Genomic DNA, 110,684 nt, shown 5'->3' on the forward strand with positions numbered 1-110,684 from the left:
TATCAGTCCATTAAGGAGAGCGTCGCGGACCCCGCCGTCGGCGCAATCGTCCACGCGGCCATCTCCGAGAGCGGCGAGGGACTCATCAAGGAGTTCGGCTTTGACCCAGACGTCCACCACGCCTATGTGGAGAAGATCTTTGCCCGCTATCAGAATCCCTATCTGGAGGACGAGGTCCTGCGGGTGGGCCGGGAGCCCATCCGGAAGCTGGAGGCCGGCGACCGCCTCATCAAGCCCCTGGTGACCACCGCCTCCTACGGCCTGCCGGTGGATCACCTGATCTTCGGCGCGGCGGCAGCCCTCCGTTTTGACTGCCCCGATGACCCCCAGAGCGCGGAGCTCCAGAAGAAGCTCCGGGCCGAGGGCCCTGCGGCCGCCCTGACGGCTTATTCCGGACTGACGGCGGAAAATCCTCTGACCGGACGTATCCTGGATGTCTACCGGGCTCTGGCTGTGGTTTGACAGATCCTAAAATCGTTCGTTTCACCATGTGGCCCCGGCGCGAAAACGCGCCGGGGCCACATGTTTTTGGTGGATTTCCATATTTTGCAGAGGTGTCTTTTGACACTGACGGTGGATTGCACAAAAACAGAAGGGATTTTTTGTGATTGAAAATGATTGAATTTGGGTTGACTTTGATTGAAAAAGACGGTAATATAATCTCAACAGGCAAAAGCAAGCAATTTCAATCAAACGGAGAGGAGGTGCCAAGATGTTGGCAGAACAGCGCGCGGAGGCGATTTTAACGGAGCTGGCCCAGCGGCGGGCTGTCAGCGTCACGGACCTGTGTCAGGTGACCGGGGCCTCCGAGGCCACCATCCGCCGGGACCTGAACACCCTGGCGGCCCAGGGCAAGCTCAGCAAGGTCCACGGCGGCGCGGTGCAGCTGAACAGCGAGTTCCTCAGCCAGGAGCCGGAGATGTCCGTCAAGCGGGGGCTTCACATCCCGGAGAAAGAGCGCATCGCCCGGTACGCCGCCGCCCTGATCGAGGACGACGACGTGGTCTTTCTGGACGGCGGCAGCACGGTGATGCGCATGACGGAGCATCTAAAGCCCACCAGCGCCCTGTTCGTCACCAACGGCATGGAGTGCGCCTTCTGGCTGCTGGAGCGGGAGCTTCGGGTATACGTCGCGGGCGGAGCGCTGAAACGGGACACCGCCGCCGCCGCCGGGGCGGAGACCATGGACTCCCTGCGGCGGTATAACTTCACCAAGGCATTTCTGGGGGCCGGCGGCGTCACAGTGCGGGAGGGCTTCACCGTGGCGGACCCGGAGGACGCGGCGGTCAAGGCCCTGGCGGCTGCCCGGGCCCGGCAGACCTACATGCTGGTGGACTCCAGCAAGTTCGGCCGGATCGGCGCGGCGTCCGTTCTCCACATCGACGAGGCGTCCGTCATCACCGACCGGGCCCCCGGCCGGGAGTTCCAGGACTACACCGAGGTGACGGTGGTCTGAGAAACCAGGTCCGAAATTGAGTGATTTATGATTGAAAGGTCATAATGATATTACTACTTTAATTGAGAAAGGAAGCAATCATCATGGTATCTGCGAAGACAAAGGTCATCAATCCCCAGGGGCTGCACATGCGTCCCGCCCAGCTGTTCGTCACGGAGATGAACAAGTACCAGAGCGAGGTCTCCATCGTCTTCAACGGCAAGCCCATCAACGCCAAGAGCATCATGAACCTCATGGCCTCCTGCATCAAGCAGGGCAGCGAGATCGAGATCCAGTGCACCGGCGAGCAGGAGGCCGAGGCCCTGGCCGCCGCCGTGAAGCTGGTGGAATCCGGCCTGGGCGATATGTAACAGGAGGTGCGGGATGATTCTGCGAGGGATCGCCGCCTCTGACGGCATCGGCCTGGGCCGGGCGGTGTGCATCCGGGAGGAGAGCCTGGACTACTCCGCCGTCACCTACTCCGGCAAGGACTCCGAGAAGGCCCGCCTCCAGGAGGGGATCGAGCGGTTCAACCAGCGCACCTCCGCCATGGCTGCGGAGATCCGGGAGCGGGTGGGCCAGAAGGAGTCCGAGATCCTCACCGGCCAGGTGTCCATGCTGGCCGACCCCTTTATGCTCTCCCAGATGCAGGAGGCCATCGACGGCGGCGCCTGCGCCGAGGCGGCGGTGGACAGTATCTGCACCATGTACGCCGACATGTTCGCCGCCGTGGAGGATGAGCTGATGCGCCAGCGGGCCACCGACGTGCGGGACATCCGCTCCCGGCTTTTGTCCATCCTGCTGGGCACGGAGGGCGTGGACCTCAGCCGCCTGCCCGCCGGCAGCGTGCTGGTGGCCCAGGACCTGACCCCCTCCATGACCGTGGGCCTGAAAAAGGAGAACGTGGCCGCCATCCTCACCGCCACCGGCGGCAAAACCAGCCACTCCGCTATCCTGGCCCGGGCCCTGGAGCTGCCCGCGGTGCTCAGCGTCCAGAAGGTGCTGGACACCGTGAAGGACGGCGACGGCCTCATTGTGGACGGCAGCGAGGGCATCGCCATTTTGAACCCCGACGAGCGCACCCGGGGCGAGTACCTGGCCCGCCAGGAGGAGTTCCTCAAGCGCCGGGCTGCCCTGGAGGTCTACCGGAACCAGGCCACTGTGGACGCCGACGGCAGGCAGTACAGCCTGTACGCCAACATCGGCTCCGTGGAGGACGCCAAGTCCGCGGCCCAGTCCGGCGCGGAGGGTATCGGACTGTTCCGCACGGAGTTCCTCTTCATGAACCGCACCAGCCTGCCGGACGAGACTGTGCAGTACGAGGCCTACAAGGCCGTCTCCCAGATCATGGCGGGGAAAGAGGTCATCATCCGCACGCTGGACGTGGGCGGAGACAAGGCCATTGAGTACCTGGGCATGGACAAGGAGGAAAACCCCTTCCTGGGCCACCGGGCTATCCGGTACTGCCTGGACCGGCCGGAGCTCTACAAGGTCCAGCTGCGGGCCCTGCTGCGGGCCGGAGCCGAGAATCACAACATCAAGATCATGCTGCCCCTGGTGACCTGCGTGGACGAGGTGCGGGACGCCCGGGAGCTGCTGGAGCAGTGCAAGAAGGAGCTGGAGGAGTCCGGCGTCCACTACGACAAAGACATCGCCCTGGGCGCCATGATCGAGACCCCGGCGGCGGCCCTCATCGCGGACCTGCTGGCCCGGGAGTGCGACTTCTTCTCCATCGGCACCAACGATCTGACCCAGTACACCATGGCGGTGGACCGGGGCAACGCGAAGGTGGAAAAGCTGTACTCCCCCCTCCAGCCGGCGGTGCTCCGCTCCATCCGGAACGTCATCACCGCCGCCAAGGAGGCGGGCATCCCCGTGGGCATGTGCGGCGAGGCCGCGGCGGACCCCCGCCTGCTGCCCCTGCTGATGACCTGGGGCCTGGACGAGTTCTCCGTCAGCGCCTCGGCAGTGCTGTCCACCCGGGCGGCCATCCGCAAGTGGCTGGGAGACGAGGCGCAAAAGGTCACCCAGGAGGCCATGGGTCTTTCCACTCTGGCCGGGGTGGAGGGGTATCTGGCCGGCTCCACCGCCCAGTAGGGTCCGCTTCTGGGCGGCCCGTTCCCACGCCCCCGCGGGCGGACCGAATCCCCGTTCCCGGCCCGCCCGGACACAATCCATAGAGAAAGGAATTCGCGAGCCATGAAAGAGCGCGTTCAAAAATTCGGACGGTTTCTCAGCGGCATGGTGATGCCCAACATCGGGGCCTTCATCGCCTGGGGCCTCATCGCCGCCCTGTTCATCCCCGACGGCTGGCTGGGCAAGTGGGGCCCCGCCGGAACCATCAACAACATGGTGGGACCCATGCTCTCCTACCTGCTGCCCATCCTCATCGGCTACACCGGCGGCAAGGCCGTAGGCGGCCAGAAGGGCGCCGTGGCCGGCGCCCTGGCCACCTTGGGCGCCATCGCCTCCACCGAGAGCACCATGTTCATCGGCGCCATGATCTGCGGCCCCCTGGGCGGCTGGTGCATCAAGCGCTTCGACAAGAGCATGGAGGGCCACATTCCCGCCGGCTTTGAGATGGTGGTCAACAACTTCTCCGTGGGCATCATCGGCGGCATCCTGGCCGTGCTGTCCATCTTTGTCATCGGCCCCGCCTGCGTGGTGGTCACGGACATCCTGGGCTCCGGCGTCGGCTTCCTGGTGGAGCACAGCCTGCTGCCCCTCACCGCCGTGCTGGTGGAGCCCGCCAAGGTGCTCTTCCTGAACAACGCCATCAACCACGGCGTCTTCACCCCCATCGGCACCGCCGAGGCCCTGGAGGCCGGCAAGTCCATCCTGTTCATGATCGAGTCCAACCCCGGCCCCGGCTTAGGGCTCCTGCTGGCCTACTGCGTGGCCGGCAAAAAGGAGACCCGCTCCTCCGCCGGCGCCGCCGCTTTCATCCAGTTTGTGGGCGGCATCCATGAGATCTATTTCCCCTATGTGCTGATGAACCCCATCGTCATCCTGGGGCCCATGATCGGCAACATCGCGGGCATTTTCACCCTGTCCGCCCTGGGCGGCGGCCTGGTGGCCGCGGCCTCTCCCGGCAGCATCATTGCTGAGATGCTCATGACCCCCAAGGGCGGCTACATCGCCAACATCGCCGGCATCGCCGTGGCCGCCGTGGTCAGCTTCCTGATCTCCGCCTTTTTGCTGAAATTCTTCGGCAAGGACGCCAGCCTGGAGGAGGCCCAGGCCCAGGTGGCCGCCTCTAAGGCCGCCAGCAAGGGCCAGTCCGTTCCCGCCGCCTCCGCCGGCGCCTCTGTGGACGCCAGGGACGTGCGCAAGATCGTCTTCGCCTGCGACGCGGGCATGGGCTCCTCCGCCATGGGCGCCACCATGGTCCGTAACAAGCTCAAGGACGCGGGCATCACGGACATTGAGGTTATCCACCACCCCGTCAGCGAGATCCCCGGGGACTGCCAGATCGTGGTGACCCACCATGAGCTCTCCGGCCGGGCGGCGGAGCGCGCGCCCCAGGCCCGGATCATCCCCATCAAGAACTTCATGGGCGCGCCGGAGTACGACACCCTGGTGAAAGAGCTGCTGGATGCCCGCCGGAATACTGCCGCCCCTGCCGCTGCCCCCGCGCCGGAAGCGGCTCCCGCCGCGGAAGAGACTCCCGCCGCCTCCGGCGATACCCTGCTGGAGGAGAAGAACATCGTTCTGGGCTGCGCCCCCGTCACTCCCGAGGAGGCCATCCGGGCCTGCGGCAGGCTGATGGTGGACAGCGGCTATGTGGACGAGGCCTATATCCAGGGCATGCTGGACCGGGAGGCCAGCTTCTCCGTGGCCATCGGCAGCCATGTAGCCATCCCCCACGGCACCAACGATGTCAAGCCCCTGATTAAGCGCACCGGCGTGGTGGTCATGACCTATCCCGACGGCATCGACTGGAACGGCGACAAGGTCAAGCTGGTGGTGGGCATCGCCGCCAAGGGCGACGAGCACCTGGAGATTCTGGGCCGCATCGTGGGCATCGCCTCCACCGACGAGGACACCGACGCCCTGGTGGCCTCCGCCGACGCCGGAAACCTGTTCAAAAAGCTCAACGGCCTGGCATAATTCCATTTCCCGCCTGATCGATTTTCCAATCTGATTTTCCAAAACCGATTTCCCCAAAAGCGCCCCCGGCCCTGCACGCAGGGCCGGGGGCACTTTCGAAGCCTGTACCAATCGGCGGCGGTACGCAGTCCGGACGAAACATTCTCTCGCCAATCTGCGCACTGCCGCCGATTGGGGCAGCCTCTTATATCTCCGACTGTTCCGGCTCCTTGTCCTCGCCGTCTTCCTCCGCCGCTTCCGGCAGGGCTGTTTCCTCCCCCGGGTCCTGAGCCGGCGGCGTCCAGTAGATCTGCCAGGCCAGAACCAGCAGCGCCAGCGCGCCGCCGCCCAGGATCACCGCCCCCAGCGCCAGTATATGGAGGGCAGGCCGGGCCGCCCCGGGCGTGAAATAGGGGTCGATCAGCTGGAAGAACAGGTATCCCAGGTACAGTCCGCACATGGCGTACAGCCCCGCCCGGCTCTGTCGGCTGGGGGCGGGGCGCTCCGCCGGGGCGTCTTCGCGCTTTTTTCGTCCAAACATGGCGTATCTCCTCTCTCAAAGGGCGTCCCGCAGCGTCCGCAGGGAGGCCAGATGCCCGTCCAGCATGGGCATTGTCATATCCTCCATCTCCAGCGCCACGTCGCCGTCATAGCCGCTCATCCGCGCCGCGGAGAAGAACTCCCGCCACCACTGGGGCCCGTGGCCGGAGCCCACCGCCACATAGTTCCATGCCCGCTCCCGGAACGCGCCGATGGGCTTGGTGTCCAGCATCCCGTTGGGGCCGCTCATCCGCCGCTCCGGCCGGGAATCCTTGCCGTGGATGTGGTAGAGGACGCCGCGCTCCCCCAGGACACGGGCGGCCTCAATGGGGTCTCCCCCCATCCAGAAGAGTTGGGAGGGGTCCAGGTTCATGCCCACCAGGGGTCCCACCGCCGCCCGCAGGCGCAGCAGCGTCTCCGGATTGTACACCAGCTGCATCCCGTGGTTCTCCAGGGCGATCCGCTCCACGCCGCACTCCGCCGCCAGACGCACAAGCTCCCGCCACCGGGGAATGGCCGCCTCGTTCCACTGGTAGTCCAGCACCGCCTGGGTCTCCGGCGGCCAGGAGGCGGTGATCCACACCGGCGTCCGGTCCCCGGGGCACCCGGCGGGCAGGCCGCTCATCATCACGATCTTTTTTACCCCCAGCAGCTCCGCCAGGCGGAAGGTCTTCGCCGTGACCTCCCAGTCCCGCTCATAGGCCAGGGGATTGCCGGAGCAGTTCAGGGCGCAGAGGTCCAGGCCCCGCCGCCGCTGGGCATCCAGCCACCGCTCCCGGGCGGCCGCCGAGGCCAGCAGGCCCTCAAGGTCCGCGTGGGGGGCGGAGGACCAGTTGCCTGTGCCGATCTCCAGGGCCTGAATGCCCTCCCGGACGCAGAAGTCCAGCATCTCCTCATAGGGCAGATCCAGGGTGCAGGTTTTGATGGCGAGTCTCATGCCGCTTCCTCCTCTCCGCCGCCGGGGCGGGTGACGCTTTTGACCCACTTCCAGCTGTGGAGCCGCAGGGCCACGGGGATGATCTTGTAGAGCTGGTCCCATTTCAGCAGGAAGAACACCGCCGCCGGGGACCACTCCCACCAGAAGGCCGCGGCGGCGGACAGGGGCACCACAATGCCCCACATGCTGACAAGGTTCATCCTGGCGCTGAAGGCCGTGTCTCCGCCGCCCCGGATGATGCCGTTGTCGCAGGCCATCTGATAGGCCGTGCCCACGGTGGTCAGGGCGATGATGGCCATGAACTGCAGGGCCAGCTCCCGGGCCCGGGGCGTCAGGGCTGCGCCGAAGGCCGCCAGAACAGGCCGCCGCAGCAGGAAGATGGCCCCGCCGGAGAGAAGGCCGATCACAACGAACAGCGCCTGGAGAGTGGACACCAGGGGCCGCAGCTCCTGCCGCCGCCCGCCGCCGATGGTCTTTCCCACCACAATGCCGGAGGCGGAGGCCGCGCCGTAGGCCGCCACGGAGAGGACCTGATAGACCTGCACGGCGATGGCGTTGGCCGCAGTCACGTCGCCGCCCAGGTGGCCCAGGATGCCGGTCTGCGCCATCTGGGCCACGCCCCACAGCGCCTGATTCAACAGCACCGGCGCGGAGACGCGGCTGTAATCCCGGATATAGCTTTTGTCAATGAGGATGAGCTTTCTCAGCGTCAGGTTCAGCTGCTTCTCCTGGTATTTCAGAAACCAGACCACAATGACGAGCTCCGTGCACCGGGACACCAAGGTGGCGACGGCCGCCCCCCGGACCCCCAGCTCCGGAAAGCCCCAGCGGCCATAGATCAGCAGATAGTTCAGCGACACGTTGATGCACAGGGTGGAGAAGGCGATGGCGTAGCCGATCTTCACAATGCCCACGGAGCGCAGGGAGGCCACCAGAATGTTGGTGACGGTGAAGATCACGTATGTATAGCAGATGATCTGAAAATACTGCGCTCCCTGGGCGATGACCGCCTCCTCGTTGGAGAGAAGACGCAGCAGCGTCTCCGGAGCCAGCAGCACCCATGCAAACAGCGCCGCCGCCAGTCCCCCGCCGAACCGCAGCGCCGCGCCGATGATGTGTGGGATGGGCTCCAGGTTGTTTTTGCCCCAGTACTGGGCCCCCAGCACCACGGCCCCCTCTCCCGCGCCGGTGACCAGCATCTGGAGCAGGAACTGCACCTGGTTGCACAGGCTCACGCCGCTCATGGCGTCCTGACTGTACCGCCCCAGCATCACCGTGTCCATCATGTTCACGCCGAAGGTCAGCAGGTTCTGGAGGGCCAGGGACAGCGCTAGGGCAAAAAAAGCGCGGTAAAAGTTTTTGTCACGAATCATGGAACCGTCTCCTCTGCGCAGCTGCGGTATAGGAGCAGTATACCCCAGCCGCTGAAAATTGGCAAGTCCTCCGCAGGAACAGGCTGTGAACTTCTGACCTGCCCATGGGGAAATCCCACAAAGGTATGTCCCATTATTGTACAAACGGACCAGCGTGAAAAGGTTGACCTTTCCTTGCTTTTCCGGGAAGCCATGGTATAATGGAACACAGCACAATAGAAAAAGGAGAGTATGTCTATGCCCCCCTCTGATTCCCGTCTGCTGTTCCAGTTCCACGGAAGGCCGCCCTTAGGCGCCTCCGTCTCCCTGGCCCTCCAGCACCTGGTAGCCATGATCGTGGGCTGTGTCACGCCGCCCATCATCATCGCCGGGGCCATCGGTCTCAGCCAGGCGGACCGGGTGCTGCTGATCCAGGCGTCCCTGGTCATGTCCGCCGTGTCCACCCTGCTCCAGCTCTTTCCCGTCGGGGGCCGGTTCGGCTCCGGCCTTCCGGTGATTCTGGGTGTGAGCTTTGCCTATCTGCCCAGCATGCAGGCCATCGCCGCCTCCGGCGGCGGCGTGTCCGCCATCGCGGGGGCCATGCTGGTGGGCGGCGTGGTGGCCGTCATCGTGGGCCTGTTCGTCAAGAAGATCCGGCTGCTGTTCCCGCCGGTGATCACCGGGACGGTGGTGTTCACCATCGGCCTCTCCCTCTACCCCACCGCCATCAACTACATGGCCGGCGGCACCGGCAATACCTACGAGTCCGTGATGTCCAAGGGACTGCCGGAGGCCATGGTCTACGGCTCCTGGCAAAACTGGCTTGTCGCCATTTTGACCCTGGCGGCGGTGATGATTCTGAACAACAAGGGCAGGGGCGTTTGCAGGCTGGCCTCCATCCTGCTGGGGATGCTCTTCGGCTACGCCGCGGCATTGTGCTTTGGCATGGTGAGCTTTGCCGACGTGGGGGACGCCGCCTGGTTCTCCCTGCCCCGTTTCCTGCACTTCGGCGTCAGCTTCGACCTGCCATCCTGTGTGGCCCTGGGGCTGCTCTTCGCCATCAACGCCATTCAGGCCATCGGCGACTTCACCGCCACCACCGTGGGCGGCATGGACCGGGACCCCACGGACAACGAGCTCCAGGGCGGCATCATCGCCTACGGCGCGGCCAACATCCTGGCGGCCCTCTTCGGCGGCCTGCCCACGGCCACGTATTCCCAGAACGTGGGCATCGTCACCACCAACAAGGTGGTGAACCGGACGGTGTTCACCATGACGGGGGCGTTTTTGCTGCTGGCGGGCGTCTCGCCCAAGTTCGCGGCGGTGCTGACCACCATCCCCCAGTGCGTGCTGGGAGGCGCCACCATTACCGTGTTCTCCACCATCGCCATGACGGGCATGCGCCTCATCGCCTCCCAGGACCTGACGGCCCGGAACACCACCATCGTTGGCCTCTCCGCCGCGTTGGGCGTGGGGATCTCCCAGGCCAGCGCCTCGCTGAGCCAGTTTCCGGACAGCTTCACCATGATCTTCGGCAAGTCCCCGGTCGTCATCGCCACGCTGATGGCGGTGGCGCTGAATCTGATTCTGCCCAAGGAGGAGAAGTGAGCGGATGAACGGTCTCTGGCTGCTGGTCCCCTTTCTGCTGGTGCGGTTCGGGCTGCTGGCCGTTCTGAGCCGGGAGGCTGTGGCCCGGGCGGCGCATTTCGCCCCTATGGAGGGCGGGGAACGGATCGCCTACGGGATCTATCAGCTCTCAAACGCGGCGATGTTTTTGTACCTGGCCTTTCTCACGGTTCAAACGCAGCCGCCGCTTTTCTTCCGCGCCGGGCTCGCCTGCTGTCTCTCCGGTCTGATCCTCTGCACCGCCTCCATCGCCGCCTTTTCCGCCTCCTCGAGCGAAGGCCCCTGCACCGGCGGCGTTTACCGCTTTTCCCGCAATCCCATGTATGTGTCCTACTTCCTCTACTTCGCGGGGATGGCCCTTCTGACCCGGTCGGCGGTCCTGCTGGGAATTGTCCTTGTATTCCAGATCTCTGCCCACTGGATCATCCTGGCGGAGGAGCGGTGGTGCGGGGAGACCTTCGGCGCGTCTTACAGGCGTTACGCAGAACGCGTCCGGCGCTATCTCTGAGCCGTTAAAGCGAACGGGACAAAGCGCGGCGTTTCAAAAAGAAATCAGGGCCTCCGCGAACCGCAATCGGTTCGCGGAGGCCCTTTTGGGGCGCCTTTTCAGAATTTGTCCGCAAGGGCCGCGGCCTGGGCGCAGCCGTCTGTCTTTTCGATGTCGCCCGCGTTCAGCACGCCGGGGATCAGCACCTCGCCCACCATCGTCCACTTCATCAGCGCCGCGGACCGCTCCAGGGGAACGCGCACGCCGTCCATGACGGACAGGTCTTCCTCCTCACAGCAGGCGATGACGGCGCACTCCTTCCCGGCAATGTCCCTGCCGCCCACTACAAAGGAGAACAGCCGGTCGATCACACCCTTGATCTGGGCGGGGATGGAGTACCAGTACACCGGCATGGTGAAGACCACGGCGTCCGCCTCCAGAATCGCAGGGGCGATGGCGTTGAAGTCGTCGTCAAAGGAGCAGGCCTTCCCGGTTTTGAAGCAGGTCTCGCAGGCGCGGCATCCTCCCACCTTTTTTAGGGCGGCGTCAAAGCGGGTGACCGAATGGCCTTTTGCCTCCGCCGCTTTGATAAAGGCGTCCGTCATGGCGAAGCTGTTTCCGTTCTTCCGGGGACTGCCCGTGATGACCACAATTTTTTTGCTCATGCTGATTACCTCCCAAAGTCCGCGGGCTTGACGCCGCCCGCGTTTGACGGTATTATGATCACAGAAACGGAAAATGGTCAAGTACGCACATGAAAGTGGGGTACTTACCGAAAGGAGAGTGTAATTCACATGCTGGAATGCATTCGGGACGCGAAGCTGGAGGACACCGGGTTCAGCTACACCATGTCGCTGATTCAGGGGAAGTACAAGATGCTGATCCTCTACACGCTGATGGGCTACGGTGTCGTGCGGTTCAACGAGATGAAAAAGTACATCGGCGCCATCTCCTACAAGACCCTCAGCAGCACCCTGAAAGAGCTGGAGGCCGACGGACTGGTCCACCGTGAGGAATACCCGCAGATCCCGCCCAAAGTGGAGTACACCCTGACCGAGCGCGGCAGGTCGCTGATCCCCATTCTGGACGCCATGTGCGAATGGGGAGAGCGGAACCGCGTCTGAGGGCCGGTCCGAACGCTCCCCGGAGACGCAATGCCCGCCGGGAAGCGGCCGCTTCCCGGCGGGTATCAGAGCGTGTATGCGCAGCCGGCGGGCGCTGCTGCCCGGCCCCGCCTTATCCGCCCATCAGCATCAGCGCCGCGCCGTAGACGACACTGGCCAAGGTGCCGAACACGATCACCGGCCCCGCCACCAGGAACATCTTAGCCGCCATGCCGGTGACGATGCCCTCGCTCTTGAAGTCGATGGCCGGGGATACCACGGCGTTGGCGAAGCCGGTGATGGGAACCAGCGTCCCCGCGCCGCCGAAGCGGGCGATTTTATTGTACAGGTTCAGCCCTGTCAGCAGGGCGGACAGCAGTACCAGCGAGCAGGAGGTGGCGGTGCCGGCGTCCTCCTGGTTCAGCCCCGCCGCGGCCCAGCCGTTTTGAATCAGCTGGCCCAGCACGCAGATCAGCCCGCCGATCACAAAGGCCAGAACCACGTCCTTCACCAGCGGGGACTTCTGGGCCCGCTGCTTCACATACTGCTGGTACTCCTGGGGTGACAGATCCATGGGGAATCCCTCTTTTCTGGAAAGTTTCCCCTAGTGTCCCCGAATTGCCGCCGAATATGCGTCCTTGCAAATCCGGGTAAAACGCGTTATATTGTTCACAGTAAACTTTGGAGGGACCGCTCATGAAACCCGAGAAAAAGCCCCTGGGACTGTACATCCACATTCCCTTCTGCAAGCAGAAGTGTACTTACTGCGACTTCTACTCCCTGCCGGGCGCCGAGGCCCGGATGGAGGACTACACCGAGGCCCTGTGCGCCCATCTGGCGGAGCTGGCCCCCTACGCCGCCGGATACCTGGCGGACACGGTGTACTTCGGCGGCGGCACCCCCAGCTATCTGGGGGAGAAGCAGCTGGTGAGGATTCTGAAAACCATTCTGAAAAAATACCATGTGACAAAGGACGCGGAGATCACCCTGGAGGCCAACCCGGACTCCGCCGGGGACTGGAAGACCTTGAAGGCCCTGCGGAAGGCGGGCTTTAACCGCATCTCCCTGGGGATGCAGTCCGCCTGCGGCGAGGAGCTGCTGGAGATTGGCAGGGTCCACACGGCGGACCAGACCGCCGCCGCGGTGGACGCCGCCCGGAGGGCGGGGTTCCGGAACCTCTCCCTGGACCTGATCTACGGCCTGCCCCGCCAGACCATGAGCCAGTGGCAGAAGAATCTGGAGGCCGCCGTCTCCCTGGGACCGGAGCACCTGTCCTGCTATGGGCTGAAGGTGGAGGAGGGCACCCCCCTCTTTGACCGCCGGGAGGAGGCGGACCTGCCAGGCGACGAGACCCAGGCGGATCTGTATCTGTACGCCGTGGAGTACCTGGCGTCCCAGGGCTACCGGCAGTACGAGATCTCCAACTTCGCCCGGGAGGGCTATGCCTCCCGGCACAACCTGAAATACTGGACCCTGGGGGAGTACATGGGCTTCGGGCCCGGGGCTCACTCGGACCTGGGCGGCGCCCGGTACGCCTATGAGAAGGACCTGGAGGGCTACATCCGGGGCGTGCGGGAGCACGAGCCCCTGCTGGCGGAGAGCGACCGCATTCCCCCCATGGACCGGGACATCGAGTGGCTGATGCTGGGACTGCGGACCGTGTACGGCCTGGACCCCAGGGCGTTTGAAAACCGGTTCCGCCGCCGCTTCCGGTGCTTCCTGCCTTTTTTGGAGGAGTGCCGGGAGGCGGGCTACGCCGTGTGCGAGGAGGACCGCTGGCACCTGACGCCCCGGGGCTTCCTGGTGTCCAACCAGATCATCGGCGGGGTGCTGGACGCCCTGGCGGCGGAGAAGCGCCGCCGGGCCGAGGCCGCCGCCAGAGGCGATTTCCGGGTGGAATACTGAGGAGGCTGCCATGCACGTCTACACCGTGGGCCAGTGGGTCCTGCTCTTTTACTTCTACTGCCTGTGCGGCTGGGTCTGGGAGTCCTGCTACGTCTCCGCCTGCCAACGCCGGTGGGTGAACCGGGGATTCCTCCACGGGCCCCTGCTGCCCATCTACGGCTCCGGGGCCATCATCATCCTCTTCGCCGTCATTCCGGTGGCGGAGAACCTGTTTCTGGTGTGGCTCTTCGGCATGGTCGCCGCCACGGCCCTGGAGTATGTCACCGGCGCGGCCATGGAGCGGATCTTCAAGGTCCGCTACTGGGACTACTCCGGTCAGAAATTCAATCTAAACGGCCACATCTGCCTCACCAGCTCCATCGCCTGGGGATTCTTCTCCATCCTGCTGGTGCGCTTCGTCCATCCGCCCATCGGGCGTCTGCTGGCCCGGGTTCCGGCCCTGGTGGTGGACCCGGCGGCCCTGGCCCTCACCGCCGCCTTCACGGCGGATGTGGTCTGCTCCGTCCAGGCCGCCCTGGACCTCAGGGACGTGCTCACCCGTCTGACGGAGGAGAACGAGGAGCTGCGCCGACTGGCAAGGCGGGCTGAGATCGCCGCCGCCTTCGCGGAGGACGATCTGCGCCGCTTCCGGGAGCGGACGGAGGTGGAGAAGCTCCTGCTCCAGTCCCGTGTTCAAGAGGAGCTCCAGGGCCTGCGCCAGGCCCGGGCGCAGCGGGCCGAGAAGCGCAAAGCCGCCTGGGAGGAGGCGTTCCGCCGCCGGTCCGAGGCCAAGCTGGAGGCTCTGGACACCATCGCCGGGGCGCTGGAGACCTGCCGGAACCATCTGGACAACCTGCCGGAGATGACGGAGGAGGCTCTGGAGGAGCGCCGGGCGGACTTGGACGAGGCCATCGGCCGCCTGCGGCGGCGGGAGGCCGTCATCCGTGCCCGGGAGCCCCGGAGCTACCGCCGCTCCCTGCGCATTCTGCGGGGCAACCCCTCCGCCATGGCCAGGGATTTCGGTGAGGCTCTGGCGGCCCTGCGGGAGCTCACCGGCCGAAAGTAACCGGCAATTCGGCAAATTTACCCCTTTTCAACGAAAAAAATATTGACAAATTGTGAACAGGGACTATAATAGGACTGTCAATTCCTGTGTGTCAAGATTTTCACAATTATTAGGAGGGAAATTCATGCTGAAAAAAATCTCCAACGGATGCGTACGGATCATGAACCGGTGGCTGCCGGACCCGTTCCTGTTTGCCATCATCCTGACCATCGTGGTCTTTGTCGCCGCGTGCATCGGCACCATGCAAAGCCCCATTGAGATGATCTGGGCCTGGGGCGGCCGGGGCGGCACCGCCATCGGCATGTGGAACCTGCTGGCCTTCTCCATGCAGATGGCTCTGGTGCTGGTGCTGGGCTCCGCACTGGCCTCCGCCAAGGTCTGCAAGAAGATCCTCAGGTCCATTGCGAGCATGGCCAAGGATAAGAAGAGCGCCATCCTCATCACCACCTTCGTCTCCACCATCTGCTGCTGGCTCAACTGGGGCTTCGGCCTGATCGTGGGCGCGCTGCTGGCCAAGGAGATCGCCCGCCGCGTCAGCGACGTGGACTATCCCCTGCTGATCGCCTCCGCCTACTCCGGCTTCGTGATCTGGCACGCCGGCCTCTCCGGCTCCATTCCCCTGGCCCTGGGCGGCGAGGGCTACACCATCGCCACCACCGGGCAGACCTTCGTGGCCCAGTCCAGCGAGACCATGCTCCACCCCGTGAACCTCATCATGTGCCTGGTGGTCCTCATCGCCATGCCCTTCCTGAACTACGCCATGCACCCCGACAAGGACCACACTGTGCTGGTGAACCCCGCCGTGCTGGTGGAGGAGAAGGAGAAGGAGTACACCATCGAGACCCCCGCTGAGAAGATGGAGCACAGCAAGATCCTGTGGTTCATCACCTGCGCCATGGGCATCATCTACATCGTCTGGTTCTTCTGGACCAAGAAGACCTTTGTCTTGGATCTGAACATCGTCAACTGCATCTTCCTGTTCCTGGGCCTGCTGGCCCACGGCGACCTGCGCCGCTATGTGGACGCCATCGGCGACGCCGCCGCCGGGTCCGCCGGCATCCTGCTCCAGTTCCCCTTCTACGCCGGCATTATGGGCCTGATGACCGCCACCAACGAAGGCAACGAGTGCCTGGCCGGCATCATCTCCGACTTCTTCGTGAACATCTCCACCACCGTGAGCTTCCCCGTGTGGACCTTCCTGTCCGCCGGCGTGGTCAACTTCTTCGTGCCCTCCGGCGGCGGCCAGTGGGCCGTCCAGGGTCCCATCGTCATGCCCGCCTCCGCCAAGCTGGGCGTTGAGGCCGGCCGGGCCGCCATGGCCATCGCCTGGGGCGACCAGTGGACCAACATGATCCAGCCCTTCTGGGCCCTGCCCGCCCTGGGCGTGGCCGGACTGAAGGCCAAGGACATCATGGGCTACCTGGTGGTGGTCCTGATCTTCACCGGCATCGTGGCCTGCCTGGGCTTCCTGGCCTGGGGCATGTTCTTCTGATTCCGGCGGATAAGTTTATACGCGCATTATCAAAGGGCGCCCTCCGATTTCAATCGGGGGGCGCCCTCAGCTTGTCAAAAATGCGTTTTCCACAAGCGCGCGGGATTTTGTGAACTTTTTAAGTTTTGAAAATCCCTGTTTTCTATCGCGCGGCGAACCCCGCCCGGGTTCATCTTTGCGCCAGGAGCCGCCGCAAGCGGCGGGCGCAGCCCCGCACACCCCGCCTTGCCGGCGTTTCCATTTTCAGCGTTTTTTCACACTCCGGCGATCCGGGCTCCGCCCAGACCCGCCGGGGCTTTGCCCCGGACCCCACCGCCCTTTGAAAAGGGCGGCCCTAAACTTTTTCATTCCTCTCATCAAACACCTCCGCCAGCAGCTCCATGGCCCGGGGCAGATCGGCCGCCTCCAGGCCGGCGTAGTTCACCACCAGGGTGTGGGCATAGCCGGGGCGGGGCAGGGCGGCGTACTCTGACAAAAAGCCCAGCCGCACCCCCAGGGCCTCCCCCCGGCGGCGGAGTTCCCCATCAGACCGGGCCGTGTCCAGCCGCAGGAGGAAGTGGAGTCCCGCCCCCTGCTCCGTGATAGCGATCCGCCCCGCAAAGGGACTTGCACGGAAGGACTCCAGCACCCGGGCCCGGCGGGAGCGGTACTCCTTGCGCATCCGGGAGAGGTGCTGTTCGTAATGCCCGCCCTCCAGAAACCGTGCCAGCACGTGCTGGTCCAGGGCCGGGACGGTGCAGGCGTAGAAGCCCAGCTCCTGGCGGTACCGCTCCAGCAGCCGCGGCGGCAGCACCATGAACCCCAGGCGCATGGAGGGGGAGATGGTCTGGGAGAAGGTGTTCATGTATACCACCCGGCCGCCGTCGTCAATGCTCTGAAGGGTGGGGATGGGGCGGCCCGTAAAACGGAGCTCGCTGTCATAGTCGTCCTCAATGATGACGCCCTTCCGCTCCTCCGCCCAGCGCAAAAGCGCCTGCCGCCGCCCGATGGTGGTCACCAGACCAGTGGGGTAGTGGTGGGAGGGGGAGAGGTGAAGAGCCCCCGCCCCGGAGGCGGCCAGAGCCGCGGGGTCCACTCCCTGGCCGTCCAGGGGCACCGGGCGGCAGAAGGCGCCGCATTTGCCGTAGACCTTTCGAATTTTGGGGTAGCCCGGGTCCTCCACGGCGAAGGCCGCCCCCTCCAGCAGCTGGGCCAGCAGGATGTAGAGGTACTCCGCTCCCGCGCCCACCACAATCTGCTCCGGGGCCACCGCCATGCCCTTCCGGTCCCGCAGGTCCTTGGCAATGGCCCGCCGCAGGGCGGGCAGCCCCTGCCGGTGTACCGGCGTCAGCAGAGGCGCCCCGCCCTCGGAGAGGACCTGCCGGGTGAGGCGCGCCCACACGGACACCGGAAACCGGGATACGTCTACCTGGCCGCTGGTCAGGTCCAGCCGCCAGACGGGCTCCTCCGCGTCCTGGGGAACCGCCGCCGGGGAGGCGGCGGCGGCCGGCAGCTCCACCGGGGCCGCAAAAAACCCCTTCCGGGGCCGGGAGAGAAGAAAGCCCTCCGCCTCCAGCTGCCGGTAGGCGTTCTCCACGGTGATGACCGAGACCTGGAGATGCTCCGCCAGCGCCCGCTTGGATGGCAGCCGCTCCCCCGCCGTCAGTGTCCCGTTCAGGATGTCCTCCCGGATGCGCCGGTACAGGTACTCATACAGAGGCAGGCCGCCCCGTTCCTCCAGGGAATAGGTCAGCATGGATGTGCCCCTCCTTTCTGACCTTATAAAAAATAGTATTTTTGGATATTTCAATCATATCACAACTGCGCTATGATGGCAACAGCAAACGCGAGGAAAGGAGCGGACAATATGGAAAAGACATTGGAGCGGACTGCCTCCGCCGGAAAGACGCGGCTGCTGGTGACGGCGGCGCTGTTCGCCGCTTTGGGCTGCGTCTCCACCATGGTCATCAAGGTGCCCTCCCCCACGGGCGGCTATATGAACCTGGGGGACACGGTGGTGCTTCTGGGAGCCTATTTTCTGGGGCCGGCGTACGGCGCCCTGGCCGGGGGCGTGGGGCCGGCGCTGGCGGACCTGCTGGGAGGGTATCCCATGTACGTCCCGGGAACGCTGGTCATCAAGGCCGTCATGGCCGTCACGGCGGGGCTGCTGTACAGGCTGCTCCGGGAGCGGGGCGTGCCCGGTATCGTGGCCTGCGGCGCGGCGGGGGAGGTCCCCATGGTGCTGGGCTACTGGCTGTATGACGCCCTGCTGGTCTCCGCCGGCGGCACGGCCTTTGGAACGGCTCTGGCCGGGGCTTCGGCGGGGATCCCCAGCAACCTGGTGCAGGCGGGCTTCGGCGCGGCGGTCTCTACGCTGCTGCTGGCGGCTCTGCGCCGCAGCGGCTATGTGAGAAGGGAGTTTTCCAATCTCTAAGGCGCGAAATCCTCTTATCGCAGAAGAGAGTTGCACCCGCGAGCGGCAAAAACAGCGCCCCTCGTTCCCTGATGACAAGCGCCCCGGCAGGTTCTAAAACCTGCCGGGGCGCTGTATGTTCTATCATGATTGAAAAATCACATCTGTCCCCAGCCGCCGGTCCAGCCGCTGTTGGGATCGTCCTCCAGCCGGGGCGGCTCCGCGTTCCATCCCGCGCCGGAGGTGCGCTTGGCAGTCTCAAAGTACCCCAGCTCCACGCACTCCCGGTTCGGCACATAGAACAGTCCCACCACCAGAGAGAACGCGCTGGAGATCAGGCTCCAGGCCCACATGGGCAGGATGACGGCCTGTGCCACCAGCTCGGCGGCGGAGAGATCCGGCACCGGGCCGGTGACAATCTGAAATACCAGCCGGTACAGCAAAAACAGCATCACAAGCATCGGCAGCGATGCCAGCATTATCCAGCCGAAATAGCTCCAGTCCAGAGCGAACAGCTGGCTTTTGTAGCCCCAGGTCTGGCGCTTGCTCATGTCCAGGGCCTCTATGACGCCGATGCCGGGGTTTTCATACAGGTTGTAGAGGGCAAAACGGTAGCGGTAGGCGGCCACGATGCCCGGAACGACGAAGAGCATGGACCAGAGCGTGATGAACACGCCCTCCACAACGGTCAGGGCGATCAGCTTCCCCACAAAGGAAAAGCCGTCGAACAGCGTCAGGTACTCCGCCCGCTCTCCCCGGCGCACGGCCATGCAGTACAGCGAGAAGCCCGCGCCCAGCACCGTGGTCAGCAGAGTGGTCAGCACATAGACGAAGATGCCCACAAGATTCCGCTCCGTCACCGCATTGCCGCCGCCGGCCAGATAGTCCAGCACGCTCAGAGCCATCGCAAGCCCCAGATACAGCGCCGCCATGCCCTTTGGGGATACCTGGGCGGTGCTGAGCAGCTCCCGGGTCTCCGCCTTCAGCCGTTTTCTGTCAATGAGTTCCGCCATCATGGTGGACACCTCCATTTTTTCAAAATTCGCCGGGCGTCCCGGCGCTGCTGACAGTTTCGCACATTCCGGCGGGCTTGTCAAGGGAGGCGGCGCTGGAACGGAAATTTCTCCCAGAGGCGGCGGAAATACCCAATTCGTCAGGATGACATGAAAAAAAGGGTGAATTCCAGCAAAAACCGTCGTTCACAGTCTGGACATTTCTCAAAACAGGGTGTAGAATAAAAAACAGTATGTGATAGAAGCGCCAGGGCGCGGACCGCTCATCCCAAAGCCGGCGGATGGGGACTTCCCCCGCGCGAAAGGCCGCTATCAGGAGTAAAAATGAGGTGAAGACTATGGCACAAGCTTTCTTTGGCGGCGTTCATCCCAACGACATGAAGGCCGCAACCAATGAAAAGGCCATCGAACAGCTGCCAGCCCCGGCAGAGGTGGTCATCCCCATGTCGATGCACTTTGGCGCGCCCTGCACCCCCCTGGTGAAGGCCGGGGACACGGTAAAGGTGGGCCAGAAGATCGGCGAGTTCCGGGGGCTGGGCGCCCCCATCCACGCCAGCGTCTCCGGCAAGGTGAAGGCCGTGGAGCCCCGCCCCTATTCCATGGGCGGAAACATCACGTCCGTCATCATTGAAAACGACTTCCAGAACACCCTCTCCGAAGAGGTCCAGGCCCCGGCCAACCCCGATGTCCTGACCCCTGACGAGATGGTGGAGATCGTGAAGAACGCCGGCATCGTGGGCATGGGCGGCGCGACCTTCCCCACCCACGTGAAGATCTCCGGCGGCATCGGCAAGGTGGACACCGTCATCATCAACGGCGCGGAGTGCGAGCCCTACATCACCGGGGACCACCGCACCATGCTGGAGCGGCCCGAGGAGATCATCGGCGGCGCTACATACCTTGCCAAGATGTTCGGTGTGGACAAGGTCATCATCGGCGTGGAGGACAACAAGCAGAACGGCATCGACGCCATGAACAAGGTCATCGCCGAGAAGAAGGCCCCCGTGGTGGTGGAGTCCCTCCACTGCCGCTACCCCCAGGGCGGTGAGAAACAGCTCTGCCAGGCCATCACCGGCAAGCAGGTGCCCCCGGGCGGCCTGCCCAGCAACATCGGCTGCGCCGTGTTCAACATCAACACCACCTGCTGCATCTTCCGGGCCGTCACCCAGGGCATGCCCGTTGTGAACAAGGTGGTCACCGTCTCCGGCTCCGGCATCGTGGAGCCCAAGAACATCGAGTGCCCCATCGGCACCCCCGTCTCCGCCCTGCTGGACGCCTGCGGCGGTGTGAAGGACGGCACCTACAAGCTCATCGCCGGCGGCCCCATGATGGGCATGGCCCAGTACACCGCGGACATCCCCGTGGCCAAGGGCACCGGCGCCATTCTCGCCTTCTGCGAGAAGGAGGAGCAGACCGTTGAGCATCCCCAGTGCATCCGCTGCGGCAAGTGCGTGTCCGTGTGCCCGATGCACCTGGAGCCCCTCTTTATGTACCAGTACGCCTCCAAGGGCATGGTGGATGAGCTGAACGAGGCCCACATCATGGACTGCATGGAGTGCGGCGCCTGCGCCTACGCCTGCCCCGCCCGGATGCATCTGACCCACATGTTCAAGACCGGCAAGCAGCTGGTGAAGGACAAGGCCGCCGCCGACAAGGCTGCCGCCGAGGCGAAAAAGGCCGCGCAAGAGCGGAAGGAGGCGTAAACGACTATGACGGAATACAAGAATCTCAAGCTCATCGCCACGTCCAACCCCCACATCCGGGGCAGCGAGACCACCCGGTCCATCATGCTGGACGTGATTATCGCCATGCTGCCGGCTCTGATCTGGGGCGTCGTCAAGTTCGGCGTGGAGGCTCTGATCCTCACCGCCGTGTCCGTGGCGGGCTGCATGTTCTTTGAGTGGGCCTATCGGACCATCATGAAAAAGCCCCAGTCCGTGGGCGATCTCAGCGCCGTGGTCACGGGCATGCTGCTGTCCTTTGTCTGCCCCCCCAGCACCCCGTTGTGGATGATCCTGATCGGCGACTTCTTTGCCATTATTGTGGTCAAGCAGCTCTTCGGCGGCATCGGCAAGAACTTCGTGAACCCCGCCCTGGCGGGTCGTGCCTTCCTGCTGGGCAGCTACGCCGATGTCATGACCACCTGGGTGGACCCCGCCGCCAACAAGGCTCCCCTCTTCGGCGGCGTGGCCGACGCGGTGACCACCGCCACCCCCCTGGCCATCATGAAGTCCGGCGACATGGCGGGCCTGACCTCCACCTATTCCGTGGCGGACATGTTCCTGGGCCACATCCCCGGCTCCATGGGCGAAATCTCCGCCCTGATGCTGCTGATCGGCGGCGTGTACCTGGTGGTCCGCAAGGTCATCAACTGGCACACTCCCGTCAGCTACATCGCCACCGTGGCCGTGCTGACGTTCCTCTTCCCCAAGTACGGCAGCGGCGTGGAGTGGATGCTGTACAGCATCTTCGGCGGCGGCCTCATGCTGGGCGCGTTCTTCATGGCCACCGACTATGCCACCTCTCCCGTCACCAAGAAGGGCCAGGTCGTCTTCGGCATCGGCTGCGGCCTGTTCACCGTGTTTATCCGTTACTTCGGCTCCTATAACGAGGGCGTGTGCTACTCCATCATGGTCATGAACCTGTGCGTGGCCCTGATCGACAAGTACACCAAGCCCACCCGTTTCGGTGTCGTGAAATCCGATAAGAAGGAGGGGGCCGCGAAATGAGCACCGAAGTGAAGACCAAGGAAAAGGTCGATATGGACCCCAAGTACATCATCAAGCTGACTGTGACGCTGTTTGTCACCTGTGTCGTCGTGGCGGCTCTGCTGGGCCTGGTGGACAACGTCACCCGGGAGAAGATCGCCGCCATCAACTGGGAGAACACCGTCAACGCCATGAAGGCCGTTGTGGCGGACCCCGACACCACTACCTTCTCCGACCCGCTGGAAGATATTGAGGCGGCGGCGGCAGCCGCGGCAGCGGCCGGCGGCACGCTGGACTCCGTGTACGAGGTCCAGGTGGGCGGCGCCGGCGCGGGCTACGCCATCAAGGTGGTGGCCTCCGGCTCCCAGGGCAACATTGAGATGATGGTGGGCGTGGACAGTGAGAACGTTGTCACCGGCGTCTCCATCGTGGACAACTCCGAGACCGCGGGCATCGGCTCCAAGGTCATGGAGAACCAGAACGGCGTTCTGGACCAGTTCATCGGCAAGAGCGCCGCTGACGGGACCCTGGCGGTGGGCACCAATGTGGACGCCATCACCGGCGCCACGGTTTCCAGCAAGGGCGTCACTGCCGGCGTCAACGCCGCGCTGGCAGCGGCCGGCGCCATCGGCTGAGAAAGGGGGAGCAGAATTTTATGAATCTCAAGAAACAATTTATGGACGGCCTGCTGTATCAGAATCCGGTTCTGGTACAGGTGCTGGGCATGTGTTCCACCCTGGCCATCACCACGTCGTTTTTCAACGGCTTGGGCATGGGTGTGGCCGTGCTGATTATCCTGACGCTTTCCAACGTCATCATCTCCCTGATCCGGAAGATCGTGCCGGATAAGATCCGCATCGCCATGTTCATCGTGGTCATCGCGGGCTTCGTCACCATGGTGGACCTGCTGATCCAGGCGTTTTTGCCGGATCTGGCCAAGTCCCTGGGCGTGTTCATCCCGCTGATCGTGGTGAACTGCATCATCCTGGGCCGCGCGGAGGCCTTCTCCTACAAGAACGGCGTGGTCGCCTCCTTCTTCGACGGCATCTTCCAGGGCATCGGCTATACGCTGGTGCTGCTGGCCATGTGCATCATCCGTGAGTTCCTGGGCGCGGGCACCTTCGGCGGCGGCCTTCTGGGCCCCGACGCCAAGGGCATCGCCATTCTGCCCTCCCAGTTCCCCGTCGGCATGATGACCATGCCCGTGGGCGGCTTCCTGGTGCTGGGCGCGCTGATCGCCCTGATGCAGTGGGCCCTGAACCGTCCGAAAAAGAATAAGGAGGAGGGCAAATAATGGATACTGTATTCAGCCTGCTGGCAATTTCGCTGGGCGCGATTTTGTCGAATAACTTCATCTTCTCCCAGTTCTTAGGCATCTGCCCCTTCCTGGGCGTGTCCAAGAAGGTGGATACCGCCGTGGGCATGGGCTTCGCCGTGACCTTCGTCATGGGCCTGGCCTCCGCCATCACATGGCTGGTGAACACCTTCATCCTGGTGAAGTTTGACCTGATGTACATGCAGACGGTGGCCTTCATTCTGGTCATCGCCTCTCTGGTGCAGTTTATCGAGATGTTTTTGCAAAAGTCCATGCCCACGCTGTATACGGCTCTTGGCGTGTACCTGCCCCTGATTACCACCAACTGCGCCGTGCTGGGCGTAGCCCTGCTGAACATCCAGAACAACTACAGCTTCATCGAGTCCGTGGTGTACGGCATCACCGGCGGCCTGGGCTTTTTGCTGGCCATCGTGCTGTTTGCCAGCATCCGCGAGAAGCTGATCTTCGCCGATTATCCCAAGTGCTGGGACGGCTTCCCCATCGCCCTGGTGACCGCGGGATTGATGGCGCTGGCCTTCATGGGCTTCTCCGGCCTGCAGGTCTGGTAAGGAGGTAGAAGGAAAAATGGGTAATGTAATTGCTGCTCTTCTCGTCCTGGGCATCCTGGGCGCACTGTTCGGACTGGTTTTGTCCGTGGCGTCCAAGATCTTCGAGGTGAAGAAGGACCCCCGGGAGGAAGCGATCCTGAGCCATCTGGCCGGCGCAAACTGCGGCGGCTGCGGCTTCCCCGGCTGCGGCGGCTGCGCCGCGGCCATCCTGGCCGGCACGGCTCCCGTCACGGCCTGCGCCCCCGCGGGCCCGGAGAACGCCGCCGCCATCGCCAAGATCATGGGCCAGGAGGCCCCCACCGGTGAGCGTCAAGTGGCCTTCGTCCGCTGCAACGGCGGCACCAACGCCGTTAAGCGCTATGAGTACGTGGGCGTGAAGGACTGCATCTCCGCCACCAAGGTGGCCGCCGGCCCCCTGGAGTGCGCCTTTGGCTGCCTGGGCTTCGGCTCCTGCGTCAACGCCTGCCAGTTCGGCGCCATGTCCATCGGCCCGGGCGGCACCGCCGTGGTGGACCCGGACAAGTGCACCAACTGCGGCGCCTGTATGAGCGCCTGCCCCCGGAAGCTGATCGTGTCCGTCCCCGCCAACGAGAAGAAGGTGAAGGTGGCCTGCGCCAACAAGGATAAGGGCAAGGCCGCCATGAGCGTGTGCAAGGCCTCCTGCATCGGCTGCGGATTGTGCCAGAAGGAGTGCAAGAAGGACGCCATTCACGTTGTGGACGGCGTGGCCGTTGTGGACGGCGAAAAGTGCATCGGCTGCAAGCTGTGCACCAAGGTCTGCCCGCGGGACGCCATCCTTCCCATCGCCACGGCGGAGGAGAAGGAGAAGTACAAGGCCATCAAGAAGGCCCAGGCCGAAAAGGCCAAGGCCGCCGCTGAGGCCAAAGCGGCTGAGAGCGCACAGTAAGTCTTTCCGAAGGCCCATCCCCACGGGGATGGGCCTTCATTGATAGCATCTGCAAGGAGCTGTAAAATGGAATACATCTTTCAAACCACCCCTCTGGATGCGGAGACACTGGTTTTCCAGGTGAGCCGGGGACTGGAGCGGCGGACAGAGCTGGTTTCCCGGGAGAAATACCCGGGGATGTGGCGGGCAGCAGACCAACTGCGGGCAGCGCCCAAAATCTCTTTGGAGGCCTCCCGGCGGCGCCGGAAAAGTTCAAGGCTTTTAGGAGCTCTCTGCCTGGCGCTGGGGATCTTCGCCTTTGTTCCGGGCGTGGTGGAACCACGGAATCTCCCCCTCCTTCTGGCGGGAGGGCTGGGCATTGTTGCGGGACTTGTCAGCCTTCTGGGGGGCCGGAGACGGAGAAAGAATCCCTTTGATGCCGCTGCCCGCACACTGCTGGAAGGGCAAAACCGTGTTCCGGCCGGGCAGACGGTCCTTTTTTCGGAGGAGGGCATGACCCTGGCCGGCGGGCCGGCAGGACGGCTTATATCCTACGACAGGTTCGAGCGGGTGCTGGACTGTGGGGATGTTCTGCTTGTGTTCTGCGGCCAATCCGTCATCCCCCTGCAGAAGCGAGACCTGGCGGGCGGCGATCTGAACGGATTCCAGGCGCTTCTCTCCGGACAGGCTAAATATGAAATTTGCAGCTGCCGGGATTCCGTTTATTGAAAAAAAGGACACCCGTCGCCCGCCTGCTGGAGATTTCGGCAGGCGGGTATTTTTTCTCTGTCCGCCAAAATTTAGGAACATGCGCCCAAAACCGAAAATTCAAAATTCGTCCGCGCTTTGTTTACAATTTATTTATATCCATCCATTGACATTGCAGGTCGGCGGTGGTAAACTCCTTTTAGCACTCAAGGAAAAGGAGTGCTAATCCAATTTTTTACTGTGAAGCCAAGCGGTGGGAGCGTCTTACGTGGAACTGACAGAGCGGAAAAAGCAAATACTAAAGGTAGTGGTGGAGGACTACGTCCGCACCGCCGAGCCGGTGGGCTCCAAGGCTATCGCCGCCAAGATGGGCGGCAGCGTCAGCTCCGCCACCATCCGCAACGAGCTGGCGGACCTGGTGGAGCTGGGCTATCTGGAACAGCCCCACACCTCCGCCGGGCGGGTCCCCTCCCCCAAGGGCTACCGGCTGTATGTCAACGAGCTGATGGAGCGGCAGAGGCTGTCTCTGCGGGAGACGGAGGAGATCAACCAGTCCCTGCGGGGCAGGATGGAGGAGCTGGACCGGCTCCTCTCACAGGCTGGGCGGGCGGTGTCCTCCTTTGTGAACTACCCCGCCTACGTGGCCGCCGCCAACCGGACCATCCAGACCGCCCGCCGTTTTGAGCTGCTGGCGGTGGATGAGCACAGCTGCATCGCCGTGCTGATGATGAGCGGCAGCCGGGTGAAGAGCCAGCTGCTGCGGCTGCAATTAAAGGTGGACACGGACCAGATGCCCATGCTGGTGAACCTGCTGAATACCCATTTCACCGGCGTGTCCGTGGACGAGATGAACCAGCGGCTGATGAACGTGGCGGAGCAGATCCCGCCCCCGGCCTTTTTGCTGCTGTCCCAGGCCGTCTCCTACGCGGCAGACGCCCTGGAGGAGGCGGGCCGGCGGGAGATCATCACCGCCGGGGCCAACCAGCTTCTCAAGCTGCCCGAATTCCGGGACGCCGACAAGGCCCACGATCTTATGAGCTTTCTCGCCGACAGCAAGGAGAGCCTCCCCCTGCCGGACGACGGGCCCATGAAGATCCTGATCGGCCCGGAGAATGTGACAGACGCCTTGAAGGACGCCAGCGTGGTGGTGGCAAGCTATGACATCGGAGACGATATGCGGGGCCTGATCGGCGTGGTGGGCCCCACCCGGATGGATTACGCCGCCGTGGCCGCACGGCTCACCGGCTTTGCCGAGGGACTGACGCGGCTGTTTGGAAAAGAATTACCCCCGAAGGAGGAAGCCGAGAAATGAGCGAAGAGACAAAGCAGCCCACCCCCGAGGAGGTGGAGGAGACCCAGGCCGTACCGGAGCCGTCTGAGGAGACCGCCCCGGAAGAGGAGACGGAAAAAAGCGAAAAGAAGAGCAGGAAGAAAAAGGAGAAGGGCTATACCTTCACCCGGGAACAGGTGGAGCAGATGGAGCTGGCGGCCAAGCAGCTGGAGTCTGTGAAGGATCAGTTCGTCCGCCTCACCGCCGAATATGAGAACTACCGCAAGCGCACCGCCAAGGAGAAGGACAGTCTGTACCAGGACGCCCGGGCGGACACCATCCGGGAGTTTTTGGCGGTGTACGACAATCTGGAGCGGGCCTGCGCCACGGAGGGGGACGACGACTCCCCCCACAAGAAGGGCCTTGTGATGATCTTCCACCAGTACCAGGAGATCCTGAAAAAGCTGGGCGTGGAGGAAATTGAGGCCCAGGGCCAGCCCTTTGACCCGGAAACCATGAATGCCGTGATGCACGTGGATAACGAGGACCTGGGAGAAAATGTGGTAGCCCAGGTGTTCCAGGCCGGCTTCCGGCTGGGAGACAAGGTGGTGCGGCACGCCATCGTGCAGGTGGCCAACTGACGGGCAGCACGATAGAGGAGGAAATGAGATGTCTAAGGATTTAATCAGTACAGGAGGCGCCAAGTTGCCGGAGCAGTTTGGTCTGAAACAGCCGGGAGATAAATTCTCCGCAGAGATTACGAAAACCGGGAAGCAGGTTGTCAAGCGGCAGACTGAGGGAGGCCAAACGAAGGAGGCCATTGTGAAGCACAAGAAAAAAATTGTCTACACCAAGTCTGTTCCTATCTCTGAAGATTAAGCCGAGTTTGAAAAATGGCAAAATGTCCAGGTGAAGGATCTTTTTCCGGTGTGCATTTCGCCATGTATCAATTAAGGCCCAAATGCAAGTTGATGAATTAATATTTTTTATACAATCTGGAGGCTATTTGTTATGTCTAAAGTAATCGGTATCGATTTGGGAACCACCAACTCCTGCGTGGCGGTCATGGAGGGCGGCGAGGCCGTGGTCATCGCCAACGCCGAGGGCAACCGCACCACCCCCTCTGTCGTGGCCTTTTCCAAGACCGGCGAGCGCATGGTGGGCCAGGTGGCAAAGCGTCAGGCCATCACCAATCCCGACCGCACCATCTCTTCCATCAAGCGGGAGATGGGCTCCGACCACAAGGTGGGCATCGACGGCAAGAACTACACTCCCCAGGAGATCAGCGCCATGATCCTCCAGAAGCTGAAATCTGACGCTGAGGCCTATCTGGGCGGCACTGTCACCGAGGCGGTCATCACCGTTCCCGCCTACTTCACCGACTCCCAGCGTCAGGCCACCAAGGACGCCGGCAAGATCGCGGGCCTGGACGTCAAGCGCATCATCAACGAGCCCACTGCCGCGGCATTGGCCTACGGCGTGGATAAGGAGCAGACCCAGAAGATCATGGTCTACGACCTGGGCGGCGGCACCTTCGACGTGTCCATCCTGGACATTGACGACGGCGTCATCGAGGTGTTGGCCACCGCCGGCAACAACCGCCTGGGCGGCGACGACTTTGACGAGTGCGTCATGAAGTGGCTGGTCAGCGAGTTCAAGCGCACCGACGGCGTGGACCTCTCCGGCGACAAAGTGGCCATGCAGCGCCTCAAGGAGGCTGCCGAGAAGGCCAAGATCGAGCTCTCCGGCGTCACCACCTCCAACATCAACCTGCCCTATATCACCGCCGACGCCAGCGGCCCCAAGCACCTGGACATGACCCTCTCCCGGGCCAAGTTCAACGAACTCACCGGCCATCTGGTGGAGGCCACCATGGGCCCCGTGCGCCAGGCCATGAGCGACGCCGGGCTCAAGCCCTCCGACCTCTCCAAGGTGCTGCTGGTGGGCGGCTCCAGCCGCATCCCCGCCGTACAGGAGGCCGTCAAGGGCTTCACCGGCAGCGAGCCTTTCAAGGGCATCAACCCTGACGAGTGCGTGGCCATGGGCGCCGCCCTCCAGGCGGGCGTCCTCACCGGCGACGTGAAGGGCCTGCTCTTGCTGGACGTGACTCCCCTGTCCCTGGGCATCGAGACCCAGGGAGGCGTCATGACCAAGCTGATCGACCGCAACACCACCATCCCCGTGAAGAAGAGCCAGATCTTCTCCACCGCCGCCGACAACCAGACCAGCGTGGAGGTCAACGTCCTCCAGGGCGAGCGGGAGATGGCGGCCGCCAACAAGTCCCTGGGCCGCTTCCACCTGGACGGCATCGCGCCGGCCCGCCGGGGCGTGCCCCAGATCGAGGTGACCTTCGACATCGACGCCAACGGCATCGTCAACGTCTCCGCCAAGGACCTGGGCACCGGCCAGGAGCAGCACATCACCATCACCTCCTCCTCCAACATGAGCAAGGACGACATCGAGAAGGCCGTGAAGGAGGCGGAGCAGTACGCCGCCCAGGACAAGAAGATGAAGGAAGAGGTAGAGACCCGCAACCAGGCGGACCAGATGGTCTACCAGAGCGAGAAGACCCTCTCCGAGATGGGCGATAAGATCCCCGCCGATGACAAGGGCAAGGTTCAGGCGGCCCTGGATAAGCTGAAAGAAACCCTCAAGGGCCAGGACACCGCTGCCATCAAGGCCGACACCGAGGCCCTGCAGCAGGCGTTCTATGCCGTCAGCGAGAAGCTCTACCAGCAGGCCAATCCCCAGGGCGCCCAGCAGCCCGGCCCCGACGCCGGCGCCGCCCAGGAGGGACAGTACTACGACGCGGACTACAAGGTCGTGGACGAGGACGACCAGAACAAGTAAACCAGCTTTGCGTCCAATGGGACGGGGATTTTCCCCGCCCCATTGGACGGCGCTGCGGATTCAATTGGGGATTCGGAATGGGAAATTGGGAATCGGCCGTATTTCGGAAATTCCTGATCCCTGGAGTCTGTTTTCAAACCGGCGGAATGCCGGATCGCGACAGATATTTGCCCATGGTATTTTGACGGTTTGAAAACAGACTTTAGGGGCTGTCTGAAAATTGGCGCAGATGCTTTCGCTGAACAGGGCGATTTTGCGCAGGAATCCTGATGGATTTCCAGAAAAAGCAACGCAGTCTCAGCGGAAAAAGATCCGCAAAGGACGGCGTTTTGCCATTTTTCAAACAGCCTCTGATTCCTCATTCCTAATTATTGGAGGAACTATGGCTGAGCAGAAACGCGACTATTACGAGGTCCTGGGCGTCTCCAAGGGGGCTTCTCAGGACGAAATCAAGAAGGCCTATCGGAAGCTTGCCAAAGCCAACCACCCAGACCTGAACCCCGGCGACAAGGCCGCCGAGGCTCGGTTCAAGGAGGTCAACGAGGCTTATGAGGTCCTGTCCGACAGCGATAAGAAGGCCCGGTACGACCAATTCGGCCACGCCGGGGTGGACCCCAACTTCGGCGCCGGCGGCGGGTTTGACGGAGGCTTCGACTTCGGCGACCTGGGGGACATCTTCGGCAGCTTCTTCGGCGGGGGCTTTGGCGGCGGACGGCGCAGCAACCCCAACGCCCCCCAGCGGGGGGAGAGCATCCGGCTGTCCCTGGCCGTGTCCTTTGAGGAGGCGGCCTTCGGCTGCGAGAAGTCCGTGACCGTGGAGCGGATGGAGCAGTGCGAAACCTGCCACGGCAACGGCTGCGCCCCCGGGGCCACGCCGGAGGTCTGCCCGGACTGCCGCGGCACCGGTCAGGTGCAGGTCCGGCGGCAGACGCCTATGGGCGTCTTCGCCACCTCCTCCCCCTGCTCCAAGTGCGGCGGCAAGGGCAAGATTATCCACCAGCCCTGCAAGGACTGCCACGGGGCGGGAGTGGTCCGGAAGCGCAAGACCATTCAGGCCACGATTCCTGCCGGCATCGACCACGGGCAGACCATCTCCATCCGGGGCCAGGGCCACGCCGGAACCAACGGCGGCCCCGCCGGCGATCTGCTGATTACCATCACCGTGCGGCCCCACGAGCTGTTCCGCCGGGAGGGCACCAGCGTGCTGTGCGAGGCGCCCATCACCTTCGCCCAGGCGGTGCTGGGCGCGGAGCTGGAGATCCCCACCATTGACGGCAAGGTCAAGTACGACCTGCCGGAGGGCACCCAGAGCGGCACCACCTTCCGCCTCAAGGGCAAGGGTATTCCCGCCATCAACGGCCGGGGCCGGGGCGACCAGTACGTCACCGTTTACATCGAGACGCCCCGGAACCTGAACAAGGAGCAGAAGGAGGCTCTGAAAAAGTTCGCCGAGAGCGTGGGGGACAACAACTACGAGGAGCGAAAAAAGTTTTTCAAGAAGTTCAAAAAGTGAGGCGAAACCCATGTATTTGGCTGATTACCACATGCACTCCCGTATCTCCCCGGACGCAAAATATCCCATGGTGGAGATGGCGGAGGCAGCTCTGCGGGCGGGGATGGACGAGATTTGCTTTACCGACCATATGGAGCCCGTGGCCTGGAATGGCCGGGACCCCATCGAGTTCTACGACTGGGACGCCCTCTCCCAGGAGTTCGCGGCCGCGCAGGCGGCAGTGGGGGACCGCATCCGGCTGCGCCTGGGCATTGAACTGGGGGAGGCCATCCTGGACCTGCCCCGCACCGCCGGGCTGATGAAGGGGGCGCCGGAGCTGGACTTCATGATCGGCTCCACCCATATCCTCTCGGAGCGGTTCGACTTTGTGGATATGTATTTCTTCCACCCGAAGGACGAAGAGGAGGCCCTGCTGGGCATCACCGACTATCTGGCGCTTGTAAAACGGGAGGCGGAATGGGGCCAGTTCGACGTGCTGGGGCACCTGACTCTGCCTCTGCGGTATCTCAACGAGAACCAGGGCTTCCACCTGAGCTTCGACAGCTTCGAGGCGGAGGTGGAGGACATTCTCCGCACCGCAATCCGGAACGGCTGCGGCATTGAGCTGAACACCAACCGGGGCAACACACCCCTGCCGGACGAGAAATGGCTGCGGATGTACCGCGATCTGGGCGGCGAGATCATCACCCTGGGCAGCGACGCCCATACGCCGGAGTTTGCCGGCTGCGTCATCCGGGAGCGGCAGGTGCTGCTGCGCCAGTGCGGATTCACCAAATTCTGCACCTTTGAAAAGCGCCGGCCCATCTGGCACGACCTGTGAGGGAAATGCCGGAAACGTATTGATTTTTTTGACGAATCAATATACAATAAGAAAACACAACAGACAGGAGGATGTCACCATGAAAATAGCGCTGGGCTGCGACCACGGCGGCTATGAGCTGAAACAATACATCATCCAGGTCCTGGAGAAGCTGGGCCACACCTGTGAGGACTTTGGCTGCGATTCTCTGGACAGCTGCGACTATCCCGACTTCGGCGCGGCGGCGGCCCGGGCCGTGGCGGAGGGCAAATGCGACCGGGGCATTGTGATCTGCACCACCGGCATCGGCATCTCCATCGCCGCCAACAAGATCAAAGGCATCCGCTGCGCCCACTGCGCCGACTGCCTCCAGGCAGAGCTGACCCGCCGCCACAACAACGCCAACATGATGGCCATCGGCGCGGGCTTCACCGGCAAGAACATGGCCGAGCGCATGGTGGAGGTCTTTCTCTCCACGGAGTTTGAGGGCGGACGCCACGCCCGCCGGGTGGATAAGATCATGGCTCTGGAGGGCTGACCTGTTTTACGGCAGTTTTCGGCAAATTTGCGAAGAGGAGGGAGATGCCATTGGCCAGAGGGTACCGCACCTACCGGGGCCGGACCTCCAAGGGAAAAGTCGCCTTAGCCGTGCTCCTGGTATTCATCATTTTGGCGGCGCTGAGCGCACTGGCCATGCAGCGCTATATCGCCTACGACGAAAACGGCACACCCTTCTTTCGCCTGCCGGAGCGGCAGACGGACCCGGCGCCGGAGCCGGAGGTCCCGCCCGTCCAGGTGCCGGAGCCTGCGGACAGTCTGGAGATTGTCGTGCCGGAGCCGGAGGTCGCGCCTGTCTTTCAGGTATACTCCCTGACCGCCGCCCCGCTGACCCCGGCGGCCTGGGAGGCCGCCAAAGCGGAGATGGGGGATACCTTCGGCGGCGTGGTCGTCACCTTGAAGGACGCCGGAGGTTCTGTCTACTTTGCCTCCCAGACCGCCGCGGAGAAGGCGGTAAAGACCGTACAGGGCACCACGGAGGCCCTGGGCATGATTACCGGGGACGAGGAGCTGTATGCCATCGCCCGCTTCTCCTGCCTTCCGGACGCCTTCGCCCCCTATATGAACAACAACCCCATGGGCCTGAAAAACAAGACCAACCGGAATATGTTCCGCAGCGGCGGCGTCACCTGGCTGGACCCCAGCCAGCCGGCCTCCCGGGCGTATCTGTGCGGCCTGGTGCGGGAGATTGCGGAGCTGGGCTTTGACGAGATTCTGCTGACGGATACCGGCTACCCCATCCAGGGGGAGCTGGATACCATCAACTACGGCTCCGACCCCATCGAAGGGAATCTGTCCCTGCTGTGGCAGGATCTTCTGCAAACGCTGGAGCCCTACGGCGTGAAGCTCTCTATGGAGCTTCCCGAGAGTGTGATCTCCGACGGCCAGGAGGCCGCCTCCGGTCTGGTGCTGGCCCGGGCCGTCAGCTGTGCGGACCGCGTGTACGCTGTGACGGAGCCAGGGCAGGCCGGAATTCTCTCCAATCTGGTGTTCCAGGCGGAGGCTGTGGCTGAGAATCGGGTCCAGGACTTCCTGCCGGAGCTGGCCGCGCCGGACCCCAGCTGGGACGGCCCCTTCCTGCTTCTGCCGGCGGCGGAATGAACGAAAAAAAGACCGTGTCCAAAACGGACACGGTCTTTTCAGTTACACCGGTTTTTCAAAGTAGAAAAAGGTCTCGTCCTCCCCGCTCCTGCGCATACAGGAGGAGAGCATCTTGAAGGAGGCCTGATTCTCCTTGTAGCACTTGGCCAGCACCCGGTTTAGCTGCACCCGGTACAGCCCCCAGTTGGCCACGGCGGCAAAGGCCTCGGTGCCGTAGCCGTGGCCGTCATAGGCCCTGTCGATGCGGCAGCCCAGCTCCGCGCCGCCCTGGTAGTCAAAGCGGTAGAGCACCGCCTCGCCGATGAGCTTTCCGTCCAGGCGGATGGCGAAGTTGACCGCCAGCCGATTCTCGAAGTCCCGCCGGGCCACGTCGAAGAAGCTCCGCTCCTCCACCGCCCCCCCCAGGCCGGCCACATCGTCATAGCCCCACCAGCGGTTTCGCTCCTGGTCCAGCACCAGGGCGTTGTAGGCGGGGATGTCCGCCTCTTCCAGGGCGGAGAGCGTCAGCCGCTCCGTCCTCAGCTCCGGGATGGACTTCACGTGGCTTAAAAGCTCGTTCTGAGGCTCAAAGCGGTACTTGGGCGCCAGCTTGGCCGGGCCATACTGGAGCTTGGAGGTGCGAAGGCCCCGGTCGGCGGCGTCGTCCTCCCGGTTAATCCACTGGCAGTCCCCGCCGAAGGCGCCCGCAAACTCCTGTACCAAGGCGGGGTACACGCCGGTGTAGGAGTACAGCGCCTTCTCGATATGGATGATGAGGGTGTCCCCGCAGCGCTCCGCCAGGGAGATGGCAATGAGCCTGTCCCCGTCAAACATTCCCCCGGCGAGAAACCAGGGCTTGCCCGCCATTTTCAGCATCTTTTTCGCCAGGGCCAGCTCGTCCCGGGCCTTGGCGTTGTCTCCCTTGGGAAACTCCGCCTCGTAGTCCGTCCAAAAGCGGTCCACCGCGTCTCCGTCCGCCGCCGTCAGAGGGCGGAAGAGGGCCTCCGGCCACTGGGTGCGGAACTTCTTAATGTGGTTGCGCTGGCCGGAGTACCGCCGCCCGGTGAAGAACTGCAGGTCCTCCCGGTAATACACATAGTCCCGCCAGGTGCGGATGTTGCTGACCCGCACATAAGGATACCGGGCCAGGAGTCTGGCCGCTTTGCACTCCGGCACTACGGAGATCACCGGACACACGCCCTTTTCCAGACAGTAGGCCTCGATGGCGCTCAGGGCCGCGTCCTCGTCCCCCTCGGGGCCGGGGACCGGGTAGTCAAAGGCGGTCTGCCCGTCTATGGTGTTGCGGATCACCAGGCATCCGGCGATCTCCGCCCAGGCGGGGTGGAGGGTTTTGCGCCACATGAGCTTGGTGCCCACGGAGTACTCGCACAAACCGTAGCTGCAGTTTTGGTAATACCGCCGCAGCTTGGGCGCGTCCTGTTTTGTCACTGGCTTGAAGGTCTGCATAAGTCACCTGTTCTCTCTGTAAACTGCACCGCCGGAGGCGGCGTGCGGACCCGGGCGGACGGTTGACAGCGTCCGTCTTCCGGGGTAAAATACGGATAGCTTGGCAAAGGAGGCGCCTTTTATGAAGCGCACGCTGATCGGCGGATTTTTCACCATGCTGGGGAGCTTTTGGTGCATGTTCATTCTCCTGTATATCCAGGACCGCATGGTCACCAGCTGGCACACTCCGCCCGGCCGTGTCATTACGACCCTGGGGGAGACCCATATGGGGATTCCCTTCCTTTTGGCGGCCGCGCTGGCCGCGGTGGGTCTTGCGATTCTGATCCGGGAGTATTTTCGGAAGGAGAGCTGACTGCCGCCTCTCGTCAAAAAGGAGAAGGCTCTGCCTTCTCCTTTTTCGTCAGTTCATCTGCCTGCGGCGGGAGATATTCATGGTGCCGTCCTGGAGGGAGTTCAGGTCCGCCAGGCTCTTGCCCGTGCCCAAGGCCACGCAGCTGATGGCCTCCTCGGCGATGATGGCGTGAATGCCGGTGCGGGCGGTGACCAGCTTGTCAAAGCCGGAGACCAGGCTGCCGCCGCCGGTCATGACGATGCCGTTGGTGGAGATGTCCGCCACCAGCTCCGGCGGCGTGCGCTCCAGCACGGAGTGAATGGCCTCCATGATCCGCTCCACCGGCTCCTCGAAGGCGTCCATCATCTCCGTGGAGCTGACGGTGACCACTTTGGGAAGGCCCGTGAGAAGGCAGCGGCCCTTCACATCCATGGTCTCCTCCTCCTCCTTGGGGAAGACGCAGCCAATTTGCTTTTTCATCTCCTCGGCGGTGCGCTCGCCCACCAACAGGTTGTGCTTGCGGCGCATATACTTCACCACAGCCTCGTTGAGCTGGTCGCCGGCGATCTTGATGGAGGCGGACTCCACCACGCCGGAGAGGGAGATGACGGCGATGTCCGCCGTGCCGCCGCCGATGTCCACCACCATGTGGCCGTCGGGCTGGGTGATGTCGATGCCGGCGCCGATGGCGGCCGCCACGGGCTCCTCAATGAGGTAGACCTTCCGGGCCCCAGCCTGAATGCCCGCGTCCACCACGGCGCGTTCTTCAACCTCCGTAATGCCGGAGGGGATGCAGATCAGCACCCGGGGACGGAAGAAAGACACGCCCGCCACCTTGTGAATGAACTCCCGGAGCATCCGCTCTGTCATGTCGTAGTCGGAGATGACGCCCTCCCGCAGGGGGCGGATGGCCACAATGTTGCCGGGGGTCCGGCCCAGCATGGCCTGGGCCTCGGCGCCCACCTTCAGGAGCTTGCCCGTGTTCTTGTCCAGCGCCACCACAGAGGGCTCGTTCAAAACAATGCCTTTGCCCTTGACATATACCAAAACCGAAGCGGTTCCCAGGTCGATACCAATATCTTTTCCCATGGATTTACCTCACCTCATGCTCTTTCTATCTTATTATAAACGGTTTTTCCGCAAACAATCACAATACAAGCTCTATTATACTGGCAGTTTCTGTCGATTGCAACCCCATTCTTCTCCGAAATTGTAAACCTTTTTCTCCGGACAGTGCCGGAATTTGGTGAAAACAGGGCAAGGGGAATTCACTAGGCCATGTTTGAAAAATGGCGGAATGCCCAACGGCGAGAGATATTTTCGCCAATCAAGGCAAATTTTAGCAGACGGGCTGACGCCCGGCAAGAACATTTAACGCAGAGCGGCGGAAAAAAATCCACCGTTTGGGCGTTTTGACTTTTTTCAAACAAGGCCTAAAGGGTTCCAAGCTGTCTGTCCGGGGCGTCATGCCTGCCCGGAGGAGTCCGTGCCGCCGCCGCGCAGACCACTGTCTCCGCCCCGGCATCCAGCAGGACGGCAGCGCACTGGCCCAGCGTGGCCCCGGTGGTGCAGATGTCGTCCACCAGCAGTATCCGGCGGCCCCGGCAGTCCCCCGCAGCCCGGTAGACGCCCTTGACATTTTCCCGCCGGGACTCTCCGTCCGTCAGACCGGATTGGGCGGGGTTGTCCCGGACCTTCTCCAGCAGCCGCTCCGGGTGGGCGTCCCACCGGCGGCAGGCCCCGCGGGCCAGCAGCTCCGCCTGGTCGTAGCCCCGTCTCCGCAGGCGCTTCCGGCTCACCGGCACCCAGGTAACGGTGTCGAACTCCCCGGAGAGCCGCTCCGCGGCGCATTGGGCGATGAGCCCGCCCAGCGGGTCCGCCGCCCCGGCGGCGCCCTGAAATTTGAACCGCAGCAGGCCCTGGCGGGCAGCGCCCTCGTACCACAGCGGCGCGGCGCACCGCAGAGCGCCGGGGAGCTCCCAGAGGCTGTCGGCCTCCGCTGTCCAGGGGAGGGAGGAGGCGCATCCGGCGCAGACGCCGGGACGGTCCAGCACCCGGCCGCAGAAGGGGCACCGGGGCGGGAAGAGCAGGTCCAAAACCCGCTCCAGGGCCCTCACGGCTGCCTCCGCTTTCTGGAGTAGGGGGTGGGGTCGTCGGTGAGGCCCACCAGGTAGTCCATGCTGACATTGTAGTATTCCGCCAGCTTGACCACTACATCCAAAGGAAACCGAGTGGTTCCAATTTCATATTGGGAATAGGTGTTCTGACTGACATGGAGAAATCTTGCGATTTGTTCCTGCGTCAGGCCCCGGTCGTTCCGAATATCACGAATTCGACCATATCTTAAAATCTCCGTCCGCATATACATCACCAAAGATGAGTATATGTATCTGAATTTCAGATATTTTGTTATATCGCATTTCTAGATGGATATGGGGGTTCCGTATCCGGTTATGGGCCAGGGTAATTTGTGCGCCGCTGGCGCCGCGAAGGGGGATTCAGCCACGATGATGGCTGGGCACGATCTGCGCAGCCCTTGGCGGCTTTGCCGCTTAGGACTGTTCTCCCCTGCGAGAAAAAGAGCCGCCGGGCCCGGCGTGCCGACGTCCCGCCTCGTGGGGCGGATTCCAAAGGAACACCCCAGCCAAAGGAGGGGCTCAATCATATGCCCCGCATATCAAATTCAGGCGTGTACTCCTCCCGGGCGGAGGTCCGCTCCTGCGTATAGCCGTCGGCAATTCCACAGTTGGCCATATACTCCGCCGCCGCGCGGTACTCCGCCCTCGTCACATGGCGGCCCAGACGCCCCTCCGCCCCGGGCTGGGGCGTGTACTGGCTCATGAGGGAGAACAGTACCTCCCCGGGGCGGAAGGTCTCCGCCACCCAGTCGATACAGCGCCGGGTGTTCTCCAGCTCCCCCGGCAGGATCAGGTGCCGGATCAGCACGCCGGATTTCAAGAGGCCGCCCTCCATTCGGTACGGTCCTGTCTGGCGAAACATCTCCAGAATGGCGGCGGAGGCCCGGTCAAAATAATCCGCCGCGCCGGAATACATCTCCGCCGGGCCCGGAAGGGCATATTTCAGGTCCGGCAGATACACCTGAACCCTGCCCTCCAGAAGCCGCAAAGTCTCCGGCTTTTCATACCCGCCGGAGTTCCACACCACCGGCACCGGCCAGGGCTCCTCCCCCAGGGCCTCCAGGATGGAGAGGGTGAAGTGGGTGGGGGTCACCAGGTCCAGACACGCCGCCCCCTGGGCGATCAGCTCATGGAAGATCTCCCGCAGGCGGGAAACCGTCACGGGCCTCCCCGCGCCCTCTTGGGAAATGGGGGCATTCTGGCAGAAGACGCACCGGAGATTGCAGCCGGAGAAGAACACCGTCCCGGCCCCGTGCTCTCCGGTGAGGCAGGGCTCCTCCCACCGGTGAAGCATGGCCCGGGCCGCCACGGGGAGGGCGGGCATGGCGCACACGCCGCCGGAGACGGTCTCCGTGCGTTTCGCGCCGCAGTTCCGGGGACAGAGGCGGCAGATCATGAGGGGTCCTCCTCTTTGTTCCTCTGGGTATCCCGGAAGTAACCCTCCAGCTCCTTCGCCTCGGGAGACTCCGGCCAGGTGTAGGGCTCGCTGACCCGCCGCATCCCCTTGGCGTCGATGACCATCTTCTCGCAGTCCCCGCAGTACCAGACCGTCTTATAAGTGGTAAAATCCCCTTCGTCATCTACCCGCAGACTGCGCTCCCGCACCTCTTTGGGTGGACCGATCCAGGCGGCCCTGGCGGTAAGGAACCCCGGCCTCCAGGTGATCGCGTCCCGGCCCCCCGGGAAGTAGCCCCGCTCCATCTCCCTCCCGCACCAGGGGCAGACCTCCTTGGGCTGAGCCTCCAGCTCCGCCTGCTTGGCGGCGGCTCTGGCCTTGCGCTCCTCGTTCCAGTCCCGCAGGGTGTCCAGCGGGTTCTCTATGGGCTCCCGCTTGGCCCGCTCTTTGGCGGGGGTCACGTCCCAGGGGTCCTCGCTTTTTTTCCAAAATGGCATTTGCGGTTGCCTCCTTCTCGCCTGTATTCACCGGTCTGCGTCACGTTCCCCGGCATCCTCTGCGTACCGCTCTGGCTCCGCGGCACACGCCTCCCCGGTCTGGGGCGGCAGCGTCTCGGAAATCTCGGCCGCCATGGAGAACAGCATCTTTTTGCAGCTCCGGCAGTACCAGGCGGTCTTATAGGTGGAAAGGCCGCCCTCGTTGTCCACCCGGAGACTGTCCTCAATGACAGAAGGGCCCCACCAGGCCGCCGAGGCCGTGTATCTGCCGGGAAACCAGTAGACGCCCCGGCTGCCCGCAAGGCACCCCCGCTCCATCTCTTTTCCGCACCAAGGACACATCTCCTTGGGCTGTGCCTCCCACTCCGCCTGCTTGGCGGCGGCTCTGGCTTTGCGCTCCTCGTTCCAGTCCCGCAGGGCGTCCAGGGGATTTTCCAGGGGCTCCCGGTCCTGTTTCTCCTGCTCCTTTGCCGGGTCAATGTCCCAGGGGTCCTCAGATTTCTTCCAGAAGGCCACAGGTCACTCCTCCTCGTCTTCCACTTCCTCGTAGTCCACGGTGTACACCGGTCCCTTGAACTCCGGGTCCTCCCCCTTGCGGACGGACCGCCGCCACAGGAAAAACAGCAGCACCCCTACGACCAAAAAGGGCAGCAGCCGCCCCAGTGTCATCACTACGGCCGGTAAAATTCGCAATACTGCCATGCTATCTCTCCTCCTCCAGCAGTCTCCGGGCCTCCTCGTAGTACCGGGCAAAGGCGGAGGGCACCGCGTGGGTCTCCAGCCCCGCCCCGTCCGCCCAGAGGAAGGGCCCCTCCCCGGCGGCCTCCAGGGCGTAGCCGGTCATGCGCCACTCCACGTGGGTGAAGATGTGTTTCGCCGTCAGTTTTTTTCTCCAGGCTTTCGGCTCCAGGCCCCAGGCGCGAACCGCCGCTGCGGCCTCCGCCTCGTTTAGCGCGCCCTCTGTGTTGGGAAACTCCCACAGCCCCGCCAAAAGGCCGGTGTCCGGCCGCCGCCGCAGGGCGATTTTTCCCTTTCGCAGCAGGAGGAACACCGTCTTCTCCTCCACCCGGCGTGCCTTTTTTGCCGCCTTCACCGGCAGACTCTCCGCCGTGCCCCGGATGCGGCCCAGGCAGAAGTCCCGGGCGGGACACACCCCGCACTTCGGGGAACCGTTGGGGACGCAGACCGTGGCCCCCAGCTCCATCACGGCCTGGTTGAAAATGCGCACGTCCGCCTCCGCCTCCGGCATCAGGGCGCGTACCTGCTCCTGAACGGCCCTCTTCGTCCCCGGGGCGGCGATGTCGTCATGGCAGTCCGTCAGGCGGGCAACGACCCGCAGAACGTTGCCGTCCACCGCCGGCTCCCGGAGGTCGAAGGCCGCCGAGGCAATGGCCCCGGCGGTGTACTCCCCGATTCCCGGCAGGGCCAGCAGGCCCTGGTAAGTGTCGGGAAAGCCGCCCTGCTCCGTGATCTGTCTCGCCGCCCTCTGGAGGTTCCGGGCCCGGCTGTAATACCCCAGGCCCTCCCACAGCTTCATCAGGCGGTCCTCCGGCGCGGCGGCCAGGGCCTCCACCGAGGGGAAGGCCGCGAGAAACCGGGCATAATACCCCAGCACCGCCGCCACCCGGGTCTGTTGGAGCATGATCTCCGAGACCCAAATGCGGTAGGGGTCTGCCGTGTGCCTCCAGGGCAAATCCCGGGCGTTGGCCCGGTACCAGGCCAGAAGGGGCTCCGGCAGGAGGGCCAGGGGATTTCCACTTGTCAGAATTTTTTCTTCCATGGGGGAATTATAACATGAAACAGGGAAAAAGGGAAGCGGTTCCCTCCAAACCCCGGTGGAGGAGGGGCCCCGGCGCTTCCGGAGAAATGGCCTGCGCAGGGACGCGGACCTGCAAAGAAAATATTTTTTCAGAAAACTCTTGACCTTCCCCCTTCTGGAAGGTATATCATCATATCAGAAAGCGAGGTGAACCATCTGAAAATCAATGAGGTGGAGGCCCTGGTGGGCATCACAAAGAAGAACATCCGCTTTTACGAGTCCGAGGGCCTGCTGACGCCCCGGCGGAACAGCGAGAACGGCTACCGGGACTACGGCGAGGCCGAGGTGGACGCGCTGCGGCGGATCAAGCTCATGCGGAAGCTGGGCGTGCCCCTGGAGGAGATCCGGAAGATGCAGAGCGGCGTCCACACCGTGGGCGACGGCATGCGGCGGCACCTGATAACGCTGGAGCGGGACCGGGAGAATCTGGAGCAGGCCATCCGCCTGTGCGGCGGTCTGACGGACTGTCCGGCGCGGCTGGAGGACCTGGACGCCCAGGAGCTTCTCGCCCGCATGGAGACCCTGGAGCAGGAGGGGGCCACCTTCCAGAACAAGCAGCGCAGCGACATCCGCGTCCGGTACGCGGCCCCGCTGGTCATCGCCGGGAGCATGACCGCGCTGCTGGTCGGCTTTATGGCCCTGCTGGGCTGGGCATTTTTCATAGGGTCCCCCGGCACTGCCCCCTGGCCCCTGGTGCTGTTTGCCATGGCCGTGCCTCTGCTGATAATCGCGGGAATCCTGGCGGCCCTGGTCCAGCGGCTGCGGGAGATCGGGAAAGGAGAGATCGACGATGCGAAAAACTACTAAGAAGAAGATCGCCCCTATCGTGATGACGGTGCTGGTGATCGCGTATATCGCGCCCCTGATGGCAATCGTTCTGGGGGCCATGGGCCTGTGGAGCGGCGGGGAGACCGTGAACGTCAAGTTCCCCCTGCTGTGCTGGCTGGTCGTGGGCGGCGCGGTGATCGTGGGCGCGCTGAAGGCCCTGCGGCAGCGGCTGCGGGAGATCGACGGAGGCGAGGAAGAGGATGCCAGCCAATACTGACCACCGCCGGAGAAAATACCGGCGGCAGGCCGTGCTGGGAGTGGCGATGTTCGGCCTCTTGCAGCTGGCCTGTGTAATCGCCTTCGGCGCGGTGTGCCTCATTCCCGGCCTGCCGCGGTGGCTGTTCTGGCTGTTTGCGGCCATGGCCGCCCTCTGCGTTGGGCTGATGCTCCCGGCCCTGGCGGTGCTGAGACAGAGATTGAAAGAAATTGAAGGAGGAGAATTCGATGAAGCTCTTAAATATTGATTATATCCCCGGCGGGCAGGAGTTTGAAGCCCTGGGCATCGTGAAGGGCACGGTGGTCCAGTCCAAGAACTTCGGCAAGGATTTCATGGCGGGTATGAAAACCCTGGTAGGCGGCGAGATCGCGGGCTACACGGAGATGCTGGTGGAGGCCCGGCAGATCGCCACCAAGCGCATGGTGGACGAGGCGGAGGCCCTGGGGGCCGACGCCGTCATCAACATCCGCTTCGGCTCGTCCTCCGTGATGCAGGGGGCCGCCGAGGTCATCGCCTACGGCACGGCGGTAAAGTTCAAATGATGACCGTCACCTTTCTGGGTCACAGCGGTTTTCTGGCGGAGCTGCCCTCCGTGACGCTGCTCTTTGACTGGTGGAAGGGGGAACTCCCGGCTTTGCGGCCGGGGGTTCCCCTGTACGTGTTTGCCAGCCACCGGCATGAGGACCACTTCAAGCCGCAGATTTTCTCCCTGGACGACGGAACTCGGGCCGTGCGATTCGTGCTGGGCCGCGACATCAAGCTGAGCGCGCGGAATCTGGAGCGGTGGGCCGTCTCCCCTGAGACGGTGGAAAAGTGCCATATATTGAGGGGCGGCCAGACCTGTGCCCTGCCCCAGGCCACAGTCGAGGCCCTGTCCTCCACCGACGAGGGGGAGGCCTTCCTGGTGACGGCGGACGGCCTCGCCCTCTTCCACGCCGGGGACCTGAACTGGTGGCACTGGGAGGGGGAGGACAAGGCATGGAACAACAACATGGCCGCCAATTTCCGGCGGTATACGGAGCCCCTGCGGGGGCGGCGCATCGACCTTGCCATGCTCCCCCTGGACCCCCGGCTGGGGGAGGACGGATTCCGGGGCCCCAGGTACTTTCTGGAGACGGCGGACATCCGGCGGTTTTTGCCCATGCACCAGTGGGGGGACTTCGGCTTTACGGAGAAATTTCTGGCCCGCTGCCCGGAATTCGGGCCGAGGACCCTCTCTGTCACGGAGGAGGGACAGGTATTCTCTCTGTAAGACGGCGCTATTTTTTCTCAAAGGCCCGGCGGCTCCATGGAGCCGCCGGGCCTTCGTTCCTCCAAAGAGACGAAACTCCGGGAAATTTGGAATCTTTTATGCAATTTCCCCCTTTTCATCCGAGGGATTTCGTGGTATCATCTCCCTGTGCAAAAAAAGTAATACCTATTTTCTGGGAGGCCGGTTATGAAGATTCTGTCCGATATTGAGATCGCGCAGCAGTGCGCCATGCGTCCCATCACGGAGATTGCCCAGACCGCCGGGGTGGAGGACAAATACCTGGAGCTCTACGGCAATTACAAGGCCAAGGTGGACTACCGCCTCCTGCGGGAGAGCGCGCGGCCCGACGGGAAGCTGATTTTGGTGACCGCCATCAACCCCACCCCAGCCGGGGAGGGCAAGACCACCACCACCGTTGGCTTGGCGGACGCCATGCGCCGCCTGGGGAAGAACACGCTGGTGGCCCTGCGGGAGCCCTCCCTGGGCCCGGTGTTCGGCGTGAAGGGCGGGGCCGCAGGCGGCGGGTACGCCCAGGTGGTGCCAATGGAGGACATCAACCTCCACTTCACCGGGGACTTCCACGCCATCGGCGCGGCCAACAACCTGCTGGCCGCGATGCTGGACAACCACATCCAGCAGGGCAACGCCCTGGGGATCGATGTGAAAAAGATCACCTGGAAGCGCTGCGTGGACATGAATGACCGGCAGCTGCGGAATATTGTGGACGGCCTGGGCGGCCGGATGCAGGGCGTGCCCCGGGAGGACGGGTTTGACATCACCGTGGCCAGCGAGATCATGGCGGTGCTGTGCCTGTCCGCGGACATCCCGGACCTGAAAGCCCGGCTGGGCAGGATGGTGGTGGGCTACACCTACGACGGCAGGCCGGTCACCGCCCATGACCTCAAGGCTGAGGGAGCTATGGCCGCCCTTTTGAAGGACGCCCTGAAACCCAACCTTGTCCAGACCCTGGAGGGAACCCCCGCCTTCATTCACGGCGGTCCCTTCGCCAACATCGCCCACGGGTGCAACTCCGTGATGGCGACCAGGATGGCCCTGCGGCTGGCGGACTACGCCGTGACGGAGGCGGGCTTCGGCGCGGACCTGGGGGCGGAGAAGTTCCTGGACATCAAGTGCCGTCTGGCGGGCTTGAAGCCCAGCGCCGTTGTGGTGGTGGCCACGGTCCGGGCGCTGAAAAACCACGGGGGCGCGGCCAAGGCCGGCCTGAACGAGGAGAACCTGCCCGCCCTGGAGAAGGGCCTGCCCAACCTGCTCCGGCATGTGGACAACATCAAAAACGTCTTCGGGCTGCCCTGTGTGGTGGCGATTAACGCCTTCCCCACGGACACCGCCGCAGAGCTTGCGCTGGTGGAGGAAAAATGCAGGGCCCTGGGGGTGAACGCCGCCCTCAGCGAGGTCTGGGCCAAGGGCGGCGAAGGGGGTCTTGCCCTGGCGGAGGAGGTGGTCCGCCTGTGCGGCGAGCCCAGCGACTTCCGATTTGCCTACGATGCCGAGGCTCCCATTGAGGAGAAGCTGAACGACATTGCAAAAAAAGTCTACCATGCCGACGGCGCGGCGCTGACCCCCGCTGCCCGGAAGCAGATGAAGGAGCTGGAGGAGCTGGGATTTGACCGGCTGCCCATCTGCATGGCGAAGACGCAGTACAGCTTCTCCGATGATCCGTCGAAGCTGGGAGCGCCCAGCGGGTTTACCATCACGGTGCGGAATTTGAAGGTCAGCGCCGGGGCGGGATTCCTGGTGGCTCTGACGGGGGATATTATGACGATGCCCGGATTGCCGAAGGCGCCTGCCGCGGAGAAGATCGATGTGGATGAAAACGGGAAAATTACGGGATTGTTTTAGAGACTGTACCAATCGGCGGCGGTGCGCGGATTGGCGAGATAAATTTCCGTCAAAACGCGTGCCGCCGTTCGATCTGAAATCGGCAGAGGGGTTGTCACAGGGGAATTTCACCGTCAATAACTGGTTCTAACAGGGAATTCATCTCCTGCAAAATCGCCCCCCTGCCGGCTGCAAAGCGGCCGGCAGGGGGGCGAGCCCTGTTTTGAAAAGCCCCTCCCGCTCTGTGGACGGCGTTTTTCCTGCGTCTTTGTCACTCCGCCGCGCTTTGCCGGCTCAGCTGGATGCTGGAGAGGGCATAGGTCACCTGCATCACGCCCCAGACGAGCAAAAGAACGCTCACTGGCAGCATCCCGATCTCAAAGACCATGCCCAGGACGGTCAGCACCAACCACAGTCCCAGGCACACGCGGGTGGTCACCATATAGGTCCGGTAGCTGGCCTCGCCGATCTGCCGGCGCTCCGACTCGTCGCAGCTGTCCAGCCACTTTTTCTGGAACTTGGTGTCATAGACGCTGCCGTGCTTCTCCGGATTCATCCGCCGCTCCAGGTCCACCACCTTCTGCTGGGTGAAGATCACACAGGCGCAGGAGAGGAGAAACGCCCCGATCATGGCCAGAGTCCCCTCTTCCGGCTGATACGTCCCGATGGCGGTCATGAAAAAGAGGCTGAGCAGCAGCTGCACGGCGCTGATGAGCAGCGCCCAGCTGAGGAGGATCTCAACGGACTGGGACACGTCGTCCTCGTCCCCGCCGCCCCAGGCGGCGAATTTCCTCGCGGCGGAGCGGTAGAGAAAAAAGCAGGTCCCCATGGTCACCAGCGTTGTCACGGGGATCCCCCAGAACATGGCAGACCGGACCGCGCCGTTCAGCAACCCGGCGATCTTCCCGGTATCCAGCCCGAAGACGCGGCTGAATCCCAACAGAGATCCCAGCAGGCATCCCACCAGCAGGCTCCCCAGCATGGTCAGAAAGAATTTGGGCAGGGCCCTCCGGTTCTCGCTCTTCTCAGTCTTGTTTTTCATCTTCTCCATCCTCCTGATACGTAAAAATGTCCTCCACGGCCACGCCGCAGAGCTTCGCCAGCTTCAGCGCCAGCGTCACCGAGGGGGAGTAGTCCCCCCGCTCGATCTGGCTGATGGTCTGCCGGGATACCCCAGCCATCCGCCCCATCTCCTGCTGGTTTACCCCGAGCCTGGCCCGGTGCTCCTTGAGCCGGTTGTACAATGGCATAGCTGTGCCTCCTGTTCTGACAACCGTTGTTGTCAATATGACAATGATCTTTGTCATTCAAAGCATAGCACTGACAAGGATAGTTGTCAGTAGGAATTGCAAAAAACCTCCGGAAATTTTTCCGGAGGTCTTTTGCGCTATTTTCGCCTGGGGTCCGGCGGCGGGTCCCGCCACTTCTTCACGGGTACGTTTTTCTCCCGCAGCCGCCCCTTCACAAAGTCCCGGAACAAGGCGTACGCCACAGAGCACAGGGGGATGAAAAACAGCATCCCGGCGATGCCCATCAGCTTGCCGCCCAATGTCACCGCCGCCAGCACCCAGATGGAGGGCAGGCCCACGGAGGAGCCCACCACGTGGGGGTAGATCAGGTTCCCCTCCACCTGCTGGAGAACCAGGAAGAGCACGATGAACATCAGCGCCTTCCAGGGGTCGGTGACGGCGATGAGCAGCGCCCCCGCCACACAGCCGATGAAGGCCCCCACGATGGGGATCAGAGCCGTCAGGGCGATGAGGACGCCCACAAGCAATGCGTAGGGCATCCGGAAGATGGTCATGGACACGGCGAACAGCGTGCCCAAAATCACCGCCTCCAGGCACTGGCCGGAGAGGAAGCTGGAAAAGGTGCGGTTTGCCAGCCGCAGGATCTCCAGACAGCGGTCCGCCGCCCGGATGGGCAGAAGCCCGTAGAGCACCTGCCGCCCCTGGCGGGACAGGGGCTCCTTTTGCAGCAGGATGTAGAGGGAGAAAATGAACCCGATGACAAAGGTGCTCACGCCGCTGACAAGGCCCCCGATGAGTCCGCCGCCGCTGGACAGCAGTCCGCTGCCCCAGGCCTGGACCAGGCCCACGGCCTTTTCCGTCAGGTCCTTCCAGTCAATCTCCAGGCTCTCCGCCCAGGACTCCAGCAGGGGAAGGTAGGTCTCCAGCTCCGCCAGCTGGCCCTGGAGCCGCCGGAAGGCGGCGGGGATCTGCTGGCCCAGGGACATGACCGCCTCCCCCACCCCGGGGCCGATGACCGCCGAGGCCAGGGTCAGCACGCCGATCACCGCCGCCAGGGTCAGCACCAGGGCCAGGGGGCGGCGGATCTTGTTCATTCTCCTGTTTCCGGAAAACAGCCCCCGCTCAATGGCCCGCATGGGGACATTGAGGATAAAGGCGATGGCCCCGCCCAGCAGGAAGGGCCACAGCACCCCCAGCAGCCATCCCAGGGCGGCGAAGACCGCCGCCAGGTTTTGCAGGGCGCAGTAGAAGGCCACGCCGCCGCAGACCACCAGCAGCAGATGCTTCACAGTCTGCCAATTCCACTCCATACGCCGTCACACATCTCCCCGGCGGTACCGCTCCGCCGCCGCCAGATACCCCTGGGCGGATTTCCGGTTCCCGGCGATCTCCGCTTCCGTCAGGGGCCGCACCACCTTGGCGGGGCTGCCCAGGATCATGGAGCCGTCCGGGGCGTCCATCTTCCCTGTGACCAGCGCCCCGGCGCCTACGACGCAGTCGTCCCCAATCCTCGCACCGTTGAGGACAATGGCCCCCATGCCGATGAGGGTGTTGTTCCCCACGGCGCAGCCGTGGACAATGGCGTTGTGGCCGATGGTGCAGCCGGCGCCCACACGGGTCTCCTCGTGGAGGACGGCCCCGTCCTGAATGTTGGTGTCCTCCCCCACAGTAATGGCGCCGTCGTCCCCCCGGAGGACGGCGTTGTACCAGACGCTCACGCCCCGGCCCAGGGTCACGTCCCCGGATACCCGGGCGCCCTCGCAGATCAAAACAGATTCATCGGAAGCTCTCAGTTTGTATGCCATGGTCATTCTCCTCTGGTTTTCTATAATTCTGTATATCCTGAAAAATGCCGCAGGGGCGGCAGCCTGCCGCCCGTCTGCCGGGAAATCCGGATTTCGCGGGAGGACGGGCGGATCATATCCGCCTCTGCGGCGCTCTTGCAAACAGCGGTTCAAATCCCCGGCGCGAAATTGCCGTCCACAAACACGGGGATCTCCTTATCGTCGTGGGTGGTGCCCACAATGGAGAGGTCCTTCGTGCCGATCATGAAGTCCACATGGGTGATGGAGTCGTTGAGACCCCGTTCCTTCAGCTCGTCCTTGGTCATCTGCTGACCGCCCTTGAGACAGGGGTAGGCCTCGCCGAAGGCGATGTGGCAGGCGGCGTTCTCGTCAAAGAGGGTGTTGTAAAACAGAATCTTCTGGTTGGAGATGGGGCTGTCGTAGGGCACCAGGGCCACCTCGCCGAAGTAGCTGGCCCCCTCGTCCACGGAGATGGCCGCTTTCAGGGCCTCCTCCCCCTTCTTGGCGCGGGCCTCCACGATCTTTCCCTCCTTCACCACGAAGTGGAACCCCTCGATGACGCAGCCGTCGTGGGCCAGGGGCAGCGAGGCGTACACCACGCCGTTGATCCCGGTTTTCAGGGGGGAGGTGAACAGCTCCTCCGTGGGGATGTTGGCGATATAGTCCTGACCGGAGAGGGTGACGTCGTTGCCCGCCTCCCAGACATGGCCCTCCGGCAGCTCCACCGTCAGGTCCGTGCCCAGGGAGTTGGTGTAGTGGAGGGACTTGAAATTCAGGGCGTTCATCTTCTCCAGCCGCTTTCCCAGGGTGTCCAGGTGGGTCCGCCACTTCTCCACGCACCTGCCGTCGCCGCTGATGCGGACGGCGGAGAAGATGGCGTCCCAGAGCTTCTCCATGGCCTTGTCCTCCGCTGCGTCCGGGAACACCCGCTTTGCCCAGCTGGGAATGGGGATGGAGGCGATGCACCAGGGGAAGCCGCCGCACATCTGGAGGCGGTCGAACTCCTTGAGGGCCTTGCCGCTGGCCTGCTGGGCCCGGACGATGCGTTTGGTGTCCACGCCCTTGAGATTCTCCGGGTCCGTGGCGGAGATGGCCAGATACGCCGCTCCCTCCTTGGCGTGGTCGTTGAAAAAGTGCTGCCGCCACTCCGGAACGGTGTCAAAGACCTCCTCCTGGGCGTGGAGGTACTTCATCCGGGTCAGGGCGTCGTCGGTCCAGTTCATGACCACCTCTTTGCAGCCAGCGGCATAGGCGTCCTCCGCGCACATCCGGGCGAAGAAGGCGCACTCCACCGGGGAGGAGATGATCAGCCGCTGGTCCTTCTGGACGTTCAGTCCCACCCGGACCAGGAGCTGGGCGTATTCTTTGAGCTTTTCATTCATCAATGTTTATCATCCTTTCGCATTTTTCATAATATGCGCTATTTTAGAACATTTTACCATGAAAGTAAAGGAAATGGCGTCAGGATTCAAAAAACGTTTACGAATTTCCGCCGCTCTGGCAGGGAGGAGCCTCCTGCTTTTTCTTAATTGGGGGCGTTTGCCATGGAAACATGAAGTCGGCTTCACAAGAAGCGGAATTCATATCCGGAGGGGGGGAAGGCCGCCATGAAAACCAGAGTGCGGGAGCTGCGGACCGCAGCGGGAATGACCCGGCAGCAGCTGGCGGAGCAGGTCCGCGTCTCCGCCAGAACCATTATTTCCATTGAGAAGGCGCAGTACAGCCCCTCGCTGATGCCGGCCCGCCGCATGGCGGAGGTCTTCGGCGTCACCGTGGAGGAGCTGTGCTGCCTGCGGGAGAACCGGGAACTGGAGGACAAGCTCTATGAAGATCTATCACAAAAAGAATTTTATCATCGGCCTGCTTGGAGAGCTCCTCCTCATCGCGCTCCTGATGTTCCGAATCCGCGGCGGCGGGAGCGTCTCCTTTCCCCAGGTTTGCACGCTTCTCATGTGGCTGATTGTCTGCGGAAGAATCATCTTCCGAAGTCTCTCCCAAAAGCACGCCAGGGAGGATCTGGCGCTGGAGCGCGACGAGCGGAATCTTCATATCAGGCTGAAAGTCTGCCGGCTGGGACTGCAAATCACGCAGGCCCTCTGTTTCATCGGGGGGATAGCGCTGTATTATTTCGGCAGTGACAATTACGATTGCTTCCTGCTGGGCGCAGGGCTTTTCATCGCGCTGGCGATCTTCTGTCTGGCGTAGCTGGGCGCAGCGGTTTGGTACAAGCGCCGCAGCTGACAGCTCAGGCCCCGCCGCCGTCCTTTCGAAGGCTCATAATCGTCCCGTTGAGCTCCGCCCCCATAATCAGCACCACAGAGCTCATATTCAGCCAGATCAAAAGGGCGATCACCGTACCGATGGAGCCGTAGAGCAGGGAGTAATTGGCGATGTTGTCCACGTAAAACGCGTACAGCCAGCTTAATGCCATCCAGGCCGCCAGAGCCGCCAGAGTGCCGGGCCAGATGTTCCGCCAGGGCTGGCGGTCATCCTGGGCCAGGGCGTAGAGGAAGAACAGGGCGAAGTAGCACAGCACCGCCACCACCGGGAAGCGGAGCCTGGCCCAGGCCTCCGCCACGAAGCCCGGCAGGCGGACGTGGACCACGGCGTAGCTCAGGACCCGGTCGCCCACGGTCATCAGCGCCAGGGCGGCGGCGATGGTGACGATCAGCAAAACCGTGTACAGCAGGGTTTTCAGCACGTGCCGGGCCGGCCCCCTGGGCGGCCCCAGGTGGTAGGCCGTCCGCACGGAGCGCATCAGGGAATTGGTGGCCCGCATGGGGAAGTAAATGGAGAACACCAGCCCGAACACCATCAGGCGGAGGCTGGGATTCCGGCTCACGTAGGTGAGGTAGACCTCGATCAGGTCCACCACCCCACGGGGCAGAATCTCACCCAAAGCCAGAAGAATCCCCGCCACGTCCAGCCGCAGCAGGCCCAGCAGGGCGCTGATAAAGATGAGGAAGGGAAAGATCATAAACAGAAGGTAGAACGCCAGCGCGGCGCTCTGGATGCCCACGTTGTGCCGCAGGTACCGCTGAACCATGAGGTAGGCCCCCCGGAGAAACCGGTTGCGGGGGAGCTTGAACTCCATCGAAGACACCGCCTTTCCTGAATCAGGAATTGGGAGTTACGAATGAAAAAGAGGAAGATTCCGCCAGAGGCGGAGTGAATTGGAATCCGTCCGGCGGAAGGCGGGCCGGCATAATTTTCTGCCGGTTCTGCCGGGGGCCGCTCCTTTGGCGCGGGGCGGGCCGGCATATTCCCGGCGGTTCTGCCGAGCGCGGTACCTTTGGCGCGAGGCCGGACACCTCAATTCCCAATTTCTAACCTTCGCTCACTCCCATGAACTCCAGACCTCCGGACAGTACCCCACCGTGGCCTCCCTGCCGTTGCGGACAATGGGGGTCTGGAAGAGCTCCGGGTGCTCCAGGAGCTTTTCCTCCTGGGCGTCCGGGGTGATGTAGGCCATGAAGAGATCCTCGTAGGCCCGGCATTTTGTGTTCACCAGGGCGGAAAATCCAATTTTCTGCTTGACGGACTGGTACTCCCGGGGGGATAATCCCTTTGAGGGCAGGTCGATGTACTGGTATTTGATCCGGCGCTCCTTGAACCACCGCTCTGCCTTCTTGCTGTCAAAGGACTTGGACGAGCCGAAAATCTGAATATTCATGGGACGGTCTCCTTTTTCGCACGATCTATTTTAATACTTTTGGGGGTGCTTTTTATGACGGAATCTGTCAAAAAACTAAAGGAGTGGGTGGACGGCGCCCGCAGCATCGTCTTCTTTGGCGGGGCCGGGGTCTCCACGGAGTCCGGCATCCCGGACTTCCGCAGTACCGGCGGGCTGTACCACCAGGAGTGGGCCTACCCGCCTGAAGTGATTTTAAGCCATAGCTTCTACAAAAGCAACCCCGAAGAGTTTTTCCGTTTCTACCGGGCCAAGCTCCTGGCTCCGGAGGCCCGGCCCAACGCCGCCCACCGGAAGCTGGCGGAGTGGGAACGGCAGGGGAAGCTGGCCGCCGTGGTCACCCAGAATATCGACGGCCTTCACCAGGCCGCCGGCAGCCGGCGGGTCTATGAGCTCCACGGCAGCGTCCACCGGAACTACTGCGAGAAGTGCCGGAAGTTTTACGATTTTGACTTCATGCTCCGCAACCGCGACGCCGTGCCCCGGTGCTCCTGCGGCGGCACGGTCAAGCCGGACGTGGTGCTGTACGAGGAGGGCCTGGACCAGGAGACGCTGAACGGCGCCGTCCGGGCCATCGCGGCGGCGGACCTGCTGGTGATTGGCGGCACGTCCCTGAACGTCTACCCCGCAGCGGGGCTCATCAATTACTACCGAGGGCAGCGGCTGGCCCTCATCAACAAATCCGCCGTGGCCCGGGACCTGGACGCCGGACTGGTGATTGCCGACCCCATCGGGGAGGTTTTGGGCCAATTGTGAGCGCAGTCTTCCCCCGCCGGCTGCCCCGGCGGGGGAAATTTTTTCGGAAAAATGGGGAAATGGTGGTTGACAAGCGGGAAAGTTCTGGCTATAATAATCAAGCAGTCTTTTCCGGGGAACAGATTTGCGGCTGTGCTGGAACTGGTAGACAGGCCAGCTTGAGGTGCTGGTGTCGTATCGACGTGTGGGTTCAAGTCCCGTCAGCCGCACCAACGTCTTTTCCAAAAGACGCAACACCATGCGCGAGTGGTGGAATTGGCAGACTCGCTAGATTCAGGTTCTAGTGTCCTTTACGGACGTGCGGGTTCAAGTCCCGCCTCGCGCACCAGAGGGACCCCTGCCGGGGAGCGCGCTCTCCGGCAGGCCTCTTTCCCCCCGGACGGGGCACAACTGCATAGGATGCGCGCGAGTGGTGGAATTGGCAGACTCGCTAGATTCAGGTTCTAGTGTCCTTTACGGACGTGCGGGTTCAAGTCCCGCCTCGCGCACCAAACGATAACCGTTATTAGGATTTTAGGTGTCTTAATAACGGTTATTTCTTAGTCTCCAGAGACATTGCGAGCGAGAAAGCATACCACCCAAATGCTGTCACAGCATTTGGGTGGGTGTCGCATCGTTCTATTTGCCATAAAAGTTATATAACAAAAAATTGGCATCGTATGATCGCTGTCTTAAAAAATTATGAGCCGCTTTACAAGAATCGAGGAATAGTATGGAGAAAGTAAAATCTTCAAGAAACAAGACGATTGACCTCACTGTTGAAGAGGGGAGAGAATATCTTTCTCGCTGTATCACAGTTAATTCGGCAGAAGAATCTGCCGCCAATATCATCAACAAGACCATCTTGGGAGATACGTTTGAAGTAATGCCCCTTCTCCCTGGAAAATCTGTGGATTTAGTAATCGCAGATCCTCCCTATAACCTCACTAAGACGTTCCATGGAACAACTTTTGCAAAAAGAACCGCCGCTGATTACGAAGAATATACTCGAACGTGGCTTTCGCTGATATATCCGCTTTTGAAAGATACCGGCTCGATCTATGTCTGCTGTGATTGGGAGACCAGCCTTATTGTCGGCCGGGTGCTGGGAGAGTTCTTTACCATCAGAAGCCGTATCACCTGGCAGCGGGAAAAGGGCCGCGGCGCCTCCGCAAATTGGAAGAATGGTTTGGAGGATATTTGGTTTGCGACAAAATCGAGTCACTACACGTTTAACCTTGATGCTGTAAAAATCAGAAAGAAAGTAATTGCTCCATACAAGGTCGACGGCAAACCCAAAGATTGGGACGAGACCGAGGGCGGAAATTACCGAAACACATGTCCCTCCAACTTTTGGGATGATATTACGATTCCCTTTTGGTCTATGCCTGAAAACACCGCGCATCCCGCACAGAAATCGGAAAAGCTTTTTGCGAAGATTATGTTGGCAAGCTCCAACCCGGCCGATGTGGTTTTTGATCCTTTTTTGGGTTCGGGAACAACCAGTGTGGTGGCAAAAAAACTGGGACGGAATTACATTGGCGTCGAAGCCAATGAGCAGTACTGCGTGTGGGCCGAAAAGCGTTTGGAGATGGCAGACCTCGACACGAATATCCAAGGCTATGCCGACGGTGTGTTTTGGGAGAGAAATACACATGCAGAACAGTCCGCAAAAACGAAAAAGGAGACGGATGCGCATGAACAAAATTCTGAACAGCCAAACGTTACACTATTTGGAGAGCAGACTGATTGACGAACTCTCCAGGGTTCCGGATTTTCAAAATAGACGAATCAATAACAGCCCCAGAGCGATTGGCGATACAGTTCAGGAAGTAATTGGAGAATTGCTGCCCAGTTGTTTTCCGGATGGATTACTCAATGAATTTAGCGCCGATTTTGCCAGAAGAGCAATGGCTGATGCTGCGTTTACTGATGTTGACGGAAATTACTATCTGATTGACATCAAAACGCACAATACATCCACCGAATTTAATATGCCAAATCTGACGTCTGTGCAGCGGTTAGCGCGTTTTTATGAAGATGATAAAAATTATTTTGTAGTGTTACTGATTGAATACGGAGTGAAGAATGGGTGCTTATCTTTTTCTGGTGCCCGCTTTATCCCCATCGAACATCTTGCGTGGTCCTGCCTGACGATTGGCGCCTTGGGGTGGGGACAAATCCAAATTGCGAATTCCAATATTATCGACATCGAAAGAGGAAATACCAGGGCTGATTGGATGCTGTCGCTATGTGACGCATTGGACATTTTTTATCCGAAAGAGATCTCTAAAATCTCCAAAAGGATCCATTATTTCCACTCTGTTCGTACATATTGGGAGAGTAAACGGCATCATTAAAGCGGCCTTTACGGCGTGTCAATTGCTGTCGGGATGACCGGGCGGATAGGGGATCTGATAGGGCTGCGTCCCGCGCTCCGCAAGTTTTTGATCCAGCCAGGAGCGCAGGGCCTCCACGCCCGCTTCCGTCCAGTCGAAGGTCTCTGTCTCGATATTTTCCGCCAGCTCGAAGCTGGTATTCTCATACACCCAGGCCTGAATCCTGCCGCTGCCGGTCCAGCCCTCCCGCTTGAAGCGGTAGCGGAATGTCCCGAGGCTGCCGGGGTACACCGCTGCCCTGGTGAAAAATGCGCTGTCCAAAAACGCGAAACTGCTCTCCATGCCGTTTTTCCTCCTGTATCAATCTCTTTTTCATTTTACAGGGTCTGGGCTTTCGTGTCAAACCGGTTGCGAAACCGGGAAAATAGAGGTATACTGACAGGGCAGACAAAGAAGGAGGCCCGCCTATGAAAATCCTGGTTCTTTCCGACTCCCACGGAAACATCGACAATATGATCCGGGCGGTGGAGCGGGAATCCCCCCGCGCGATCTTCCACCTGGGGGACTGCTGGGGGGACGGCCAGCGGCTCCATGAGCGCTTTCCGGAGATCCCCTTTGAGCAGGTGCCCGGCAACTGCGACTTCCTCTCCCGGGAGGCCGCGGAGCGACTGGTATGCCTGGAGGACAAGCGCATCCTGCTGTGCCACGGCCATACCTACGGCGTGAAGCAGTCCCTGATCGCCGCCGGTTACGCGGCGGAGGAGCAGAACCTGGATGTATTCCTCTTCGGCCACACCCACCGCCCCCTGGTGGACATGCGGGGCAAGACTCTCTTTTTGAACCCCGGCAGCATCGGGGACTATGCCCATTCCTTCTACGGGGTGCTCACCATCTCCGGCGGCAGGGCTGACGCCCGGACAGTTCCTCTGGAGTGACGCCTCCGCCCGCGCAGGGCGCCTCCATAAGAAGGCAGGACAGACCGCGGCGGTCCGTCCTGCCTTCTTATGCTTGCGCGGCCTGCTATGACACTTTCAAATAAAATATCTGCGGCGACAGACGGCAAAGCGGAATATACGTTTCCCTCTGGTTCCATCCATGCCTTATAAAAACCACAGGAGGATCATACCAATATAACTTGTCTTAATATTTTTACCAGAGGCATAAAACGGAATCGAATATATAAAAGCTCTCGGCGCAGATACAATGCCGTCTGAAAACCCATGCCATAATGTATGTGGCAATCCCCATAATAAAAACAGCGCGAATGCTCCCCAGGGAATAGAACTTCTCTTTGTTAAAAGCTCCCCCGCCGCCTGTGAATGTATCAGAAGCTGCATCATCAGCAGCACCTCCAGGGGATAGTAAATGATATTTCTAATTGTATACAGCGGATAACCTGTAAACAATTCCCTGATAAACAACGGTTTTAGGCCCGCATACAAATAATTGCCCGCCGCCATCGCGATACCGCCCGTGATCACAAAGAAAAGGATCAGCCCGTCTCTGCCTGAAAGCGGGAAACTGTTGTAAAGCAGATGATCGATGTTTTCCCTTTTCATTTTTACAGAAATAAGGACCGCCCCAATTTCCCAAACAACAGGGGGGTGGCCCCAGAGCTGCTGTCTGGTTTGGAATGATTGCGGTCAGAGCGTCAAATTGAATCACGGCGCATATAACGAACACCGCGGCAAATGGCCACATATTCATTGGATGATGAGCCGTCTTTGTCTCCGTGTTTTGCTTCATCTGTTCCTCTCTTTACAATTCCGCCTTGTTGGTCAGGCATAAGACAACTCCCGCTGAAAACAAGCAGCTTTCAGCGGGGGTGCTGTTTTATATTATGACAGGTTCTCAAGCGAACCGATTTTCCGTCATGTTATGGGACGCGGGGGATGTACCGGTCTGTGCGGCGTCTTTCTCCAACGACTCCAGATACTCCTCCAGGCACTGGCCGCTGTCCCGCATGGCCAGGGCGGCCTCCTTGCCCACATAGCGGTAGTGCCAGGGCTCATAGTTGATGCCGGTAATCTCGCTCTTATCCGAGGGATACCGCAGGATGAAGCCGTACTCCCAGCAGTGCTCCATCAGCCACTTCTGCTCCGCTGTGGTCTCCTGTTTTTTGGTCAGCGCCTGGTAGCTGGAGGATACAATGTCCAGGGCCAGTCCCGTCTGGTGCTCGCTGGTGCCCGGGACCGCCACCCAGCGGCCCGCCTCTTCCACCGCGCTCTCCCGGCTGTACCCGGCGGCCCGCAGGCGGGAGATCTTGTTGTTGTACAGCCGGGTCTGCACCGCCTGGGTGCGGTAGGCCGAGCAGATCAGGGGCCGCAGACCTGCCGCCTGACAGGCGGAAAACATCTCGTTGAGATCCGCCCGAATCCGTTTGTCCACTTTCAGGCCGCAGGAGGCCAGCGTTACCAGTTCTACGGAGAAGTCCTCCGGAAGCGTGTTCCAGGGATTTACCAGCAGAAGATTCCAGTCCGCTTCCTGAGCCGCTGCCGGTTCCGGCTCCTTCGGCATTTCCACCGACACTGCCGCTGCCGGCTCCACCGTCTCCGCTGTTTCCGCCTCCTCCGCCGGCTTCGGCGGGGTGGGCTTTACCAGCCTGATGGCGCCCGCCATCGGAATCGTCATCGCCAGCGCCAGCACAAGCGCGGCGGTATATCGCGCAATTTTCATATGTCTTGTCCTTTCCGTCCCATCGGGCCGCTATCCCTTGCGGTTTCTATGCTATCATACACCTCTTTTTCCCATAAAGAAAGGGGTAATTTGTAAACAGAGAAAATTTTTTCTCCGGCGGGATACTGTCATTTCCACAGAAAAAGGCGCGTGTCTTTGGCTAAATCGGAAAATTTGCGGTTCTGGCGTGAAAAGGCATTGATTTTTCGGGTGGTTGATGCTAGATTCTTATAATAAACGTTGTAACAGGCGTTTTTCGTTTTCCTGCTTCTGTGTACGGACACAGAGCGGGGTTTCCAAGGCTTTGCCGCTGGATTTCATTTTTAAGGAGGATGTATTTTATGTTTGATCCCAATCACGTTTCCCTGGGCATCGCGCCCATCGGCTGGTGCAACGACGATATGCCGGAGCTGGGCGCGGAGAATACCTTCCAGCAGATCGTCAGCGAAATGGCCCTGGCAGGCTTCACCGGCTGCGAGATCGGCAACAAGTACCCCGCCGACCCCGCGGAGCTGAAAAAGGCCCTGGACCTCAGGGGAATGCGCATTGCCAGCCGCTGGTACTCCTCCTTTATCCTGACCCGCCCCTTTGAGGAGGAGGAGAGGGACTTCACCGCCAATCTGGACTTCCTGGCCGCCGTGGGCGCCAGCCGCATCAACGTCAGCGAGCAGAGCTGGTCCATTCAGGGCCAGATGGACACCCCCGTCCTCACCGGCGGGCACAAGCACGTGATGACGGACGCCGAGTGGGAGCGTTTTTGCGAGGGGCTCAACAAGCTGGGCAAAATTGCTGCGGACCGGGGCTTCAAGCTCTGCTTCCACCACCACATGGGCACCGTGGTCCAGACCAGCGAGGAGACGGACCGCATGATGGCGGGCACCGACCCCAAGTATGTCTTCCTGTGCTACGACACCGGCCACTTCACCTTCGCCGGGGAGGACCCCCTGGCCATGCTGAAGAAGTATGTAGACCGTGTGGGACATGTACATCTGAAGGATATGCGCCTGCCCGTGGTAGAGGAGGCACGGAAGAACAACTGGAGCTTCCTCCAGGCTGTGCGGAACGGCGCGTTCACCGTCCCCGGCGACGGCGATGTGGACTTTGACCCCGTGTTCAAAGTGCTCTCCGATGCCGGCTACCAGGGCTGGCTGCTGGTGGAGGCCGAGCAGGACCCCGCCAAGGCCAACCCCCTGGAGTACGCCATGAAGGGGCGGAAGTATATCCGGGAGCACACCGGGCTGTAATCCGAGGGGGCGTTTCCACCGCCTCGAACTCCTCGTCGCCGGTGCATGCGCCCCAAGGGCGCGCGGGCCGGGGTACTTTTGCCGCGTACACGCGGCGGCGAGAGCGCTTTCGTTTTATTTCCTTGCCGGGCGGAGAACCCAGGGGCGAAGCGCCCGGCCCCTTTGGGCATACCGCTGCGTCATCTTGAAATTTAGGAGATGGTTCCAATGACCTATTTCAGCAAAAACAATGAACTCAAGCAGGGCTACAACGCCTACATCGACATGGCCGCGGACGACATGGGCACCCAGATGGACATCGGTCTGCTGGTGATGGAGCCCGGCGACGTCTTCACCTTTGAAGAGGCGGAGAAGGAGATTGCCGTGCTGCTCTTTGCCGGCAGGGTGACCTATGCCTGGGACGGAAAGACCGTGGAGGCTGACCGGCCTGACTGCTTCCACCATGAGGCCTACTGCCTGCTGGCGGGCCGTGGCGCCAAGATCACCCTCACCGCCCAGGCCCACAGCGAGCTCTACATCCAGAAGACCCTGAATGAAACCCCCTTCGAGGCCGTCATGTACACCCCCGACACCGTCCAGACCCAGCATGCCGGGTGCAATGGCGAGCTGCTGGGCTGCATGGAGCGGGAGATCAAGACCTTCTTCGACCACGATAACGCCCCCTTCTCCAACATGGTCCTGGGTGAGGTGCTGAATCACCCCGGCAAGTGGTCCTCCTATCCCCCCCATCACCATCCCCAGCCTGAGGTCTACTTCTACCGCTTCGACTATCCCCAGGGCTTCGGCGCCGGCTTTGCCAACGGCGAGGTCTACAAGACCGGCCAGAACGGCTGCGCCGTCATCACCAGCGGCTTCCACTCCCAGACCGCCGCGCCGGGCTACGCCATGTGCTACGCCTGGGGCATCCGTCACCTGGACGGCGATCCCTGGCTGAAAACCCGCATTGACGACGAGGAGCACCAGTGGCTCTGGAAGCCCGACGCCAACGACCACATTTACCAGGGTTAATTTCAGACAGAAGTGAGGAGACAGGCGTTCTGCCCTCATGGGCAAGCGCTTCGAAACGATCTTCCGTCTATTAGGCCATGTTTGAAAAATGGCGGAATGCCCAACGGCGAGAGATGTTTTCGCCAATCAAGGCAGATTTTTGCAGGCGGGCTGACGCCCGGCAAGAAAATTTAACGCAGAGCGGCGGAAAAAGATCCACCGTTTGGGCGTTTTGACTTTTTTCAAACAAGGCCTAACACCGATCTCATATTTTTCAGGAGGTATATTATGGAGACAATCCGTCTAACCATGGCCCAGGCGCTGGTGCGGTTTCTGGAGAACCAGTACATTGACGTGGACGGAGAGGTGAGCCGCTTCGTCCGGGGCGTGTTCATCATCCCCGGCCACGGCAACGTGGTGGGCATCGGCCAGGCCCTGACCCAGGAGGCAAAAAACCTGGAGGTCTACCAGGGCAAGAACGAGCAGGGCATGGCCCAGGCCGCCGTGGCCTTCGCCAAGCAGATGAAGCGCAAGCAGATCTTCGCCGTCACGTCCTCCGTGGGCCCCGGCGCCGCCAACATGGTCACCGCCTGTGGCACCGCCACCGCCAACAATATCCCCGTGCTGGTTCTGCCCGGCGACACCTACGCCTGCCGCCAGCCGGACCCCGTGCTCCAGCAGGTGGAGCAGATCAACAGCCTGGCCACCACCACCAACGACGCCTTCAAGGCCGTCTGCCGCTACTGGGACCGCATCGTCCGGCCCGAGCAGCTGATGAGCGCCGCCATCTCCGCCTTCCGGACGCTGACCGACCCCGCCAACACCGGCGCGGTGTGCCTGGCCATGCCCCAGGACGTGGAGGGTGAGGCCTATGACTACCCTGTGAGCTTCTTCAAAAAGCGGATCTGGCGGCTGGAGCGCCGCCCTGCCACCGAGGCCGCCCTGGCCGAGGCCGCCGAGGCTATCCGGGCCGCCAAAAAGCCCATGCTGATCTGCGGCGGCGGCGTGCGGTACGCCGAGGCCCACGCCGAGCTGCGGCACTTCGTGGAGGCCACCGGCATTCCCTTCGCCGACACCCAGGCGGGCAAGAGCGCCATTGAGTGGGACCACCCCCTGGCCCTGGGCGGCGTGGGCGTCACCGGCTGCTCCGCGGCCAACGAGATCGCCAAGGAGGCGGATCTGGTCATCGGTGTGGGCACCCGCTACACCGACTTCACCACCTCCTCCAAGTGGCTGTGGAGCGACGCCTGCAAATTTGTCAATATCAACGTCTCCGAGTTCCAGAGCCTGAAAATGGACGCCGTCCCCGTGGTGGCCGACGCCAAGGACGCCCTGCCGAGACTTGAGAAGCTGCTGGAGGGCTATAAGCCCGCCTACACCAGCGAGGTCAGGGACGCCCAGGCCCGTTGGCGGGAGGAGCTGGCCCGGCTGGACGCCGTGATTTTTGAGGACACCCCCGACTGGACCCCCATCATCAACGACGCCAACGCGGACTCCGCCAAGCGCTTTGCCAAAGACGTGAAGGCCGGCCTCTGCCAGACCACCGTTCTGGGCGCCCTCAACGCCTGGATGGCGGATACCGACGTGGCCATCGGCGCGGCGGGCTCCCTGCCCGGCGACATGCAGCGCATGTGGCGGCCCCGGGCCCAGGACACCTACAACATGGAGTACGGCTACTCCACCATGGGCTATGAGATCGCCGGCGCCCTGGGCGTCAAGCTGGCCATCGGGCCGGACCGGGAGGTCTACTCCTTCTGCGGCGACGGCAGCTTCCACATGCTCCACGGCGAGCTGGTGACGGCCATGCAGGAGCACCAGAAGATCAACATCTGCCTGTTTGACAACGCCAGCTTCGGCTGCATCAACAACCTTCAGGTGGGCCACGGCAACAAAACGCTGTGCACGGAGCTGCGCTACCGCAGCGAGGACGGCCTTTTCGGCGACTTTATGGACATCGACTATGCCAAGGTGGCAGAGGGCTACGGCTGCAAGGGGTACACCGTCCGCACCATGGAAGAGCTGAAAGCCGCCTTTGAGGACGCCAGGAAGATCAAGGACCGCCCCGTTCTCTTCGACATCAAGGTTCTGCCCAAGACCATGACCGACGGCTACGGCTCCTGGTGGCGGGTTGGCGACACGGAGGTCTCCGAGCGGCCCGAGAACATCGCCGCCTACCAGGACCACCTGGCTCACGAGAAGACTGCGCGGAAGTATTAAAAATGTCCAGGGGGGACTTTATCCCCCTTAGGCCATGTTTGAAAAAAGTCAAAAGGCCCAAACGGTGGATCTTGATCCGCCACTCTGCGTTAAATGTTCTTGCCGGGCGTCAGCCCGCCTGCAAAAATTTGCCTTGATTGGCGAAAACATCTCTCGCCGTTGGGCATTCCGCCATTTTTCAAACAAGGCCTAGACGCTCCGGCGGGGCGCTGCCCCGCCTCCGCTGAACCCCCTCTCCCCCGCACGGCGGGGGAGCCGCGCCCAAGGCGCGGGCGGTGGTGTGCCGGGAAGGCAAAGCCCGCCCGGCACGAATCGGAAGCAGAGGCTCTGCGGCGCCTTTTGCGTGGAAAAGCCGCTTTTCGCTGCCGTGTCCCGCAAGAGGCCGGACGGGGCTCTGGGACAGGGGGGACTATCCTGTCTGGAGACATTCTCAAAGGGCCGCCGGGGCGGCGGCCCCTGCAAACAATAAAAAAGGAAGGTTGATTATCATGGATAACGTTCTGAAAATCGGCATTATTGGCTGCGGCGCCATCGGCAAGGACCACTGCCGCCGCATCATCGACACCGTCCCCGGCGCCACTGTGGTGGCTGTCAGCGACTACGTGGCCGCCGCCGCCGACGATACTGCCGCCAAGTACGGCATCAAGTCCTACGGCAGCGACTGCGACGGCATGATTAAGGACCCCGACGTGGAGGCTGTAGTCATCACCTCCATCGACCCCACCCACCACGACTACGTCATGAAGACCCTGGCGGAGGAGAAGTGGTGCTTCTGCGAAAAGCCCCTGAGCCAGAACGCCGCCGACTGCGAGGACATCATCAAGCGGGAGCTGGAGATCGGCAAGCGGCTGGTGCAGGTGGGCTTCATGCGCCACTACGACCGGGGCTACGCGGAGATGAAGCGTATCATCGACTCCGGCGAGCTCGGCGCGCCCCTGGTCATCAAGGCCTGCCACCGGAACGTGGCCCAGGGCCCGGGCTTCAAGACCGAGAACGGCGTCACCAACGTGGCTATCCATGAGCTGGACATCTGCCGGTGGCTCCTGGACGACGAGTACGAGGACGTGCAGTGCGTCAAGGTCCGCCAGTCCGCCAACTCCGACAAGGGCTATGACAACCCCCAGGTCATGCTGATGCGCACCAAGAAGGGCTGCTTCATCGACGTGGAGGTCCAGGTGGCCGACGGATACGGCTACGACATCCAGTGCGAGGTGGTCTGCGAGAACGGCACCGTGAAGCTGCCCGACCCCTACGCCGTGGTCCGCCGCTCCCGCCCCGCCGGCTGGGACAGCCTGAATCCCGCCGAGTCCATGCCCATCATGACCGACTGGAAGGAGCGCTTCATTGAGGCCTATGACATCGAGTTCTGCAAGTGGGTGGAGTCCGTCCACGCCGGCAAGCTCACCGGCCCCTCCTCCTGGGACGGGTATGTGGCCTGCGTGGCTGGCGACGCCCTGAACGCCTCCCGCGGGACCTCCCAGTTCCTCAAGGTGGAGACCATGGAGAAGCCGGAGCTGTACAAGTAATTCTGCCAAATCAAAAGGGCCGGCTCACGCCGGTCCTTTTCCCTCCTCCAATTTGACTTTGTGTTCTCAATTCCTGTTCCGGATGGCCGAGCCCAGGATTATATCAATATATGGCTGTTTGTCTCCCTTATGTTTTGTATAAAAACAGCGAGACGAAAAGTTATAAATATTTCATATTTGATGATTGACAGGACACATGTGGAGTGATATATTTACAACACCTTGTAAGTTAGAAATATATCACACGGAGGAATGGAGTATGAAGTCAAAAGTCACCCTAAAGGAAATCGTCGGAACCAAAATTATCTATGCGGTACTTCTTGTCTGCTACTACTGGATGTGGGCACGAAGGGATTGGCATAATTATTATGAGATGATCCAAAATGCGGTTGCCGTATTCACCATCATATTTTTCGCATTACGGGCAATCCGCATTTATAAGTACAGCAAGGAAGAAAAAGACGAGCTGGCAATTCAAAATCTGCGCAGAACAGATGCAATCGGATTGAAAATTATGATCGCTGCCGCTGCTGTCATCGCCTTCGCCTGCGCCGTCAAAGCCATAGACGGGCCGTTGGCGGGCTACGCGCTGGTAGGGATGATACTGGTATTGGCTGTGATACGATTCATCATATTTTGTGTGATGGACAGCAAGGGGGTCTAATCCTCGGGCTGGCATTCGATTTATAATATTCTGCGTGCCGGACAGTAAGGGAGTTTGATATGGCCCTTCATACGAAGGTCAAAGAATATCGGGAAAAAGCGGGATTAAAACAGAGTGAATTGGCAGAATTGGCACATGTAAGACGGGAAACGATTGTACATCTGGAGAATGGAAGATATAACCCGTCGCTGAAGCTGGCAATGGATATTGCAAAGGTTTTCCATGTGGCGGTGGAGAAGCTGTTTGAATTTACAGAGGACTGATTCCGGCGGCAACCGCGGGGAATCCCGCTTCTCCCGTGAATCAACCGTTTCAAAACCGCATGAATCAGCATAGGATTAAGAACCTGTATTCACAACCGGTGAATACAGGTTCTTAGCAGGTTTGCTTATTCGCTTCCGGTGGGAATGTGAAGCCGAATGGGAGCTTCTCCTATTCAATCTCAATATGTACCGACTCATGGAACACCGGATTCACCAGCCCTGGAATGGACACCGCGTCGGTGAAGTGGACTTCCTCCGCAAACTCCCGCATCAGGGAAATAATATAGGGATGGGGCCGCTCGTCCGGCCGCCCCGCCGCCACGCTGACCACAACGGTCTCGGGCTGGAGCATTTTCAGCAGCTTCCGGGTGGTGGAGGACAGGGAGGCGTGGTGAGGGGCCTTGAGTATATCGCAGGGGGCGGCGGAGGCCGTCTCCCACATGTGGGCATAGAAATCGCCTCCCAGGACAATCTCCTTTCCGTGGTAGTACAGCCGCTGGCGGAGGCTGGAGATATTCATGCACTTGGCCCAGTGCAGCAGGTCGTAGCTGTCCCGCTCGCCACGGAAAAGGGCGTCGTAGACCTCCCGCTGACGGCGGTACAGGGCCGCCTCGCCAAAGAGGACGTCCATCGTCAGGCTGTCCGTCAGCTGGAAGCGCTCCATCCGGGTCCCGGGGAGCTCCGTCATCCGCTCCACGTGCCCGGGATTCTCCCGCAGGGCCCCGGCGTACAGGTCCAGGCACCGGACGGCGTTCCGAGCCGCCTTGGGCAGGCCGTTGTCCCCGTCCGGCTCCAGGGGGCCCGCGCCGGTGGGCGGGACATAGGTGGCCAGCAGCTCACCGACTGTCACGCTCTCCAGCACCCGGCTCAGGCCGCCGATGTGGTCCCGGTGGAAATGGGTCAGCAGTACTTTGTCCAGGCGGGCGACACCCTGCTTTTTCAGAAAATCCCCAGCGTAGATCCGCCGGGAGCGGGGGTCCAGCTCCCCCGGGTGGTCGTCCCGCACAAGGCTGTCGTGCCCGCAGTCCACCAGCATGGCGAATTTCTGTGCGCCGCCCTCAATCTCCCGTATCAGGGCAGAGTCGCCGTTGCCCACATTGATAAAGTCCAAAACCAGCATTGCCCGTCCCCCTCTGATTTGATTGCTAACAGGATAGCACAGTTGGCTGTCTCCGGCAACTAAAAAAAGTTCTGGAGGATGCCAAATTTTTGTCCTGTATTTTGGCAGGCTGTCTTTGCAGGGGGGCTTTGGCAGAGCTGGCGGACAGAAAAAGAGGGGCTTTGCCCCTCTTTTCTCCTACAGCCGCCGCAGGGCGTCCACCAGAGCGGTCTTGCTCTCCGTCTTTTCATCCTTGATCTTGATGACCCGGGCGGGGCAGCCGGCCACTACGGCGTTCTCCGGCACGTCCTCCACCACCACAGCCCCGGCGGCCACCACGGCGTTGGCGCCCACATGGACGCCCTCGATGACCACGGCGTTGGCGCCCACCAGGACGCCGTCCTCCACCACCACCGGCACGGCGGAGGCGGGCTCCACCACGCCGGCCAGCACCGCGCCGGCGCCGATGTGGCAGCGGGCCCCCACGGTAGCCCGTCCTCCCAGGACGGCTCCCATGTCGATCATGGTGCCCGGGCCCACCACAGCGCCGATATTGATGACGGCCCCCATCATGATGACGGCTCCCTCCCCGATCTCCACCTTCTCCCGGATGACGGCGCCGGGCTCGATTCGGGCTTTCACTGTCCGCAGGTCCAGCAGGGGCACGCCGGAGTTGCGGCGGTCATACTCCACCTCATAGTCCCCGATGTTTCCGGCGTTGGCCTCCAGCACAGCGGAGAGCTCCGCCCAGTCGCCGAAGACGATAAAGCTGTTTCCCTGGCCAAAGACCCTGGCGGAGCCGAAGTCCACCGGGCCCAGGGTGTTGACGTAGAGCTTTACCGGTGTTTTCTTCTCCGAGGCGGCGATATAGTTAATAATCTCCTGCGCGTCCATAAAACCTCCTTGTTTGAATGAGAGCAATCTCTCTAAATACTGAGAAGAGTTCGGCGGTTTGAGGATCGGATGGCTGCGCTGCCGGCCTTGACGGGCGTCAGCCTGCCTGCGGCCTTCGCCTTGCCCTGCGATCCTCGTCCCTGCCGCCTCTTTACTATTTCCGGTCTGGAGTCTGTTTTCAAACCGGCGGAATGAATTGAAATGCGGCTGCCGGGCGATGTTTTTTCAGCGCGGGGCCGGACACCGGAATTCCTCATGCCCGATTCCGACGTTTTCTCAAGCGCTCTCTCCGAACAGGATCTTTTGCAGATCATAGATCCCGTTGGGCCTTCCCGGCAGAAGCCGGGCCATATGCAGCGCACCGTTGACGAAGATCTGGCGGCTGGCGGCCCGGTGGGTGATCTCCAGCTCCTCGTCGGGGCCCAGGAAGTGGACCGTATGGGTTCCCGCCACAGTGCCGCCCCGGAGGGAGTGGATGCCGATCTCGCCCTTTCCCCGTTTTCCGGTGGTCCCCCCCCGGCTGCAGACCGCTTCCATGGCCCCGGCGGGGTCGATGGCCTCCAGCAGCAGCTTCGCCGAACCGCTGGGGGCGTCCTCCTTCTGATTGTGATGGGTCTCGGTAATCTCAATGTCAAAATCCGGCTTCAATACGCCGCAGACCTCCCGGAGGGCCCGGACAAACACTGCCATGCCCAGGGAGAAGTTGGCCGCCCACAGCACTGGGGCCGCCTCTCCCAGGGCCTCCAGACGCTCCCGGTCCGCTGGGGTAAAGCCCGTGGTGCCGGAGAGCAGGGGCGTGCCTGTGCGCCGGACATAGGCGCAGATCTCCGGAAGGGCCTCCGGGCGGGAGAAGTCCATCACCACGTCCGCCGTCCGGCCCATGCGGCCCAGGCTGTCCAGGCCGTTCCGGCCCAGGGCGGCCACGACCTCGTCCCCGGCGGCCGCGGCGGTCTCCTGAATGAGGCGGCCCATTTTGCCCCGGCCGATCAGCAGAATTTTCACAACAGTCCCGCCTCCTCCAGAGATCTTTTCAGCTTCGCCGTGTGCTCCTCACTCATCTCGCACAGGGGCAGCCGCAGGGGGCCCGCGTTCAGGCCCATCATGTTCATGGCGGTCTTCACCGGGATGGGGTTCACCTCTATGAACAAATCGTTCATCAGCTCCAGGTATTTCAGCTGATTTTCCGCCGCCCGGGCCCGGTTCCCGTTCAGGTAGTCCGCCACAATCTGGTGGCACATGGCGGGCATCACGTTGGCGTAGACGGAGATGACGCCGCTGGCCCCTATGCTCAGCAGGGGGACGGTGATGTCGTCGTTGCCGGACCAGAGGGCGAAGTCCGGCCCTGCCAGGCGGGCGAGCTTCATGGCGTAGGACATGTCGCCGCTGGCCTCCTTGATGCCGCAGATATTGGGGTGCTTTGCCAGCCGCTCCACCACGGACAAAGGGATGGAACAGCCGGTGCGGCCCGGCACGTTGTAAAGAAGGCACGGGATGTGTACCGCGTCCGCTGCCGAGGCAAAGTGGCGGTACATCCCCTCCGGGTTGGCCTTGTTGTAGTAGGGGGCGATCAGCAGCAGGGCGTCCGCGCCCATATCCTGGTACTCCACGCTCTTCTCCAGCTGGGTGGCGGTGCAGTTGGAGCCGCTGCCCACGATGACGGGCACCCGGCCGTCCACCACCTTGATGGTGTGGGCCACCACGGTGGCGTCCTCCTCATGGGTCATGGTGGAGTACTCGCCGGTGGTGCCAAGAGTCAAAATGGCGTCGGTGCCCGCCTGGATCTGGCGCTCCAGCAGCTGGGTCAGCGCCTCAAAGTTGACGCTGCCGCCGGCATGGTACGGGGTGACCATGGCGACGATGGAGCCTGTGACGTTTTCAAATTTCATGTCTTTCATCCTCCGCACGCTTCCGCATTGGGCATAATAAAATGCCGGTAGAGGCGCGCCTCTGCCGACAGTCCGGCGTCCGTTCCCATTTCGGCGGCACGGGGAGGGCGCAAAACGCTCCCGTCAGACGACAGTCGTTTTCCAGGGGCGGGCAGGGCCGAAGTCCCCATGGAACACTACGCCGTTTGGCGGAAAATTATGCGCCGGCCCCAAAGCGGCCGGATTTGGAACAGACCCGCTCCACGCCGGCTTCTATCCGGTGCGGAGTGCCCTGTAAGCGGATAGCGCTCCCGCAGGCAAGCCCGCGGACAGTCCCGGGAGTATTTCTCACGGGCCCACCCTCCGCCCGCGCCCGGACGGGGAGTTCGGCGGATCTGCCCCCGCCGCGTTCCTCGCCTGCCGGCTCCCGCGACTTCATCGTCTCCGCGCCTCTATCTCATTTTTCGCTATGATACCAGATTCCGCCCAGCGGATACAAGAGGTCTTTTCGCAAAAATGCGCATTTCCGCCGGGCCAATTTTGTGGAAAGTGACAAAATCCGCCCCGCGGCCTGTTCGCGGAGACAGCGGCGTGGTATTATCAAGGCGCCTGAAATCGACTGGGGAACGGAGGAAAAAGCAATGCTGGAGGCATGGAACAGCGGGGAAGAGCTGACGATACAGGTCTTTGGAAAAGAGACGGAGGTCTCTGTCTTTTCCGTGGGGGACAACTGCTTTGATGAAAACGGGGATTACAGAGAAGAGGGCTTCCCCCTGAACCGGGAGGAGCTGGACTGCCTGAACTGGTTTTTGGAGCATGCGGTCATCTCGGACTACCGGAAAGAAATTGCCGACTACTGCAATGAGATGTACGCGGGGACAGGCCGGCTCCCCGTCGCGGAATCAGACTTGGAACAGGAGATCCAAATCACCGGCATTGCCGTGAACATCAGCGAGGTCACGCAGAGCGGGGACGGGTCCCTGGTCTATCCCGAGATCTCCTTCATGGGCGAGTGCGAGTGCGATCCGGAGCACGGCATCTGCATCGGCTTTCGGGATCAAAAATTCCTGGGCATCCACGCCCAGGACTGGACGCTGTAACGAACAAGGAGGAACCCGCCATGCTGCCTGTTGTCGCGTACCGCCGTGCGCTGCACCGGATTCCGGAGCTGGATGACCGGCTGCCGGAGACCTGCGCCTATGTCCGCTCCGTTCTGGAGCCCCTGGGCTGCCGGATCACCGCCCCCATTCCCGGCGGCCTCTGCGCCTTTTTCGACGCGGGAAAACCGGAGACCGCCGCCTTCCGGGCGGACATGGACGCCCTGCCGGTGACGGAGGCATCCGGTCTGCCCTATGCATCCGTCCACCCGGGGCAGATGCACGCCTGCGGCCACGACGGCCACACCGCCCTGGCCCTGGGACTGGCGGAATACGCCGCCGCCCGTCTGGCGGACCTGCCCCGGAACGCCCTCTTTCTCTTCCAGCCCGCCGAGGAGACCACCGGCGGGGCGGAGCGGCTCTGTGAGACCGGGATTTTGGAGGAGCTCCATGTGACAAGGGTCTTTGGGCTGCATCTCTGGCCGGGACTGGCCCGGGGGCTGGTTTTCTCCCGCCCGGGTCCCCTGATGGCCCGCTCCAGCGAGGTGACTGTCACCGTCACTGGGAAGAGCGTCCATCTCAGCCGGGCGGCGGAGGGCCGGGACGCCCTGACCGCCGGGGCGGAGTACCTCCGCCGGGCCTATGCCGCGGCGGACGCTCTGCCGCCGGAGGAGCCCCGGGTGCTGCGGTTTGGAAAGATGGTCTCCGGCTCGGTGCGCAACGCCGTCAGCGGAAGAACCGTGCTGGAGGGGAGCCTGCGGACCTACCGGGAGGAGACTCACAGCCTTTGCCGGGAGAGCCTGGAGTCCCTGGGCCGGGAACTTGAGCGGGAGACGGGTTGTACCGTGGAGGTCCGCCTCAGCCAGGGGTATCCGGCGGTGTGGAACCACGAGGGGCTGTATGAGGCCGTCTGCCACCGTCTGGGGGCGGACGCCCCCATCCCTCTGGACGCTCCGGTTCTGGCGGCGGAGGACTTCTCGTTCTATCAACGGCGGGTCCCGGGGGTGTTTTTCTTCCTGGGCACAGGAGACACGCCGGAGCTCCACGCGCCGGAGTTTTGCTTTGACGACGAGGCGGTGCTCCCGGCGGGGCTGGAATTTTTGAAAAAGCTCCTCATGATGGAATAGACGAACCCGGGAGGCGCGGCCTCCCGGGCTTTTTACAGCGTTTTCAGAAATCTCTCCATCCGGTCCAGGCCCTCCTGCAGCGCCTCGTCCCCGTAGCAGCAGGAGATCCGGACGAACCCCTCCGCGCCGAAGTACGTCCCGGGGAGGACCCCCACGAATCCCTCGCTCAGCATCCGCCTGCAGAAGGTCTCAGAATCCATGCCGTACTTTTGGATGCTGGGAAAGACGTAAAAGGCCCCCTCCGGCTCTGTGGCCTCCAGTCCCATGGCGGCAAGGCGGGCGCACACGTAGTCCCGGCGCTTTTGAAACAGAGCCCGCATGGGGGCGGGGTCCGTCTCCAGGGCTGTGACGCAGGCCCGCTGAACAAAGGAGGGGACAGACACGACGGCGTACTGGTGAAAGACCTGCATTTTCTCCTTGACAGGCCGCTCCGCCATGCACCAGCCCACCCGCCAGCCGGTCATGGCCCAGGGCTTGGAAAAGCTGTTGACCACAATCACCCGATCCCGCATGTCCGAAAACTCGGCGAAGCTGTGGTAGTCTTTTGTATAGGTCAGCTCCCGGTACACGTCGTCGCAGAGGACAAAAACCGGTTTGTCCCGCAAGACCTCATGGACCACCTCCAGGGTCTCTCGGGTATAGACACAGCCGGTGGGGTTGTTGGGGGAGGTGAGCACCAGCGCCTTGGTCCTGGGGGTGACGGCCGCCGCCAGAGCCGCGGGATCGATCTGAAAGCCGCTGTTCTCCGTAGGCAGGGCCGCGGGCACGCCCCGGCACAGGGCGGCAGCGGAGGCATACAGGCTGAAAGCCGGAGTGGGGATGACGACCTCGTCCCCAGGGTTCAAAATGGCGGCCAGGGCAATGAAGATGGCCTCGGTGGCCCCGGCGGTGACGATGATCTCGTCAGGGGCGTAACGGAGGCCGTGGGCCCGTTCCTCGTATCGGGACAGGGCCTCCAGCAGATAGGGCTGGCCGTTATTGGGCGGGTAATGGGTGTCTCCCTCCGCCAGGGAGGCTCTGGCGGCCTCCCGAATGGGGGCCGGGGTGTCCAGGTCCGGCTCGCCGATGGTGAGGGCGCAGGCCCCGGGGGTGGCCCGGGCCAGGGCGGTAAAGCGGCGGATGCCGGAGGTCTCCACGCCGGAGAGGGCGGCGTTCAGTGTCAGTTCCATAAAGTCCACGCTCCTTTTTTTACGGGGACAGTATAGCGGGCGGAGAGGCGGTTGTCAACGTTAAGGTCAGAAGCCGTATTCTTGGGCGGGGAGCGCTGGTAATCCAGGCGTTGTTTGAAAAATGTCAAAACGCCCAAGCGGCGAGAGATTTTTCCGCCGCTGCGCATTTCGCCATTGATTAAACAAGGCCTAATTCCAATTGTACGTTGCCCCTTGAGCCGGATTGCGATAAGGTTAGGGCAATAAAACGCAATTTACGGAGGCGGCTCATATGAAGATAACATTACCGATCATACTGGTATTAATAGGCGCTGTAGAAATTATTGCAGCAGTGATGGATCCCAATATGCCGATAATGATTGGAATTGTATTGGGGATTATTTTTATTGGACTAGGTGTCAAAGCGCTGCTTGATGCTGGTAAAAGGAAGCAGTGCAGAAAAACGTGATGCAGGTTTCGATTTATCGGGCAGTGGCTCCTGCAGTCATTTGAGAGATTATGTCCCTGCAGGGAGTGTCCCTTGGGTAGTCCACCTCCCCATAATTTCCAGTCTGGAATTTATGGAACAAGGACTTGAGTGATCTTTTTGAACGGGAGAAAGAGCCCCGGCTTTCGCCGGGGCCCCGCTGCGCCTGTCTAATTTTCGGTTTCCAGAAATTCCGCTCCCTCTGACTGAGAAGCCAGGTCCTCCCCGCGGGGTACGTCCTGTATAAACGGCTCGGTCAGCGGTGCGGTTTGCGTCTCCAGCAACTTTACGTCAAAGGCGGGCAGAGCCACGCCTCCGGCTGCCGGATAGTAGGAGATCTCCACACGGTCGCCCGCGTTCAGCAGCACCGCCAGGGGCACATCGCTGGCACTGACCAGGAAATAGTCCCTGCCGCCCTCCAGCAGGATGAAATACTGGGTGGTGCCGTTTATGACGGCGGAGCGGATGTCGGTGATCTCGCCGGTGGCCGTGTCCGTGAGGACGTCCTCCGCGTTGGGCGCGTCAATGTCCGCCTCCCCCGCGTCAATCAGTCCCCGGTTGGCCAGGGTCTGGCGGTAGTTGATCTCGCACTCCGCCACAGTTCCGCCGGTGGACACGATGTCGTACTGCTGGACGTTGACCATGGCGTACATCTTCACCAGGCCGTCCTGGCCCTTCAAGGTCATGAAGTAGGTGGGCTGGTCGGCGATGTTCAGCAGCAGGGGGAAGGTGGCCTCGTAGCGCATCTGCTGGACCTGGCTCTGGGCGGAGGCCATGGCGGAGTACTCCTCCGCGCCGGCGATGGAATAGAACCGGGTCTCCTTGGTCCGCTGGTTGGAGAGGATGAAGCCGATGTTGGACTCATCGGAGGTGACGGAGGTGACGCCGGTGTACATATACACGTCGTCCCCGATGGCGATATAGTTGTAGCCGTCGGTGGTCACCGTCACGTCCCGCTGGCCGAACATGGAGTTGATGAAGCCGTTGTGGTACATGCCGTAGTAGTCGTACTGCTGGAGGATGATGTCGGCGGAGTACACCCGGTCCACCCAGCTGGGCACCTGCTCGTGGTACTGGCACTCGCCGGTAACGGCATTCACCAGCACGGCCCCCTTCACGTCCGTGCCGCCGAAGAGGCCGATGGTCTTCACGATCCGGGAGCAAACCCAGTAAGGGGTGCCCGCCTCGTCAATCTCGAAGAAGGGCTCGTCGAACATCATGGTGGGGTAGTGGAACCGCAGGTGGCGGTATAGGTTGCGGCCGAAGTGCTCGGCCACGGTGTACTTCATGCCCTCCTCCAGGCGGACCACCTCCGCCTCCTGGGTCACCATGTCCACGATGATATAGGCCGGCAGGCCGCCGGAGCGGTTGGTGAACCACTTGACAAGGTCCCCGTACTGCAGGGAGGTGACTCGGACAGGGCGGCCCTGGTAGTTGATCTGGGTGTAGGTGGGCAGAATCTCAAACTGGGACACCATGTCCGCCAGCTCGCCCAGCTTCCGCGTGCCCAGGCGGGAGGCGGAGTCCGCGTCCAGCATGGGGATCTGGTCGTAGCTGATCTCCTCCACCTCTGCGGTGAAGTTGCCGCTCTCCAGGGGCAAAAGCCTGCTGTACGCCCCCGCCCGCAGCACCACCCAACTGGTGAGGGAGCCGACGGCAATGGCGGCGATCAGAGCCAGGACCACCAGGAACGGCAGGGCGCACTGCTTCTTCACAAAGCCGAAGTACCCCTTGATCCCCTCCCCCTGGAAGCCGGAGGTGAATACGGCGCACACGCAGTACACCGCGCACAGCAAAAAGATGAAGACGTAGAACTCCTCAGCGTGGGGATTCAGGGCGGGAAGCTCCAGGTAGAAGTACACCGCGCCGAACGCCAGCGTCACCGCAATGTTCAGAAGGGTCCGGGTGAAGGCGTTTCCGATGGCCTTACGGGGCTTGCGGGGCCTGGACTGAGGCGGAGTAAAGCCGCCGCTCTGGGCGCCGCCGGGGTTGAAGCCGCCGCCGAAGGCGCTGGGGTCAAAGTTAAATGAAAATGGCATATCGTCGCTCCTTTTTCTCTCTGTTCATGCGATTGAATGTTATGATACAGGAAAAGTATGAACAAATCAAGTTTTCCCTATGATACAGAAAATTTGCCAACGCCGGAAAATATGATATAATCCATGCAATATGCGGAGGTTTTTTTCGTGAAGAAGGGAAAAGGAGGTGCGGAACATAGAGGACGCGCAGATCGTGGCCCTGTACTGGGACCGGGACGAGGCCGCGCTGGCGGAGAGTGAGCGGAAATACGGCGGCTACTGCCGCGCCATCGCCCTGGGGATTCTGGAGAGCCGGGAGGACGCGGCGGAGTGCGTCAACGACACCTGGCTCCGGGCCTGGGAGGCCATGCCGCCCCGCCGTCCGGCCCGGCTGGATACCTTCCTGGGAAAGCTGACCCGCAACCTCTCCCTGGACCGCTGGCGGGCCCTGCGGGCCCGGAAGCGGGGCGGCGGACAGACGGAGCTGGCCCTCAGCGAGCTGGAGGAGTGCCTCCCCGCCGCCGGCCGCCCGGAGCGGGAGGTGGAGGCCCAGGCCCTGGCGGAGAGCCTGAACCGCTTTCTGGAGGCCCTGCCCCGGGAGAAGCGGGTGCTGTTCGTCCAGCGGTACTGGTATTTCCGCTCCGTGGAGGAGCTGGCGGCGATGCACGGGATGCGGAAGAACACCGCGGCCTCCACCCTCTTCCGCCTGCGTGAGCAGCTGCGGCAGCACCTGGAAAAGGAGGGGTTCACAGTATGAGCGCAGAGCGGCTTTTATACGCCATAGGGGATATTCAGGAGGAGTTCATCCGGGAGGCCGCGCCGGGGTATGCAGTGTCCCGCCGCCGGAGCTGGCCCTGGGCGGCGGCCCTGGCCGCGTGCCTTGCGCTGGTGCTGCTGATCGCCAGGGCCTGGCTCTCTCCCGCGTATGACCGGCCCGCGGGAAACAATGCCCAGGCGGACAGCTCTCCGCCTGCGGAAAACGGCCTCTTTGCGGACAGCGAGACGCCGCCTGCCGCCGGGGTGGATGATCCGGGATGCTCCGGCGACTGGGCGCCCAGCCTGACGGTGGACGGCGTGACCTATGTGGTCTCCAGCCACGGCATCTCCGCGGAATGCCCGGAGGGCTTTGCCTATGCCGGGGAGACTGCCGTCAGCGGTCACGATGACCTCCTCCCCTATTACATCAACCCGGAGCGCCCGGAGTGGGTGTATGTCTATCAGGAGTGCTGCGACCAGCAGACGCAGGAATCCTACATGGGCTACGTCCGCTATGTGGAATCGGTTTTGCAGGGACTGACGCTGCTGCGGTATCAGGGAGAGGTCTACGTCTATCTGAACGACACCTATTACCTCCCCTATTACACCGAAGTGGCCCCGGAGGATCAGGCCCGGTACGACGCCGTGCCCTATGACTGCGTCCTCCAGGAGCTCCCGGCGGGCTTTGAGCCGGTGGGGAAGACGGTGTACGACGGGCAAGACCTCGTCCCCACCTCGGAGCTGGGCAGCAACCGCCTGCCGGAGCAGCAGGTGCTGGCCAACCCGGCGGAGCCGGACATCCTGCTGCGGCGCTACTACCCAAACGGATTGTCCGGACCGGCGTACTGGGTGTTCGTGCGGTATCAGTAAAACAGGGGCCGGAGGCTTGCGCCTCCGGCCCTTTCACTTATTTCGTCACCAGGAGCCTCTCGTCCTCCACAGTGAGCTTCGCCGTGTCCCCGGCCTTCAACGTGCCTTCCAGGAGCTTTTCGGCCACGGTGTCCTCCACCCTGCTCTGGATGGCCCGCCGCAGGGGGCGTGCGCCGTACTTGGGATCGAAGCCCTCCCGGGCCAGCTCCGCCACGGCCTCCTCGCTGGCGTCCAGGTGGACGCCCATGGCCTCCATCCGGGCGGAGACGGTGCGCAGCATCCTGCGGGCCACCTCCCGAATGTCCTCCTCCGTGAGAGAGCGGAAGACGATGATATCGTCGATCCGGTTCAAAAACTCCGGGCGGAATGTCTGCCGCAGCTCCCCCAGCACCGCCTCCCGGGCCTGCTGGAACTGGCGCTCCGCGTCCTGGGCCTCGTCCTCCGCGCCGGTGGAGAAGCCCAGCTTTCCGCCGGCGGCGGTGAGGCGTTTTGCGCCGATGTTGCTGGTCATGACGATCACCGTGTTCTTGAAATCCACGGTGCGGCCCTGGGAGTCGGTGATGCGGCCGTCGTCCAGGATCTGGAGCAGTACGTTCCACACGTCCTCGTGGGCCTTTTCAATCTCGTCGAAGAGGATCACGGAGTAGGGCTTGCGGCGGACCTTCTCCGTCAGCTGGCCGCCCTCCTCGTGGCCCACGTAGCCCGGGGGGGAGCCGATGAGGCGGGAGACGGTGTGCCGCTCCATATACTCGGACATGTCGATGCGGATCATGGCGGCCTCGTCGCCGAACATGGCCTCCGCCAGGGACTTGCAAAGCTCCGTTTTGCCCACGCCGGTGGGTCCCAGGAAGAGGAAGGAGCCGGTGGGGCGCTTGGGGTCCTTCAGCCCCACCCGGCCCCGGCGGATGGCCCGGGCCACGGCCTGGACGGCCTCGTCCTGGCCCACCACCCGCTCGTGGAGCGTCTCCTCCATCCGAAGAAGCCGGGCCCCCTCGTCCTCGGTCATCCGGGTGACGGGGATGCCGGTCCAGCCGGAGACCACGGCGGCAATGTCCTCGGCGGTGACGGGGCGGTGCTCCGCGGTGTTCTTTTTGCGCTTGTCCCGCTCCATGTCCACCTGCTCCTGGTAGTTCCGCTCAATGTCCCGCAGCTGGGCGGCGGTCTCATAGTCCTGCCGCGCGATGGCGGCCTCCTTGTCCTTTGTCAGGGCGGCGATTTTCTCCTCCAGGCTCTTGAGCTCCTCGGAGGGCTCCTCCGTCTCCATCCGCACCCGGCTGGCGGCCTCGTCCATCAGGTCGATGGCCTTGTCCGGCAGGAAGCGGTCGTTGATATACCGGGCGGAGAGGTTTACGGCGGCGTCCAGGGCCTCGTCGGTGATCTGGAGCTTGTGGTGCTGCTCGTACTTCTCCCGCAGACCCTTCAAAATCTCCAGAGAGGCCTCCCGGCTGGGCTCGCCCACCTGCACCGGCTGGAAGCGGCGCTCCAGGGCGGCGTCCTTCTCGATATACTTGCGGTACTCGTTCAGCGTGGTGGCGCCGATGACCCGGATCTCTCCCCGGCCCAGGGCGGGCTTGATGATGTTGGCGGCATCCACGGCGCCCTCGGCGCTGCCGGCGCCCACAATGGTGTGGAGCTCGTCAATGAAAAGGATCACGTCACCGGAGCGCCGGACCTCCTCCAGTGTCTTTTTGATGCGCTCTTCAAATTCGCCCCGGTACTTGGTACCCGCCACCATGCCGGAAAGGTCCAGGGAGAGGATGCGCTTGTCCAGCAGGTCCTCGGGCACGTCCCCCAGGACGATCTTCCGGGCCAGGCCCTCCGCCAGGGCGGTCTTGCCCACGCCGGGCTCGCCGATGAGGCAGGGGTTGTTCTTGGTGCGGCGGGAGAGAATCTGGATCATCCGCTGGATCTCGTCGTCCCGTCCGATCACCGGGTCCAGGCGGCCCGCCCGGGCGTCGGCGGTCAGATCCCGGGTGAACTCCCGCAGGTTCTTCCCCTTCTCCTCCCGGGGGGCCGCGGCGCCCCGGGCCTCTCCGGTCTTGCTCCGGGGCTGGTCGCTGAGCTTGCGCATCAGGGCGCTGTATAGATTCCGGGCGTCCACCCCGGCGGTGCGCAGAATACGGACGGCCATGTTGTTGCCCTCCCGCAGGATGCCCGCCAGCAGGTGCTCCGTGCCGATATAATTGCAGCCGCCCCGGATGGAGTCCTCCATGGCGATCTCCACCACCCGCTTGGCCCGGGGGGTAAGGCCCTGGGCGGGGTTGCCGCCGGGCAGGCCCGCGCCCACGCTCTTTTTGATAATCTCCACCACCATGCCGGCGGTGAGGCCCGCCTCGGTGAGAACGTCGTGGGCCACGCCGTCCTCCTCCCGCAGGAGGCCCAGCAGCAAATGCTCCGTGCCCACGTACCCGTGGCCCAGGTCTCCCGCCGCCTCCTGGCTCAGACGCAGGGCTGTCTCGGCCCTGGGGGTAAATTTATTCTCATTCATGATCTTTGATCTTCCTTTCCTCCGTTGCGGAGCGGCTCACTGGGCCGCCCCGTCCTCCTTGTGCTCCGCCTCCAGGGCGCGGATCTGGTCCCGCAGCTGGGCGGCCCGCTCAAAGTCCTCCTGGCGGACGGCCCTTTTCATCTCCATCCGCAGCGCGTTCATCTGCCGCATCCGGGCAAAGCGGCTTTGCTCCTCCTGGTCTACCAGCCCGTCCTTTTTCTCCTCTTTGGGCGCTTCCTGCCTCGCCGGGCCCAGGGCAGGCATGTCGGCGAAGAAGTCGTCAAAGGGATCCTCCAGCAGCCAGCCCCGCCGGTTTAGCAGGCTGGGCATGGGGGAGAAGAAGTCCTCCAGAATGCCTCCGTTGAAAAAGCTGTTGAAGCCCTGCATCATCTTCTGGCGCTGGGCCGCCACCCGCTGGGTGTAGCCCAGCTTCTCCGCGCACTCCGCGCAAAGGTGCTTCTCCTCCACATGGCCGTTGACGTTGCTCTGGTAAACAAAGGTAACTTCATTCTTACCGCAATTCTCGCATTTCATAATCAAATACCTCCTGCTATATCCAATATATTTTTGATACCTTTTATACGATTCCGAAAAACGGGTGCTACACCTGGAGGATCAGCACCTGCTTCATAATGGCGGCGCGGACCTGGTCCCGCAGCTCCCGGGGTGCGGCGGAGAGGGCCTTGTCGCTCACCGCCGCCGCCAGGGCCCGGCAGATGTCCTCCTCCACCGCTCCGGACTGGGCCAGATTGCCCAGAATCGCCCGGGCGGAGGGCAGGTCTACCGCCTCTCCCAGCGTGTTGATGACGTGCATCAAAAGCGTCTGCCGGTCCACCCGCACCCGGGTGATGCGGATGTAGCCGTTGCCGCCCCGGCGGCTCTCCACGATGTAGCCCCGTTCCGGGGAGAAGCGGGTGCTCATCACGTAGTTGATCTGGCTGGGCACGCAGTTGAACCGCTGGGCCAGGTCACTGCGCTGGATTTCCAGCACGCCGTTTTCCGCCTCGTCCAGGCTGTCCTGGAGGAAGCCGGCGATCAGATCGGTAATTCCCATGGGACACCATCTCTTTCTGTAAGTTCATTTCGATTTTGACTTTGACTTTCTTTAATCTTTGTTCTGATGTCAGTATACCACGATTCGCTTAATTGTCAAGAGGGTATTTTTGACTTTCTTTGACTAATTTGAAAACAAATTGTGAATAGTTAGTTTTAGCAAACTTTGTTTTGGATTGTTTTCGGGACTTTTTCAAAAATTTCACGTTACCTTTTTAACATTCCTCTTGCATTTTTGAAATTCTGTGCTACAATGAACGTAAATTCTAATGGAGGTGCTTCCCATGGCCTACAAGATTACTTCTGCCTGTGTCAGCTGCGGTTCCTGCGCGGACGCCTGCCCCGCCGGCGCCATCAGCCAGGGCGATGACGCTTACGTCATCGACGCTGCCGCTTGCCTGGACTGCGGTTCCTGCTGCGACACCTGCCCCAACGGCGCCATTGTCCCCGAGGAATAAGGGATACATAAAAGACCCCCGGGCTTTTGCCCGGGGGTCTTTTATGTATCCTGGCCGCCTCGCGTCAGCGAGGCGGCCGCCTGCGGGCGGGTGATTAAAATCGCGCAGGGGGAACCTTCGTTCCCCCCGCACACACCCCCCTCCACTCCTGGAGGTTGCGGGGGCGGCTGCGGGGACGGGGCATTGGGGGACGCTCAATCTGTTTTTTCTGTCAGTACTGGCGGCTCGCCCAACAGTCGGCGCCCGCCTGGTCAAATTTCCACCTGGCCTTGTTCTGGGGGCTGGCGGAAGGTTTTCCGAATCTCAAAAGACGTGACCGGGGGACCAGTCATTCCAGAAGGCCTCCTCCGTCTCTGTGGCAGCAGGTACGGCATAACCGGCCTCTTTGCTCCACAACAGGATGGAGTCCTCGCCTACACCGAAGTACACATTTTCCGGTTCGACGCTGGAAAAATCCCTGGGATCAAATTTCCACCGGGCTGCCGCCAGGTCGAACGGAAACATTTTTTCGTAGGCATTCAAAAAAATATTCAGCCGCAGGGGAGGGCGGAGGATGCAGAGGTGTACTCCCCCCGATTCATCGGTTTCATAGTACATGCAGTTCCGGCACGCCCTGTTCAATCCCACATCCACGCAGATCTCGCCGCTCTCCAGCACGCAGGTGTTCAGGTAGGCATAGTCTCCGCTGTCCATGGGAACCGCACATTGGGTCACGGAGTACCAAAACGCAAAGCCGCCCAGGCATAACACCAGCACAACCACAGTGCCCGTCAGCAGCGCCCGCCGCCAGAGCCGCCGCCACTCCCGGGCGATCTTCTCTACCACCGCGGCGTCATTTTCGGCCTGTTTTTCCGCCGCCGCCGGCAATGGCGCGTCCATGTCCGCCAGCATCCGGCGGCAGGCCTCACAGCCCGTCAGGTGCTCCTCCACCGCCGTGCGGCTCTCCTGAGAGCACACGCCGTCGTGGTACAGCGGCAGCAGGTCCTGTACGATTCTACAGTTCATCCAATCCCTCCTTCAATTTCTGCCGGGCCCGGAAGTAGGTCACCCGGGCCCAGCTTTCGCTCTTCTGGAACAATTCCCCGATGTGGGCGAAGGACAGCTCCCCGAAGGTCCGCAGGGAGAAGACCTCCTTGTAGGGCTCCGGCAGGACGTGGAGCAGGGCGTGGAGCCGTTTGGCGGTGTCCTGGTCGGCGAAGCCCTCCTCAATGCCGCCGTCTCCCGCCTCCGCGGGGCTCTCCCGGAACCGCCGCCGCTCCCGGCAGAGGTCCGTATACAGATTCCGGGCGATCTGGCACAGCCAGACCCGCAGCTGGCAGTCCCCCCGGAAGGTGCCGATGGTGGAGAGGGCCCGGAAGAAGGTCTCCTGGGTGATCTCCTCCGCCACAGCTCCGTCCCGGCTCAAAGCCAGGATATATTTGTATACGTCGGCAAAATACAGCCGGTAGACCTCCTCAAAATCGGGCATCTCCTCACCTCCTTCGTGCATAGGACGGGGAATTTGGGATTTCGTTACAAAGTTCTTTGCAAGTTTTCAAAATTTGTTTATAATGGAACCAGAATTTTTCAGGAAGGCGGGATTGTCATGGCGGACCTGGCCACGGACGTGCGGTACATCAAGGGCATCGGCGAACAGCGGGCCAAGGCCCTGGCAAAGCTGGACATCCGCACCCTGCGGGACCTGATCTCCTGGTTCCCCCGGCGGTACGAGGACCGCACGGTCCTCCGCTCCATCGCGGAGCTGCCGGAGGACGAACCCGCCTGCTGCGCGGCCATGGCGGCCGCCGCACCCACCGTTACCCGGGTCCGGAAGGGCATGGAGCTGGTGAAGCTCCGGGCGGTGGACGAGACCGGGGCCCTGGATGTCACCTTCTTCAACCAGACGTGGCTCAAAAACAGTCTCCGCCCCGGGGAGACCTACATTTTTTACGGCCGGGCCGAGGGCCGGGGGACGCATCGGAAGATGACCTCCCCGGTGGTGGAGCCGGAGGGACGGCGTGAGGTCACCGGGCGCATCGTGCCCGTGTACCCCCTCACCGCCGGGGTCAGCCAGCTGGTGCTGCGGCGGTCCATCCGCCAGGGGCTGGACGCCTGCGCCGCCATTCTGCCGGACATCCTGCCGGACAGCGTCCGCCGGGACCACCAGCTGTGCCACGCGGGCTTCGCCTTTGAGAACATCCACTTTCCAACCTCTCCGGAGGCCCTGGACCTCGCCCGGCGGCGGCTGGCCTTTGAGGAGCTGTTCCTCTTCGCCATCGGCCTCCAGCGCCTGCGAGAGCGCCGGGTGACGGTATCCGTCCCCCCCTGCGCCGCCGTGGACATGGAGATCTTTTGCAAGGCTCTTCCCTTTACACTGACCGCTGCCCAGCGCCGGTGCGTGGATGAAGCCCTGGCGGACATGGCCTCCGGCGCGCCCATGAACCGCTTGTGCCAGGGAGACGTGGGCTCCGGCAAGACCATGGTGGCCGCAGCCTGCGTGTACTATGCCGTGAAAAACCGCCGTCAGGCGGCTCTGATGGCTCCCACGGAGATCCTGGCCCAGCAGCATTACAAGGGGCTGTCCCCCCTGCTGGAGTCTTTGGGCGTCCGGTGCGCCCTGCTCACCGGCTCCACCCCGGCCAGGGCGAAAAAATCCATATCGGCCCAGCTGGCGGCGGGGGAGATCGATTTTGTGATCGGCACCCATGCTCTCATCACCGGTACGGTGGAGTACGCGGACCTGGGACTGGTGGTGACGGACGAGCAGCACCGCTTCGGCGTGGGCCAGCGGGCGGCGCTGATCGCCAAGGGCCGGCACCCCCATACCCTGGTCATGTCCGCCACGCCCATTCCCCGAACCCTGGCACTGATTCTGTACGGGGACCTGGACGTGTCGGTCATCGACCAGCTGCCCCCCGGGCGGCGGGCGGTAGAGACCTACGCCGTCCCCGGCAGCTACCACCCCCGGCTGTACAGCTTCATCCGAAAGCAGGTCTCGGAGGGTCGGCAGGCCTACGTGGTTTGTCCCATGGTGTCGGAGAGCGACGAGGCCCCCGACGAGCGCAAGGCGGTGACGGAGTACGCCCAAATGCTCCAGACCCAGGCCCTGCCGGACCTGCGGATCGCCTTCGTCCACGGAAAGATGAAGCCCAAGGAGAAGGAGGCGGTGATGTCCGCCTTCGCCGCCCATGAATCGGACGTGCTGGTGTCCACCACCGTCATCGAGGTGGGAGTGGACGTGCCCAACGCCTCGCTGATGATTATTGAGAACGCGGAGCGGTTCGGCCTCTCTCAGCTCCACCAGCTGCGGGGCCGGGTGGGCCGGGGACAGCACCAGTCCTACTGCGTGTTGGTCTCCGACAACCGCAGTGAGGAGACACGGCAGCGGCTGAAGGTCATGACAAAAACCGCCGACGGGTTCAGGATCGCCGAGGAGGACCTGCGGCTCCGGGGCCCCGGAGACTTCTTCGGCCAGCGGCAGCACGGCCTGCCGGGCCTGCGGATTGCCGACATCGGCTGTGACGCCGGTCTTTTGAAGGAGGCCCAGACCGCGGCAGAGGAACTGCTGGCCGCCGACCCGGAGCTCAAAACCTGCCCTGCCGCCGCAGAGCGGATCGCGGAGCTCTTCGCCCAGGCGGCGGATACGCTGAACTGATGTCAATTGCCCCCCATTTGGCAGACGGTCTGTCTGCCAAATGGGGGGCCAATAAATGCCAAGCCGGAGAATGTTTCACTCATACACATAGTCTTTGAGATAATCCGTGCTGTCCGGATGATCCAGCCATAGTTCGAACCATCCCAAAAAGTCCTGCCGCTCACAGCAGGGCTGAACGCCTGCATCGGTAAAATCCCAAACCTCTCCGCGGCATTTTCCCGTAACAATTAAATTGTAGGTCCTGCAATCTCCAACATCGATCAACTCAATATTGCCTTGATACACATTTTCCTGTATCGCCTGTTCGACGGTGTCATACCGCTCTCCATACCGATCATCCTCACATTCCCAAATCCACTCTTTTTCCAGCATGAACGGCCTGGATAAGTCTTTTTGCTCCAGATCCTCCAGCCGGTTCAACTGAAATCCGTCAACCATGCTCTCACATCCGTCTCCGACCTGCGTCAAGAACATACGGTAAGCCTGCGGCAGCTGAATGCCGCAGTTTTTCTCAAATGCGGCAATTGTCTCTTCCGACAGGCACGCCCCCATTTGAACGTGGTTTTCCACTACCTTTTTCCGGATGCGGGCAATAACTTCCTCATAATCCTCCGGTTTATAAACAGGCATATCTATTTCTCCTCACCGCTGATACTCAAACTCCCAGTCATACATGGAGACCGTGTCCCCGTCCTGGATGCCCATCTCCTCCAGCCGCTGGAACAGGCCGGACTCCCGCAGGGTCTTGTCAAACCACATGCGGCTCTCGTAGTCGGCAAAGTTCACGTTGCCCATGAGCCGCTGGAGCCAGGGGCCGTCCACCAGCCAGGTGCCGTCGTCGCTGCGGCGGATGTCCAGAGGGGCGGAGCTGTCCGCCGCCGGGGGCTTTGGCACGTACTCCGGCTCGTACACCGTCACCGGGGGCAGGACGGACAGCATCTCCGCCGCCCGGCCCACCAGCTGCCTTGTGCCCTGGTGGGCCGCCGCCGAGATTTCAAGAAGTGTAAAGCCCTTTGCCTTCACGTGGGCCCGGAGCCGCTCCAGGTTCTCCGGCTCCTCCATGATGTCCACCTTGTTGGCGGCCACAATCTGGGGACGCTCCGAAAGCTCCGGGCTGTACTGCCGCAGCTCCTCGTTGATGGCGTCAAAGTCCGCCACCGAGTCCCGGCCCTCGCTGCCGGAGACATCCACCACGTGGATCAGAAGGCGGCAGCGGTCGATGTGGCGCAGAAAGTCGTGGCCAAGGCCCGCGCCGCCGCTGGCCCCCTCGATGATGCCGGGGATGTCCGCCATGACGAAGCTGACGCCCTCGTCCACCCACACCACGCCCAGGTTGGGGTACAGGGTGGTGAAGTGGTAGTTGGCAATCTTTGGCTGGGCCTTGGAGACCACGGACAGCAGCGTGGACTTGCCCACGTTGGGGAAGCCGATGAGGCCCACGTCCGCCAGGAGCTTCAGCTCCAGGATCACATCATGGCTCTCGCCGGGAAGGCCCGCCTTGGCAAACCGGGGCACCTGCCGGGTGGGTGTGGCGAAGTGCATGTTTCCCCAGCCGCCCCGGCCTCCCCTGCAGAGGGTGAAGGGCTCCTGACCGGACATGTCCTTGATGATTTCATTGGTCTCGGCGTCCCGCACCAACGTGCCCCGGGGCACCCGGATCACCAGGTCCTCCCCGTCCTTGCCGGACTTGCGCTTGCCCTGGCCGTCGCCGCCGTTTCCGGCTGTGTATTTGCGCTTGTAGCGGAAGTCCATCAGGGTGGACATGTTGTCGTCCACCACCAGAATGATGGAGCCGCCCCGGCCGCCGTCGCCGCCGTCAGGACCGCCGGCCGCCACGTACTTCTCCCGGTGAAAGGCCACCACGCCGTTGCCGCCATTGCCGGCCTGAACCGTAATGCGGGCCTTATCGATGAATGAAGCCGCCATAAGGCACCTCCTCTGTTTTCTCCAAAGTGTGTTGTTTTCCTGTAATAGTCTGGTCTATTTTAACGGAAATATGGGGAGCCGTCAATAGAATGGTTTTCCCCGGAGGATCTGCGCGGTTTCCGCTTGTATCCCCGCGTCCGGGCCCGGGCGGTTTACCGGCTGTGGTGGAAAGCCAGATCCGGCTATGCTATAATCAGAGCAAAAAACGAAATTGCAAGGGGAATCACCATGAAAAACGGAGGATTTCGTGCCTATGGAGAAGAAGATGATTTGCGGGCCGTATTTGAAGAATTTCAAACCAGATTGGAAATCCGCTATGTGCCGGCCTAGGCCTTGTTTCAAAAAAGTCAAAAGGCCCAAACAGTGGATCTTTTTCCGCCGCTCTGCGTTAAATTTTCTTGCCGGGCGTCAGCCCGCCTGCAAAAATCTGCCTTGATTGGCGAAAATATCTCTCGTTGCTGGGCATTCCGCCATTTTGCAAACAAGGCCTATTCTGATTCAGGGGAAATTTTCTATAACAGTATTATGGATACAGAAAACCTGGGTGTCAATTTTCACGGTTCCCATATTGGAAATATGCAGATACTGATTTTCCGGAAAGATGAGGAATACCGGTGGAGACCCGTTCCGTACAGCCGCGGCACAGGTCAGGAGGCAGGGAGGCTTTGTGCGCTGAGTGAAGAGAATTCAGGATTCATCTGTATTGACCGCAACGGGGTCTATTGTGAAAACGCGATTTTCCCAACGGAAATCGGTACGATGTATTATGACGGAGAAACGGCAGAGAAAATGTATGTTGAGCTGCGAAGGATCTTTATGAGACAGGCCGTCAAAGCTGTAAATGGCGCCTGGATATGCCCCGGGGCCTATGAGCACAGGGAGCGTTACAGATTTTGTACGATTGATATAAAGTCTCCGCCGGAATACGATTTGAGCGTTGAATAGCCGGAATTGCTTAAATTCCGGCTGATTGGACGGCGGTTTCAACAGGGGTGCCGCCCGCATATCTGGTCGAAATCACAAAAGGGCCGGCCGCCGGCGGCGCCGGAACAGCAGATCGCGGCGGACCCATGATGCGGGTCCGCCGCGAAGCGTAAACCGATTAAACCGTGGCGTACTCTCCGTCCCAGATTACCTTCCGGAATTTCAGAGGGTCGGTATTGCCCTCGGTGGAGAACAGCAGCACCTGGCTGAACCGGTCCAGGCCGATGGCCTCCCGGAGCTCTCCGTACCAGTCGTTCTCCATCAGCTCGGCAAGAAGGCCCATGCCCACCGCGCCGCTCTCGCCGGAGATCACCGTGGGATCGCCCTTCACGGGCACCGCCAGCATCCGCATTCCCCGGGCGCTGACCCAGTCGGGGCAGGAGACGAAGGCGGAGACGTGGTTGCGAAGGATATCCCAGGAGATGGTGTTGGGTTCGCCGCAGGCCAGACCCGCCATGATGGTCCGCAGGTCGCCGGTGACCGTCCGGGGCTTGCCGTCCCCGGCCAGGGCGCCCTGGTAGAGGCAGTCCGCCGCCATGGCCTCCATGACAATGAATTTGGGGGGATCGTTTGGGAAGAGGTTGGTGAAATAGCCCACCACAGCCCCGGCCAGGCTCCCCACGCCGGCCTGGATGAACACATGGGTGGGGCGGTTCACGCCCACCTGCCGCAGCTGGTCGGCGGCCTCGCTTGCCATGGTGCCGTAGCCCTGCATGATCCAGGAGGGGATCTCCTCGTAGCCGTCCCAGGCGGTGTCCTGGACGATGACGCCGTGCTCGGTCCGCTCCGCCTCGGCGGCGGCCAGACGGACGCAGTCGTCGTAGTTCAGCTCCTCAATGGTCACCTGGGCGCCCTCTTTGGCGATGTTGTCAAAGCGGGGCTGACTGCTGCCCTTGGGCATGTGGACCACCGCCTTCTGGCCCAGCTTGTGGGCCGCCCAGGCCACGCCCCGGCCGTGGTTGCCGTCGGTGGCGGTGAAGAATGTGGCCTGGCCGAACTCCCGGCGGAAGGATTCGCTTGTCAGATAGTCGTAGGTCATCTCGGACACGTCCCGGCCCATCTCCTGGGCGATGTACCGGGCCATGGCGAAGGAGCCGCCCAGCACCTTGAAGGCGTTGAGGCCGAAGCGGTGGGCCTCGTTTTTCACAAACAGGCCGCCCAGGCCCAGATACTGGGCCATGCCGCTGAGCTGATCCAGGGGGGTGATGGAGTACTGGGGAAAGCTGCTGTGGAAAAACCGGGCCTTCGCCACGCTGGGCAGGGACATGACGCCCAGCTGCCGGTCGTCGCTTTTGGGCATACGGTTGACGGTCCACTTGATGGCCTCTTTCATAGTCGGTCGCCTCCGATAAAATTTATTTTTGGTTCCTAAAAATTTTTTAGCTTTTACGGATATGATAGCACAGAAAAAGAAAAATGCAAGACCAAAACTGAAAAAAATTTAGGTAAACTCAAAAATTATTAGAATATCAGCGGCGGCCGGCCAAGCCGGCCGCCGCTGGCGGTTCTCAAAGGGGGGATTTCGCCCTGCCGTCCATGAAGTCCAGCACCCGCTGGCGCTGGGCCTCGTCGGTGATGGGGGCGGGGCAGTAGTTGTTCGCCTTGCCGGTGTAGACGTAGCAGGGGATCAGCTCGGAGGAGCTGCTCAACAGCTCCCCGTCCCGCACGGTCAGGGTCAGCCGGTAGATGACGGTGCGGTTCTGGGGATACCGGCTGCCGCCGTAGCAGAAGTTCCCCAGGGAATAGAGAATCTCCCTGTCCTTGTAGATCTCCCGGGGCTGGAGCACGTGGGGGTGGTTGCCCAGCACCAGGTCCGCCCCGGCGTCCACCAGGCGACGGGAGGCCCGGACCCGCCAGGGCTCCGGCGTGTGGACGCCCTCTGTGCCCCCGTGGTAGAAGACAATCTGAAAGTCGGACTCCGCCTCCGCCGCCCGGAGGCGGCTGACGATGGAGGAGGCCTGGCCCTCGTTCCAAAGGCCGTTGCAGATCACGGCGATGCGGAAGCCGTTTTTCTCCAGGTAGAGGGGGTTGGTGTTGTCACCGTACTGGAGCCCGGCGTCCGTGACGGCCTTGACGGTGTCCTTGTACCCGGCGGTGCCGTAGTCGCCGGTGTGGTTGTTGGCCAGGGACACGGCCTCCACGCCGGAGGAGGTGAGAATGGCGGTGTTTTTTGTTCCGCTGCGGAACCAGAAGGCGGGGTCTGTGGTCTTCTCCCGGGGAGTCAGGGCCCGGTCGGTGAGCACGTTCTCCAGGTTCACCACGGTGAAGTCGTCCTCGTCAAAGATGGGCTTCACATTTTGCAGGAAGTATTCCGGCTCCTGTTTTGCGGCGTAGTCCAGAAAGTTCCCCGCCGCCCGCTGGCCGTGGCCGGAGGCCAGCAGCATATCCCCCGTGAAAGACAGCGCGATGGTAAAGGAGCCCTCCTCCTCGGACGGGAGCAGTTCCTCCGGGGTCTCCGGTTCTCCCGGCTCCTCCGGCGGGAGCTCCTCCAGGGGGACCTGCGGAAGGGGCTGGCGGAGGACCGCCGCCTTGACCTGAGAGGGCTCCTGCGCCGCCGGGACGGCGGGGGCCAGAGCGGGGAGGACTGTTACGTAGAGAGCGGCCAGCAGGCCCATCAGAAATTTGAGTTTCAAATCCGGCCCTCCTCCCGGCAGCAGTATCCTTTACAGTATACCATTCCCGGAGGAGGAAGTCGAGAAAAATTTGGCAGTTCACCGGCGGTCTCCGCTGAAAAAGGATTTGACCTCCCGTTCCTTCGATGCTAAAATAGCGATTAGAATCTGTATTCATAACCGGGGGATGCAGAATGGGCGGGAATTTTTTCGCCAGACAAGGAAATTTCCGCAGCAATTCTGGCGGATTGCAGGGGAAATTGACGCCGTATAGCGGAAAAAAATTCGCCTGGACTGCGTCCAACGGTTGTAAATACTGGTTCTTGGAACGCCCGGCCGCCCCGGCGGCGGGAAAGACAGATGTACGGAAAGGGAGGGATCTCTGGTGCGAAGTGTCAAGCCCGGACGGGGTCCGTCGGCCATGGGGGCGTTTGGGTCTGCGGTCGGCGTGATCTTCGGCGTGATCTGGACCGGCGCCGCGGCCTCCATGGGGGCGCCGCCGTTTTTCTTGGCCTTCGGCGTGCTCTTCATCATCGTGGGCATCGTCCAGGCCCTGTACAACTACAAAAATGCCACGGGGGAGAACCGCTTCTCCGCCTTTGACATCACCGAGGACGGCGAAGAGCCGGACCCTCTGGACCGCCGGGTCCGGGAGGAGCCGCTGCCGGAGGGCGCGTACCGCTTCTGCCCCTACTGCGGCGCGAAATTCAGCGGTGATTTCGTGTACTGCGGCAAGTGTGGCAAACGGCTGCCGGATTTAGAACAGGAGGGATAACCCATGAAAGTTGCGCTGCAATTCGCCATGCCCGTGGAGTTCCGCGCCCTGCCGGGGGCGGGGGAGCTGGAGCCCTTTGAAACCGTCTCCGGCGTTCCCTTTTTTGACCTGGGAGAGGGGCTGACGGCCTGCGTGGGCGGCGTCAGCAAGGTGAACGCCGCCATGGCATCGGAGATTCTCTGCCTGAAATACGGCGTGGACCTGATTTTGAACGCCGGCATCGCCGGCTGCGCCATAGACCTGCCCACCGGTACGCTGGTGGTGGCCCGGGAGTTTGTCCAGCACGACGTGGACACCTCCGGCGCGGGGGACCCCCTGGGGATGGTCTCCACCGTGAACCGGACGGAGTTTCCCACTTGGGCCCCGGAGCGGTGCGCGGCGCTGCTGCGCCGCTTGGGCTGCGAGGCGGTTTTGGGCCGGGTGGCCACCGGAGACTGGTTCGCCGTCAAGGGGGACCGCTCCGCCTGGATTCGGGACACTTTCCATCCGGACCTTGTGGAGATGGAGGGCTGCGCCATTGCCCAGGTGTGCCTGCGGAACGGCGTGGGGTTCGCCGCGCTGAAATCCGTGTCCGACCACCTGTTTTACGACAGCCAGATGGAGGAGTATTTCGATTACAGCCAGGCGCTGGAGAACCTGGGCAGGGTGGTTCTGCCCTTTGCTAAATTATTACAGCAGGAGGAAGTATAATCATGGAACGCATTGCCAGCTTTACCGTGGACCACAACAAGCTCCAGCCGGGGCTCTACCTCTCCCGCCGGGACGGGGACGTGGTGACCTTTGACCTGCGGTTCAAGAAGCCCAATACCGGGGATCTTCTGACCAACGCCGAGATGCACTCGGCGGAGCACCTGATCGCCACGCTCCTGCGGAACTCCCGGGAGAAGGACGCCGTGGTCTACTTCGGCCCCATGGGGTGCCAGACCGGGTTTTACTTCCTGTTCGACGGCAGCCGCCTCTCCCTGGAGGGCGCGGTGGAGCTGCTGAAAGAGGTCTTCGCCGCCGCCGGGGAGTACCAGGGGAAGATGCCCGGCAGGAGCGCGAAGGAGTGCGGAAACTATGTCAACCTGGACGTGGAGACCGGCCGGGCCGTCTGCAAATTCTATGCGGACCTGATCGCGGAGTGGACCGCGGAGCGGCTGTCCTACGATTGAGGGAAATAAAGACGGAGGCACGATCATGGCAGAGGAGAACAAGAGGAATATGAAGCGTTATGGGATCATGGCCGCCTGCGGCGTGCTGGCGCTGGCGGTGATTGCCGGCGCCTATCGGCTGGGCCGGTCCGCGGGTCCCGGCAAAGACATCGGAGAGGAGACGGCGAAGTCCGCGGCGCTGAGCCACGCGGAGGTGGCGGAAAACGATCTCTCCAGCTACGAGATCGCCCGGGACGGGCGCGGCGGGGCCGCGGTCTACGAGGTGAAATTCACGGCGGACGGCGTCGCCTATGACTACGAGGTCAGCGCCGCCACCGGCAGCATCGTGAAGTTCAGCCGGGGAACGGCAGACGCCGCTCCGGCGGCCCCGTCCTCCGAGGCCTCCGCTCCGGAGGACGGACAGATCGGGGAGGAGCGCGCCTGGGAGATCGCCTTTGACCACGCCGGCGTCACAGAGGACCCGGCTGCCGGAGAACCGGCAAAGCTGGACTATGAGGACGGCGTGCTGGTCTACGAGCTGAAATTTTTCTCCGGCGGGTATGAGTATGACTACAAGATCAGCGCCGCCGACGGCAGCGTGGTGAAGTTTGAAAAGGAAGCGGATACTAAGAGCTCTCCGGTCCAAACGCCCGCCGGAAATGCCGGCACGGCGCCCGCAGCGCCCGCCGGGAACTCTCCCGGTACACCCGCGAAGGCACCCGCTTCCTCCGGCGCCGGGGACATCGGCGAGAGCCGGGCTAAGGAGATCGCCCTGGCCCACGCCGGTGTGGCGGCGGACAGCGTCACCGGCTACAAGTGGAAGCAGGACTACGAAGACGGCGTGCTGATCTACGAGCTGGAGTTCCACTCCGGCGGATACAAGTACGACTATGAGGTCGGCGCCGCCGACGGCAGCATCGTGAAATTCGAGAAGGAGGCCGAGGCCGCGCACGCCGCCGTTCAGTCCGGCCAGAGCGTCCCCGCGGACGCCGCGCCGGCGTACATCGGCGAGGCCCGGGCCAAGGAGATTGCCTTTGGCCACGCCGGCCTCACGGCGGACGCCGCCCGCTGCACTGTGGGGCTGGACCACCGCGACGGCCGTCATCACGGGGCGGGGTGCTGCGAGTATGAGGTCGATTTCAAGTCCGGCGGGTACGAGTACGAGTACAAGATCGACGCCGTTACCGGGGAGATTCTGGAGTTTCAGCAGGAGCTGGACGATTGAGAGCGGTTTTGGCAAAAATTTTCCGAAAACCGTTGACTTTTTGAAGTCTCGCTGATATACTTGACAAGCCGCTTTGAATGGGCCTGAAAGCGTCCCTCCGGACCGCCCCCGACAGCGAGCCCGTAATGAAGGAGTTGAAACAAGCATGAACGCAATCATCGTAACCGGCGGCAAGCAGTACAAGGTTGCCGAGGGCGACGTGGTCTACATCGAAAAGCTGGACCAGGAAGCCGGCGACACCGTGAAGTTTGACCAGGTCCTGGCCGTCATCGACGGGGAGAAGGCCACCTTCGGCGCCCCCACCGTGGCGGGCGCCTCCGTGGAGGCCACCGTGGTGAAGAACGGCAAGGGCAAGAAGATCCGTATCTTCAAGTACAATCCCAAGAAGGGCTACCGTAAGCGTCAGGGCCATCGTCAGCCTTACACCAAGGTTGAGATCGCCAAGATCTCCGTCTGAGCATGACCACTGTCACCTTCCGCGTGGAGGACGGCCGGATCACCGGCTTTAACTGCCGGGGCCACAGCGGCTACGCCGAGGCGGGAGCGGACATCGTCTGCGCCGCCGTCACCAGCGCCATCCGCCTGGTGGAGGCCACCGTCAACGACGTGCTGGGCCTGGCGGCGTCCGTGAAGGTGCGGGAGAGGGACGCGTCCGTCTCCCTGCGGCTGCCGGGGGGCCTTGCGCCCGCGGCGGAGAGCGCCTGTCAGGCGCTTTTGACGGGCCTGATGGTCTATCTCACGGAGCTCCACGACGAGTACCCTGAAAACATCGAAGTTCTGGAGGATGAATGATCCTCCCCATCTAAAAAATCTGAGAAAGGATGGTCCGTTATCATGATTCGTATTGGTCTTCAGTTCTTCGCCCACAAAAAGGGCGGCGGCTCCACCAAGAACGGCCGTGATTCCAAAGCCAAGCGCCTTGGACCCAAGCGCGCCGACGGTCAGTTTGTCAAGGCCGGCAATATCCTGGTCCGCCAGCGCGGCACCCATATCCACCCGGGTGTGAACGTGGGCATCGGCAGCGACGACACCCTGTTCGCCAAGGCGGACGGCGTGCTCCGCTTTGAGCGGCTGGGCAAGGATCGCAAGCAGGCCTGCGTGTACGAGGCTGAATAAAACACGCTGAGAGGCTCGGACGGTGTCCGGGCCTCTTGTGTTTTATATCCGGCGAAAGATATGGGAGAGCGCTTTTTAGAGCCTGTTCGGAATCTCCCCGCGCACGCCCTGACGGTGGATTTTCCGCTCTGACTGCGTTAAAAATTCATGCAGTCCGTCCCCGCTGAGATATTGAACAGGCGCTGAAAGGACTGTGGAAAAATGCCTGAAATGTGGAAAGCGGCCCGATTTGCGGACCGCGGCCGCAAAACCAAAATCGCGGATGATATAGTTGAAGCACTTGGAAATCCGCAATTTGCGGATGTTCAACCAGCGGGTCGTTGACCCGCTGGCCGTGCTCTGCCCGTGTGCTTCACCTATAAAGTCAAACACACGACCGTTTTACACGGTCCCTGTCGGCAGCAGAACTGCCGACAGGTTGAAAAGAATTGTTCTGATTCTTTTCAAGTGTGTCGACATAAAATACGCGGTTAGACGCTCTCCGCAGGGATGCCCCGCTTGCCAGCGGGGCATCCTTGTGCTATAATTACTGCGATATGTACATGAAAAAGGAGAAAAGAGCTTGAAAAAGACAAAGCAGGAGAAAAGGCGGGAGAAAAGGAGCTTCCGCCAGGCCATGGACCGGGAGCTGCGGGAGCACAAGAGCTCCTTCATTGTGTTTTATGTGCTGCGGGCGCTGGTGATTGTGGTTCTGGTCCGTCAGCTGATGCTGGGCAGCTATGAGAGCGCCTTTTTCTGTGTTTTGACGCTGACGCTGCTGTATGTGCCCAGCTGGATTCAGGTGAAGCTGCGCATCGAGCTGCCGCCGCCCCTGGAGATCACCATATTGTGCTTCATCTTCGCGGCGGAGATCCTGGGGGAGGTCAACGCCTACTACGAGCGGGTCCCCCATTGGGACACCATGCTCCACACCCTCAACGGCTTTCTGGCGGCGGCGGTGGGTTTCTCCCTGGTCATGCTCCTGAACGACGACGAGCGGCTGACCTTCGACCTCTCTCCCGTCTTTTTGGCTCTGGTGGCTTTCTGCTTTTCCATGACGATCGGCGTGCTGTGGGAGTTCTTCGAGTTCGCTATGGACTGGTTCTTCCACATGGATATGCAGCGGGACACGGTGGTGAACGCCATTCACAGCGCCGCCCTGGACATGACCCACTCCAACAAGGTGGTCACCATACCCGACATACAGGACGTGGTCATCAACGGCGAGAGCCTGGGTATGGGCGGCTATCTGGACATCGGCCTCATCGACACCATGAAGGATCTGTTCGTGAACTTCATCGGCGCGGTGGTGTTCTCCGTGACGGGCTTTTTCTACGCCAGAAGCAAGGGGCAGTACCGGAACGCGGCGCTGAACTTTGTGCCCAGCAAAAAGACCCAGGCTCAGGACTACCTCCGTCAGGCCCAGGAGGAAAACGGCGTCGCGCCGGAGGAGGAAGGGCAGTAGCCGGGGACGAATGGAGGCGAAGACGGGGGAGGCTCTGGACGCAATGACGGAGGAATCCACGTGTGAGAAGATCCGGGTCCTGATTTCCAGGAATGATTTTACCACCGCGGAAAAATTATTGGAAAGGCACAGCGCTTCTTTTGCGGAATCAGCGGAAGACGAGCTGCGGGCATTGATCGTTGAAAAGCGGCGTGAAAATCGGAGGAATGCGAGGAAAAGAGAACGCCGTCTCCGCCTGGGACGCCGCTGGAACAGCCATTGGCGCACGGTTCTACCCCTGGAGCGGGCACTTGCAAGATGCGTCCTTACAGGCATGATCCTGTTTGTCCCGTATTTGAAAAATAAATTTTACGCCTGGCCGAAACCGTTTGAAATTCTGGGCATGGAGATTTTCCTCCTCGTCTACCTGCTCGCGGCGGCGCTCCTCTGCGGCCTGGCGCTTATGGACGCCCACACAAGGAAACTGAGCAATCGGGAGGCGAAGCGCAGGACGGAAAAGGCCGGCGGAGACTCGATGTTTCAGACCTTTCAACGCATGGAAAAACGCGGCGCGAAAGAGGAGAGAGGCTGGCTGGCCGCATTGCTCTGCATAACGCTCTGGATTTTGATTCAGATCGGACACATCTTCTTTTGATATGAACCGCTGCATGGGAAAACAGAGGGAGCGCCGCGGCGCCCCCTCTGTTTCAGTGCGGTTCTCACCGGCACGCCGCCAGGTCCTTGAGGAACTGGTCCACGGCGGACTGGGGTGTAGCCCAGCTGGTGACAAAGCGGACGCAGGTATGGTCCTGGTCGACGACCCGCTCCGCCTCGAACTGATACCCCATCTCCTCCAGCTGCCGGGCCACCGTGTTGGGCAGCACCGGAAACTGCTGGTTGGAGGGGGAGGGGATGGGGAACTCGTACCCCAGCTCCGCCATGCCGTCCCGCAGGCGGAGGGCCATGTCGTTTGCGTGGCGGGCGATTTCAAAGTAGAGCCCGTCCTCCAGCAGGGCCTGGAACTGGAGAGCCATGGCCCGCCCCTTGGCCAGAATGGCGCCCCGCTGCTTCATGTGCCAGCGGAAGCGCTCCACGGGCTGTCTGAGCACCAGGGCCTCCCCGAAGAGGGCGCCGTTCTTGGTGCCGCCGATGTAGAAGGCGTCCGTCAGGGCGGCCAGGTCCGGCAGGGTCAGGTCATTGCCGGGGGCAGTGAGGGCGGAGCCCAGCCGGGCGCCGTCCAGGAAGAGGTACAGCCCCCGCTCATCGCAGCAGCGGCGCAGGGCCGTCAGCTCCGCCTTGGTGTAGATGGTGCCCAGCTCCGTGGAGTCAGAGACGTACACCATCCGGGGGCGGACCATGAACTCATCGGTGTGGCCGTCCGCCACAGCGGCCACCATCTCCGCCGTCAGCTTGCCGTCGGGGGTCTCCACGGCGCAGACCTTGTGGCCCGTTGCCTCGATGGCGCCGGCCTCGTGGAGGCTGATGTGGGCCGTGCAGGGGGCGATGACCGCCTCATAGGGCCGCAGGAAGGCGGCGATGGTCAAAAGGTTGGTCTGGGTGCCGCCGGAGATAAAGTGAACGTCCGCCTCCGGGGCGGCGCAGACCCGGAGGACGGTCTCCCGGGCGGCGTCGCTCATGGGGTCCAGGGCGTAGCCGCAGGTCTGCTCCAGATTGGTGTCAATCAGGCGCTGGAGAACTCTGGGGTGGGCGCCCTCGCTGTAATCGTTGCGGAAGCTGTACATGGCGTGGTACCTCTCTTTACAAAAAGTAACAAAAACAGTTGCCGAAATGTTACGGAATTGATGTTGAAATTATATCGTATTTCCTGTATAAATGCAAGAAGAGAACTGCCGCTCTATTTTTCGGGAAAATGGAAATACTGAGGGCGGAACTTTTTCAGCTGTCCGTCCGTCATAAGGACAGACAAACCCCAACGACAAAGGAGAAACGACGCGATGAAAAAATGGATGACCCTGACCCTTGCCCTGTGTTCCCTGCTGGCCCTGACCGCCTGCGGCAGCTCCGGCGGCAGTCAGACTGAGCCCAAGAATGTGGACCTGACAGAGGTCTACGCCTCCATGGAGGAGGTCTGCGACTGGTGGGCCGACGGCTACATGGAGGACATCCCGGAGGAGATGCTGGAGCTGTACTACCCCGGCCTCGGCGCACTGGAGCCCCGGCAGCTGATCGCCCGGACGCCGCTGATGTCCGGCGTGGTGAACGAGGTGGTATTGATCGAGTGTAAGTCCGAAAAGGACGCGGACGAGGCCCAGGAGATCCTCCAGGCCCGCATCGACTACCAGGTGGGCGACGACACCAACCCCGGCGGGGCATGGTATCCCGAGTCTATCGAGCAGTGGAAGCAGACCACCGTTCAGCGGCAGGGGCGGTATCTGGCCCTGCTGGCCGTGGCGGATACCCAGAGCCAGCTGGAGGATATTTTCAATCAGGCCTTCGCGTAAGGCGGTTTCTGAGAACGTGCGGAGCGGCCGCGGCGGACCCGCCGCGGCTGTTTTCCGGCTTTGCGGAGAGGAGGGAGACCCTTGATTTTCAGCAGCCTGACGTTTCTGTTCGCCTACCTGCCTCTGACGCTGGCGGTGTACTTCCTCATGCCCCTCCGGGCCAGGAACGCCGTGCTGCTGGCGGTGAGCCTGATTTTCTACGGCTGGGGAGAGCCGGTCTACATCTCCATCATGGTCCTCTCCACCCTCATCGACTACACCCACGGGATGCTGGTGGAGCGGTTCCGGTGCCGGGATAAACTGGCCCGGTGGTTTGTGGGGCAGTCGGTGGCATTCAACCTTCTGCTCCTGGGCTTTTTTAAGTACTGGGACTTTCTGGCAGCCAGCCTCTCGGCGCTGCCCGAGGTGAACCTGCCCCGGCTGGGCGCCCCCCTGCCCATCGGCATCTCCTTCTTTACCTTCCAGACCATGAGCTACACCATCGACGTCTACCGCCGGGACGCACCGGTACAGCGCAGCCTCATCAGCTTCGGGGCCTACGTCACCATGTTTCCCCAGCTGATCGCCGGGCCCATCGTCCAGTACAAGACTGTGGCGGCGGAGCTGGCCGGCCGGGTGAACACCGCGGAGGACTTCGCCCCGGGGGCCCGCCGGTTCACCCTGGGCCTTGCCAAGAAGGTGCTGCTGGCCAACTCCATCGGCGCACTGTGGGATGCCCAGCTGGCGGCCCGGGCGGCGGGGACGCTGAGCGCGGCGGGAGGCTGGCTGGGCATTCTGGCCTTTGGCTTTCAGATCTACTTCGACTTCTCCGGCTACTCCGACATGGCCATCGGCCTGGGGCGGATCTTCGGCTTTCGGTTCAACGAGAACTTCGACCACCCCTATCTCTCCGCCTCGGTGACGGAGTTCTGGCGGCGGTGGCATATGTCCCTCACCGGCTGGTTTCGGGAGTACCTGTATATCCCCCTGGGAGGCAGCCACTGCGGCACGGCCAAGACCCTGCGGAACATCCTCGTCGTCTGGCTCTGCACGGGCCTTTGGCACGGGGCCAGCTGGAACTTTCTTCTCTGGGGGCTCTATTTCGCGGCGTGGCTGGCGCTGGAGAAATTCGTCCTGCGGCAGGCGCTGAAAAAGACGCCCGGCTGGGTAAAGCGCCTGTACACCCTGGCGGTGGTGTTTACCGGCTGGGGGATCTTCGCCATGGAGGACCTGGCCGTCTGCGGCGGGTACTTCTTCATATGTTTCGGCGGCGGGCAGCTGTGGAGCGCCGCCGACGGCTATACCCTCCGCAGCTACGGACTGACGTTTTTGATCCTGATCCTGGCCTCCACCGCCCTTGGCCAATCGCTCTGGCGGAAGCTGCCGGAGCGGGCGGAACAGATTCTGACCCCGGCGCTGATGGGCCTGGGGCTGGCGCTCTGCACCGCCTATCTTGTGGACGGCAGCTATAATCCGTTTTTGTACTTTCGGTTCTGAGAGGAGGCGGCGGAATGACAAAGGGATATGCCCGGTTTCTCACGGCCTTTTTCTGCCTCTTCCTGGGGGGCATTCTGGTATGGCACCTCCTGCTGCCGGACCGGGAGCGGTCCGAGACAGAGAACCGCACCCTGGCCCGGCGTCCGGAGCTGACCTGGTCCGCCCTGGCGGATGGCAGCTTCACCCGGGCGGTGGAGGACTACTTCGCCGACCAGTTCCCCCTGCGGGACGGGTGGACAGGGGTGAAGGCCCGGGCGGAGCTGCTGCTGGGCAAGCGGGAGTTCAACGGCGTATACCTCTGCGGCGACACGCTGATTGCAAGGGTCAATCCCCCTCTGGACGGCCTGGACGAGAAGAACCTGGCCCATACGGCCCGCCTGGCGGAGCGGACAGAGATTCCGGTATACCTGGGCCTGATTCCCTCTGCGGCGGAGACCTGGCGAGAAAAGCTCCCCGCCGGGGCGGAGAGCTGGGATCAGGCGGCCTTTATCGCCCGGGGATGGGAGCTGGAGGGCGTGAAGCCCGTGGACTTTCTGACGGCCCTCGGCGCCCGCGCCGGGGAGGACATCTTCTACCGCACGGATCACCACTGGACCACCCTGGGGGCCTATTACGGCTATGCGGCCCTCATGGAAGCCCTGGGCCGGGAGCCGCTGCCCCGGATGACGTTTATGCGGATGACAGCCAGCGAGGAATTTCAGGGGACGCTGTATTCCCAGTCCGGCATCCACTGGCTGGCGCCGGACTCGATGGAGGTCTGGGTGTGGGACGTGTTCACCGTCACCTCCTGGCGGGACGGCACGCCGAAAGAGGCGGGACTGTATGATGATGACTATCTGGGGAAAAAGGACAAATACTCTTTCTTCCTGGGGGGAAACCAGCCGCTGTGCGTGATCCGCAATGAGGAGGGCACGGGGAGGCTGCTGCTGATCCGGGACTCCTACGCAGATTCGCTGGCCCCCTTTCTGGCCCGGCATTTTGAGGAGGTCCATTTGATGGACCTGCGGTACTACCGGGGCTCCGCCGCCGCCTACGCAGAGGAGAACGGCATGGATGGGATCGTGGTCCTGCAAAGCGTTCCCAACTTCATTACGGACCGGAATCTGGGCCTGCTGGGCCAGTGAGGCGTACCCGGCCGCTCCTGTTTGGGCGGCCGGGTATTTTTTCCCCGCCCCGCTCCCTCCCCGTAAGAGGGGCGGCTGTCACGGTTTTAACACGCGCTCCCCCCTGCGGCCCTCCGGGGAGAGGTTAAACGTTTTTATAATGGATTTGTGTCTTTTTTACAAGAAATTGTTTGTTTCTTAACGGGAGTTTGACTAAATAATAACTTTTATTGACTTTTTTGGCGGCCGGGTTCATAATTATATTTAGGGAACCAAACAAACTTTTCGGAAAGAAGTGACAGTATGAGCAGACTGGAAGTGAAGACCCCGGGCCAGGCCCAGGCGGTAGTGGAACAGCTGTACCGGAACATGGAGCGGCGGATCGCCGCAAGCCCCCCGGGGCTGTGTCCGGTGGACATGGCGCTAAACTTTCTGGATCTGTGCCGTGCCCAGACCTGCGGCAAGTGCGTGCCCTGCCGGGTGGGGCTGACCCAGCTTTCCAACATGATTCGGGAGGTGCTGGACGGCGAGCCCGGCATGAAGATCTTAAAGCGCATCGAGGGCACCGCCCAGGTGATCGTGGATACGGCGGACTGCGCCATCGGCATTGACGCGGCCAATCTGGTCCTCATGGGCCTCCGGGGCTTCCGGGACGACTACGAAGAGCACATCCTCCACCACCGGTGCCTGGGGAGCCTCAAGAACCCCGTGCCCTGCGTGGCGCTGTGCCCCGCAGGGGTGGACATCCCCGGCTATATCGCCCTGGTGAACGAGGGCCGCTGCGCCGACGCGGTGCGCCTGATCCGCAAGGACAACCCCTTCCCCACCGCCTGCGCCTACATCTGCGAGCACCCCTGCGAGGCCCGCTGCCGCAGGAACATGGTGGACGACGCGCTGAACATCCGCGGCCTCAAGCGCTACGCTGTGGACCAGGCCGGAGACGTGCCTCAGCCGCAGCCGGCCCCGGCCACCGGCAAGTCCGTGGCCATCGTGGGAGGAGGCCCCGGCGGCCTCTCCGCCGCCTATTACCTGGCCCTCATGGGCCACAAGGTCACGGTGTACGAAAAACAGCACCGGCTGGGCGGCATGATGCGCTACGGCATCCCCAACTACCGCCTGCCCCGGGAGAAGCTGGACGCGGAGATCGAATCCATCCTGTCCTTGGGCATTGAGGTACATACCGGCGTGGACGTGGGCGTGGACGTGACCTTTGACGAGCTGAAGCAGCAGTACGACAGCCTGTATCTCTCCATCGGCGCCCACACAGACAAGAAGACCGGTATCGAGGGCGAGGACAGCCTGGGCGTGGTCTCTGCCGTGGAGCTGCTGCGCCACATCGGCGACGATGAGATGCCCGACTTCTCCGGCCAGAACGTAGTGGTCATCGGCGGCGGCAACGTGGCCATGGACGTGACCCGCTCCGCCATCCGCCTGGGGGCGGAGAAGGTGACCTGCGTCTACCGCCGCCGCCAGGAGGATATGACGGCCCAGATGGAGGAAGTGGAGGGCGCCGTCGCCGAGGGCGCGGAGGTGCTGACCCTCCAGGCCCCTCTGCGCATTGAGGCCGACGAGCACGGCCACGTGGCGGCCCTGTGGACCCAGCCCCAGATCATTGGCGAGATGGACAAGGCGGGCCGCCCCCGGCCGGGCACCGCCGCGGTGGAGCCCATGCGCATCCCGGCGGACACCATCATCGTGGCCATCGGCCAGGGCATTGAGACCCGCGGCCTGGAGCAGACCGGCATCAAGATCCAGCGGGGCGGCGCGCTGCTGGCGGACTCCAGCACCCAGCTGCCGGACATGGTGGGCGTGTTCGCCGGCGGCGACTGCGTGACAGGTCCCGCCACCGTCATCCGGGCCATCGCCGCCGGCAAGGCCGCAGCCGCCAACATCGACGAGTACCTGGGCTTTAACCACGAGATCGAGGCGGAGGTGAAGGTGCCCACGCCCCGGTGCACGGACCTCAGGCCCCGGGGCCGGGTCAACGCCACCGAGCGGGACGCCTGCGAGCGCAAGGCGGACTTCCAGTGCATCGAGTGCGGCATGACCGATGAGGAGGCCGGGCAGGAGTCCTCCCGGTGCCTGCGGTGCGACCACTTCGGGTATGGAAACTTCAAGGGAGGACGTGTGGAAAAATGGTAAACTTCACGATCAACGGGCGGGAGCTCTCCGCCCCCAAGGGAACCACGGTTCTGGCCGCCGCCGAAAAGGCGGGCATCCCCATTCCCCACCTGTGCTTTTTGAAGGACATCAACGAGATCGCCGCCTGCCGCATGTGCATGGTGGAGGTAGAGGGCACGGAGCGCCTGGTGCCCGCCTGCAACACCGAGATCCTGGAGGGCATGGTGATCCAGACCAACTCCCCCCGGGTGCGGGAGGCCCGAAAGACCAACCTGCGGCTGATCCTCTCCCAGCACAACTCCAACTGCACCGTCTGCGTCCGCAGCGGCAACTGCGAGCTTCAAAAGCTCTCCCATGACATGAACATCCACTACCAGCCCTACGAGGTGCAGCCGGAGCGGGCCCGCCTGGACCTGAGCGTCCCCATCGTCCGGGAGGCCAGCAAGTGCGTCAAGTGCATGCGCTGCGTGCAGGTGTGCGACAAGATCCAGGGGATGCACATCTGGGACGTGGCGGGCACCGGCTCCCGTACCACGGTGGACGTGAGCTACAACCGCTACCTCAAGAACACGGACTGCACCTTCTGCGGCCAGTGCGTCACCCACTGTCCCACCGGAGCCCTGACAGTCCGGGACGACACCAACAAGGTTTTCTGGGCCCTGGCGGACCCGGAGGTCACCGTGGTGGTCCAGGTGGCCCCGGCGGTGCGGGTGGCCTGGGCGGAGTCCTTTGGCCTGCCCCCCAAGCAGGCCACCGCCGGCCGTATGGTGGCGGCCTTGAAGCGCATCGGCTTTGACTATGTGTTCGACACCAACTTTGCCGCGGACCTGACCATCATGGAGGAGGGCAGCGAGTTCGTCGAGCGGTTTACCCACCGGGGGCGGCACCGCTGGCCCATGTTCACCTCCTGCTGTCCCGGCTGGGTGAAGTTTCTCAAGACCCAGTATCCCGCTTACGCGGAGCACCTGTCCACCGCCAAGTCCCCCCAGCAGATGTTCGGCGCGGTGGCCAAGAGCTACTTCGCCGAGCGTCAGGGCCTGGACCCCCGCAAGGTGTTTGTGGTGTCCATCATGCCCTGCTCCGCCAAGAAGGCGGAGTGCGAGCTGCCGGAGATGAACGACGCCTGCGGCGACCCGGATGTGGACGCCGTGCTGACCACCCGGGAGATGTGCCGGCTCTTCCGCAGCGACTGCATCGTCCCCGCCGACCTGGAGGAGGCGGAGTTCGACAGCCCTCTGGGCACCGGCACCGGCGCGGCGGTGATCTTCGGCGCTACCGGCGGCGTGATGGACGCGGCCCTGCGCAGCGCCTATTATCTGGTCACCGGGAAGAACCCGGACCCCGACGCCTTCCAGGCCGTCCGGGGCAGCAAGCCCTGGCGGGAGGCCACCTTCAACATCCCCGGGGCGGGAGATGTCCGCGTGGCAGCGGTCAGCGGACTGGGGAACACCCGGAAGCTGATGGAGGCCATCGACAGCGGCGATGCGGAGTACGACTTTGTGGAGGTCATGGCCTGTCCTGGCGGCTGCGCCGGCGGCGGCGGACAGCCCATCCACGAGGGCATGGAGATGGCAGGTTCCAGAGGCGACAAGCTCTGGAAACTGGACGCCAAGGCGGAGCTCCGGTTCTCCCATGAGAATCCGGACGTGCAGGCCCTGTACCGGGCCTATCTGAAAGCCCCTCTCAGCGAGCGGGCCCACCACCTGCTGCACACCAAGCAGTGAGCTTTGGAGCGCCCCGCCGCCTTTTGGCGGCGGGGCGCTTCGGCTTTGCCGATAATTTCAGCCACTGACGCATATACTAGCGTCATCAGATATGAGAAAGGATGACGCACCATGGAGACACACTATCCCTTTACCCTGCCGCCCCTGCCCTACGCCTACGACGCGCTGCTGCCGGAGCTGGACGAGCGCACCCTGCACTTTCACCACGACAAGCACTTTAACACCTATGTGGAAAATCTCAATAAGCTGCTGAAAGACCATCCCCAGTACCAGGACTGGTCCCTGGAGCGGCTGATGCAGGACTGGCCGGAGCTGCCGGAGGACATCCGCCAGGGAGTGCGGAACAACGCCGGCGGCGTGTACAACCACGACCTGTACTTTAAGACTCTGCACCCCACGCCGGCCTCCGCCCCGGGGCCTGCCCTCCAGCAGGCTATTGACCGGGACTTCGGGGACCTCCAGGGCCTGAAGGCCGCCATGCGCTCTGCGGCCCTGGGGCAGTTCGGCTCCGGCTGGGCCTGGCTGGTGACGGACAAGGACGGACGGCTCTCCGTCCGCAAGACCCCCAACCAGGACAGCCCCCTGCCCCTGACGCCCCTGCTGGGGTGCGACGTGTGGGAGCACGCCTACTACCTGCCCTACCAGAACCGGCGGGACGAGTACTTTGAGGCCTGGTGGCGGCTGGTGGACTGGCCGGAGGTCACACGGCGGTACGGAGAGCTGACGCACCACCAGGCCCAATATCCCACTCCCTGACGGAGCGCCCTCTCATGCAGGGGCCGGGCTCTGTCCCGGCCCGTCCGCCGAAAGCACGGTGTTTTCGGAAAACCCGGCATTTTCGGGAAAACGGGCGGGGACAAAGCCCCGCCCCTACAGAGCCGCAGGTAAAAATTAAAGTCGCGGATGGTAAGATGCGCAGTTGGGCGCTCCCGCTCCCTGGCGGCGGCTTGACAAGAGAGGACTTTTTTGGTATAAAAAGATAGAGATGAACGGGAGCAGGACGGACCAAAAAGCCGTTCTGCTCCCCTGTTCTTCTGCGTGGGAATCAGGAAGGAGGCTTCGACGTGAAGCAGTATGTCGCCGCCCTGGACCAGGGGACCACCAGCAGCCGCTGCATCCTGTTTGACCGGGCCCAGAACATTGTGGGCATGGCTCAAAAGGAATTTACCCAGATTTACCCCCAGCCAGGCTGGGTGGAGCACGACCCCATGGAGATCTACTCCAGCCAGTACGGCGTGCTCAGTGAGGTGCTGGCCCAGACCGGCGTGCCGATTGACGAGGTGGCCGGCATCGGCATCACCAACCAGCGGGAGACCACTGTGGTCTGGGACCGGGAGACCGGGCGGCCTGTGTGCAATGCCATCGTGTGGCAGTGCCGCCGCACGGCGCCGCTGTGCGAGGAGCTGAAAAAGGACGCGGAGTTTGCGGACTATGTCCGCCGGCGCACGGGCCTTTTGATCGACGCCTACTTCTCCGCCACCAAGATCCGGTGGATTCTGGACCATGTACCCGGGGCCCGGGAGGGGGCGGAGACGGGGCGGCTGCTGTTCGGCACCGTGGACAGCTGGCTGATCTGGAAGCTCACCGGCGGAAGGGTTCACGTCACGGACTGCACCAACGCCAGCCGCACCATGCTCTACGACATCGAAAGCCTCCGCTGGGATGAGACCATCTGCCGCCATCTGGACATTCCCATGGGGATGCTGCCGGAGGTCCGCTCCTCCAGCGAGGTCTACGGCACGGTGAACATCCAGGGAGTGGAGGTGCCCATTGCCGGCATCGCCGGGGACCAGCAGGCCGCCCTCTTCGGCCAGGCCTGCTTTGAAGCCGGGGAGGCCAAGAACACCTACGGCACCGGCTGCTTTCTGCTGATGAACACCGGGGAGAAACTGGTCCGCAGCCAAAACGGCCTTGTGACCACCATTGCCGCCGGGCTGGACGGGAAGGTCCAGTACGCCCTGGAGGGCAGCGTATTTGTGGGCGGGGCGGTGATCCAGTGGCTCCGGGACGAGCTCCACCTCATCACCGAGGCCGCCGACAGCGAGTATTTTGCCCGGAAGGTGTCCGGCAGCGGCGGCGTGTACGTAGTGCCCGCCTTCACCGGCCTGGGCGCGCCCCACTGGGATATGTACGCCCGGGGGGCCATCCTGGGCCTGACCCGGGGGGCGGGCCGGGATCACATCATCCGGGCGGCCCTGGAGTCCATCGCCTACCAGACCGGGGACGTGCTCTCCGCCATGGAGGAGGACACCGGCATCCGCCTCAAGGCGCTTCGGGTGGACGGCGGCGCCTCCGCCAACAATTTCCTGATGGAGTTCCAGGCGGACATTGTGGGCCGGTCCATCCTCCGCCCGGTGGTCCGGGAGACCACCGCCCTGGGGGCGGCGTATCTGGCGGGGCTGGCCGTGGGCGTCTGGCGCAGCCGGGAGGAGATCCGCAGCCAGTGGACCCTGGACCGCCGCTTTGATCCTGCAGTCTCCCAACCGGAGCGGGCGCGGCTGCTGGCCGGGTGGCACAGGGCTGTGGAGCGGGCCAAGGGCTGGGAAGAGTGATTGTGAGTTCAGCCGGGCGGGAGCGTCCCGGCGGGGAATAAAGAGAGGTAACAGATATGGATTACGCGAAGGAATCCCTGCGGCTCCACGGGGAGTGGCGGGGGAAAATTGAGGTGGTAGCCGCCGTTCCCGTGGAGACAAAGGACGATTTGTCCCTGGCCTACACCCCCGGTGTGGCGCAGCCCTGCCTGGAGATCCAAAAGGACATTGGGAAGAGCTACGAGCTGACCCGGCGGCACAATCTCTGCGCCGTCATCACCGACGGCAGCGCGGTTCTGGGCCTGGGGGACATCGGCCCGGAGGCCGGCATGCCGGTGATGGAGGGCAAGTGCGTGCTGTTCAAGGCCTTCGGCGGGGTGGATGCCTTCCCCCTGTGCGTGAGAACAAAGGACGTGGACGAGTTCGTCCAGACAGTTTACAACATCTCCGGCAGCTTCGGCGGCATCAACCTGGAGGACATCGCCGCCCCCCGGTGCTTTGAGATCGAGCGGAAGCTGAAAGAAAAGTGCGACATCCCCATCTTCCACGACGACCAGCACGGCACCGCCATCATCACCCTGGCGGGCCTCACCAACGCCTTGAAGGTGGTTGGGAAGAAAAAGGAGGACGTGCGGGTGGTGACCTCCGGCGCCGGCGCGGCGGCCATCTCCATTACAAGACTTCTGCTCTCCGCCGGGTTCCGGCACATCACCATGTGCGACCGCAAGGGCGCCATTTACGCAGGCCGGGAGGGCCTGAACTGGATCAAGGAGGAGATGGCCCAGGTGACCAACCTGGAAAAGCGCTCCGGCACCCTGGCGGAGATGCTGGCGGGGGCCGACGTGTTCATCGGCGTGTCCGCCCCGGGCACCGTCACCGCGGACATGGTGCGGACCATGGCAAAGAGCCCCGTTATCTTCGCCTGCGCCAACCCCACGCCGGAGATCTTCCCCGACGAGGCGAAGGCCGGCGGGGCCGCCGTCGTCGCCACCGGCCGCAGCGACTACCCCAACCAGATCAATAATGTCCTGGCCTTCCCCGGCGTGTTCCGGGGGACCTTTGACGTGCGGGCAGGGGACATAAACGAGGAGATGAAGATGGCCGCCGCCCACGCTCTGGCGGAGCTGATCTCCGACGAGGAGCTCAGCGCGGACTACATCATCCCCAAGGCCTTTGACAAACGGGTGGGGCCCGCCGTGGCCAAGGCGGTGGCGGAGGCCGCGAGAAGGTCCGGCGCGGCCCGGATCTGAGAGGGGCGATGTTGGTGCAGCACGATGTGACCCTGAATATTCACCATTCCGCGCCGGAGGAGATCTGGCGGAGAGTCGGCGGCGTTTACCAGTCAATGCCCTATTGGGCCGGGAACGCCCGGGGGCCCCGCTGGACCGGCGGAGAGATTGATCTGTGGGCGTCTGTCGAACCGGGCGGCCTCCAGATCGCGGGCGCTATGCCGGAGGAGATTTGGAGGGAGTGGTATGGCCGGCTGAAAGCCGCCCTGACGGACGCCCTGGGATATGAGATCGGCGAAGTGGCGGACGGATATGATTTTATATATTGGGAATAGGGCGGCCCGCCTCCCGGCAGCCGGCGATTTTTGAATCCCTCTGAGGGAAACGCTCCTGATTCTAAGACCACACATGGAAAGGATGGTTCATAATGACTGCTTATTCCAAGATGACCCCCGCGGAGCGGGAAGCGGAATACGCCCGGCTCCAGGGGGAGTTTGAGGCCCTCAAGGCCCGGGGACTGACGCTGAACATGGCCCGGGGCAAGCCCAGCAGGGCCCAGCTTGACATGGTCTCCGACATATTCGGCCTGATGCAGAGGCCCGAGGACTACATGTCCGACGGCATCGACGTGCGCAATTACGGCGAGCTGCGGGGTCTGCCAGCCGCCCAGCGGCTGTTTGCGGATATTCTGGGCTGCAGGCCGGAGCAGGTGTTCGTGGGCGGAAACGCCAGCTTGCAGCTGATGTACGACACCGTCGCCAAAGCCTACACCCACGGCCTGCTCCACAGTCCCCGCCCCTGGTGCAAGGAGGAGACGGTGAAGTGGCTCTGTCCTGCCCCCGGCTATGACCGCCATTTCAAGGTGACGGAGAGCTTTGGCTTTGACCTCGTCACCATTCCCATGACCAGCGAGGGCCCGGATATGGACGCCGTGGAGGAGGCCGCGAAGGACCCCGCTGTCAAGGGCATCTGGTGTGTGCCCAAGTACTCCAACCCCGACGGCATCATCTACTCCCAGGAGACCATCCGCCGCATCGCGGCCCTGCGGCCTGCCGCCCCGGACTTTTTGGTGATGTGGGACAACGCCTACTGCATCCATGAATTCGAGGGGGAGTACGTGGAGTTCCCGGACATCCTCTCCCTCTGCGCCCAGGCGGGGAATCCGGACATGGTCTTTGAGTTCGCCTCCACCTCCAAGGTGACTTTTCCAGGCGCTGGAATCTCCTGCTTCGCCTGCTCCGAGGCCAACATGGCCCACATGGAGAAGCTCCTCACCGCCCAGGTCATCAGCTTTGACAAGGTGAACCAGCAGCGCCATGTGCTGTATCTCAAGGACAAGGCCCACACACTGGCGCTGATGAAGAAGCACGCCGCCATCATGGGGCCCAAGTTCCGCTGTGTGGTGAACACCCTGGACCGTGAGATTGCCCCGCTGGAGATTGCCTCCTGGCAGCGGCCCAAGGGCGGGTATTTCGTCTCCCTGAACGCCATGCCCGGCACGGCGAAACGGACGTTGGCCCTGTGCAGGGAGGCCGGAGTTACCATGACCGGCGCGGGAGCCACCTTCCCCTATGGGAAGGACCCCCAGGACAGCAACATCCGCATCGCCCCCTCCCTGCCTCCGGTGGAGGAGCTGGAGCAGGCCATGGCGGTGTTCTGCGTGTGTCTGAAAATGGCGGCCCTGGAGAATCTTGCTCTTTCTTCAGAGAAAAATTAAAACCTGTATTCACGGGCGGGGAATATCGGATGGGCGAGGTATTTTGCTCCCGCAAGGCAAAAAATCGCAGGAATACCGGATGTGTTTCAAGATTTATAACGCAGCAGGGCGGCAAAAGGCCCGGCCAGACGGCGTTCAGCGCCTGTGAATGAAGAGCAAAAAGAGCTTTTGCGCACCATGGAGATTTGGAGAACGACCCAGTCTCTGCGACGCAACTTCAATTGGAATTTGGGGTAAGAATATGAGATACTACGGCAGCGTATACCGCCCGCCCTCCGAGGCCCGGAGCCTCATCGTTCAGGTGACCTACGGGTGCAGCCACAACACGTGCGCTTTTTGCAGCATGTACAAGGAAAAGCGCTTCGCCCTGCGGCCGCTGGAGGAGGTGCTGGAGGATTTCCGCCTGGCCCGGCAGGTCTACCGCCATGTGGATAAGGTGTTTCTGGCGGACGGCGACGCGCTGGTCAGGAAAGCCGGTGAGCTTTACACCATTTTGGACACGGTCCGGGAGCTGTTCCCGGAGTGTGAGCGGGTCACCAGCTATGCCTCCCCCGCCAGCATCCGCATCCGGACAGAGGAGGAGCTGGGAAGGCTTTGGGAGAAAGGGCTGACCATGGTTTACATGGGTTTGGAGTCCGGCAGCGACGAGGTTTTGACCCTGATGCGCAAGGGGCACCCGGCGTCGGAGATCGTGGAGATGGGGCAAAAGGCCCGCCGGTGCGGCATCGCCCTGTCCGTCACTGCCATCACGGGCCTGGGAGGGCCGGAGCTGCTGGAGCGCCATGCCTTGGACACCGCCGCCGCCTTCAACGCCATGAACCCGGAGTATATCGGGATGCTGACGCTGATGGTGGAGCCGGGAACGCCTCTGTACGACTGGGTCCATGACGGCAGCTTCCGCCTGCTGGACCAGCGGCAGGTGCTGGAGGAGACCCGCCTCCTGGTGGAGGGGCTGGACAGCCCCGGCAGCGTGTTCCGCATGAACCACGCCAGCAACTACCTGGCCCTTCGGGGGACGCTGAACGGGGACAAGGACGCCATGCTGGCGGAGATTGACCGGGCGGAGCACGACCTGAGCCGCCTGCGTCCCGAGTCCTGGCGCGGATTATAGGCGCGGTGAAAAAAGTTAAAGTTTAGGGCCGCCCTTTTCAAAGGGCGGTGGGGGTGCGGGGGCAAAGCCCCCGCGGGTCCGGGTGAGCCCGGCAGTTATGGTGCACAGCAATCTCCAAAATTACGGACAAAGACGCCAAAGGCGGCGCCCCAACGATATCGGTTGCGAA

The 110,684-nt window shown here is 62.4% G+C and carries 117 protein-coding genes, 3 tRNA genes, 1 pseudogene and 1 riboswitch (1 of these 122 only partly in view); of the genes and pseudogenes, 77 read left to right on the plus strand and 44 right to left on the minus strand.

What is annotated here, in order from left to right; all coding sequences use genetic code 11:
- From C816_RS00265 to C816_RS00285, 5 genes are all read left to right on the plus strand, one after another.
- A protein-coding gene (locus tag C816_RS00265; protein WP_016320393.1) for a mannitol-1-phosphate 5-dehydrogenase crosses the window boundary here: on the plus strand, nt 1-462 show its final stretch. The gene continues 690 nt to the left of window position 1, outside the view; the window shows 462 of its 1,152 coding nt (coding positions 691-1,152); its start codon lies beyond the left edge, outside the window; its stop codon occupies nt 460-462.
- A gap of 250 nt (nt 463-712) precedes the next feature.
- Nucleotides 713-1,456, plus strand: coding sequence for a DeoR/GlpR family DNA-binding transcription regulator (locus tag C816_RS00270; RefSeq protein ID WP_016320394.1), 744 nt, complete (start codon nt 713-715; stop codon nt 1,454-1,456).
- An 83-nt stretch (nt 1,457-1,539) separates the two neighbouring features.
- A complete protein-coding gene (locus tag C816_RS00275) occupies nt 1,540-1,806 on the plus strand; it encodes an HPr family phosphocarrier protein (protein WP_016320395.1) in 267 nt (88 codons plus the stop codon).
- A 13-nt stretch (nt 1,807-1,819) separates the two neighbouring features.
- Nucleotides 1,820-3,532 carry a phosphoenolpyruvate--protein phosphotransferase gene (ptsP, locus tag C816_RS00280; RefSeq protein ID WP_016320396.1) on the plus strand — a complete coding sequence of 571 codons (1,713 nt, stop codon included), beginning with the start codon at nt 1,820-1,822 and terminating at the stop codon, nt 3,530-3,532.
- Between the two features lie 102 nt (nt 3,533-3,634).
- On the plus strand, nt 3,635-5,545 hold the full coding sequence (locus C816_RS00285) for a PTS mannitol transporter subunit IICBA (protein WP_016320397.1): 1,911 nt from the start codon (nt 3,635-3,637) through the stop codon (nt 5,543-5,545).
- A gap of 184 nt (nt 5,546-5,729) precedes the next feature.
- Here the strand turns inward: C816_RS00285 and C816_RS00290 are convergent, their stop codons facing one another.
- From C816_RS00290 to C816_RS00300, 3 genes are read right to left on the minus strand one after another with little or no spacing between them, the layout of a single operon-like run.
- Nucleotides 5,730-6,065: a hypothetical protein gene (locus C816_RS00290; RefSeq protein ID WP_016320398.1), complete on the minus strand. Its 336-nt coding sequence runs from the start codon at nt 6,063-6,065 to the stop codon at nt 5,730-5,732.
- 15 nt (nt 6,066-6,080) lie between these two features.
- Complete coding sequence (locus C816_RS00295) at nt 6,081-7,001, minus strand: sugar phosphate isomerase/epimerase family protein (RefSeq protein WP_016320399.1); 921 nt, start codon at nt 6,999-7,001, stop codon at nt 6,081-6,083.
- Nucleotides 6,998-8,374 (minus strand): MATE family efflux transporter, encoded by a 1,377-nt coding sequence (locus C816_RS00300; protein ID WP_016320400.1) that lies wholly within the window; start codon nt 8,372-8,374, stop codon nt 6,998-7,000. Before C816_RS00300 ends, C816_RS00295 begins: the two co-directional genes overlap by 4 nt.
- A 237-nt stretch (nt 8,375-8,611) precedes the next feature.
- Here C816_RS00300 and C816_RS00305 point away from each other — a divergent pair, with 237 nt between their 5' ends.
- The gene (locus tag C816_RS00305) at nt 8,612-9,961 is read left to right on the plus strand and encodes a uracil-xanthine permease family protein (protein WP_016320401.1); all 1,350 of its coding nucleotides are present in this window, start codon (nt 8,612-8,614) and stop codon (nt 9,959-9,961) included.
- Between the two features lie 4 nt (nt 9,962-9,965).
- The gene (locus C816_RS00310) at nt 9,966-10,487 is read left to right on the plus strand and encodes a methyltransferase family protein (protein ID WP_016320402.1); all 522 of its coding nucleotides are present in this window, start codon (nt 9,966-9,968) and stop codon (nt 10,485-10,487) included.
- A gap of 98 nt (nt 10,488-10,585) precedes the next feature.
- On the opposite strand, the gene C816_RS00315 is transcribed toward C816_RS00310, so the two are convergent.
- A complete protein-coding gene (locus C816_RS00315) occupies nt 10,586-11,131 on the minus strand; it encodes a flavodoxin family protein (RefSeq protein ID WP_016320403.1) in 546 nt (181 codons plus the stop codon).
- 129 nt (nt 11,132-11,260) lie between these two features.
- On the opposite strand from C816_RS00315, the gene C816_RS00320 reads away from it, so the two are divergent.
- Nucleotides 11,261-11,590, plus strand: a complete 330-nt coding sequence (locus tag C816_RS00320; protein WP_016320404.1) for a winged helix-turn-helix transcriptional regulator — start codon at nt 11,261-11,263, stop codon at nt 11,588-11,590.
- A 112-nt stretch (nt 11,591-11,702) separates the two neighbouring features.
- On the opposite strand, the gene spoVAC is transcribed toward C816_RS00320, so the two are convergent.
- Nucleotides 11,703-12,143, minus strand: a complete 441-nt coding sequence (gene spoVAC, locus C816_RS00325) for a stage V sporulation protein AC (protein WP_016320405.1) — start codon at nt 12,141-12,143, stop codon at nt 11,703-11,705.
- Between the two features lie 122 nt (nt 12,144-12,265).
- Between spoVAC and hemW the strand changes: the two genes are divergently transcribed.
- The 3 genes from hemW to C816_RS00340 all read left to right on the plus strand — a co-directional run bounded on the left by hemW (nt 12,266) and on the right by C816_RS00340 (nt 16,011).
- Nucleotides 12,266-13,474 carry a radical SAM family heme chaperone HemW gene (gene hemW, locus C816_RS00330; RefSeq protein ID WP_016320406.1) on the plus strand — a complete coding sequence of 403 codons (1,209 nt, stop codon included), beginning with the start codon at nt 12,266-12,268 and terminating at the stop codon, nt 13,472-13,474.
- 10 nt (nt 13,475-13,484) lie between these two features.
- Nucleotides 13,485-14,519, plus strand: coding sequence for a putative ABC transporter permease (locus C816_RS00335; protein ID WP_016320407.1), 1,035 nt, complete (start codon nt 13,485-13,487; stop codon nt 14,517-14,519).
- Nucleotides 14,520-14,643: 124 nt separating this feature from the next.
- Entirely contained in the window at nt 14,644-16,011 is a 1,368-nt protein-coding gene (locus C816_RS00340; protein ID WP_016320408.1) for a short-chain fatty acid transporter, read from the plus strand.
- A 334-nt stretch (nt 16,012-16,345) separates the two neighbouring features.
- Here C816_RS00340 and C816_RS00345 read toward each other — a convergent pair whose 3' ends face one another.
- Nucleotides 16,346-17,746: a MocR-like pyridoxine biosynthesis transcription factor PdxR gene (locus C816_RS00345; protein ID WP_016320409.1), complete on the minus strand. Its 1,401-nt coding sequence runs from the start codon at nt 17,744-17,746 to the stop codon at nt 16,346-16,348.
- A 111-nt stretch (nt 17,747-17,857) separates the two neighbouring features.
- On the opposite strand from C816_RS00345, the gene C816_RS00350 reads away from it, so the two are divergent.
- Nucleotides 17,858-18,424, plus strand: a complete 567-nt coding sequence (locus C816_RS00350) for an ECF transporter S component (protein ID WP_016320410.1) — start codon at nt 17,858-17,860, stop codon at nt 18,422-18,424.
- Between the two features lie 137 nt (nt 18,425-18,561).
- Here C816_RS00350 and C816_RS21435 read toward each other — a convergent pair whose 3' ends face one another.
- Nucleotides 18,562-19,419, minus strand: coding sequence for a DUF975 family protein (locus C816_RS21435; RefSeq protein WP_016320411.1), 858 nt, complete (start codon nt 19,417-19,419; stop codon nt 18,562-18,564).
- 335 nt (nt 19,420-19,754) lie between these two features.
- Here C816_RS21435 and rsxC point away from each other — a divergent pair, with 335 nt between their 5' ends.
- From rsxC to C816_RS00430, 15 genes are all read left to right on the plus strand, one after another.
- Entirely contained in the window at nt 19,755-21,119 is a 1,365-nt protein-coding gene (rsxC, locus tag C816_RS00360) for an electron transport complex subunit RsxC (RefSeq protein WP_016320412.1), read from the plus strand.
- Nucleotides 21,120-21,125: 6 nt separating this feature from the next.
- Nucleotides 21,126-22,145: an RnfABCDGE type electron transport complex subunit D gene (locus C816_RS00365; protein WP_016320413.1), complete on the plus strand. Its 1,020-nt coding sequence runs from the start codon at nt 21,126-21,128 to the stop codon at nt 22,143-22,145.
- Nucleotides 22,142-22,759 carry an RnfABCDGE type electron transport complex subunit G gene (locus C816_RS00370; protein WP_016320414.1) on the plus strand — a complete coding sequence of 206 codons (618 nt, stop codon included), beginning with the start codon at nt 22,142-22,144 and terminating at the stop codon, nt 22,757-22,759. The genes C816_RS00365 and C816_RS00370 overlap by 4 nt, the downstream gene beginning before the upstream one ends.
- 20 nt (nt 22,760-22,779) lie before the next feature.
- Nucleotides 22,780-23,418, plus strand: a complete 639-nt coding sequence (gene rsxE, locus C816_RS00375) for an electron transport complex subunit RsxE (protein WP_016320415.1) — start codon at nt 22,780-22,782, stop codon at nt 23,416-23,418.
- On the plus strand, nt 23,418-24,008 hold the full coding sequence (gene rsxA / locus C816_RS00380) for an electron transport complex subunit RsxA (RefSeq protein WP_016320416.1): 591 nt from the start codon (nt 23,418-23,420) through the stop codon (nt 24,006-24,008). The genes rsxE and rsxA overlap by 1 nt, the downstream gene beginning before the upstream one ends.
- A gap of 16 nt (nt 24,009-24,024) precedes the next feature.
- Entirely contained in the window at nt 24,025-24,915 is an 891-nt protein-coding gene (locus C816_RS00385) for an RnfABCDGE type electron transport complex subunit B (RefSeq protein ID WP_016320417.1), read from the plus strand.
- Between the two features lie 66 nt (nt 24,916-24,981).
- Nucleotides 24,982-25,623: a YcxB family protein gene (locus tag C816_RS00390; RefSeq protein ID WP_016320418.1), complete on the plus strand. Its 642-nt coding sequence runs from the start codon at nt 24,982-24,984 to the stop codon at nt 25,621-25,623.
- Between the two features lie 247 nt (nt 25,624-25,870).
- Nucleotides 25,871-26,914, plus strand: a complete 1,044-nt coding sequence (gene hrcA, locus C816_RS00395) for a heat-inducible transcriptional repressor HrcA (protein WP_016320419.1) — start codon at nt 25,871-25,873, stop codon at nt 26,912-26,914.
- On the plus strand, nt 26,911-27,513 hold the full coding sequence (locus C816_RS00400) for a nucleotide exchange factor GrpE (protein ID WP_016320420.1): 603 nt from the start codon (nt 26,911-26,913) through the stop codon (nt 27,511-27,513). The genes hrcA and C816_RS00400 overlap by 4 nt, the downstream gene beginning before the upstream one ends.
- Before the next feature lie 28 nt (nt 27,514-27,541).
- Nucleotides 27,542-27,751: a hypothetical protein gene (locus tag C816_RS00405; RefSeq protein WP_016320421.1), complete on the plus strand. Its 210-nt coding sequence runs from the start codon at nt 27,542-27,544 to the stop codon at nt 27,749-27,751.
- Between the two features lie 132 nt (nt 27,752-27,883).
- Nucleotides 27,884-29,722: a molecular chaperone DnaK gene (gene dnaK, locus C816_RS00410; protein WP_016320422.1), complete on the plus strand. Its 1,839-nt coding sequence runs from the start codon at nt 27,884-27,886 to the stop codon at nt 29,720-29,722.
- Nucleotides 29,723-30,104: 382 nt separating this feature from the next.
- Nucleotides 30,105-31,235 (plus strand): molecular chaperone DnaJ, encoded by a 1,131-nt coding sequence (dnaJ, locus tag C816_RS00415; protein WP_016320423.1) that lies wholly within the window; start codon nt 30,105-30,107, stop codon nt 31,233-31,235.
- Nucleotides 31,236-31,245: 10 nt separating this feature from the next.
- Entirely contained in the window at nt 31,246-32,055 is an 810-nt protein-coding gene (locus C816_RS00420) for a histidinol-phosphatase HisJ family protein (RefSeq protein WP_016320424.1), read from the plus strand.
- A 79-nt stretch (nt 32,056-32,134) separates the two neighbouring features.
- Complete coding sequence (gene rpiB / locus C816_RS00425; protein ID WP_016320425.1) at nt 32,135-32,572, plus strand: ribose 5-phosphate isomerase B; 438 nt, start codon at nt 32,135-32,137, stop codon at nt 32,570-32,572.
- 44 nt (nt 32,573-32,616) lie between these two features.
- Nucleotides 32,617-33,693 (plus strand): putative glycoside hydrolase, encoded by a 1,077-nt coding sequence (locus C816_RS00430; protein ID WP_155978863.1) that lies wholly within the window; start codon nt 32,617-32,619, stop codon nt 33,691-33,693.
- A gap of 42 nt (nt 33,694-33,735) precedes the next feature.
- On the opposite strand, the gene C816_RS00435 is transcribed toward C816_RS00430, so the two are convergent.
- On the minus strand, nt 33,736-35,139 hold the full coding sequence (locus C816_RS00435; RefSeq protein WP_016320427.1) for a GNAT family N-acetyltransferase: 1,404 nt from the start codon (nt 35,137-35,139) through the stop codon (nt 33,736-33,738).
- Between the two features lie 121 nt (nt 35,140-35,260).
- Between C816_RS00435 and C816_RS00440 the strand changes: the two genes are divergently transcribed.
- Complete coding sequence (locus C816_RS00440) at nt 35,261-35,491, plus strand: hypothetical protein (protein ID WP_016320428.1); 231 nt, start codon at nt 35,261-35,263, stop codon at nt 35,489-35,491.
- 48 nt (nt 35,492-35,539) lie between these two features.
- Here the strand turns inward: C816_RS00440 and C816_RS00445 are convergent, their stop codons facing one another.
- The 8 genes from C816_RS00445 to mutY all read right to left on the minus strand — a co-directional run bounded on the left by C816_RS00445 (nt 35,540) and on the right by mutY (nt 41,281).
- On the minus strand, nt 35,540-36,559 hold the full coding sequence (locus tag C816_RS00445; protein ID WP_016320429.1) for a rod shape-determining protein: 1,020 nt from the start codon (nt 36,557-36,559) through the stop codon (nt 35,540-35,542).
- 344 nt (nt 36,560-36,903) lie between these two features.
- Entirely contained in the window at nt 36,904-37,587 is a 684-nt protein-coding gene (locus tag C816_RS00450; protein ID WP_016320430.1) for a ComF family protein, read from the minus strand.
- On the minus strand, nt 37,584-37,838 hold the full coding sequence (locus C816_RS00455; RefSeq protein WP_016320431.1) for a helix-turn-helix domain-containing protein: 255 nt from the start codon (nt 37,836-37,838) through the stop codon (nt 37,584-37,586). The genes C816_RS00450 and C816_RS00455 overlap by 4 nt, the downstream gene beginning before the upstream one ends.
- A gap of 293 nt (nt 37,839-38,131) precedes the next feature.
- Nucleotides 38,132-39,004, minus strand: coding sequence for a 4Fe-4S cluster-binding domain-containing protein (locus C816_RS00460; protein WP_016320432.1), 873 nt, complete (start codon nt 39,002-39,004; stop codon nt 38,132-38,134).
- Nucleotides 39,001-39,501, minus strand: a complete 501-nt coding sequence (locus C816_RS00465; protein ID WP_016320433.1) for a PF20097 family protein — start codon at nt 39,499-39,501, stop codon at nt 39,001-39,003. Before C816_RS00465 ends, C816_RS00460 begins: the two co-directional genes overlap by 4 nt.
- Nucleotides 39,502-39,528: 27 nt before the next feature.
- Nucleotides 39,529-40,017, minus strand: a complete 489-nt coding sequence (locus C816_RS00470; protein ID WP_016320434.1) for a PF20097 family protein — start codon at nt 40,015-40,017, stop codon at nt 39,529-39,531.
- Between the two features lie 3 nt (nt 40,018-40,020).
- Nucleotides 40,021-40,203, minus strand: a complete 183-nt coding sequence (locus C816_RS00475) for a hypothetical protein (RefSeq protein ID WP_016320435.1) — start codon at nt 40,201-40,203, stop codon at nt 40,021-40,023.
- A 1-nt stretch (nt 40,204) separates the two neighbouring features.
- The gene (gene mutY / locus C816_RS00480; RefSeq protein WP_016320436.1) at nt 40,205-41,281 is read right to left on the minus strand and encodes an A/G-specific adenine glycosylase; all 1,077 of its coding nucleotides are present in this window, start codon (nt 41,279-41,281) and stop codon (nt 40,205-40,207) included.
- A gap of 186 nt (nt 41,282-41,467) precedes the next feature.
- Here mutY and C816_RS00485 point away from each other — a divergent pair, with 186 nt between their 5' ends.
- From C816_RS00485 to C816_RS00510, 6 genes are all read left to right on the plus strand, one after another.
- Nucleotides 41,468-42,127 carry a MerR family transcriptional regulator gene (locus C816_RS00485; RefSeq protein ID WP_242832084.1) on the plus strand — a complete coding sequence of 220 codons (660 nt, stop codon included), beginning with the start codon at nt 41,468-41,470 and terminating at the stop codon, nt 42,125-42,127.
- On the plus strand, nt 42,111-42,365 hold the full coding sequence (locus C816_RS00490) for a hypothetical protein (protein WP_016320438.1): 255 nt from the start codon (nt 42,111-42,113) through the stop codon (nt 42,363-42,365). Before C816_RS00485 ends, C816_RS00490 begins: the two co-directional genes overlap by 17 nt.
- Complete coding sequence (locus C816_RS00495) at nt 42,349-42,612, plus strand: hypothetical protein (RefSeq protein WP_016320439.1); 264 nt, start codon at nt 42,349-42,351, stop codon at nt 42,610-42,612. Before C816_RS00490 ends, C816_RS00495 begins: the two co-directional genes overlap by 17 nt.
- Nucleotides 42,593-42,907, plus strand: coding sequence for a YbjQ family protein (locus C816_RS00500; protein ID WP_016320440.1), 315 nt, complete (start codon nt 42,593-42,595; stop codon nt 42,905-42,907). Before C816_RS00495 ends, C816_RS00500 begins: the two co-directional genes overlap by 20 nt.
- Nucleotides 42,904-43,617, plus strand: coding sequence for an MBL fold metallo-hydrolase (locus C816_RS00505; RefSeq protein ID WP_016320441.1), 714 nt, complete (start codon nt 42,904-42,906; stop codon nt 43,615-43,617). Before C816_RS00500 ends, C816_RS00505 begins: the two co-directional genes overlap by 4 nt.
- A gap of 186 nt (nt 43,618-43,803) precedes the next feature.
- A complete protein-coding gene (locus tag C816_RS00510) occupies nt 43,804-45,477 on the plus strand; it encodes a formate--tetrahydrofolate ligase (protein WP_016320442.1) in 1,674 nt (557 codons plus the stop codon).
- 250 nt (nt 45,478-45,727) lie between these two features.
- On the opposite strand, the gene C816_RS00515 is transcribed toward C816_RS00510, so the two are convergent.
- From C816_RS00515 to C816_RS00535, 5 genes are all read right to left on the minus strand, one after another.
- Nucleotides 45,728-46,498 (minus strand): DUF3169 family protein, encoded by a 771-nt coding sequence (locus C816_RS00515; RefSeq protein ID WP_016320443.1) that lies wholly within the window; start codon nt 46,496-46,498, stop codon nt 45,728-45,730.
- Nucleotides 46,482-46,706: a helix-turn-helix transcriptional regulator gene (locus C816_RS00520; RefSeq protein ID WP_016320444.1), complete on the minus strand. Its 225-nt coding sequence runs from the start codon at nt 46,704-46,706 to the stop codon at nt 46,482-46,484. Before C816_RS00520 ends, C816_RS00515 begins: the two co-directional genes overlap by 17 nt.
- A gap of 137 nt (nt 46,707-46,843) precedes the next feature.
- Nucleotides 46,844-48,016 (minus strand): AI-2E family transporter, encoded by a 1,173-nt coding sequence (locus C816_RS00525; protein ID WP_016320445.1) that lies wholly within the window; start codon nt 48,014-48,016, stop codon nt 46,844-46,846.
- 6 nt (nt 48,017-48,022) lie between these two features.
- Nucleotides 48,023-48,511: a gamma carbonic anhydrase family protein gene (locus C816_RS00530; protein WP_016320446.1), complete on the minus strand. Its 489-nt coding sequence runs from the start codon at nt 48,509-48,511 to the stop codon at nt 48,023-48,025.
- 149 nt (nt 48,512-48,660) lie between these two features.
- Nucleotides 48,661-49,893: an aminopeptidase gene (locus C816_RS00535; RefSeq protein ID WP_016320447.1), complete on the minus strand. Its 1,233-nt coding sequence runs from the start codon at nt 49,891-49,893 to the stop codon at nt 48,661-48,663.
- 264 nt (nt 49,894-50,157) lie between these two features.
- On the opposite strand from C816_RS00535, the pseudogene C816_RS25500 reads away from it, so the two are divergent.
- Nucleotides 50,158-50,235: pseudogene (locus C816_RS25500) on the plus strand (transcriptional regulator); the annotation flags it as partial.
- 100 nt (nt 50,236-50,335) lie between these two features.
- A complete protein-coding gene (locus tag C816_RS24665; RefSeq protein ID WP_016320448.1) occupies nt 50,336-50,716 on the plus strand; it encodes a hypothetical protein in 381 nt (126 codons plus the stop codon).
- Between the two features lie 40 nt (nt 50,717-50,756).
- Here the strand turns inward: C816_RS24665 and C816_RS00550 are convergent, their stop codons facing one another.
- Nucleotides 50,757-51,605, minus strand: coding sequence for a YihY/virulence factor BrkB family protein (locus C816_RS00550; RefSeq protein ID WP_016320449.1), 849 nt, complete (start codon nt 51,603-51,605; stop codon nt 50,757-50,759).
- 243 nt (nt 51,606-51,848) lie between these two features.
- Entirely contained in the window at nt 51,849-52,184 is a 336-nt protein-coding gene (locus C816_RS00555; RefSeq protein WP_016320450.1) for an arsenate reductase family protein, read from the minus strand.
- Nucleotides 52,185-52,238: 54 nt separating this feature from the next.
- On the opposite strand from C816_RS00555, the gene C816_RS00560 reads away from it, so the two are divergent.
- The 6 genes from C816_RS00560 (at nt 52,239) to C816_RS00585 (ending at nt 55,297) form a co-directional block, all read left to right on the plus strand.
- A complete protein-coding gene (locus tag C816_RS00560; RefSeq protein WP_016320451.1) occupies nt 52,239-52,958 on the plus strand; it encodes an NAD-dependent protein deacylase in 720 nt (239 codons plus the stop codon).
- Nucleotides 52,959-53,084: 126 nt separating this feature from the next.
- Nucleotides 53,085-53,170 (plus strand) — tRNA-Leu (locus tag C816_RS00565).
- A gap of 28 nt (nt 53,171-53,198) precedes the next feature.
- Nucleotides 53,199-53,286: transfer RNA gene (locus C816_RS00570), tRNA-Leu, on the plus strand.
- 75 nt (nt 53,287-53,361) lie between these two features.
- Nucleotides 53,362-53,449 (plus strand) — tRNA-Leu (locus C816_RS00575).
- A gap of 221 nt (nt 53,450-53,670) precedes the next feature.
- Nucleotides 53,671-54,690, plus strand: coding sequence for a DNA-methyltransferase (locus C816_RS00580; RefSeq protein ID WP_016320452.1), 1,020 nt, complete (start codon nt 53,671-53,673; stop codon nt 54,688-54,690).
- Nucleotides 54,635-55,297, plus strand: a complete 663-nt coding sequence (locus tag C816_RS00585) for a hypothetical protein (protein WP_016320453.1) — start codon at nt 54,635-54,637, stop codon at nt 55,295-55,297. The genes C816_RS00580 and C816_RS00585 overlap by 56 nt, the downstream gene beginning before the upstream one ends.
- Before the next feature lie 18 nt (nt 55,298-55,315).
- On the opposite strand, the gene C816_RS00590 is transcribed toward C816_RS00585, so the two are convergent.
- Entirely contained in the window at nt 55,316-55,618 is a 303-nt protein-coding gene (locus tag C816_RS00590) for a hypothetical protein (RefSeq protein WP_016320454.1), read from the minus strand.
- Between the two features lie 125 nt (nt 55,619-55,743).
- On the opposite strand from C816_RS00590, the gene C816_RS00595 reads away from it, so the two are divergent.
- Nucleotides 55,744-56,211: a YfcE family phosphodiesterase gene (locus C816_RS00595; RefSeq protein WP_016320455.1), complete on the plus strand. Its 468-nt coding sequence runs from the start codon at nt 55,744-55,746 to the stop codon at nt 56,209-56,211.
- Between the two features lie 165 nt (nt 56,212-56,376).
- On the opposite strand, the gene C816_RS00600 is transcribed toward C816_RS00595, so the two are convergent.
- The 3 genes from C816_RS00600 to C816_RS00605 all read right to left on the minus strand — a co-directional run bounded on the left by C816_RS00600 (nt 56,377) and on the right by C816_RS00605 (nt 57,952).
- Nucleotides 56,377-56,835 carry a hypothetical protein gene (locus tag C816_RS00600; RefSeq protein ID WP_040654509.1) on the minus strand — a complete coding sequence of 153 codons (459 nt, stop codon included), beginning with the start codon at nt 56,833-56,835 and terminating at the stop codon, nt 56,377-56,379.
- 92 nt (nt 56,836-56,927) lie between these two features.
- A complete protein-coding gene (locus C816_RS25290; protein WP_256378358.1) occupies nt 56,928-57,062 on the minus strand; it encodes a hypothetical protein in 135 nt (44 codons plus the stop codon).
- A 65-nt stretch (nt 57,063-57,127) separates the two neighbouring features.
- Nucleotides 57,128-57,952 carry a M15 family metallopeptidase gene (locus tag C816_RS00605; RefSeq protein WP_016320456.1) on the minus strand — a complete coding sequence of 275 codons (825 nt, stop codon included), beginning with the start codon at nt 57,950-57,952 and terminating at the stop codon, nt 57,128-57,130.
- A 341-nt stretch (nt 57,953-58,293) separates the two neighbouring features.
- Between C816_RS00605 and iolE the strand changes: the two genes are divergently transcribed.
- The 6 genes from iolE (at nt 58,294) to C816_RS00635 (ending at nt 64,853) form a co-directional block, all read left to right on the plus strand.
- Nucleotides 58,294-59,196 (plus strand): myo-inosose-2 dehydratase, encoded by a 903-nt coding sequence (iolE, locus tag C816_RS00610; protein ID WP_016320457.1) that lies wholly within the window; start codon nt 58,294-58,296, stop codon nt 59,194-59,196.
- 207 nt (nt 59,197-59,403) lie between these two features.
- A complete protein-coding gene (locus C816_RS00615) occupies nt 59,404-60,204 on the plus strand; it encodes a 5-deoxy-glucuronate isomerase (protein WP_016320458.1) in 801 nt (266 codons plus the stop codon).
- Between the two features lie 267 nt (nt 60,205-60,471).
- A complete protein-coding gene (iolD, locus tag C816_RS00620; protein WP_016320459.1) occupies nt 60,472-62,400 on the plus strand; it encodes a 3D-(3,5/4)-trihydroxycyclohexane-1,2-dione acylhydrolase (decyclizing) in 1,929 nt (642 codons plus the stop codon).
- 488 nt (nt 62,401-62,888) lie between these two features.
- On the plus strand, nt 62,889-63,926 hold the full coding sequence (locus C816_RS00625) for a Gfo/Idh/MocA family protein (RefSeq protein ID WP_016320460.1): 1,038 nt from the start codon (nt 62,889-62,891) through the stop codon (nt 63,924-63,926).
- Between the two features lie 259 nt (nt 63,927-64,185).
- On the plus strand, nt 64,186-64,590 hold the full coding sequence (locus C816_RS00630; RefSeq protein WP_016320461.1) for a hypothetical protein: 405 nt from the start codon (nt 64,186-64,188) through the stop codon (nt 64,588-64,590).
- Between the two features lie 59 nt (nt 64,591-64,649).
- On the plus strand, nt 64,650-64,853 hold the full coding sequence (locus C816_RS00635) for a helix-turn-helix transcriptional regulator (RefSeq protein WP_016320462.1): 204 nt from the start codon (nt 64,650-64,652) through the stop codon (nt 64,851-64,853).
- Between the two features lie 169 nt (nt 64,854-65,022).
- Here C816_RS00635 and C816_RS00640 read toward each other — a convergent pair whose 3' ends face one another.
- The 4 genes from C816_RS00640 to dapA all read right to left on the minus strand — a co-directional run bounded on the left by C816_RS00640 (nt 65,023) and on the right by dapA (nt 68,732).
- A complete protein-coding gene (locus tag C816_RS00640; RefSeq protein ID WP_016320463.1) occupies nt 65,023-65,973 on the minus strand; it encodes a ComEC/Rec2 family competence protein in 951 nt (316 codons plus the stop codon).
- 177 nt (nt 65,974-66,150) lie between these two features.
- Nucleotides 66,151-66,846 carry a 2,3,4,5-tetrahydropyridine-2,6-dicarboxylate N-acetyltransferase gene (gene dapD, locus C816_RS00645; protein WP_016320464.1) on the minus strand — a complete coding sequence of 232 codons (696 nt, stop codon included), beginning with the start codon at nt 66,844-66,846 and terminating at the stop codon, nt 66,151-66,153.
- 276 nt (nt 66,847-67,122) lie between these two features.
- Complete coding sequence (gene dapB, locus C816_RS00650; RefSeq protein WP_016320465.1) at nt 67,123-67,848, minus strand: 4-hydroxy-tetrahydrodipicolinate reductase; 726 nt, start codon at nt 67,846-67,848, stop codon at nt 67,123-67,125.
- Entirely contained in the window at nt 67,845-68,732 is an 888-nt protein-coding gene (gene dapA / locus C816_RS00655) for a 4-hydroxy-tetrahydrodipicolinate synthase (protein WP_016320466.1), read from the minus strand. Before dapA ends, dapB begins: the two co-directional genes overlap by 4 nt.
- A gap of 274 nt (nt 68,733-69,006) precedes the next feature.
- A riboswitch (Lysine riboswitch) is annotated at nt 69,007-69,174 on the minus strand.
- Between the two features lie 79 nt (nt 69,175-69,253).
- Between dapA and C816_RS00660 the strand changes: the two genes are divergently transcribed.
- Nucleotides 69,254-69,811, plus strand: a complete 558-nt coding sequence (locus tag C816_RS00660; protein WP_207636871.1) for a DUF6985 domain-containing protein — start codon at nt 69,254-69,256, stop codon at nt 69,809-69,811.
- Nucleotides 69,812-69,831: 20 nt separating this feature from the next.
- Entirely contained in the window at nt 69,832-70,935 is a 1,104-nt protein-coding gene (locus tag C816_RS00665) for a M20 metallopeptidase family protein (RefSeq protein ID WP_016320469.1), read from the plus strand.
- A 32-nt stretch (nt 70,936-70,967) separates the two neighbouring features.
- On the opposite strand, the gene C816_RS00670 is transcribed toward C816_RS00665, so the two are convergent.
- The gene (locus tag C816_RS00670) at nt 70,968-72,104 is read right to left on the minus strand and encodes a pyridoxal phosphate-dependent aminotransferase (protein WP_016320470.1); all 1,137 of its coding nucleotides are present in this window, start codon (nt 72,102-72,104) and stop codon (nt 70,968-70,970) included.
- 271 nt (nt 72,105-72,375) lie between these two features.
- On the opposite strand from C816_RS00670, the gene C816_RS23310 reads away from it, so the two are divergent.
- Nucleotides 72,376-72,552, plus strand: coding sequence for a hypothetical protein (locus C816_RS23310; RefSeq protein WP_016320471.1), 177 nt, complete (start codon nt 72,376-72,378; stop codon nt 72,550-72,552).
- 188 nt (nt 72,553-72,740) lie between these two features.
- Here the strand turns inward: C816_RS23310 and C816_RS00675 are convergent, their stop codons facing one another.
- Nucleotides 72,741-74,609, minus strand: coding sequence for a hypothetical protein (locus C816_RS00675; RefSeq protein WP_016320472.1), 1,869 nt, complete (start codon nt 74,607-74,609; stop codon nt 72,741-72,743).
- Nucleotides 74,610-74,775: 166 nt separating this feature from the next.
- On the opposite strand from C816_RS00675, the gene C816_RS00680 reads away from it, so the two are divergent.
- Nucleotides 74,776-75,345: an RNA polymerase sigma factor gene (locus C816_RS00680; RefSeq protein WP_016320473.1), complete on the plus strand. Its 570-nt coding sequence runs from the start codon at nt 74,776-74,778 to the stop codon at nt 75,343-75,345.
- Nucleotides 75,342-76,214, plus strand: a complete 873-nt coding sequence (locus C816_RS00685) for a hypothetical protein (protein WP_016320474.1) — start codon at nt 75,342-75,344, stop codon at nt 76,212-76,214. The genes C816_RS00680 and C816_RS00685 overlap by 4 nt, the downstream gene beginning before the upstream one ends.
- A 37-nt stretch (nt 76,215-76,251) precedes the next feature.
- Here the strand turns inward: C816_RS00685 and C816_RS00690 are convergent, their stop codons facing one another.
- From C816_RS00690 to C816_RS00700, 3 genes are all read right to left on the minus strand, one after another.
- Complete coding sequence (locus tag C816_RS00690; RefSeq protein ID WP_016320475.1) at nt 76,252-78,702, minus strand: ATP-dependent Clp protease ATP-binding subunit; 2,451 nt, start codon at nt 78,700-78,702, stop codon at nt 76,252-76,254.
- A 36-nt stretch (nt 78,703-78,738) separates the two neighbouring features.
- On the minus strand, nt 78,739-79,236 hold the full coding sequence (locus tag C816_RS00695) for a UvrB/UvrC motif-containing protein (protein WP_016320476.1): 498 nt from the start codon (nt 79,234-79,236) through the stop codon (nt 78,739-78,741).
- 67 nt (nt 79,237-79,303) lie between these two features.
- Nucleotides 79,304-79,756: a CtsR family transcriptional regulator gene (locus C816_RS00700; protein WP_016320477.1), complete on the minus strand. Its 453-nt coding sequence runs from the start codon at nt 79,754-79,756 to the stop codon at nt 79,304-79,306.
- A gap of 283 nt (nt 79,757-80,039) precedes the next feature.
- Here C816_RS00700 and C816_RS00705 point away from each other — a divergent pair, with 283 nt between their 5' ends.
- Nucleotides 80,040-80,213 (plus strand): DUF362 domain-containing protein, encoded by a 174-nt coding sequence (locus tag C816_RS00705; protein WP_016320478.1) that lies wholly within the window; start codon nt 80,040-80,042, stop codon nt 80,211-80,213.
- A 303-nt stretch (nt 80,214-80,516) separates the two neighbouring features.
- Here the strand turns inward: C816_RS00705 and C816_RS21440 are convergent, their stop codons facing one another.
- Complete coding sequence (locus C816_RS21440; RefSeq protein ID WP_016320479.1) at nt 80,517-81,218, minus strand: anti-sigma factor family protein; 702 nt, start codon at nt 81,216-81,218, stop codon at nt 80,517-80,519.
- On the minus strand, nt 81,208-81,681 hold the full coding sequence (locus C816_RS00715) for an RNA polymerase sigma factor (RefSeq protein ID WP_016320480.1): 474 nt from the start codon (nt 81,679-81,681) through the stop codon (nt 81,208-81,210). The genes C816_RS21440 and C816_RS00715 overlap by 11 nt, the downstream gene beginning before the upstream one ends.
- Before the next feature lie 117 nt (nt 81,682-81,798).
- Here C816_RS00715 and recG point away from each other — a divergent pair, with 117 nt between their 5' ends.
- Nucleotides 81,799-83,847 carry an ATP-dependent DNA helicase RecG gene (gene recG, locus C816_RS00720; protein ID WP_016320481.1) on the plus strand — a complete coding sequence of 683 codons (2,049 nt, stop codon included), beginning with the start codon at nt 81,799-81,801 and terminating at the stop codon, nt 83,845-83,847.
- Between the two features lie 75 nt (nt 83,848-83,922).
- Here recG and C816_RS00725 read toward each other — a convergent pair whose 3' ends face one another.
- Together C816_RS00725 and obgE are read right to left on the minus strand one after the other, a co-directional pair.
- Nucleotides 83,923-84,477 carry an SMI1/KNR4 family protein gene (locus C816_RS00725; RefSeq protein ID WP_016320482.1) on the minus strand — a complete coding sequence of 185 codons (555 nt, stop codon included), beginning with the start codon at nt 84,475-84,477 and terminating at the stop codon, nt 83,923-83,925.
- 12 nt (nt 84,478-84,489) lie between these two features.
- Complete coding sequence (gene obgE, locus C816_RS00730) at nt 84,490-85,773, minus strand: GTPase ObgE (protein ID WP_016320483.1); 1,284 nt, start codon at nt 85,771-85,773, stop codon at nt 84,490-84,492.
- 333 nt (nt 85,774-86,106) lie between these two features.
- Between obgE and C816_RS00740 the strand changes: the two genes are divergently transcribed.
- Entirely contained in the window at nt 86,107-86,718 is a 612-nt protein-coding gene (locus C816_RS00740; RefSeq protein WP_207636872.1) for a hypothetical protein, read from the plus strand.
- A 157-nt stretch (nt 86,719-86,875) separates the two neighbouring features.
- On the opposite strand, the gene dpaL is transcribed toward C816_RS00740, so the two are convergent.
- Complete coding sequence (dpaL, locus tag C816_RS00745; RefSeq protein ID WP_016320484.1) at nt 86,876-88,090, minus strand: diaminopropionate ammonia-lyase; 1,215 nt, start codon at nt 88,088-88,090, stop codon at nt 86,876-86,878.
- 175 nt (nt 88,091-88,265) lie between these two features.
- Complete coding sequence (locus tag C816_RS00750) at nt 88,266-89,390, minus strand: CapA family protein (RefSeq protein ID WP_016320485.1); 1,125 nt, start codon at nt 89,388-89,390, stop codon at nt 88,266-88,268.
- Nucleotides 89,391-89,754: 364 nt separating this feature from the next.
- On the opposite strand from C816_RS00750, the gene C816_RS00755 reads away from it, so the two are divergent.
- The 7 genes from C816_RS00755 to rpmA all read left to right on the plus strand — a co-directional run bounded on the left by C816_RS00755 (nt 89,755) and on the right by rpmA (nt 93,618).
- Complete coding sequence (locus tag C816_RS00755; protein ID WP_016320486.1) at nt 89,755-90,144, plus strand: zinc ribbon domain-containing protein; 390 nt, start codon at nt 89,755-89,757, stop codon at nt 90,142-90,144.
- A 3-nt stretch (nt 90,145-90,147) separates the two neighbouring features.
- Nucleotides 90,148-90,834, plus strand: a complete 687-nt coding sequence (locus C816_RS00760; protein ID WP_016320487.1) for a 5'-methylthioadenosine/S-adenosylhomocysteine nucleosidase — start codon at nt 90,148-90,150, stop codon at nt 90,832-90,834.
- 2 nt (nt 90,835-90,836) lie between these two features.
- On the plus strand, nt 90,837-91,298 hold the full coding sequence (locus C816_RS00765) for an S-ribosylhomocysteine lyase (protein WP_016320488.1): 462 nt from the start codon (nt 90,837-90,839) through the stop codon (nt 91,296-91,298).
- Nucleotides 91,299-91,323: 25 nt separating this feature from the next.
- Nucleotides 91,324-92,502, plus strand: coding sequence for a PepSY domain-containing protein (locus C816_RS00770; RefSeq protein WP_016320489.1), 1,179 nt, complete (start codon nt 91,324-91,326; stop codon nt 92,500-92,502).
- A gap of 145 nt (nt 92,503-92,647) precedes the next feature.
- A complete protein-coding gene (gene rplU / locus C816_RS00775; protein WP_016320490.1) occupies nt 92,648-92,959 on the plus strand; it encodes a 50S ribosomal protein L21 in 312 nt (103 codons plus the stop codon).
- A 2-nt stretch (nt 92,960-92,961) separates the two neighbouring features.
- A complete protein-coding gene (locus tag C816_RS00780) occupies nt 92,962-93,294 on the plus strand; it encodes a ribosomal-processing cysteine protease Prp (protein ID WP_016320491.1) in 333 nt (110 codons plus the stop codon).
- 42 nt (nt 93,295-93,336) lie between these two features.
- Complete coding sequence (gene rpmA, locus C816_RS00785; protein WP_016320492.1) at nt 93,337-93,618, plus strand: 50S ribosomal protein L27; 282 nt, start codon at nt 93,337-93,339, stop codon at nt 93,616-93,618.
- A 75-nt stretch (nt 93,619-93,693) separates the two neighbouring features.
- On the opposite strand, the gene C816_RS24435 is transcribed toward rpmA, so the two are convergent.
- Nucleotides 93,694-93,927 (minus strand): hypothetical protein, encoded by a 234-nt coding sequence (locus tag C816_RS24435; protein ID WP_242832085.1) that lies wholly within the window; start codon nt 93,925-93,927, stop codon nt 93,694-93,696.
- A gap of 253 nt (nt 93,928-94,180) precedes the next feature.
- Between C816_RS24435 and C816_RS00790 the strand changes: the two genes are divergently transcribed.
- Together C816_RS00790 and C816_RS00795 are read left to right on the plus strand one after the other, a co-directional pair.
- Entirely contained in the window at nt 94,181-95,062 is an 882-nt protein-coding gene (locus C816_RS00790; protein WP_016320493.1) for a DUF2238 domain-containing protein, read from the plus strand.
- A gap of 10 nt (nt 95,063-95,072) precedes the next feature.
- On the plus strand, nt 95,073-95,696 hold the full coding sequence (locus C816_RS00795) for a hypothetical protein (protein WP_016320494.1): 624 nt from the start codon (nt 95,073-95,075) through the stop codon (nt 95,694-95,696).
- 64 nt (nt 95,697-95,760) lie between these two features.
- Here C816_RS00795 and C816_RS00800 read toward each other — a convergent pair whose 3' ends face one another.
- Complete coding sequence (locus C816_RS00800; RefSeq protein ID WP_016320495.1) at nt 95,761-96,783, minus strand: threonine aldolase family protein; 1,023 nt, start codon at nt 96,781-96,783, stop codon at nt 95,761-95,763.
- 213 nt (nt 96,784-96,996) lie between these two features.
- Here C816_RS00800 and C816_RS00805 point away from each other — a divergent pair, with 213 nt between their 5' ends.
- The 11 genes from C816_RS00805 to C816_RS00855 all read left to right on the plus strand — a co-directional run bounded on the left by C816_RS00805 (nt 96,997) and on the right by C816_RS00855 (nt 110,515).
- Entirely contained in the window at nt 96,997-97,503 is a 507-nt protein-coding gene (locus C816_RS00805) for a DUF4358 domain-containing protein (protein ID WP_016320496.1), read from the plus strand.
- A gap of 81 nt (nt 97,504-97,584) precedes the next feature.
- Nucleotides 97,585-98,979, plus strand: a complete 1,395-nt coding sequence (locus C816_RS00810; RefSeq protein ID WP_016320497.1) for an MBOAT family O-acyltransferase — start codon at nt 97,585-97,587, stop codon at nt 98,977-98,979.
- A gap of 14 nt (nt 98,980-98,993) precedes the next feature.
- Nucleotides 98,994-100,103 (plus strand): DHHW family protein, encoded by a 1,110-nt coding sequence (locus tag C816_RS00815; RefSeq protein ID WP_016320498.1) that lies wholly within the window; start codon nt 98,994-98,996, stop codon nt 100,101-100,103.
- 282 nt (nt 100,104-100,385) lie between these two features.
- Nucleotides 100,386-102,224, plus strand: coding sequence for an NAD(P)-binding protein (locus C816_RS00820; RefSeq protein ID WP_016320499.1), 1,839 nt, complete (start codon nt 100,386-100,388; stop codon nt 102,222-102,224).
- Nucleotides 102,218-103,927 carry an NADH-dependent [FeFe] hydrogenase, group A6 gene (locus C816_RS00825; protein ID WP_016320500.1) on the plus strand — a complete coding sequence of 570 codons (1,710 nt, stop codon included), beginning with the start codon at nt 102,218-102,220 and terminating at the stop codon, nt 103,925-103,927. Before C816_RS00820 ends, C816_RS00825 begins: the two co-directional genes overlap by 7 nt.
- A 111-nt stretch (nt 103,928-104,038) precedes the next feature.
- Nucleotides 104,039-104,683 carry a superoxide dismutase gene (locus C816_RS00830; protein WP_016320501.1) on the plus strand — a complete coding sequence of 215 codons (645 nt, stop codon included), beginning with the start codon at nt 104,039-104,041 and terminating at the stop codon, nt 104,681-104,683.
- Between the two features lie 308 nt (nt 104,684-104,991).
- The gene (gene glpK, locus C816_RS00835; RefSeq protein WP_016320502.1) at nt 104,992-106,479 is read left to right on the plus strand and encodes a glycerol kinase GlpK; all 1,488 of its coding nucleotides are present in this window, start codon (nt 104,992-104,994) and stop codon (nt 106,477-106,479) included.
- Between the two features lie 56 nt (nt 106,480-106,535).
- Nucleotides 106,536-107,708, plus strand: a complete 1,173-nt coding sequence (locus tag C816_RS00840) for an NAD(P)-dependent malic enzyme (protein WP_016320503.1) — start codon at nt 106,536-106,538, stop codon at nt 107,706-107,708.
- A 26-nt stretch (nt 107,709-107,734) separates the two neighbouring features.
- Entirely contained in the window at nt 107,735-108,022 is a 288-nt protein-coding gene (locus tag C816_RS00845; RefSeq protein WP_242832086.1) for a hypothetical protein, read from the plus strand.
- 92 nt (nt 108,023-108,114) lie between these two features.
- A complete protein-coding gene (locus tag C816_RS00850) occupies nt 108,115-109,404 on the plus strand; it encodes an aspartate aminotransferase type Ic (RefSeq protein ID WP_016320505.1) in 1,290 nt (429 codons plus the stop codon).
- A gap of 241 nt (nt 109,405-109,645) precedes the next feature.
- A complete protein-coding gene (locus tag C816_RS00855) occupies nt 109,646-110,515 on the plus strand; it encodes a radical SAM protein (RefSeq protein WP_016320506.1) in 870 nt (289 codons plus the stop codon).
- The last annotated feature ends 169 nt before the right edge of the window (nt 110,516-110,684 follow it).

Source organism: Oscillibacter sp. 1-3, from assembly GCF_000403435.2.
In the GTDB taxonomy this organism is placed as follows: domain Bacteria; phylum Bacillota; class Clostridia; order Oscillospirales; family Oscillospiraceae; genus Oscillibacter.

Coding starts and splice junctions, on each gene's coding strand:
- C816_RS00675 (WP_016320472.1), bottom strand. CDS start 74,609: ATGCCATTTTCATTTAACTTTGACCCCAGCGCCTTCGGCGGCGGCTTC.
- C816_RS00490 (WP_016320438.1), top strand. CDS start 42,111: ATGCGAAAAACTACTAAGAAGAAGATCGCCCCTATCGTGATGACGGTG.
- C816_RS00290 (WP_016320398.1), bottom strand. CDS start 6,065: ATGTTTGGACGAAAAAAGCGCGAAGACGCCCCGGCGGAGCGCCCCGCC.
- C816_RS00820 (WP_016320499.1), top strand. CDS start 100,386: ATGAGCAGACTGGAAGTGAAGACCCCGGGCCAGGCCCAGGCGGTAGTG.
- C816_RS00420 (WP_016320424.1), top strand. CDS start 31,246: ATGTATTTGGCTGATTACCACATGCACTCCCGTATCTCCCCGGACGCA.
- rpmA (WP_016320492.1), top strand. CDS start 93,337: ATGATTCGTATTGGTCTTCAGTTCTTCGCCCACAAAAAGGGCGGCGGC.
- C816_RS00615 (WP_016320458.1), top strand. CDS start 59,404: ATGACCTATTTCAGCAAAAACAATGAACTCAAGCAGGGCTACAACGCC.
- mutY (WP_016320436.1), bottom strand. CDS start 41,281: ATGGAAGAAAAAATTCTGACAAGTGGAAATCCCCTGGCCCTCCTGCCG.
- C816_RS00445 (WP_016320429.1), bottom strand. CDS start 36,559: ATGGGAAAAGATATTGGTATCGACCTGGGAACCGCTTCGGTTTTGGTA.
- dnaK (WP_016320422.1), top strand. CDS start 27,884: ATGTCTAAAGTAATCGGTATCGATTTGGGAACCACCAACTCCTGCGTG.
- C816_RS00695 (WP_016320476.1), bottom strand. CDS start 79,236: ATGAAATGCGAGAATTGCGGTAAGAATGAAGTTACCTTTGTTTACCAG.
- C816_RS00630 (WP_016320461.1), top strand. CDS start 64,186: ATGAAGTCAAAAGTCACCCTAAAGGAAATCGTCGGAACCAAAATTATC.
- C816_RS00825 (WP_016320500.1), top strand. CDS start 102,218: ATGGTAAACTTCACGATCAACGGGCGGGAGCTCTCCGCCCCCAAGGGA.
- C816_RS24665 (WP_016320448.1), top strand. CDS start 50,336: ATGAAGATCTATCACAAAAAGAATTTTATCATCGGCCTGCTTGGAGAG.
- C816_RS25290 (WP_256378358.1), bottom strand. CDS start 57,062: ATGCCTGACCAACAAGGCGGAATTGTAAAGAGAGGAACAGATGAAGCA.
- C816_RS00320 (WP_016320404.1), top strand. CDS start 11,261: ATGCTGGAATGCATTCGGGACGCGAAGCTGGAGGACACCGGGTTCAGC.
- C816_RS00700 (WP_016320477.1), bottom strand. CDS start 79,756: ATGGGAATTACCGATCTGATCGCCGGCTTCCTCCAGGACAGCCTGGAC.
- C816_RS00795 (WP_016320494.1), top strand. CDS start 95,073: ATGGAGGCGAAGACGGGGGAGGCTCTGGACGCAATGACGGAGGAATCC.
- C816_RS00385 (WP_016320417.1), top strand. CDS start 24,025: ATGGGTAATGTAATTGCTGCTCTTCTCGTCCTGGGCATCCTGGGCGCA.
- C816_RS00435 (WP_016320427.1), bottom strand. CDS start 35,139: ATGCAGACCTTCAAGCCAGTGACAAAACAGGACGCGCCCAAGCTGCGG.
- C816_RS21440 (WP_016320479.1), bottom strand. CDS start 81,218: ATGAACTGTAGAATCGTACAGGACCTGCTGCCGCTGTACCACGACGGC.
- C816_RS00270 (WP_016320394.1), top strand. CDS start 713: ATGTTGGCAGAACAGCGCGCGGAGGCGATTTTAACGGAGCTGGCCCAG.
- C816_RS00665 (WP_016320469.1), top strand. CDS start 69,832: ATGCTGCCTGTTGTCGCGTACCGCCGTGCGCTGCACCGGATTCCGGAG.
- C816_RS00670 (WP_016320470.1), bottom strand. CDS start 72,104: ATGGAACTGACACTGAACGCCGCCCTCTCCGGCGTGGAGACCTCCGGC.
- C816_RS00500 (WP_016320440.1), top strand. CDS start 42,593: ATGAAGCTCTTAAATATTGATTATATCCCCGGCGGGCAGGAGTTTGAA.
- C816_RS00475 (WP_016320435.1), bottom strand. CDS start 40,203: ATGGCAGTATTGCGAATTTTACCGGCCGTAGTGATGACACTGGGGCGG.
- C816_RS00555 (WP_016320450.1), bottom strand. CDS start 52,184: ATGAATATTCAGATTTTCGGCTCGTCCAAGTCCTTTGACAGCAAGAAG.
- C816_RS00505 (WP_016320441.1), top strand. CDS start 42,904: ATGATGACCGTCACCTTTCTGGGTCACAGCGGTTTTCTGGCGGAGCTG.
- C816_RS00510 (WP_016320442.1), top strand. CDS start 43,804: ATGAAGATTCTGTCCGATATTGAGATCGCGCAGCAGTGCGCCATGCGT.
- C816_RS00315 (WP_016320403.1), bottom strand. CDS start 11,131: ATGAGCAAAAAAATTGTGGTCATCACGGGCAGTCCCCGGAAGAACGGA.
- C816_RS00770 (WP_016320489.1), top strand. CDS start 91,324: ATGGCAGAGGAGAACAAGAGGAATATGAAGCGTTATGGGATCATGGCC.
- C816_RS00635 (WP_016320462.1), top strand. CDS start 64,650: ATGGCCCTTCATACGAAGGTCAAAGAATATCGGGAAAAAGCGGGATTA.
- dnaJ (WP_016320423.1), top strand. CDS start 30,105: ATGGCTGAGCAGAAACGCGACTATTACGAGGTCCTGGGCGTCTCCAAG.
- C816_RS23310 (WP_016320471.1), top strand. CDS start 72,376: ATGAAGATAACATTACCGATCATACTGGTATTAATAGGCGCTGTAGAA.
- C816_RS00725 (WP_016320482.1), bottom strand. CDS start 84,477: ATGCCTGTTTATAAACCGGAGGATTATGAGGAAGTTATTGCCCGCATC.
- hemW (WP_016320406.1), top strand. CDS start 12,266: ATGAAACCCGAGAAAAAGCCCCTGGGACTGTACATCCACATTCCCTTC.
- iolE (WP_016320457.1), top strand. CDS start 58,294: ATGTTTGATCCCAATCACGTTTCCCTGGGCATCGCGCCCATCGGCTGG.
- C816_RS00520 (WP_016320444.1), bottom strand. CDS start 46,706: ATGCCATTGTACAACCGGCTCAAGGAGCACCGGGCCAGGCTCGGGGTA.
- C816_RS00300 (WP_016320400.1), bottom strand. CDS start 8,374: ATGATTCGTGACAAAAACTTTTACCGCGCTTTTTTTGCCCTAGCGCTG.
- C816_RS00370 (WP_016320414.1), top strand. CDS start 22,142: ATGAGCACCGAAGTGAAGACCAAGGAAAAGGTCGATATGGACCCCAAG.
- spoVAC (WP_016320405.1), bottom strand. CDS start 12,143: ATGGATCTGTCACCCCAGGAGTACCAGCAGTATGTGAAGCAGCGGGCC.
- C816_RS00690 (WP_016320475.1), bottom strand. CDS start 78,702: ATGAATGAGAATAAATTTACCCCCAGGGCCGAGACAGCCCTGCGTCTG.
- C816_RS00530 (WP_016320446.1), bottom strand. CDS start 48,511: ATGGCATACAAACTGAGAGCTTCCGATGAATCTGTTTTGATCTGCGAG.
- C816_RS00295 (WP_016320399.1), bottom strand. CDS start 7,001: ATGAGACTCGCCATCAAAACCTGCACCCTGGATCTGCCCTATGAGGAG.
- C816_RS00345 (WP_016320409.1), bottom strand. CDS start 17,746: ATGCTGACCTATTCCCTGGAGGAACGGGGCGGCCTGCCTCTGTATGAG.
- C816_RS00350 (WP_016320410.1), top strand. CDS start 17,858: ATGGAAAAGACATTGGAGCGGACTGCCTCCGCCGGAAAGACGCGGCTG.
- iolD (WP_016320459.1), top strand. CDS start 60,472: ATGGAGACAATCCGTCTAACCATGGCCCAGGCGCTGGTGCGGTTTCTG.
- C816_RS00365 (WP_016320413.1), top strand. CDS start 21,126: ATGACGGAATACAAGAATCTCAAGCTCATCGCCACGTCCAACCCCCAC.
- C816_RS00465 (WP_016320433.1), bottom strand. CDS start 39,501: ATGCCATTTTGGAAAAAAAGCGAGGACCCCTGGGACGTGACCCCCGCC.
- C816_RS21435 (WP_016320411.1), bottom strand. CDS start 19,419: ATGATGGCGGAACTCATTGACAGAAAACGGCTGAAGGCGGAGACCCGG.
- C816_RS00815 (WP_016320498.1), top strand. CDS start 98,994: ATGACAAAGGGATATGCCCGGTTTCTCACGGCCTTTTTCTGCCTCTTC.
- C816_RS00580 (WP_016320452.1), top strand. CDS start 53,671: ATGGAGAAAGTAAAATCTTCAAGAAACAAGACGATTGACCTCACTGTT.
- dpaL (WP_016320484.1), bottom strand. CDS start 88,090: ATGAAAGAGGCCATCAAGTGGACCGTCAACCGTATGCCCAAAAGCGAC.
- C816_RS00760 (WP_016320487.1), top strand. CDS start 90,148: ATGAAAGTTGCGCTGCAATTCGCCATGCCCGTGGAGTTCCGCGCCCTG.
- C816_RS00400 (WP_016320420.1), top strand. CDS start 26,911: ATGAGCGAAGAGACAAAGCAGCCCACCCCCGAGGAGGTGGAGGAGACC.
- C816_RS00585 (WP_016320453.1), top strand. CDS start 54,635: ATGAACAAAATTCTGAACAGCCAAACGTTACACTATTTGGAGAGCAGA.
- dapD (WP_016320464.1), bottom strand. CDS start 66,846: ATGGACGCGCAGGAGATTATTAACTATATCGCCGCCTCGGAGAAGAAA.
- C816_RS00440 (WP_016320428.1), top strand. CDS start 35,261: ATGAAGCGCACGCTGATCGGCGGATTTTTCACCATGCTGGGGAGCTTT.
- C816_RS00340 (WP_016320408.1), top strand. CDS start 14,644: ATGCTGAAAAAAATCTCCAACGGATGCGTACGGATCATGAACCGGTGG.
- C816_RS00780 (WP_016320491.1), top strand. CDS start 92,962: ATGACCACTGTCACCTTCCGCGTGGAGGACGGCCGGATCACCGGCTTT.
- C816_RS00800 (WP_016320495.1), bottom strand. CDS start 96,783: ATGTACAGCTTCCGCAACGATTACAGCGAGGGCGCCCACCCCAGAGTT.
- C816_RS00805 (WP_016320496.1), top strand. CDS start 96,997: ATGAAAAAATGGATGACCCTGACCCTTGCCCTGTGTTCCCTGCTGGCC.
- C816_RS00590 (WP_016320454.1), bottom strand. CDS start 55,618: ATGGAGAGCAGTTTCGCGTTTTTGGACAGCGCATTTTTCACCAGGGCA.
- C816_RS00535 (WP_016320447.1), bottom strand. CDS start 49,893: ATGAATGAAAAGCTCAAAGAATACGCCCAGCTCCTGGTCCGGGTGGGA.
- rsxE (WP_016320415.1), top strand. CDS start 22,780: ATGAATCTCAAGAAACAATTTATGGACGGCCTGCTGTATCAGAATCCG.
- C816_RS00605 (WP_016320456.1), bottom strand. CDS start 57,952: ATGAAAATTGCGCGATATACCGCCGCGCTTGTGCTGGCGCTGGCGATG.
- C816_RS00850 (WP_016320505.1), top strand. CDS start 108,115: ATGACTGCTTATTCCAAGATGACCCCCGCGGAGCGGGAAGCGGAATAC.
- obgE (WP_016320483.1), bottom strand. CDS start 85,773: ATGGCGGCTTCATTCATCGATAAGGCCCGCATTACGGTTCAGGCCGGC.
- C816_RS00550 (WP_016320449.1), bottom strand. CDS start 51,605: ATGGAGTTCAAGCTCCCCCGCAACCGGTTTCTCCGGGGGGCCTACCTC.
- C816_RS00855 (WP_016320506.1), top strand. CDS start 109,646: ATGAGATACTACGGCAGCGTATACCGCCCGCCCTCCGAGGCCCGGAGC.
- C816_RS00625 (WP_016320460.1), top strand. CDS start 62,889: ATGGATAACGTTCTGAAAATCGGCATTATTGGCTGCGGCGCCATCGGC.
- C816_RS00840 (WP_016320503.1), top strand. CDS start 106,536: ATGGATTACGCGAAGGAATCCCTGCGGCTCCACGGGGAGTGGCGGGGG.
- C816_RS00685 (WP_016320474.1), top strand. CDS start 75,342: ATGAGCGCAGAGCGGCTTTTATACGCCATAGGGGATATTCAGGAGGAG.
- C816_RS00285 (WP_016320397.1), top strand. CDS start 3,635: ATGAAAGAGCGCGTTCAAAAATTCGGACGGTTTCTCAGCGGCATGGTG.
- rsxC (WP_016320412.1), top strand. CDS start 19,755: ATGGCACAAGCTTTCTTTGGCGGCGTTCATCCCAACGACATGAAGGCC.
- C816_RS00515 (WP_016320443.1), bottom strand. CDS start 46,498: ATGAAAAACAAGACTGAGAAGAGCGAGAACCGGAGGGCCCTGCCCAAA.
- rplU (WP_016320490.1), top strand. CDS start 92,648: ATGAACGCAATCATCGTAACCGGCGGCAAGCAGTACAAGGTTGCCGAG.
- C816_RS00430 (WP_155978863.1), top strand. CDS start 32,617: ATGCCATTGGCCAGAGGGTACCGCACCTACCGGGGCCGGACCTCCAAG.
- C816_RS00495 (WP_016320439.1), top strand. CDS start 42,349: ATGCCAGCCAATACTGACCACCGCCGGAGAAAATACCGGCGGCAGGCC.
- C816_RS00765 (WP_016320488.1), top strand. CDS start 90,837: ATGGAACGCATTGCCAGCTTTACCGTGGACCACAACAAGCTCCAGCCG.
- C816_RS00705 (WP_016320478.1), top strand. CDS start 80,040: ATGGCCTACAAGATTACTTCTGCCTGTGTCAGCTGCGGTTCCTGCGCG.
- C816_RS00275 (WP_016320395.1), top strand. CDS start 1,540: ATGGTATCTGCGAAGACAAAGGTCATCAATCCCCAGGGGCTGCACATG.
- dapA (WP_016320466.1), bottom strand. CDS start 68,732: ATGAAATTTGAAAACGTCACAGGCTCCATCGTCGCCATGGTCACCCCG.
- rpiB (WP_016320425.1), top strand. CDS start 32,135: ATGAAAATAGCGCTGGGCTGCGACCACGGCGGCTATGAGCTGAAACAA.
- C816_RS00310 (WP_016320402.1), top strand. CDS start 9,966: ATGAACGGTCTCTGGCTGCTGGTCCCCTTTCTGCTGGTGCGGTTCGGG.
- C816_RS00830 (WP_016320501.1), top strand. CDS start 104,039: ATGGAGACACACTATCCCTTTACCCTGCCGCCCCTGCCCTACGCCTAC.
- C816_RS00560 (WP_016320451.1), top strand. CDS start 52,239: ATGACGGAATCTGTCAAAAAACTAAAGGAGTGGGTGGACGGCGCCCGC.
- C816_RS00335 (WP_016320407.1), top strand. CDS start 13,485: ATGCACGTCTACACCGTGGGCCAGTGGGTCCTGCTCTTTTACTTCTAC.
- C816_RS00715 (WP_016320480.1), bottom strand. CDS start 81,681: ATGCCCGATTTTGAGGAGGTCTACCGGCTGTATTTTGCCGACGTATAC.
- C816_RS00405 (WP_016320421.1), top strand. CDS start 27,542: ATGTCTAAGGATTTAATCAGTACAGGAGGCGCCAAGTTGCCGGAGCAG.
- C816_RS00390 (WP_016320418.1), top strand. CDS start 24,982: ATGGAATACATCTTTCAAACCACCCCTCTGGATGCGGAGACACTGGTT.
- recG (WP_016320481.1), top strand. CDS start 81,799: ATGGCGGACCTGGCCACGGACGTGCGGTACATCAAGGGCATCGGCGAA.
- C816_RS00305 (WP_016320401.1), top strand. CDS start 8,612: ATGCCCCCCTCTGATTCCCGTCTGCTGTTCCAGTTCCACGGAAGGCCG.
- rsxA (WP_016320416.1), top strand. CDS start 23,418: ATGGATACTGTATTCAGCCTGCTGGCAATTTCGCTGGGCGCGATTTTG.
- C816_RS00455 (WP_016320431.1), bottom strand. CDS start 37,838: ATGTATATGCGGACGGAGATTTTAAGATATGGTCGAATTCGTGATATT.
- C816_RS00525 (WP_016320445.1), bottom strand. CDS start 48,016: ATGGAGTGGAATTGGCAGACTGTGAAGCATCTGCTGCTGGTGGTCTGC.
- C816_RS00640 (WP_016320463.1), bottom strand. CDS start 65,973: ATGCTGGTTTTGGACTTTATCAATGTGGGCAACGGCGACTCTGCCCTG.
- C816_RS00595 (WP_016320455.1), top strand. CDS start 55,744: ATGAAAATCCTGGTTCTTTCCGACTCCCACGGAAACATCGACAATATG.
- ptsP (WP_016320396.1), top strand. CDS start 1,820: ATGATTCTGCGAGGGATCGCCGCCTCTGACGGCATCGGCCTGGGCCGG.
- C816_RS00460 (WP_016320432.1), bottom strand. CDS start 39,004: ATGATCTGCCGCCTCTGTCCCCGGAACTGCGGCGCGAAACGCACGGAG.
- C816_RS00600 (WP_040654509.1), bottom strand. CDS start 56,835: ATGAAAAGGGAAAACATCGATCATCTGCTTTACAACAGTTTCCCGCTT.